The organism is Phenylobacterium sp. Root1290 (assembly GCF_001425305.1).
Lineage (GTDB): Bacteria > Pseudomonadota > Alphaproteobacteria > Caulobacterales > Caulobacteraceae > Phenylobacterium.
This window is the reverse complement of record NZ_LMEE01000002.1, coordinates 917234-1026818: the sequence shown is the minus strand read 5'-3', so window position 1 is coordinate 1026818 and position 109585 is coordinate 917234. Positions and strand designations below refer to the sequence as shown.

106 protein-coding genes, 1 other RNA gene, 1 pseudogene and 1 other annotated feature (1 of these 109 only partly in view) are annotated in these 109585 nt (G+C 68.7%); of the genes and pseudogenes, 48 read left to right on the top strand and 60 right to left on the bottom strand.

What is annotated here, in order from left to right:
* Positions 1–736, bottom strand: partial view of a CaiB/BaiF CoA-transferase family protein gene (locus ASC79_RS14520; protein WP_056017734.1) — the 5' portion only. 473 nt of this gene lie to the left of the window's left edge; only the first 736 of its 1209 coding nucleotides appear in the window; it begins with the start codon at positions 734–736; its stop codon lies off the left edge, out of view.
* A gap of 103 nt (positions 737–839) precedes the next feature.
* On the opposite strand from ASC79_RS14520, the gene ASC79_RS14515 reads away from it, so the two are divergent.
* From ASC79_RS14515 to ASC79_RS14500, 4 genes are all read left to right on the top strand, one after another.
* Positions 840–1430 (top strand): DUF4142 domain-containing protein, encoded by a 591-nt coding sequence (locus ASC79_RS14515; RefSeq protein ID WP_082532117.1) that lies wholly within the window; start codon positions 840–842, stop codon positions 1428–1430.
* Between the two features lie 154 nt (positions 1431–1584).
* Positions 1585–2268 (top strand): fumarylacetoacetate hydrolase family protein, encoded by a 684-nt coding sequence (locus tag ASC79_RS14510; RefSeq protein ID WP_056017728.1) that lies wholly within the window; start codon positions 1585–1587, stop codon positions 2266–2268.
* Positions 2265–2909 carry a maleylacetoacetate isomerase gene (gene maiA, locus ASC79_RS14505; protein ID WP_056017726.1) on the top strand — a complete coding sequence of 215 codons (645 nt, stop codon included), beginning with the start codon at positions 2265–2267 and terminating at the stop codon, positions 2907–2909. Before ASC79_RS14510 ends, maiA begins: the two co-directional genes overlap by 4 nt.
* Positions 2902–3525, top strand: a complete 624-nt coding sequence (locus tag ASC79_RS14500; RefSeq protein WP_056017723.1) for a carbonic anhydrase — start codon at positions 2902–2904, stop codon at positions 3523–3525. The genes maiA and ASC79_RS14500 overlap by 8 nt, the downstream gene beginning before the upstream one ends.
* 33 nt (positions 3526–3558) lie before the next feature.
* Here the strand turns inward: ASC79_RS14500 and pbpC are convergent, their stop codons facing one another.
* The 3 genes from pbpC to ASC79_RS14485 all read right to left on the bottom strand — a co-directional run bounded on the left by pbpC (position 3559) and on the right by ASC79_RS14485 (position 12467).
* Complete coding sequence (gene pbpC / locus ASC79_RS14495) at positions 3559–5610, bottom strand: penicillin-binding protein 1C (protein WP_056017721.1); 2052 nt, start codon at positions 5608–5610, stop codon at positions 3559–3561.
* A gap of 172 nt (positions 5611–5782) precedes the next feature.
* Positions 5783–10819 carry an alpha-2-macroglobulin gene (locus ASC79_RS14490; protein ID WP_056017718.1) on the bottom strand — a complete coding sequence of 1679 codons (5037 nt, stop codon included), beginning with the start codon at positions 10817–10819 and terminating at the stop codon, positions 5783–5785.
* A 148-nt stretch (positions 10820–10967) separates the two neighbouring features.
* Complete coding sequence (locus tag ASC79_RS14485) at positions 10968–12467, bottom strand: arylsulfatase (protein ID WP_056018011.1); 1500 nt, start codon at positions 12465–12467, stop codon at positions 10968–10970.
* A 193-nt stretch (positions 12468–12660) separates the two neighbouring features.
* On the opposite strand from ASC79_RS14485, the gene ASC79_RS14480 reads away from it, so the two are divergent.
* Positions 12661–13689, top strand: coding sequence for an MBL fold metallo-hydrolase (locus ASC79_RS14480; RefSeq protein WP_056017715.1), 1029 nt, complete (start codon positions 12661–12663; stop codon positions 13687–13689).
* A gap of 4 nt (positions 13690–13693) precedes the next feature.
* On the opposite strand, the gene ASC79_RS14475 is transcribed toward ASC79_RS14480, so the two are convergent.
* The gene (locus tag ASC79_RS14475; protein WP_056017713.1) at positions 13694–14197 is read right to left on the bottom strand and encodes a GNAT family N-acetyltransferase; all 504 of its coding nucleotides are present in this window, start codon (positions 14195–14197) and stop codon (positions 13694–13696) included.
* A 107-nt stretch (positions 14198–14304) separates the two neighbouring features.
* A complete protein-coding gene (locus tag ASC79_RS14470; RefSeq protein WP_056017711.1) occupies positions 14305–14730 on the bottom strand; it encodes an acetyltransferase in 426 nt (141 codons plus the stop codon).
* A gap of 110 nt (positions 14731–14840) precedes the next feature.
* Here ASC79_RS14470 and ASC79_RS14465 point away from each other — a divergent pair, with 110 nt between their 5' ends.
* Positions 14841–15572 (top strand): CPBP family intramembrane glutamic endopeptidase, encoded by a 732-nt coding sequence (locus tag ASC79_RS14465; protein WP_056017707.1) that lies wholly within the window; start codon positions 14841–14843, stop codon positions 15570–15572.
* A 32-nt stretch (positions 15573–15604) separates the two neighbouring features.
* Here ASC79_RS14465 and ASC79_RS14460 read toward each other — a convergent pair whose 3' ends face one another.
* Positions 15605–16582, bottom strand: coding sequence for a nitronate monooxygenase family protein (locus ASC79_RS14460; RefSeq protein WP_056017704.1), 978 nt, complete (start codon positions 16580–16582; stop codon positions 15605–15607).
* A gap of 146 nt (positions 16583–16728) precedes the next feature.
* Here ASC79_RS14460 and ASC79_RS14455 point away from each other — a divergent pair, with 146 nt between their 5' ends.
* Entirely contained in the window at positions 16729–17601 is an 873-nt protein-coding gene (locus tag ASC79_RS14455) for a crotonase/enoyl-CoA hydratase family protein (RefSeq protein WP_056017701.1), read from the top strand.
* A 10-nt stretch (positions 17602–17611) separates the two neighbouring features.
* Here ASC79_RS14455 and arsH read toward each other — a convergent pair whose 3' ends face one another.
* Positions 17612–18331 (bottom strand): arsenical resistance protein ArsH, encoded by a 720-nt coding sequence (gene arsH / locus ASC79_RS14450; protein WP_056017699.1) that lies wholly within the window; start codon positions 18329–18331, stop codon positions 17612–17614.
* 58 nt (positions 18332–18389) lie between these two features.
* On the opposite strand from arsH, the gene ASC79_RS14445 reads away from it, so the two are divergent.
* From ASC79_RS14445 to arsB, 3 genes are read left to right on the top strand one after another with little or no spacing between them, the layout of a single operon-like run.
* Positions 18390–18722, top strand: a complete 333-nt coding sequence (locus tag ASC79_RS14445) for a helix-turn-helix transcriptional regulator (RefSeq protein WP_056017696.1) — start codon at positions 18390–18392, stop codon at positions 18720–18722.
* An 11-nt stretch (positions 18723–18733) separates the two neighbouring features.
* Positions 18734–19249 carry an arsenate reductase ArsC gene (locus tag ASC79_RS14440; protein WP_056017693.1) on the top strand — a complete coding sequence of 172 codons (516 nt, stop codon included), beginning with the start codon at positions 18734–18736 and terminating at the stop codon, positions 19247–19249.
* 29 nt (positions 19250–19278) lie between these two features.
* Entirely contained in the window at positions 19279–20316 is a 1038-nt protein-coding gene (gene arsB / locus ASC79_RS14435) for an ACR3 family arsenite efflux transporter (protein WP_056018009.1), read from the top strand.
* On the opposite strand, the gene ASC79_RS14430 is transcribed toward arsB, so the two are convergent.
* Positions 20310–21014: a DUF899 family protein gene (locus ASC79_RS14430; RefSeq protein WP_056017691.1), complete on the bottom strand. Its 705-nt coding sequence runs from the start codon at positions 21012–21014 to the stop codon at positions 20310–20312. The genes arsB and ASC79_RS14430 overlap by 7 nt on opposite strands.
* 123 nt (positions 21015–21137) lie before the next feature.
* The gene (locus ASC79_RS14425; protein ID WP_056017686.1) at positions 21138–21710 is read right to left on the bottom strand and encodes an AAA family ATPase; all 573 of its coding nucleotides are present in this window, start codon (positions 21708–21710) and stop codon (positions 21138–21140) included.
* Positions 21711–21815: 105 nt separating this feature from the next.
* Positions 21816–21871: a sequence feature (sul1 is cis-regulatory element that is thought to sense ions involved in sulfur or methionine metabolism; They are found in Alphaproteobacteria), on the top strand.
* A gap of 54 nt (positions 21872–21925) precedes the next feature.
* On the opposite strand from ASC79_RS14425, the gene ASC79_RS14420 reads away from it, so the two are divergent.
* The gene (locus ASC79_RS14420) at positions 21926–23404 is read left to right on the top strand and encodes a SulP family inorganic anion transporter (protein WP_235528683.1); all 1479 of its coding nucleotides are present in this window, start codon (positions 21926–21928) and stop codon (positions 23402–23404) included.
* A 6-nt stretch (positions 23405–23410) separates the two neighbouring features.
* Here the strand turns inward: ASC79_RS14420 and nhaA are convergent, their stop codons facing one another.
* Both nhaA and ASC79_RS14410 read right to left on the bottom strand, forming a co-directional pair.
* Complete coding sequence (gene nhaA / locus ASC79_RS14415) at positions 23411–24607, bottom strand: Na+/H+ antiporter NhaA (protein WP_056017683.1); 1197 nt, start codon at positions 24605–24607, stop codon at positions 23411–23413.
* A gap of 113 nt (positions 24608–24720) precedes the next feature.
* A complete protein-coding gene (locus ASC79_RS14410; protein ID WP_056017678.1) occupies positions 24721–26190 on the bottom strand; it encodes an NAD-dependent succinate-semialdehyde dehydrogenase in 1470 nt (489 codons plus the stop codon).
* Positions 26191–26361: 171 nt separating this feature from the next.
* Between ASC79_RS14410 and ASC79_RS14405 the strand changes: the two genes are divergently transcribed.
* From ASC79_RS14405 to ASC79_RS14395, 3 genes are all read left to right on the top strand, one after another.
* Positions 26362–26535, top strand: a complete 174-nt coding sequence (locus ASC79_RS14405) for a hypothetical protein (RefSeq protein ID WP_156378274.1) — start codon at positions 26362–26364, stop codon at positions 26533–26535.
* A 90-nt stretch (positions 26536–26625) separates the two neighbouring features.
* Complete coding sequence (locus ASC79_RS14400) at positions 26626–28434, top strand: M2 family metallopeptidase (protein ID WP_056017672.1); 1809 nt, start codon at positions 26626–26628, stop codon at positions 28432–28434.
* 113 nt (positions 28435–28547) lie between these two features.
* A complete protein-coding gene (locus tag ASC79_RS14395) occupies positions 28548–30167 on the top strand; it encodes a TadE/TadG family type IV pilus assembly protein (RefSeq protein ID WP_056017669.1) in 1620 nt (539 codons plus the stop codon).
* A 65-nt stretch (positions 30168–30232) separates the two neighbouring features.
* Here the strand turns inward: ASC79_RS14395 and ASC79_RS14390 are convergent, their stop codons facing one another.
* From ASC79_RS14390 to ASC79_RS14370, 5 genes are all read right to left on the bottom strand, one after another.
* Positions 30233–31711 carry an MFS transporter gene (locus ASC79_RS14390; protein WP_082532116.1) on the bottom strand — a complete coding sequence of 493 codons (1479 nt, stop codon included), beginning with the start codon at positions 31709–31711 and terminating at the stop codon, positions 30233–30235.
* Positions 31712–31776: 65 nt separating this feature from the next.
* Positions 31777–33258 carry an MFS transporter gene (locus tag ASC79_RS14385; protein WP_056017663.1) on the bottom strand — a complete coding sequence of 494 codons (1482 nt, stop codon included), beginning with the start codon at positions 33256–33258 and terminating at the stop codon, positions 31777–31779.
* Between the two features lie 187 nt (positions 33259–33445).
* Complete coding sequence (locus tag ASC79_RS14380; RefSeq protein ID WP_056017660.1) at positions 33446–34978, bottom strand: MFS transporter; 1533 nt, start codon at positions 34976–34978, stop codon at positions 33446–33448.
* Positions 34979–35000: 22 nt separating this feature from the next.
* On the bottom strand, positions 35001–36503 hold the full coding sequence (locus ASC79_RS14375) for an MFS transporter (protein WP_056017657.1): 1503 nt from the start codon (positions 36501–36503) through the stop codon (positions 35001–35003).
* 341 nt (positions 36504–36844) lie between these two features.
* Positions 36845–37822, bottom strand: a complete 978-nt coding sequence (locus ASC79_RS14370; protein ID WP_056017654.1) for an NAD(P)H-quinone oxidoreductase — start codon at positions 37820–37822, stop codon at positions 36845–36847.
* A gap of 78 nt (positions 37823–37900) precedes the next feature.
* Between ASC79_RS14370 and ASC79_RS14365 the strand changes: the two genes are divergently transcribed.
* Both ASC79_RS14365 and ASC79_RS14360 read left to right on the top strand, forming a co-directional pair.
* On the top strand, positions 37901–38104 hold the full coding sequence (locus ASC79_RS14365) for a DUF1192 domain-containing protein (protein ID WP_056017651.1): 204 nt from the start codon (positions 37901–37903) through the stop codon (positions 38102–38104).
* 134 nt (positions 38105–38238) lie between these two features.
* Entirely contained in the window at positions 38239–38745 is a 507-nt protein-coding gene (locus tag ASC79_RS14360; protein ID WP_056017648.1) for a DUF1465 family protein, read from the top strand.
* Positions 38746–38977: 232 nt separating this feature from the next.
* Here the strand turns inward: ASC79_RS14360 and rpmE are convergent, their stop codons facing one another.
* Positions 38978–39202: a 50S ribosomal protein L31 gene (rpmE, locus tag ASC79_RS14355; protein WP_056017645.1), complete on the bottom strand. Its 225-nt coding sequence runs from the start codon at positions 39200–39202 to the stop codon at positions 38978–38980.
* A gap of 119 nt (positions 39203–39321) precedes the next feature.
* Between rpmE and ASC79_RS14350 the strand changes: the two genes are divergently transcribed.
* Complete coding sequence (locus tag ASC79_RS14350; protein ID WP_056017642.1) at positions 39322–41172, top strand: ABC transporter transmembrane domain-containing protein; 1851 nt, start codon at positions 39322–39324, stop codon at positions 41170–41172.
* Between the two features lie 77 nt (positions 41173–41249).
* Here the strand turns inward: ASC79_RS14350 and ASC79_RS14345 are convergent, their stop codons facing one another.
* The 3 genes from ASC79_RS14345 to thiE all read right to left on the bottom strand — a co-directional run bounded on the left by ASC79_RS14345 (position 41250) and on the right by thiE (position 43866).
* Positions 41250–42269, bottom strand: coding sequence for a glycerophosphodiester phosphodiesterase (locus ASC79_RS14345; protein ID WP_056017639.1), 1020 nt, complete (start codon positions 42267–42269; stop codon positions 41250–41252).
* A 45-nt stretch (positions 42270–42314) separates the two neighbouring features.
* A complete protein-coding gene (locus tag ASC79_RS14340) occupies positions 42315–43109 on the bottom strand; it encodes an inositol monophosphatase family protein (RefSeq protein ID WP_056017636.1) in 795 nt (264 codons plus the stop codon).
* Positions 43110–43218: 109 nt separating this feature from the next.
* Positions 43219–43866: a thiamine phosphate synthase gene (gene thiE, locus ASC79_RS14335; protein WP_056017633.1), complete on the bottom strand. Its 648-nt coding sequence runs from the start codon at positions 43864–43866 to the stop codon at positions 43219–43221.
* Between the two features lie 143 nt (positions 43867–44009).
* Between thiE and ASC79_RS14330 the strand changes: the two genes are divergently transcribed.
* The 3 genes from ASC79_RS14330 (at position 44010) to ASC79_RS14320 (ending at position 46684) form a co-directional block, all read left to right on the top strand.
* On the top strand, positions 44010–44195 hold the full coding sequence (locus ASC79_RS14330) for a bacterioferritin-associated ferredoxin (protein ID WP_056017628.1): 186 nt from the start codon (positions 44010–44012) through the stop codon (positions 44193–44195).
* A gap of 119 nt (positions 44196–44314) precedes the next feature.
* Entirely contained in the window at positions 44315–44806 is a 492-nt protein-coding gene (bfr, locus tag ASC79_RS14325) for a bacterioferritin (protein ID WP_056017625.1), read from the top strand.
* 267 nt (positions 44807–45073) lie between these two features.
* The gene (locus ASC79_RS14320; protein WP_369817267.1) at positions 45074–46684 is read left to right on the top strand and encodes an MFS transporter; all 1611 of its coding nucleotides are present in this window, start codon (positions 45074–45076) and stop codon (positions 46682–46684) included.
* On the opposite strand, the gene ASC79_RS14315 is transcribed toward ASC79_RS14320, so the two are convergent.
* The 4 genes from ASC79_RS14315 to gap form a co-directional block, all read right to left on the bottom strand.
* Complete coding sequence (locus ASC79_RS14315; RefSeq protein WP_056017619.1) at positions 46681–46947, bottom strand: hypothetical protein; 267 nt, start codon at positions 46945–46947, stop codon at positions 46681–46683. The two genes, ASC79_RS14320 and ASC79_RS14315, sit on opposite strands and share 4 nt — an antisense overlap.
* A gap of 103 nt (positions 46948–47050) precedes the next feature.
* Complete coding sequence (gene fba / locus ASC79_RS14310) at positions 47051–48136, bottom strand: class II fructose-bisphosphate aldolase (RefSeq protein WP_056017616.1); 1086 nt, start codon at positions 48134–48136, stop codon at positions 47051–47053.
* A 24-nt stretch (positions 48137–48160) separates the two neighbouring features.
* The gene (pgk, locus tag ASC79_RS14305) at positions 48161–49351 is read right to left on the bottom strand and encodes a phosphoglycerate kinase (RefSeq protein WP_056017613.1); all 1191 of its coding nucleotides are present in this window, start codon (positions 49349–49351) and stop codon (positions 48161–48163) included.
* Positions 49352–49450: 99 nt separating this feature from the next.
* The gene (gene gap / locus ASC79_RS14300; protein ID WP_056017611.1) at positions 49451–50458 is read right to left on the bottom strand and encodes a type I glyceraldehyde-3-phosphate dehydrogenase; all 1008 of its coding nucleotides are present in this window, start codon (positions 50456–50458) and stop codon (positions 49451–49453) included.
* A gap of 180 nt (positions 50459–50638) precedes the next feature.
* On the opposite strand from gap, the gene ASC79_RS14295 reads away from it, so the two are divergent.
* Positions 50639–51475 carry an MliC family protein gene (locus ASC79_RS14295; RefSeq protein WP_056017608.1) on the top strand — a complete coding sequence of 279 codons (837 nt, stop codon included), beginning with the start codon at positions 50639–50641 and terminating at the stop codon, positions 51473–51475.
* Here the strand turns inward: ASC79_RS14295 and purT are convergent, their stop codons facing one another.
* Both purT and tkt read right to left on the bottom strand, forming a co-directional pair.
* Positions 51476–52675 (bottom strand): formate-dependent phosphoribosylglycinamide formyltransferase, encoded by a 1200-nt coding sequence (gene purT, locus ASC79_RS14290; protein WP_056018005.1) that lies wholly within the window; start codon positions 52673–52675, stop codon positions 51476–51478.
* Positions 52676–52753: 78 nt separating this feature from the next.
* Complete coding sequence (gene tkt, locus ASC79_RS14285) at positions 52754–54724, bottom strand: transketolase (RefSeq protein WP_056017605.1); 1971 nt, start codon at positions 54722–54724, stop codon at positions 52754–52756.
* Between the two features lie 163 nt (positions 54725–54887).
* Between tkt and ASC79_RS21290 the strand changes: the two genes are divergently transcribed.
* The 5 genes from ASC79_RS21290 to ASC79_RS14265 all read left to right on the top strand — a co-directional run bounded on the left by ASC79_RS21290 (position 54888) and on the right by ASC79_RS14265 (position 57318).
* Entirely contained in the window at positions 54888–55172 is a 285-nt protein-coding gene (locus ASC79_RS21290) for a DUF4164 family protein (RefSeq protein WP_056017602.1), read from the top strand.
* Between the two features lie 5 nt (positions 55173–55177).
* Positions 55178–55504, top strand: a complete 327-nt coding sequence (locus tag ASC79_RS14275; protein WP_056017599.1) for a cell division protein ZapA — start codon at positions 55178–55180, stop codon at positions 55502–55504.
* 210 nt (positions 55505–55714) lie between these two features.
* A non-coding RNA gene (ssrS, locus tag ASC79_RS20815) (6S RNA) lies at positions 55715–55875 on the top strand.
* Positions 55876–55899: 24 nt separating this feature from the next.
* Positions 55900–56475 (top strand): 5-formyltetrahydrofolate cyclo-ligase, encoded by a 576-nt coding sequence (locus ASC79_RS14270; RefSeq protein WP_056017595.1) that lies wholly within the window; start codon positions 55900–55902, stop codon positions 56473–56475.
* A 6-nt stretch (positions 56476–56481) separates the two neighbouring features.
* Positions 56482–57318 (top strand): TIGR00282 family metallophosphoesterase, encoded by an 837-nt coding sequence (locus ASC79_RS14265; RefSeq protein WP_056017592.1) that lies wholly within the window; start codon positions 56482–56484, stop codon positions 57316–57318.
* Here ASC79_RS14265 and ASC79_RS14260 read toward each other — a convergent pair.
* Positions 57315–57875, bottom strand: a complete 561-nt coding sequence (locus tag ASC79_RS14260; RefSeq protein WP_056017589.1) for a hypothetical protein — start codon at positions 57873–57875, stop codon at positions 57315–57317. The genes ASC79_RS14265 and ASC79_RS14260 overlap by 4 nt on opposite strands.
* Before the next feature lie 186 nt (positions 57876–58061).
* Between ASC79_RS14260 and ASC79_RS14255 the strand changes: the two genes are divergently transcribed.
* Positions 58062–58412, top strand: coding sequence for a phage holin family protein (locus ASC79_RS14255; protein ID WP_056017586.1), 351 nt, complete (start codon positions 58062–58064; stop codon positions 58410–58412).
* 63 nt (positions 58413–58475) lie between these two features.
* Here ASC79_RS14255 and groL read toward each other — a convergent pair whose 3' ends face one another.
* Positions 58476–60116, bottom strand: a complete 1641-nt coding sequence (gene groL / locus ASC79_RS14250) for a chaperonin GroEL (protein WP_056017583.1) — start codon at positions 60114–60116, stop codon at positions 58476–58478.
* 53 nt (positions 60117–60169) lie between these two features.
* Positions 60170–60457, bottom strand: coding sequence for a co-chaperone GroES (gene groES, locus ASC79_RS14245; protein ID WP_056017581.1), 288 nt, complete (start codon positions 60455–60457; stop codon positions 60170–60172).
* 217 nt (positions 60458–60674) lie between these two features.
* Between groES and ASC79_RS14240 the strand changes: the two genes are divergently transcribed.
* The 6 genes from ASC79_RS14240 to ASC79_RS14215 all read left to right on the top strand — a co-directional run bounded on the left by ASC79_RS14240 (position 60675) and on the right by ASC79_RS14215 (position 65435).
* The gene (locus ASC79_RS14240) at positions 60675–61091 is read left to right on the top strand and encodes a hypothetical protein (RefSeq protein WP_056017578.1); all 417 of its coding nucleotides are present in this window, start codon (positions 60675–60677) and stop codon (positions 61089–61091) included.
* Positions 61092–61170: 79 nt separating this feature from the next.
* Positions 61171–61554 carry a VOC family protein gene (locus ASC79_RS14235; RefSeq protein WP_056017575.1) on the top strand — a complete coding sequence of 128 codons (384 nt, stop codon included), beginning with the start codon at positions 61171–61173 and terminating at the stop codon, positions 61552–61554.
* Between the two features lie 350 nt (positions 61555–61904).
* The gene (locus ASC79_RS14230; protein ID WP_056017572.1) at positions 61905–63221 is read left to right on the top strand and encodes an acyl-CoA dehydrogenase family protein; all 1317 of its coding nucleotides are present in this window, start codon (positions 61905–61907) and stop codon (positions 63219–63221) included.
* Positions 63222–63316: 95 nt separating this feature from the next.
* The gene (locus ASC79_RS14225; RefSeq protein ID WP_056017569.1) at positions 63317–63835 is read left to right on the top strand and encodes a GNAT family N-acetyltransferase; all 519 of its coding nucleotides are present in this window, start codon (positions 63317–63319) and stop codon (positions 63833–63835) included.
* Positions 63836–64086: 251 nt separating this feature from the next.
* Positions 64087–64842 (top strand): sulfite exporter TauE/SafE family protein, encoded by a 756-nt coding sequence (locus ASC79_RS14220; RefSeq protein ID WP_056017566.1) that lies wholly within the window; start codon positions 64087–64089, stop codon positions 64840–64842.
* On the top strand, positions 64842–65435 hold the full coding sequence (locus ASC79_RS14215) for a GNAT family N-acetyltransferase (protein ID WP_056017563.1): 594 nt from the start codon (positions 64842–64844) through the stop codon (positions 65433–65435). Before ASC79_RS14220 ends, ASC79_RS14215 begins: the two co-directional genes overlap by 1 nt.
* Here the strand turns inward: ASC79_RS14215 and ASC79_RS14210 are convergent.
* The gene (locus ASC79_RS14210) at positions 65432–66307 is read right to left on the bottom strand and encodes an SDR family NAD(P)-dependent oxidoreductase (protein ID WP_056017560.1); all 876 of its coding nucleotides are present in this window, start codon (positions 66305–66307) and stop codon (positions 65432–65434) included. The genes ASC79_RS14215 and ASC79_RS14210 overlap by 4 nt on opposite strands.
* 126 nt (positions 66308–66433) lie before the next feature.
* On the opposite strand from ASC79_RS14210, the gene ASC79_RS14205 reads away from it, so the two are divergent.
* The gene (locus ASC79_RS14205) at positions 66434–68152 is read left to right on the top strand and encodes an alkyl sulfatase dimerization domain-containing protein (protein WP_056017557.1); all 1719 of its coding nucleotides are present in this window, start codon (positions 66434–66436) and stop codon (positions 68150–68152) included.
* A 13-nt stretch (positions 68153–68165) separates the two neighbouring features.
* On the opposite strand, the gene ASC79_RS14200 is transcribed toward ASC79_RS14205, so the two are convergent.
* Together ASC79_RS14200 and tadA are read right to left on the bottom strand one after the other, a co-directional pair.
* Positions 68166–68621 (bottom strand): DUF6265 family protein, encoded by a 456-nt coding sequence (locus ASC79_RS14200; RefSeq protein ID WP_056017554.1) that lies wholly within the window; start codon positions 68619–68621, stop codon positions 68166–68168.
* Positions 68622–68623: 2 nt separating this feature from the next.
* Positions 68624–69070 carry a tRNA adenosine(34) deaminase TadA gene (gene tadA / locus ASC79_RS14195; RefSeq protein ID WP_056018003.1) on the bottom strand — a complete coding sequence of 149 codons (447 nt, stop codon included), beginning with the start codon at positions 69068–69070 and terminating at the stop codon, positions 68624–68626.
* 6 nt (positions 69071–69076) lie between these two features.
* On the opposite strand from tadA, the pseudogene ASC79_RS21535 reads away from it, so the two are divergent.
* The 3 genes and pseudogenes from ASC79_RS21535 to rsmD form a co-directional block, all read left to right on the top strand.
* Positions 69077–69208: pseudogene (locus ASC79_RS21535) on the top strand (23S rRNA pseudouridylate synthase B); the annotation flags it as partial.
* On the top strand, positions 69209–70780 hold the full coding sequence (locus ASC79_RS14190) for a pseudouridine synthase (RefSeq protein ID WP_056017551.1): 1572 nt from the start codon (positions 69209–69211) through the stop codon (positions 70778–70780). It abuts the pseudogene before it with no gap.
* Positions 70780–71349: a 16S rRNA (guanine(966)-N(2))-methyltransferase RsmD gene (rsmD, locus tag ASC79_RS14185; RefSeq protein ID WP_056017548.1), complete on the top strand. Its 570-nt coding sequence runs from the start codon at positions 70780–70782 to the stop codon at positions 71347–71349. The genes ASC79_RS14190 and rsmD overlap by 1 nt, the downstream gene beginning before the upstream one ends.
* 157 nt (positions 71350–71506) lie before the next feature.
* On the opposite strand, the gene ASC79_RS14180 is transcribed toward rsmD, so the two are convergent.
* The gene (locus ASC79_RS14180; protein WP_056017545.1) at positions 71507–71782 is read right to left on the bottom strand and encodes a YjhX family toxin; all 276 of its coding nucleotides are present in this window, start codon (positions 71780–71782) and stop codon (positions 71507–71509) included.
* Between the two features lie 384 nt (positions 71783–72166).
* Between ASC79_RS14180 and ASC79_RS14175 the strand changes: the two genes are divergently transcribed.
* The 3 genes from ASC79_RS14175 to ASC79_RS14165 all read left to right on the top strand — a co-directional run bounded on the left by ASC79_RS14175 (position 72167) and on the right by ASC79_RS14165 (position 75484).
* Entirely contained in the window at positions 72167–73777 is a 1611-nt protein-coding gene (locus ASC79_RS14175; RefSeq protein WP_056017542.1) for an ATP-binding protein, read from the top strand.
* 79 nt (positions 73778–73856) lie between these two features.
* Positions 73857–74906, top strand: coding sequence for a DUF2157 domain-containing protein (locus ASC79_RS14170; protein ID WP_056017539.1), 1050 nt, complete (start codon positions 73857–73859; stop codon positions 74904–74906).
* Complete coding sequence (locus tag ASC79_RS14165) at positions 74903–75484, top strand: GDYXXLXY domain-containing protein (protein WP_056017537.1); 582 nt, start codon at positions 74903–74905, stop codon at positions 75482–75484. Before ASC79_RS14170 ends, ASC79_RS14165 begins: the two co-directional genes overlap by 4 nt.
* A 4-nt stretch (positions 75485–75488) precedes the next feature.
* Here ASC79_RS14165 and mutL read toward each other — a convergent pair whose 3' ends face one another.
* Positions 75489–77363 (bottom strand): DNA mismatch repair endonuclease MutL, encoded by a 1875-nt coding sequence (gene mutL / locus ASC79_RS14160; RefSeq protein WP_056017534.1) that lies wholly within the window; start codon positions 77361–77363, stop codon positions 75489–75491.
* A 64-nt stretch (positions 77364–77427) separates the two neighbouring features.
* Between mutL and ASC79_RS14155 the strand changes: the two genes are divergently transcribed.
* The gene (locus tag ASC79_RS14155) at positions 77428–78423 is read left to right on the top strand and encodes a TraB/GumN family protein (RefSeq protein WP_162244295.1); all 996 of its coding nucleotides are present in this window, start codon (positions 77428–77430) and stop codon (positions 78421–78423) included.
* A gap of 37 nt (positions 78424–78460) precedes the next feature.
* Here the strand turns inward: ASC79_RS14155 and ASC79_RS14150 are convergent, their stop codons facing one another.
* The 3 genes from ASC79_RS14150 to ileS all read right to left on the bottom strand — a co-directional run bounded on the left by ASC79_RS14150 (position 78461) and on the right by ileS (position 82574).
* Positions 78461–79030, bottom strand: coding sequence for a DUF3035 domain-containing protein (locus ASC79_RS14150; protein WP_056017528.1), 570 nt, complete (start codon positions 79028–79030; stop codon positions 78461–78463).
* Between the two features lie 79 nt (positions 79031–79109).
* Positions 79110–79595, bottom strand: coding sequence for a signal peptidase II (gene lspA, locus ASC79_RS14145; protein WP_235528669.1), 486 nt, complete (start codon positions 79593–79595; stop codon positions 79110–79112).
* Between the two features lie 66 nt (positions 79596–79661).
* Complete coding sequence (ileS, locus tag ASC79_RS14140) at positions 79662–82574, bottom strand: isoleucine--tRNA ligase (RefSeq protein ID WP_056017522.1); 2913 nt, start codon at positions 82572–82574, stop codon at positions 79662–79664.
* Between the two features lie 588 nt (positions 82575–83162).
* Here ileS and ASC79_RS14135 point away from each other — a divergent pair.
* Positions 83163–83555, top strand: a complete 393-nt coding sequence (locus ASC79_RS14135; RefSeq protein ID WP_056017520.1) for a GreA/GreB family elongation factor — start codon at positions 83163–83165, stop codon at positions 83553–83555.
* A 159-nt stretch (positions 83556–83714) separates the two neighbouring features.
* On the opposite strand, the gene ASC79_RS14130 is transcribed toward ASC79_RS14135, so the two are convergent.
* From ASC79_RS14130 to ASC79_RS14105, 6 genes are all read right to left on the bottom strand, one after another.
* Entirely contained in the window at positions 83715–84650 is a 936-nt protein-coding gene (locus ASC79_RS14130) for a bifunctional riboflavin kinase/FAD synthetase (protein ID WP_056017517.1), read from the bottom strand.
* 4 nt (positions 84651–84654) lie between these two features.
* Positions 84655–85083: a MaoC family dehydratase gene (locus tag ASC79_RS14125; RefSeq protein ID WP_056017514.1), complete on the bottom strand. Its 429-nt coding sequence runs from the start codon at positions 85081–85083 to the stop codon at positions 84655–84657.
* Between the two features lie 41 nt (positions 85084–85124).
* On the bottom strand, positions 85125–85988 hold the full coding sequence (locus ASC79_RS14120; RefSeq protein ID WP_056017511.1) for a TIGR01459 family HAD-type hydrolase: 864 nt from the start codon (positions 85986–85988) through the stop codon (positions 85125–85127).
* A 46-nt stretch (positions 85989–86034) separates the two neighbouring features.
* A complete protein-coding gene (locus ASC79_RS14115; RefSeq protein ID WP_082532112.1) occupies positions 86035–87336 on the bottom strand; it encodes an EAL domain-containing protein in 1302 nt (433 codons plus the stop codon).
* Between the two features lie 101 nt (positions 87337–87437).
* Complete coding sequence (locus ASC79_RS14110; RefSeq protein ID WP_056017508.1) at positions 87438–88316, bottom strand: 3-hydroxybutyryl-CoA dehydrogenase; 879 nt, start codon at positions 88314–88316, stop codon at positions 87438–87440.
* A gap of 133 nt (positions 88317–88449) precedes the next feature.
* A complete protein-coding gene (locus ASC79_RS14105; protein WP_056017505.1) occupies positions 88450–89328 on the bottom strand; it encodes a LysR substrate-binding domain-containing protein in 879 nt (292 codons plus the stop codon).
* A 124-nt stretch (positions 89329–89452) separates the two neighbouring features.
* Between ASC79_RS14105 and ASC79_RS14100 the strand changes: the two genes are divergently transcribed.
* Positions 89453–89818 carry a hypothetical protein gene (locus ASC79_RS14100; protein WP_056017502.1) on the top strand — a complete coding sequence of 122 codons (366 nt, stop codon included), beginning with the start codon at positions 89453–89455 and terminating at the stop codon, positions 89816–89818.
* Between the two features lie 83 nt (positions 89819–89901).
* Here ASC79_RS14100 and ASC79_RS14095 read toward each other — a convergent pair whose 3' ends face one another.
* Both ASC79_RS14095 and ASC79_RS14090 read right to left on the bottom strand, forming a co-directional pair.
* Positions 89902–90846, bottom strand: a complete 945-nt coding sequence (locus ASC79_RS14095; protein WP_056017499.1) for an electron transfer flavoprotein subunit alpha/FixB family protein — start codon at positions 90844–90846, stop codon at positions 89902–89904.
* Positions 90846–91592, bottom strand: a complete 747-nt coding sequence (locus tag ASC79_RS14090) for an electron transfer flavoprotein subunit beta/FixA family protein (protein ID WP_056017495.1) — start codon at positions 91590–91592, stop codon at positions 90846–90848. Before ASC79_RS14090 ends, ASC79_RS14095 begins: the two co-directional genes overlap by 1 nt.
* 159 nt (positions 91593–91751) lie before the next feature.
* On the opposite strand from ASC79_RS14090, the gene ASC79_RS14085 reads away from it, so the two are divergent.
* Positions 91752–92033 carry a hypothetical protein gene (locus ASC79_RS14085; RefSeq protein WP_056017492.1) on the top strand — a complete coding sequence of 94 codons (282 nt, stop codon included), beginning with the start codon at positions 91752–91754 and terminating at the stop codon, positions 92031–92033.
* Here the strand turns inward: ASC79_RS14085 and ASC79_RS14080 are convergent.
* The 5 genes from ASC79_RS14080 to ASC79_RS14055 all read right to left on the bottom strand — a co-directional run bounded on the left by ASC79_RS14080 (position 92030) and on the right by ASC79_RS14055 (position 96650).
* Entirely contained in the window at positions 92030–92593 is a 564-nt protein-coding gene (locus ASC79_RS14080) for a cob(I)yrinic acid a,c-diamide adenosyltransferase (protein WP_056017489.1), read from the bottom strand. The genes ASC79_RS14085 and ASC79_RS14080 overlap by 4 nt on opposite strands.
* Position 92594: 1 nt before the next feature.
* Positions 92595–92798, bottom strand: a complete 204-nt coding sequence (locus ASC79_RS14075) for a twin transmembrane helix small protein (protein ID WP_056017486.1) — start codon at positions 92796–92798, stop codon at positions 92595–92597.
* A 33-nt stretch (positions 92799–92831) separates the two neighbouring features.
* Complete coding sequence (locus tag ASC79_RS14070) at positions 92832–93449, bottom strand: TetR/AcrR family transcriptional regulator (RefSeq protein ID WP_056017483.1); 618 nt, start codon at positions 93447–93449, stop codon at positions 92832–92834.
* A 194-nt stretch (positions 93450–93643) separates the two neighbouring features.
* Positions 93644–94297, bottom strand: a complete 654-nt coding sequence (locus tag ASC79_RS14065; protein ID WP_056017480.1) for a TetR/AcrR family transcriptional regulator — start codon at positions 94295–94297, stop codon at positions 93644–93646.
* Positions 94298–95009: 712 nt separating this feature from the next.
* Positions 95010–96650 carry an acyl-CoA dehydrogenase family protein gene (locus ASC79_RS14055; protein ID WP_056017472.1) on the bottom strand — a complete coding sequence of 547 codons (1641 nt, stop codon included), beginning with the start codon at positions 96648–96650 and terminating at the stop codon, positions 95010–95012.
* A 75-nt stretch (positions 96651–96725) separates the two neighbouring features.
* Between ASC79_RS14055 and ASC79_RS14050 the strand changes: the two genes are divergently transcribed.
* Positions 96726–97358 carry a glutathione S-transferase family protein gene (locus ASC79_RS14050; protein WP_056017469.1) on the top strand — a complete coding sequence of 211 codons (633 nt, stop codon included), beginning with the start codon at positions 96726–96728 and terminating at the stop codon, positions 97356–97358.
* On the opposite strand, the gene ASC79_RS14045 is transcribed toward ASC79_RS14050, so the two are convergent.
* Positions 97355–98137, bottom strand: coding sequence for an alpha/beta fold hydrolase (locus ASC79_RS14045; RefSeq protein ID WP_056017466.1), 783 nt, complete (start codon positions 98135–98137; stop codon positions 97355–97357). The genes ASC79_RS14050 and ASC79_RS14045 overlap by 4 nt on opposite strands.
* 79 nt (positions 98138–98216) lie before the next feature.
* Here ASC79_RS14045 and ASC79_RS14040 point away from each other — a divergent pair, with 79 nt between their 5' ends.
* Entirely contained in the window at positions 98217–99230 is a 1014-nt protein-coding gene (locus tag ASC79_RS14040; RefSeq protein ID WP_056017463.1) for a hypothetical protein, read from the top strand.
* On the opposite strand, the gene ASC79_RS14035 is transcribed toward ASC79_RS14040, so the two are convergent.
* From ASC79_RS14035 to ASC79_RS14020, 4 genes are all read right to left on the bottom strand, one after another.
* On the bottom strand, positions 99213–100313 hold the full coding sequence (locus ASC79_RS14035; protein WP_056017460.1) for an aromatic ring-hydroxylating dioxygenase subunit alpha: 1101 nt from the start codon (positions 100311–100313) through the stop codon (positions 99213–99215). The two genes, ASC79_RS14040 and ASC79_RS14035, sit on opposite strands and share 18 nt — an antisense overlap.
* 17 nt (positions 100314–100330) lie before the next feature.
* Positions 100331–101932, bottom strand: coding sequence for an alpha-amylase family glycosyl hydrolase (locus ASC79_RS14030; RefSeq protein ID WP_056017457.1), 1602 nt, complete (start codon positions 101930–101932; stop codon positions 100331–100333).
* A 1-nt stretch (position 101933) separates the two neighbouring features.
* Positions 101934–102545: an ATP-dependent Clp protease proteolytic subunit gene (locus ASC79_RS14025; protein WP_056017454.1), complete on the bottom strand. Its 612-nt coding sequence runs from the start codon at positions 102543–102545 to the stop codon at positions 101934–101936.
* Between the two features lie 61 nt (positions 102546–102606).
* Positions 102607–104082, bottom strand: a complete 1476-nt coding sequence (locus ASC79_RS14020) for a M20 family peptidase (RefSeq protein ID WP_056017451.1) — start codon at positions 104080–104082, stop codon at positions 102607–102609.
* A 63-nt stretch (positions 104083–104145) separates the two neighbouring features.
* On the opposite strand from ASC79_RS14020, the gene ASC79_RS14015 reads away from it, so the two are divergent.
* The gene (locus ASC79_RS14015) at positions 104146–104874 is read left to right on the top strand and encodes an extensin family protein (protein ID WP_156378272.1); all 729 of its coding nucleotides are present in this window, start codon (positions 104146–104148) and stop codon (positions 104872–104874) included.
* Here the strand turns inward: ASC79_RS14015 and ASC79_RS14010 are convergent.
* Positions 104871–105623 (bottom strand): sulfite exporter TauE/SafE family protein, encoded by a 753-nt coding sequence (locus ASC79_RS14010; protein ID WP_056017448.1) that lies wholly within the window; start codon positions 105621–105623, stop codon positions 104871–104873. The genes ASC79_RS14015 and ASC79_RS14010 overlap by 4 nt on opposite strands.
* Before the next feature lie 74 nt (positions 105624–105697).
* A complete protein-coding gene (locus ASC79_RS14005) occupies positions 105698–106663 on the bottom strand; it encodes an alpha/beta fold hydrolase (protein ID WP_056017445.1) in 966 nt (321 codons plus the stop codon).
* 89 nt (positions 106664–106752) lie between these two features.
* Between ASC79_RS14005 and ASC79_RS14000 the strand changes: the two genes are divergently transcribed.
* Positions 106753–107517, top strand: a complete 765-nt coding sequence (locus ASC79_RS14000) for an SDR family oxidoreductase (protein WP_056017442.1) — start codon at positions 106753–106755, stop codon at positions 107515–107517.
* Positions 107518–107562: 45 nt separating this feature from the next.
* Here the strand turns inward: ASC79_RS14000 and ASC79_RS13995 are convergent, their stop codons facing one another.
* Entirely contained in the window at positions 107563–108225 is a 663-nt protein-coding gene (locus tag ASC79_RS13995; protein WP_056017439.1) for a hypothetical protein, read from the bottom strand.
* A 94-nt stretch (positions 108226–108319) separates the two neighbouring features.
* Complete coding sequence (locus tag ASC79_RS13990; protein ID WP_056017436.1) at positions 108320–109492, bottom strand: aminotransferase; 1173 nt, start codon at positions 109490–109492, stop codon at positions 108320–108322.
* Between the last annotated feature and the right edge of the window lie 93 nt (positions 109493–109585).

Sequence of the window (109585 nt, the reverse complement as noted above, 5' to 3'; positions counted from 1 at the left end):
ACGGATAGACGTTGGACGGCGCGATGCCCGGCAGGATCGAGCCCGAGCGCTCGCGGACATAGCCGGTCAGGTCGTACTCGGTGACCAGGTTCTCCATCACCGCCAGCACGCTCTCGTACAGCGCCGCGTCGATCATCTGGCCGCGGCCGGTGCGCTCGCGCGCGTGCAGGGCCATGGTGATCCCCATCACCGCATGCATGGCGGTCAGGCTGTCGCCGATCGAGATGCCGGCCCGCGCCGGCGGCCGGTCCGGCTCGCCGGTCACGTGGCGCAGGCCGCCCATCGCCTCGCCGATCAGCCCATAGCCGGCGCGCTTGGCGTAGGGTCCGGTCTGGCCGAAGCCCGACACCCGCGCGACGATCAGCCGGGGATTGCGGGCGCTGAGCGCTTCATAGCCCATGCCCCACTTCTCCAGCGTGCCGGGCCGGAAGTTCTCGATCAGCACATCGGCCTGGTCGATCAGCTTGAGCGCGATCTCGCGGCCCTCGGGCGTGCGCAGGTCCAGCCCGACCGAACGCTTGTTGCGCCCGATCACCGGCCACCAGGGCGACAGTCCCTTGGGCAGGCTGCGGCCCCACTGGCGCATCGGATCGCCAGTCTTGGGATCTTCGATCTTGACCACGTCGGCGCCGAAATCGCCCAGGATCTGGCCGCAGAACGGGCCGGCGATCAGCGTCCCCATCTCCACGACCTTCAGGCCCTTGAGCGGCCCGTTGTTGGCGGCGGCTTCGGTCACGTTTTCTCCCTCCCCGGAACGGATCACACGTCCGTGAGTTCTGGACGGGCGCCTGTCCGTTGGACCCGCGCTGAACATCTTAGTCAATCTTGAGGAGGGTTTGATGACCCGACACCTGCTGATCGCGGGCGCGGCTGTGGCTGCCTTTTCGCTGGCCGCTTGCGGGCAAAAGACCGAAGCCGAGGGCGCTGCGACGCCCGCCCAACAGGCGGCGACGCCTGACGCAAATCCGGCCGCCACCATCCCCACGCCGTCCAACGAGGCGGCGGCGCCCGACTTCGTCGCCAAGGCCGCCGCCAGCGACATGTTCGAGATCGAGGCGGCCAAGCTCGCCCAGACCAAGGCCAAGAGCGCCGAGGTGAAGAAGTTCGCCGCCGACATGGTCACCGCCCACACCAAGTCGACCGAGGCCCTGAAGAAGGCGATCGCCGACTCCGGTCAGACCGTGCTGGTTCTGCCGACGGCCCTGCCCGCCGACCTGCAGGACAAGCTCACCGACCTTGGCAAGGCGGAGAACTTCGACAAGGCCTATATGGATAACCAGGTCGACGCCCATCAGGCCGCGCTCGACCTCCTGCAACGCTACGCCCAGGACGGCGACGTCGCGGGCATCAAGGCCTTCGCCGCCACCACCGCCGTCACGGTGCAGCAGCACCTCGACAAGGCCCGCACGGTCCGCGACGCCGTGAAGTAGAACTCCGCGGTGGCGTCTCGGCTTTCGGCCGCCCGGTCGGGAGCCGGGACGACACACGGATCGTCTCGCGGGGAACGCCTTCCCGCAAAAAACCCCTCGTCCTCCCACTACGGCAGGGTTCACATCACCCCTTCCCAGGCGTAAGGGCGGCGCTATGACATCCTATGTCCTGCCGCCCGAAGCTCCCGCCTCCGTGCCCGTGGAGGGCGAGACGGCGGTCTTTCCGGTCCGCCGCATTCTCTGCGTCGGTCGCAACTACGCCGCCCACCGCCGCGAAATGGGGGGCGACGACCGCGATCCTCCGTTCTTCTTCGCCAAGCCCGCCGACGCGGTGGTCCCGCCCGGCGAGGCGGTTCCCTATCCGCCGCGCACCACCGACCTGCATCACGAGATCGAGCTGGTCGTCGCCCTGAAGGGCGGCGGCTCCGACGTGCCGGTCGAGCAGGCCCTGGGGCTGGTCTACGGCTACGCGGTCGGCGTCGACTTGACCCGCCGCGACCTGCAGAACGCCGCCAAGGGCAAGGGCCATCCCTGGGACGCCGCCAAGGGCTTCGACGCCTCGGCCCCGATCTCGGCGATCCGCAAGTGGGACGGCGCGCCGCCGCAGGGCCGCATCGCGCTGAGCGTCAACGGCCAGCTCCGCCAGGAGGGCCAGGTCGCCGACATGATCTGGAACCTCGCCGAGGTGATCGCCGAGGCCTCCAAGCTCTGGACGCTGGCTCCCGGCGACCTGATCTTCACCGGCACCCCCGAGGGCGTCGGCCCCATCGTCCCCGGCGATGTCGTCGAGGGTGAGGTCGAGGGCGTCGGCCAACTCAAGTTCACGGTGTCAGCATGAGCCTCACCCTGCATTCCTACTGGCGCGCCACCGCGCCCTACCGCGTGCGCATCGGCCTTAATCTGAAGGGCCTCGACTACGGCTATGTCGGGGTGAACCTGCTGAAGGGCGAGCAGCACGCCGACGACTATGTGACCAAGCGCAACCGCCAGCACCTGACCCCGGCGCTGGAGGCGGACGGCCACGTGCTCGTCCAGTCCCTGGCGATCCTGGAATGGCTGGAGGAGACGCATCCGCAGCCGGCCCTGCTGCCGGCAGACGCCTTCGACCGCGCGACGGTGCGGGCCATGGCCGCCATCGTCGCCTGCGACATCCATCCGCTGAACAACATGCGCATCCAGAAGGCGCTCGAGCAGGCCGGCGTCGATGAAGCCGGCCGTCTCGAATGGAGCCAGCGCTGGATCGTCGACGGCTTCTCGGCGCTCGAGCCGATGGTCGCGCGCCACGGCCAGGGCTTCGCCTTCGGCGCCGCGCCGACCCTCGCCGACTGCTGCCTTGTCCCCCAGGTCTACTCGGCCCAGCGCTACAAGGTCGACCTGTCGCCATTCCCGGCGATCGCCGCGGCCGCCGCCCACGCGGGCGAGCACCCGGCCTTCGCCGCCGCCCATCCCGATCGCCAACCGGACGCCGTGCATGCTTGAGGACCTGAAGGAAAACAACCGCCGCTGGGCGGCTGGAAAGCTCTCCGTCGACCCCGGCTTCTTCGAACGCCTGGTCGCCCAGCAGAGCCCCGAATATCTCTGGATCGGCTGCTCCGACAGCCGCGTCCCGGCCAACGAGATCGTCAATCTCGATCCGGGCGAGCTGTTCGTGCACCGCAACGTCGCCAACCTCGCCCCGCCGCAGGACGCCAACTACCTGTCGGTGCTGCAGTTCGCGGTCGACGTGCTGAAGGTGAAGCACATCATGGTCGTCGGCCACTATGGCTGCGGGGGCGTCGCCGCCGCGGTCGACGGCAAGCGCCGTGGTCTGGTCGACCACTGGCTGCACCCGATCCGCGAGGTCTACGCCGAGCACCGCGACGAGCTGGAGGCCCTGCACGACCACGAGCGGATCGACCGCCTGATCGAGCTCAACGTCATGCGCCAGGTCCGCAACGTCGCCTCCGACGTCTTCGTCCAGGACGCCTGGGCCCGCGGCCAGAACCTCAGCGTCCACGGCTGGGTCTACTCGATCGCCAACGGCCTGGTCACCGACCAGAACTGCACCATCAGCGGCCCCGGCGACCTCGACAAGGCCCGCGACGAGGGACAGTAGCTTCAGTCTGCATTGCACCCCTCTGGGGCGCGGCTACTTCACCCGGACCCGCGCGCTGGCCTTGCGGCCGGCCTCGTCGACCACGGTCAGACGGTAGAAGCCCGGACCATTCGGCCGCCAGATCGTCCGCCCACTGACGGGATCGGCGGTCAGCGGCTCGCCGGCTACGTACCAGGAAAGGCCTTCGCCGCCGGCGGCGAGCGCCAGCCCGCGCGAGGCCGGGCCGAACGCCTCGACCTGCACCGTCGACCCGTCCGGCGGGAAGATCAGCCGCGGGCCGACGTCTCGCGTCTCCAGCCGGGCCAGCGCCGGCGGGGCGTCGCGCGGCGCGATCGGCCGCGGCGCGCTGGCCGGCGCATCGAGCAGGTCGGCGGCGTCGAACAGCAGCGGCAGCGCCGCGTCCCGCCCGGTCAGCCCGCCGCGCGCGCCGCCGTCGGCCCGGCCGGTCCACACCACGATCACGTAGCGCCCGACCAGCCCGGCGGCCACCGCGTCACGGAAGCCGTAGGAGGTGCCGGTCTTGAAGGCCATCACCGGCCGGCCCCTGGTCAGGGCCGAAGCCGTCGCCCCGGCCGGCGGCGGGGTCTCTCGCAGGATGGCCAGAACTTGGTCGGCGGCCTCTTCGCGCATCAGCCGCCGCCCGCCTTGGCGTTCGCGCCGCGCCGCCTCGTCCTGCGTCCAGGCCAGCGGCTTGGCCATGCCGTCGTCGCCCAGCGCCGCATAGAGCACGGCCAGGTCGCGTAGGGTGATCCCGACCCCGCCCAGCGCCATGGCCAGACCGGCCTCGCGGGTCTGGGCCTTGGGCCGCACGAGGTTGACGCCGGCCGAGTCGATCCGCGCCTCGAAGGCCGCGGGCCCGACCTTGTCCAGCAGCTCCACCGCGGGCACGTTCAGCGAATAGGTCAGGGCCTCGCGCGCGGTGACCTTGCCGCGGAACACGCGGTCGAAGTTCTCCGGCTGATAGTCGCCGAACCGCCGCGCCGCATCGTCGATCTGGGTGTCGGGCGCCGCCAGCCCGTCGTCGAAGGCGAAGCCATAGATGAACGGCTTCAGGGCCGATCCGGGCGAGCGCACCGCCCGGGTCATGTCGATCCAGCCGCCGGGCCGCGCCAGCCCGCCCGAACCGACCGCCGCGCGCACCGCCCGGCCCTCCAACTCCACCACCAGGATCGCCGCCGTCGCCTCGGGGCCCTGGCTCTGCGCCATCCGGGCGGCCAGCGGCTCCAGCCGCGCCTGCAGCCCGGCGTCCAGCGTGGTCAGCACCGAGGCCTGGTCGACCGGCGCGGCCCGCGCCAGTTCGCCGGCGACGTGCCAGGCCAGGGCCGGGAACGCCGCGCGGCCGGGCAGGGGCTCTTCCTCGGCCTCGGCGGCGGCGACCTCGCTCAGCGCGCCTGTCCGGATCATCTTGTCCAGCACCCCTCGCCGCGCCGCCCGCGCCGCTTCCGGCCGCCTGTCGGGGCGCCGCGCCTCGGGCGATTGCGGCAGTGCGATCAGCAGCGCCTGCTCGCCGGCGGTCAGGGTCTCCGGCTCGTGCCCGAAGTAGGACAGGCTCGCCGCCCGCACGCCCTCGAGGTTGCCGCCATAGGGGGCCAGCGTCAGGTACAGCGCCAGGATCTCGCGCTTGCTGAGCCGCGCCTCGATCTGCACCGCGCGGATCATCTCGATCAGCTTGGCGGCGATGGTCCGCGGCCGCGGCTCCAGCAGCCGCGCGGTCTGCATGCTCAGCGTCGAGGCGCCCGAGCTCACCCGTCCGGAGGCCAGCGCCGACCCGGCCGCCCGCGCCACCGCCAGCGGATCGACGCCAGGATGGATCCAGAACCGCGCGTCCTCGATCTGCACCAGCCGTTTCTGGAACGTCGGGTCGGTGCGTGTCAGGTCGGCGCGGATGCGCCAGCGCCCGTCCTCCACCGGCAGCGCCCGCAGCCACGCCCCGCGCCGGTCCAACGCCACCGGCGATGACCGCTCCGCCCGGCTCATGTCCGGCGGCAGCACGGCATCCACCGCGAACACCGCGACCTCCACGCCCAGCAGGGCGATCAGGCCAAGGGTGATGGCGCGTACTTGTTTCGCAGCGGCGAGGTTCATGCGCCTTAGAGTGTCATCCCGGTTTCGGCCGCAAGGCCGAAGACCGGGACCCATGAACACCGGGTCATGCCGGAAAGGGAGCCGCCCGCGCCAAGAACTCGACGCGAGGCGTCAATGGGTCCCGGCCATCCGCTCCGCTCCAGCCGGGATGACACCTTGTAATGCGTCTGCGTCATTGCCCCGGCGCGATCACCGTGCGGCTGGCGCCGGTGCGCGCGTTCAGGCTCGGACGGTACATGTCCTTGGCCTGCGCCCCCGGCAGCAGGAAGTCGCCCGGCGTCACCGCCCGCGCCACATAGGCGAAGGTGAAGTCGCCCTTGCCGGCCAGGTCCATGGCCGCGACATAGCGGTCGTCGCGGGCCTCCTGGACGTCGGCGCTGGAGAGCTCGCCCAGGAACTTGAACGGCCCGTTCTGGGCGTCGTCCGGTCCCAGCACGGTCTCGATCTCGAAGCCGGCGGGCAGCGGATCGTCCACCACCAGCGACATCGACCGCGCCTGGCCCGAGCGGCCCGACACCACCACGATCACCCGGTCTCCCTGGGTGAGCGCCGAGGCGTCGACCGAGCCGCCGGTGAAGCCGACCAGCCGCTTGCTCAGCGAGATGCCGTTGTCCTCGGCGGGCGGCGGGGCGACCGGCGTGCCGGTCACCGTCACCGTGCGCCACAGCGCGCCCTTGCCGGCGTTGACGAAGCTCGCCTCGGCCAGCTTGCCGACCGCCCAGCGCGGCGTGCCGCCGACGGTGGTCAGCGGCTGCGCGCCCTTGGCGTCGATGCGGATCGCGCCGGCCGCCTTCAGCATCCAGTGGGCGGCCTGCAGCAGGCGCGCCTGTTCCTGGGTGTTGAGGCTGTCGGGGTCCTTCACCGCGTTCTCCAGGCGCTTCTGGAGGCCGCGGGCCAGGTCCGGCTCGCCGGCCTCGTAGGCCAGGGCGATGACGGCGGCGATGTCGCGCAGCGGGCTCTGGTACCAGTCGCTCTCCTCGCGATAGCCCAGCGAGGCGATCGCCTGGCGCAAGGCCGAGCGCGCCCGGGCCTTGTCGCCCATCATCGCCAGGCCTGCTCCGACCTGGGCCTTGGCCAGCGGCGAGGCCTCGGTCTTCATCTGCACGTCGTGCCACCAGCGCAGGCGCGCCAGATCGCCGCGTCCGCCCTTGGCCAGCACATAGAGCGCATAGGCCGAGGCGCGGCTGCGCATCCGCTCGGTCGCCTTCTTGGAGGCGTCCGATCCGCCGGCCCACCACGTCGGATACTCCATCCGATAGGAGACCGAGGCCCAGCCGTCCGGCCGCGAGACCTGGCGCATGGCGCTCAGCGCCCGATCGATGGCCTCCTGCGGCACCGGCGTCCCGGCCTTCTGCGCTTCCAGCAGGAAGTCGGTGACATAGGCGCCCAGCCAGGGATCGGCCTCGCCGTCGCCGACCCGCCAGAGCCCAAAGGCCCCGTCCAGGGTCTGCCGGTCCAGCAGCCGCCCGACCGCGCCGGCCAGGGCCAGCGACGAGCGCTTCACCTTCGGATCGGCCGACATCTCCGCCGCATAGATCAGCGGATAGGCGCCCGACACCGTCTGCTCGGTGCAGCCATAGGGATAGCGCGACAGGGCGCTGGCGATCGGCGCCGGGTCGAACCCGCGGAACGGCGAGTAGCTGACGTGCAGGCTCACGTCCCCGGCCGCCAGCCCGGCCAGCAGGGCCGAGGCGGGCGTGTAAGATGCGCCCGGCTGCTGCAGCTCGTAGGTCGTCCGCGTGATCGGGCTCCAGCCCAGCCGCGTCTGGATCGGATAGTCCTTGGCGGTGGCGAAGCCGGGTCCCGAGACCTTGAAGCCGACCTGGCCGACGCCGGCCCGGCCCGGCGCGCTGAACGGGATCCGTTCGGCCACCCGCTGACCCAGGGCCAGCTGGAAAGCCTTCCTGAACGGCGCGAGCACCCCGCCGCCGCTGGTCAGCTCGGTGACGTACGCGCCGACCTTGCCTTCGATGTTGTGCAGCTCCAGCGTCGCGAACGCCTTGTCGCCCGGCGCCAGGAAGCGGGGCAGGGCGAGGTCGGCGACCACCGCCTCGCGCACGGTCAGCGGCTTGCTGGCCGACCCGACCGCGGTGTCGGTCCAGGCCACGGCCATCAGCCGCAGCTCGCCGTTGAACTGGGCGGCCGGCAGCTTGATCACCGCCTTGCCGTCGAGCCCGGTCTCGACCACGCCCGACCACAGGGCCACGGTCTTGATCGGGGTGACCGAGAGCCCCTCGCCGCCGATACCGTCGGCGCCGAAGCTGACATTGGCCGGCGCCCCAAGGTTCGGGTCCAGCAGCCGCCCGTAGTCGTCGCGGTAGTCGAGCGTCAGCGCCCGCTTGCCGAAGTACCACTTCACCGGATCGGGGCTCTGGAACTTGGTCAGCTGCAGGATGCCCTCGTCGACCGCCGCCAGCGTGACCCGCGCGCGGCCGCCGAAGCCGGCGCCCTTGATTGTGATCGGAACCTCGACCGCGGCCTTGGAGTCGATCTTGGCCGGAGTGTTCAGCTCGACCGTCAGTTTGCGGTCCTTCGGGTCCAGCGGCACATAGACCAGCCCCAGCGCCCGCCGCGGCTTGGGCGAGGCGACCGGGTCGCGCGGCTGCACCACGCTGACCAGCACATAGGCCCCGCCGCCCCAGGCGGCGCTGGTCTTCAGCCGCACCGTCGCCCCGTCCTTGCCGACGGTCACGGTCTTCAGGTCGATCAGCCGGTCGGTGGCGACCGCGATCTGCGCCTCGCCGGCATAGGGCGGCTTCAGGGTGATCTCGACGGTGTCGCCCTGCGCATACGGCTTGGCCCCGGCGCTGACCCGCACGAAGTCGGGGGCCTCGACGTCCTTGGCAGGCGCGCCCCAGCCGGAGGCGAAGCGGATGACGCTCCTGGCGCCGCCCGGCCCGGTCATCTCCAGCCGGTAGTCGCCCCATCCCAGCCGCCGCGCGACGCGCGAGGGCTGGCCCGCGGCGATGTTCACATTGGCCTTCGCCACCACGACGTCGCGGCTGGTCCGCCGCCACTGCCAGCGGCCGTCCTGCTGGAACCAGTCGTAGTCCCAGTTCTCGGAGATCAGGGTGTAGGTCGTCCCCGGCGCGGCGATCCGCTGGCCGGCCGCGTTCACCGCGATCAGGTCGATGAGCATGGTCGGATCGCCCGACCCGCTGGAATCGCCCTGCTCGATCTTGGCGCCCAGATAGACCGCCTTGGTCCGCACCTTCAGGTCCAGGCCTTCGCGCACCGGGCGCCCGCCCGGCTCGAACACGCTGGCGGTGAAGGTCGCGGTCAGCGGCTGGGGCGTGTCGCCGGCCTCTTCCGACGACAGCGCCAGCACCGCGCGGCCGTCGCCATCGGTCACCGTCTGGCCGATCTCCAGGAACTTCTCGGCGAACGGCTCGCGCTGGTCGCCCCACTGATAGTTCTCGAAGGCCGGGAAGGGATTGGGGTCGACGCGCAGCCGCGCCTCGCCCTGCGTCTGCAGGCCCGCGCCCGCCGCGCCGTAGAGGAAGCGCGCGGTGACGTCGATGTTGCGGGTTTCGCCACCCTTCAGCGGGACGGACTCCTGGCCCGTGGCGGTCACCGCCAGCCTCTGCGGCGCGAAGTCCTCGACCTGGAACGACAGCTCGCCGGCCGGCTTGTCCAGCCCGTCGATCTCCAGCTTGGCGGTCCAGCGCCCGCGCGGCGCGCTCTTGGGCAGATCGATGTCCACCGGCACGGCGCCCAGCGGGGCCTTGTCGAAGGGATAGCGCTTGAACTCCACGCCCGAGGGCCGGCGCACGACGATCGCGCCCTTGCGGTCCTTCACCGCCTTGGCCTCACGGTCGCGCAGCAGGGCGTTCAGGTGGACGGTTTCGCCGGGCCGATAGATGCCGCGGTCGGCATAGAGATAGCCGTCGATGGCGGTCTGGGCCGTGCGGCCCGACACGCCGCTGTCCTCGGTGCGCCCGCCGATCCCCTGCTTTGACAGGTCCACCGGCGCTCGGTCCAGGTCCAGCACCGCCAGGTCGCCCTGGTCGCCATAGGCCATCACCATCTTGGCGTCGGCCGCGCCCTCGCCGTCCAGCAGCGGACGGTCGAACCGCACCCGGCCCTGGGCGTCGCTCTGCGCCACCGCCAGGTCCTCGCCGTTGCGCGCCACCAGGGCCACGCGCACGTTCGCCATCACCTTGGCGGTCTTCAGCGAGCGGACCACCACGTCCAGCGCCTCGGAGCCGTCGTAGCCCGACAGCGCCATGTCGGTGAACACCACCCAGCGCCGCGCCTGGGCCGGCGGATTGGGGTCGTAGTCGTCCTCGCTGCCCTCGCCCTTGATCGAGCGCCCGCCCGAGGCGTCGCGCACCTTGATCACATAGGCGCCGGGCTTCATCTCCTTCAGCACCGCGCCCAGCGGGAAGACCGTGGTCACCCGCTCGCCGGTCCCCTGGGAACTCACCGGCAGCTCGCCCTTCCAGACCACGCGGCCCTCGTCGTCGGGGCTGTCGGAGCCGTAGTCGCTGGGGTACTCGCCCTCGCCGGTGGGATCGGGGGCGCTGATCGACTTGCGCACCAGGTTGCGGTCGACGACGCGCCAGACCTCGACGGACAGGCGGCTGACGTTCACCGTCTCGATCCCGACCCCGTCGGAATCCTCGCGCGGCAGGATCACGCCCTCGCCGGCGAACCCGACATAGGGCGGCTTCTCACCAAAGGTAAAATCGACGTCGGCGTTGGCCGCCAGCGTCTCGCCGCCCCTGGACGGCAGCCCTTTGAGCAGCGTCACGCGGCGATCGGCGAAGCCGGTCCCGGCCACGCAGAGCTCCGAGCCCTTCACGGTGACGGCGGGCGCGCCGCCCAGGTCAGGCGAGATCAGCACATAGTCGGCATAGGACTTGGCCGGGTCCAGCGGCCGGGTCAGCTCGATGCAGGCGGCCGGCTGGTTGCGCGAGGTGTCGATCCGGTGACGCCAGACCGCAAAGCCTTCCGGCTTGGGGATTCCACGCCGCGCGGCCTTGGCGTCGCGCGGCTTGCCGAACAGCGACCAGCCCTGCGCGCCCGGCGCGGCGAGCGTCTCCTCCGCCGGCTTGCCGAACCAATCGACGCCCTTGGCCGACAGCACCCCGCCGCCGAACGCCGCGATCACCAGGCCCGCGGCCATCAGCCCGGGCATCTTGCTGGCGCGCAGTTTGGCCAGCCAGCCCTTCGGCTGCGGCGTCTCCGGCGTCTGGTCGCTCGCCATCGGTCTCTCTCAAGCTGGACAGAATGTCGCAGCGATGGGACGCGAAAGGCTCTGCGCCGTCAATCACGGGTAGGCGCCCGTCCCCAGCCGGCCCACACGAAAAAGGGGCGAGCCAGGCTCGCCCCTCGATCGCCGGATGGCGGAGTCGTCAGTTCTGGTTCGGGCTCGCGGTGGCGATCTTCTCCATCGCGTCGCTGACCGTGAAGCTCGCCGCCTTGGCCCGCGGCGGAAACTCCTTGAAGGTCTCCAGCAGCTTGGCGACGATCACCTGCGCCGGCACCATCAGGAACATCCGGCGGGCGACGAAGTCCGCATAGTTGATGCTCTCGGGGCCGCGCTCGAACGGGTCCGAGCGGATGTTGTACATCATCGGCGCGCGCAGGCTTGTGAAGGCGCCCTGCCAGACGCCCAGCGGCGTGTGCGGATTGATCTCCGTGTTCTGGGTCATGAACGCGACCTTCCAGTGCTTGACGCGCACCGCCATCAGGTCGCCGTCGTCGCTCCAGTACGCGAAGCCCTGACGCGGCCATTCCTTGGCCTCGCCCTTGAAGGCGGGAATCAGGTTGTTGCCGTCCAGGTGCACCTTGAACGTCTTGTCGCCGATCTTCCCGCCCTTGCGGATCCGCTCGACGATGTCGGTGTCGCCGGCCGCCGCCGCGAAGGTGGCCAGGAAGTCTTCGTGCGCGCAGATCTCGTTGACGATGCTGCCGGGCTTGATCGTTCCGGGCCAGCGGATCGCGCAAGGCACGCGGAAGCCGCCCTCCCAGTTGGTCGCCTTCTCGCCCTTGAACGGGGTCGAGCCGCCGTCCGGCCAGGTGAAGCACTCGGCGCCGTTGTCGGTGGTGTAGACGACGATCGTGTCCTCGGCGACGCCCAGCTCGTCGACCAGGGCCAGCAGTTCGCCGACATGCCCGTCGTGCTCGACCATCCCGTCAGGATAGGTGCCCAGGCCGGTCTTGCCTTTCGACTCCGCCTTCAGGTGCGTGAAGATGTGCATGCGCGTGGAGTTGAAGTAGCAGAACCAGGGGCCGCCCTCCTTGTTGCTGCGCTTGATGAAGTCCTTGGCGCTGGCGAGGAACTCCTCGTCCACCGTCTCCATCCGCTTGGTGTCCATCGGGCCGGTGTTCTCGATGCTCTGGCCGCCCTTGCCGTCGGCCTTGCACTTCAGCACGCCGCGCGGGCCGAACTTCTTCCGGAACTCCGGGTCCTTCGGATAGTCCTCGTTCTCCGGCTCTTCCTCGGCGTTCAGGTGGTAGAGATTGCCGAAGAACTCGTCGAAACCGTGCATGGTCGGCAGGTGTTCGTCGCGGTCGCCCAGGTGGTTCTTGCCGAACTGGCCGGTGGCGTAGCCCTGCGCTTTCAGGACCTGGGCGATACAGGGATCGTCAGCCGTCAGGCCGAGCGTCGCGCCCGGCAGTCCGACCTTGGTCAGGCCCGTGCGGATCGGCGACTGGCCGGTCAGGAACGCCGCGCGCCCGGCCGTGCAGCTCTGCTGGGCGTACCAGTCTGTGAACAGGGCGCCTTCCTGGGCGATGCGGTCGATATTGGGCGTCCGATAGCCCATGACGCCGAGGTTGTAGGCGCTGATATTGTACCAGCCGATATCGTCGCCCATGATGAACAGGATGTTGGGTTTGCCCTTTGGCATCTCACGCGCTCCCTTTTGATCGGGGACGCTGAACACGCCGCCCTGCGGGCCAGCCTCCCTCTGAGCGGCGCCGTTCGCCATCGGGCCGCCCCCTGCGGCGTCCTCGGGTAAAGGCCCCATGTGCAACGGCGTTCGGCTTGCGCCCGGCCGTGGTTGGCGCGACTGTCCCGCCGCAAGGAACAGGGGTCCTACGATGATCTTCGAACAGATACCCACCGGCGGCTGCCAGTCCTACCTGGTCGGCTGCGAGGCGACCCGCGCCGCCGTGCTCATCGACCCCGAGTTCTCGCAGATCGACCGCTATGTCGGCCTGGCCGGCCAGCTCGGCCTGCATGTCCGCTACATCGTCGATACCCACACCCACGCCGACCACTTCTCGGCCAGCCACGAGCTGCAGAAGCTGTTGCCGGCGCCCGTGGTCATGCACCGCCTCAGCCCCGCGCCCTACGCCGACCTGCGCCTCGACGACGGCGACATGCTGATTGTCGGCGAGCTGCGTCTTCAGGCGCTGCACACGCCCGGCCACACCGGCGACTCCATGTGCCTGGTCATGGCTGACCGGGTGTTCACCGGCGACACCCTGCTGATCGGCGGGACCGGCCGCACCGACCTGCCGACCGGCGATCCGCACGCTCTCTTTGAGAGCCTGTTCGACAAGCTGCTGAAGCTGCCGCGCGAGATGCTGGTCTACCCGGCCCACGACTACAAGGGCCGCACCCACTCGACCATCGGCGACGAGATCGACGCCAACCCGCGTCTGCAGAAGACCGACCGCGCCGAGTTCGTGGCGATGATGCAGAGCCTCGACCTCTCGGCGCCCACCCACCTGACCGAGGCGCTGCGCACCAATATGAGCGGCGGCAAGACCGTCGCCCAGCTGCTGGCCGAAGCCTCGGCGAAAGTGCCGTTCATGTCGCTGGCCGAGTTGCACAGCCGCATCGGCGGCAACAGCCGTGATATCGTCATCCTCGACCTGCGCGAGAAGGACGCCTTCGAGGCCGGCCATATTCCCGGCGCCCGCCATCTGCCGCGCGGTCAGCTGGAGCTGCGGGTCAATTCCGAGCTGCTCGATCCCACCGTGCGCATCCTGGCCTGCTGCGAGTTCGGCAAGATCTCCACCCTGGCCGCCGCCACCCTGCGCGAGCTCGGCTTCACCCGCGCCGTCGCCCTCGACGGCGGCCTGACGGCCTGGCGCGAGGCGGGCTACGAGCTGGAGGCCTGATCCCCTAGCGCGCCGCGAACCGCAGCACCGGCCCGTTCCAGTCGGGGCTGGCGACGTCCAGCTCCTCGACCGGTCCCGCCGCGCAGGCCGCCGCCACCTTGCGCCAGAAGGCCAGCGCCCCGGTGTTGGCCCGCGCCACGGCGACCTCCCAGCTGCCCGGCTCGTCGGCGATCAGCGTCTGGGCCGCCGCCCGCCCTGCCCCCTGGCCGCGGTGTTTGCGCACCACGAAGAACTCGGCCATCGACCGCCGCGCCGGCAGTCCGGAGTGCGCGTCGTCATTGATCAGCGCGAACCCGGCCGGCGCCTCGCCCGCCTTCAGCAACCAGGCCGACCAGCCCGGCCGCGCGAAGTACGGTTCCAGCGGATAGTCCGTGAACCGGCCTTCGGCCCCCAGCTCGCCGCGCGCGCTCCCGGCCCAGAACTCCGAGAAGTCGTGGGTGTAGAGCTGAAAGAGGTTCTGCAGCAGCGCCGCATCGCCGGCTCGCGCGCGGATGATCGCCAGGCTCATGAGCCCGCCGCCCGCGCGGAAAGTCCGGCCTCCAGTTGATCCATCGTCGTCGTGAACGCCGCCTCGAGATCCACGGTCATCGGTTCCTCCCGTGCGGCCAGACTAGCCTAGGTCCGCCGCATGGTCAGGATCGGGAACGGCCGTCCTTCGCTGTCGAGGTCGGAGCGGTCTGTCACCGTAAAGCCCAGCCGCTCGTAGAAGGTGATGGCCCCGGGGTTCTGCTCGTTTACCCCGAGCCAGGTCGCCCCGCGGGCCAGGGCGTGATCGATCAGCGCCCGGCCGACGCCGCCGCGATGCGCAGCCGGGTCGACGAACAGGCTGACGATCTCCTCGCCGTCCAGGCCCATGAAGCCGACCGGCCGCCCGTCGCGTTCGGCGGTCCACAGCTCGGCGTTGCTGTCCAGATAGCCGCGCACCTGCGTCTCGATGGCGTCAATGTCGGCGGCCGTCAGGAAATGATGCGTCGCCTCCACCGCCGCCCGCCAGATCGCGAGCAGGGCAGGGGCGTCGTCGATGGCCGCGCGTCTGATCATCGCGCCCAGATAGGCGACGCGGCCACTCCGGCCAAGCCTCCCCGAACGTCCAGCTTGACCCCTGGCGGGCAATTGGCCCGGATGTCCGCATTCGACTCGTGGAGACCCCGATGGCCGACGTTCCGATCGCTGCGCTGTCCCGCTCGCCCCGCCGTGCGGCGTGGCTCGACGTCCTGATCCTGGTCGCCGCCGCGGGGGCGCTGCTGATGTCGCCGCCGCCGAACGCCGGCGGCGCGGTGGTGGCGCAACTGCTGGTGCCGTTGCGCATGCTGGGGCTCTGCCTGCTGGCGACCTTCCTGTTGCGCCGGCGTGGGCTGACCTGGGCGGCGGTCGGTCTGCGCCGCCCGGCCTCCTGGTGGCGAGTCGCCGGGCTGATCGTCGGCGGCTACCTCGCCCTGGCCGTGCTCGCCGGCCTGATGATGGCTTTCGTCCTGCCCGCCCTCGGTCTGCCCGCCGACTCCTCGGCCGCCGCCTTCGCCTCGATCGAGGGACAGGTCTGGAAGTACGTCTCCTGGCTGCTCGTCGCCTGGAGCTCGGCGGCGATCGGCGAGGAGCTGGTGTTCCGCGGCTTCCTGCAGTCGCGGCTGGAGAGCGGGTTCGGCCGCTCGCGCTGGGCGCTCGTCGCCGCCCTGCTGGTCCAGGCCGTGCTGTTCGGCCTCGGCCATGGCTATCAGGGCCTCGGCGGGGTGCTGCTGACCACCGTGGCCGGCCTGGTGCTGGGCGCCGTGCGGCTGGCCGGGCGCGGCAATCTCGTCGCCTGCATGCTGCTGCACGCCCTCATCGACACGGTCAGCCTGACCGCCGTCTTCCTGGGCGTCCTGCGGATGAGCCCGGCGACATAGCCCTCCCCCGCCGTAGCGGGGGAGGAAAAGTCCTAGGCGTCCAGCAGGCCGACCAGCCGCCCGCGGATGATCTGCTCGGCCTCGGCCATGGTGCGTTCGATCAGCTCCTGCACGCTCGGCACGTCGTGGATCAGGCCCGCGACCATGCCGCACGACCAGCCGCCGGCGTCCATGTCGCCGTCGCGCAGGATGCGCGGATAGACGCCCGCCACCTCGGCGGCGATGTCGGCGAAGGTGACCTTGTCGCCCAGCTCCTTTTCCTTCTCCAGCAGCCGCTCGACCCCGGCGTTGACCAGCACCCGCTCGGTGTTGCGCAGCGGGCGCATGATCAGGCGGGTGTCCAGTTCGCTGGCCGCGACCAGGGCGTCCTTCACGTTCTGGTGGACCGGGGCTTCCTTGGTCGCGATGAACCGGGTGCCCATGTTCATGCCGTCCGCGCCCATGGCCAGGGCGGCGACGAGGCTGCGGCCGTCCGCCATCCCGCCCGAGGCCAGGAACGGCACCTTCAGCTCCTCGCCGGCCCGCGGCAGCAGGATGAAGTTCGGCACGTCGTCCTCGCCCGGGTGGCCGCCGCACTCGAAGCCGTCGACGCTGACCGCGTCGCAGCCGATCGCCTCGGCCTTCAGCGCGTGGCGCACCGAGGTGCACTTGTGGATCACCACGATGCCGGCTTCCTTCAGCATCGGCAGCCACTTGGCCGGGTTGTTGCCGGCCGTCTCGACGACCTTGATCCCGCTCTCGATGATCACCTTCACGAAGCCCGGATAGTCGGGCGGCGTCACCGCCGGCAGGAAGGTCAGGTTCACCCCGAACGGCTTGTCGGTCATCGCCTTGCAGCGCTCGATCTCGGCCTTCAGCTTCTCCGGCGTGCCCTGGGTCAGGCCGGTGATGATGCCGAGACCCCCGGCGTTCGACACCGCCGCCGCCATTTCGGCGAAACCGACGAAGTGCATGCCGCCCTGGACGATCGGATGCTGGATGCCGAGCAGTTCGGTGATGCGCGTCTTCATGGTGGCGTTCCCTTGTTGGCGGCGCACGTCCTGGCGCGCTCTTCGGCTCCTGCATCGCCCATCGGCCGCCGCCTCGCAACCGCTTCTGGACGCCGCCCCGCCGCTGTGCTGACTGACTGCGCCGCAGAACACGAGGGGAGAACCAGATGGCCTACAACACCCTGCTCTGGGAGGTGGACGACCGCGTCCTGACCCTCACGCTCAACCGCCCCGACCAGATGAACGCCTTCACGGTGGAGATGGCGCACGAGCTGATCGACGCCTTCGAGCGCGCCAGCGAGGATGACGCCGTCGGCGCAATCGTCGTCACCGGCGCCGGCCGCGCCTTCTGCGCCGGCATGGACCTCTCGGCCAAGGGCAACGTCTTCGGCCTCGACGAGAGCCTGACGCCCACCCTCGCCGACATGCACGACCGCCTCGACGACCCGGCCATCGAGGCCGGCGTGCGCGACACCGGCGGCCGCGTCACCCTGGCGATCTTCAACTGCAAGAAGCCGGTCATCGCCGCGATCAACGGCGCGGCGGTCGGCATCGGCGCGACCATGACGCTGGCCATGGACATCCGCATGGTCTCGGAAAAGGCCCGCATCGGCTTCGTGTTCGGCAAGCTCGGCATCGTGCCCGAGGCCTGCTCCAGCTGGTTCCTGCCGCGCCTGGTCGGCCCGCAACAGGCGCTGGAATGGGTGCTGTCAGCCGAGATCTTCGACGCCGCCGAAGCCCTGCGCGGCGGCCTGGCCCGCTCGGTCCACGCCCCGGACGTCCTCGTCGCCGAGGCTCAAGGCCTGGCCCGCAAGTTCATCGCCGGCCGCTCGCCCGTCGCCGTCGCCCTGGCCCGCCAGATGCTGCTGCGCAACGCCGCCCAGCCGCACCCGCTGGAGGCCCACCGCATCGACTCCCTGGCGATGTTCTACGCCAGCATCGGCGACGGCAAGGAAGGCGTCGCCGCCTTCCTCGAAAAGCGCGACCCGCAGTTCACCGGCCGCGCCTCGCAGATGCCGCCCTTCTATCCCTGGGAGTAGGGCGCCTTCGTCAGGGCCGCATGGCCTGGGCGACCAGCGGTTCGACCGGCGAGACGCGGCCCGCGGCCTTCCGTTCGCTGTAGCGGTCGACCAGGTAGTCAGCCCGGTCGCGGGTCAGCAGGGTGAACTTCACCAGCTCCTCCATCACGTCGACGACGCGGTCGTAATAGGCCGAGGGCTTCATGCGGTCGTCGTCGCCGAACTCCTTCCAGGCCATCGCCACCGACGACTGGTTGGGGATGGTGATCATCCGCATCCAGCGCCCCAGCAGCCGCATGGCGTTGACGGCGTTGAACGACTGCGACCCGCCGCTGACCTGCATCACCGCCAGCGTCCGGCCCTGGGTCGGGCGCACGCTGCCCATCTCCAGCGGGATCCAGTCGATCTGGCTCTTCATGATCCCGGTGATCGCGCCGTGCCGCTCGGGGCTGCACCAGACCTGGCCCTCGGACCATAGCGACAGCGCGCGCAGTTCCTGCACCTTCGGGTGATCGGCCGGCGCGCCGTCCGGCTGCGGCAGGCCGCGCGGATCGAAGATCCTCGTCTCGCACCCCAGCGCCCGCAGGATCCGCGCCGCCTCCTCGGTCAGCAGGCGGCTGAACGAGCGCTCCCGCAGCGACCCGTAGAGCAGCAGGATGCGCGGCGGATGCTGGGCAAGCCGCCCCGGCTCCAGCCGCTCGGCGGCGGGTTGCTGCAGGAATTCGCTCTGAAGGGCGGGGAAATCGGTCACGGGACGCTCACGGCTGTGCTGTCTTCCAAACGTTACATATTTCGAATATGCTGGAAATATGGAAATGAAAAGCGCCGTCACAAGCCTCGCCGCCCTCGCCCACGAGGGACGCCTCGCGGCGTTCCGGCTGCTGGTGCAGGCGGGCGGGGAGGGGCTGGCCGCCGGGGAGCTGGCCCGCCGCCTGGACATGCTGCCCAACACCCTGTCGGCCAATCTCAACATCCTCAGCCACGCCGGGCTGGTCGTCGCCCAGCGTGACGGCCGCTCGATGATCTACCGCGCCCAGTACGACGCCATGCGCGACCTGCTGGGCTTCCTGGTCGAGGACTGCTGCGGCGGCTCTCCCGAAATCTGCGCCCCGCTCATGAAAGTCGCCAGCGACTGCTGCTAAGGACCCGCTCCGTGTCGAAGACCTACAACATCCTCTTCCTCTGCACCGGCAATTCGGCCCGCTCGATCATCGCCGAGGCGCTGTTGAACAAGGAGGGGGCCGGCCGCTTCCACGCCTACTCGGCGGGGTCCATGCCCAAGGGCCAGGTCCACCCCCACGCCCTGTCGCTGGTCCAGGCGCTGGGCTTCGAGGCCGGCGACTTCCGCTCCAAGGCCTGGGATGAGTTCGCCCGCCCCGGCGCGCCGCCCTTGGATTTCGTGATCACCGTCTGCGACAACGCCGCCAGCGAGGTCTGCCCCGTCTGGCCAGGCCAGCCGACGACCGCGCACTGGGGCATTCCCGATCCGGCCGCCGCCGAGGGAACCGAGGCGGAAATCGCCGCCGCCTTCGCCGAGGCCGCCCGCCAGCTGGGAACCCGCATCCGCCTGTTCCTCAGCCTGCCGCTGGACACCATCGATCAGCTCTCGCTGCAGACCAAACTGCGCGAAATCCACGACCAGGCCGACGCGGCCGCCGTCCAGCCGTGAGCGCGGCGGATCTGGCCCCGCCCGCGCCGATGTCCCGGTTCGAGCGCTACCTGACCCTCTGGGTGGCGCTCTGCATCGTGGTCGGGATCGGCCTTGGCCAGCTGTTCCCGGCGGTCTTCCAGGCGATCGGGTCGGCCGAAGTCGCCAAGGTCAATCTGCCGATGGCGGTGCTGATCTGGCTGATGATCGTCCCGATGCTGATGAAAGTCGACTTCGCCGCCCTGCGCGGCGTCGGCCGTCACTGGCGCGGGATCGGCGTCACCCTGTTCATCAACTGGGCGGTGAAGCCGTTCTCGATGGCGGCGCTGGCCGCCTTCTTCATCGGCTATTTGTTCCGCCCGCACCTGCCGTCCGGCGAGATCGACGGCTACATCGCCGGCCTGATCATCCTGGCCGCCGCGCCCTGCACGGCGATGGTCTTCGTCTGGAGCAACCTGACCCGCGGCGAGCCGAACTTCACGCTCAGCCAGGTCGCGCTCAACGACACGATCATGATCGTGGCCTTCGCGCCCATCGTCGGCCTGCTGCTGGGCCTCTCGGCGATCACGGTCCCCTGGCGGACGCTGCTGCTCTCGGTCGGGCTCTATATCCTGGTCCCGGTGATCCTCGCCCAGGTCCTGCGCTCGGCGCTGCTGAGACGTGGCGGCGAGCTCCTTCTTCAGCAGGTTCTCGGCCGGTTCTCGCCGCTGTCCCTGGCCGCCCTGCTGGCGACCCTGGTCCTGCTGTTCGGGTTCCAGGGCCAGCAGATCCTCGCCCAGCCGGCGATCATCGTCATGCTGGCCGTCCCGATCCTGATCCAGGTCTACTTCAATTCCGGGCTCGCCTACCTGCTGAACCGGATGTCGGGCGAGGCGCACTGTGTCGCCGGGCCGTCCGCCCTGATCGGCGCCAGCAACTTCTTCGAACTGGCCGTCGCCGCCGCCATCAGCCTGTTCGGCTTCAAGTCCGGCGCCGCGCTGGCCACCGTCGTCGGCGTCCTGATCGAGGTGCCGGTCATGCTGTCCATCGTGGCGATCGTGAACCGCAGCAAGGGCTGGTACGAGCGCGGCCTGCGCTCTCCTCAATAGCTGAGCTTCGGATACCAGTCGGCGCCGCGCCCCTCAGGCGTCAGGTCGAGTATCGACCACAGCGCCGCGACGTCGGGCGCATCGCGCGGGTCCTGGCCTGGGTCAGCCATCTCCAGCGTCATTTCGCTGGCCCAGAACAGCCGCACCTTGTCGCCGTCGCGCTTGAAGACCACCAGCGCCGGGTCCTCGGACCCGTCGTCTCGCAGCAGCCCCAGGTCGCGGGCGTAGTCGTCTCCGACCGTCTGCACGAAATCCAGGTCGCGCCAACCGCGCTCCTGGGCGAAGGCGAGCTGACGTTCCACCGGGCTGCGGCCGAAGATCTTCAGGGCCACGCGCTGCCTGATGTCGGCGGCGTTGCCGGCCACCGCCCCCAGCCAGTTGGTGCACATCGGACAGGGCCGCTCGCGCTGCGGTCCGTACATCCAGAAGTACGAGACCAGCGTGTCCTTGTCGCCGAACAGGTCCAGCAGCCCGACCTCCGCGCCGCTGGCGTCCTTGAAGCGATAGTTCGCCGCAACCACCGGCCCGTCGGGCAGAGCGCGGCGCTGCTCGACTAGGCGCGTCATGTGCCGGCGGAACTCGATTTCTTCCGCCAGCAGCGCACGACGGGCGGCGCGATAAGCCTCGCTCTCGCCCGGAAACGGCGTCTGAGCCTTGGCGGCGAGCTCGGCGGCGGGAACCAGTGTCTGATCGGCCATCGGTGGTCTCCTTTGCTGGGGCGGCAACAAGGCCGTCGCCCAAGGACGCTCGGCGCCCCCGGATCCCGACAACCGCGCGAAATCGGCTCCCGTTCCAAGGCGATCCGGCCTCGCCCCTCGCACCTACTCCCGCAGCCGGGACGCCAGCTCCGCCTCGATCCGATCGGCCGTATCGGCCGCGCTCAGGCTGCTGGTGTCCAGGTCGAGAACCCAATCGTGATTGATCGGGAAGGGGGCGAGGGCGGCCAGGGACTGCGCCGCTCCGGCGTCGGTGGTCTTGAGCCTCTGGCGGCGCGCCTCATTGGAAATCCGTTCCCGAAGCTGATCTTCGCTGCAGGCGAGACGGACCACCAGCAGGCCTGCCCGCCTCTGCTCGGCGACCCAGGCGATCCGCCCGGCGATGATCCAGTCGAGCGGATGGCCGCCCGGGTCGGAAACCGCATGCGTGAAGACGTAGTTGCGCCCCGGCGGGCCGAAGCGCGCCACCGTCTCCAGCACCGCCGACAGGACGTCGTTTGTCCTGTCCCATACCCCGGCCGGAAGGGCGCTTCCGTCAGGCTCGACCACCTCCAGGATCGGATTGCTCCAGAAGTGGTTGTCCAGGAGCTTCGCCTCGAGGCGGTCTGCGACGAGCCTGCCGACCGTGTACTTGCCCACGCCCGGCGGCCCCACGAGGTAGACGATCACGTTCTTCATGGCGCTGCCCTGGTGTCACCCACGGCGGAACTTTAGGCCGGGCGCCGGCGTCGGCAATGGCGCGCCGTTGCCTCCACGCCTCCATTGAGCTAGGTCGCAGACGACCAAGGACCCGCCGTCGCCGCGGGTGGCTATCTCGGCCGCCGATCCGCCGGGAAACTTTCGCCGACAGGACGCAAGGCGTCGGGCGATCCAAAGCTGAGTTTCATTTGTCGATCATCGCCTCCGCGCGCCAACAGTGGCTCGCAAACCCCCGCCGTGACCTGCTCTCGGGAACGGTCGTCGCCCTTGCGCTCATTCCAGAGGCGATCGCCTTCTCGATCATCGCCGGGGTCGATCCGGCGGTCGGGCTCTACGCCAGCTTCGTCATCGCCGTGACCATCGCCTTCGTCGGCGGCCGTCCGGCGATGATCTCCGCCGCCACCGGGGCGATGGCGCTGCTGATGGCCGATCTCGTGAAGGATCACGGCCTCCAGTATCTGTTCGCCGCCTCCTTGCTGTGCGGCCTTATCCAGATCGTCGTCGGGCTGCTGCGCCTGGGCCGCTACGTGAAGTTCGTTTCGCGCTCGGTGATGACCGGCTTCGTCAACTCGCTGGCGATCCTGATCTTCCTCGCCCAGATGCCCGAACTGATCGGCCAGGGCTGGCGGACCTACGCCATGGTCGCCGCCGGGCTGGCGATCATCTACGGCCTGCCGCGGCTGACCCGGGCCGTGCCCTCGCCGCTGGTCGCTATCGTCGTGCTCAGCGCGTTCGCGATCGCCACCGGCCTGGACGTGCGCACGGTCGGCGACATGGGGCAGATGCCCAGCGCCTTCCCGGCCTTCGCCTTGCCGCAGGTCCCGCTGACCTGGGAGACCCTGCGCATCATCGGACCGGTGGCCGCCACCTTGGCCTTTGTCGGCCTGCTGGAGAGCCTGCTGACCGCCAACCTGCTGGACGACATCACCGACACCCCGTCCGACAAGGATCGCGAGACCCGCGGCCAGGGCATCGCCAACGTGCTGTCGCCGCTGTTCGGCGGCATGGCCGGCTGCGCCATGATCGGCCAGTCGATGATCAACGTCACCTCGGGCGCGCGCGGGCGGCTCTCGACGCTTTGGGCGGGGCTCTTCCTGCTGTTCCTGATCCTGGTGCTGCAGGACTGGGTCGCCCGCATCCCGATGGCCGCCCTGGTGGCCGTGATGATCATGGTGTCGATCGGCACGTTCGACTGGGGTTCGGTGCTGCGGCTGCGGTCCACGCCGGTGCAGTCCTCGATCGTCATGGTGGCGACGACGGTGACCGTGGTCGCCACGCACGACCTGTCCAAGGGCGTGGTGCTCGGCGTCCTGCTCTCGGCCGTCTTCTTCATGCGCAAGGTCGGCAAGACCATCGCCGTGCAGGAGATCGCGACGCCGGAGGAGGGCGTGCTCCGCTACCGCGTGAGCGGCCAGCTGTTCTTCGCCTCCGCCGACCTGTTCGCCGCCAGCTTCGAGCATCACGGACATCCCAGGCGGGTCGAGATCGACGTGACCGACACCCACCTCTGGGACCTGACCGGCGTCGCGGCCCTCGACAAGGTGGTGTTCCGCTATCGCCGCCAGGGCGCCGAGGTGGAGCTCATCGGCATGAACGAGGCGGGCAGGACCCTGGTCGGGCAGGTCGGCAAGTACGACAAGAGCCATCTGCCCGCCGGCGGCGGCGTCCACTAGCCTGGTTCAGACGTCCGCCGGAACCGGGCCGCTCTTCGGCGGCTCGCGCTTGGCCACGCTCAGCAGCGCGGCCCCGCACAGGGCCGAGACCAGGGATCCGGCCAGCACCCCGACCTTGACCTCGTCCTGCAGGGCGGGATCGGGGAAGGCGAGCAGGCCGATGAACAGGCTCATGGTGAAGCCGATGCCGCAGAGCAGCGCCACGCCATAGAGCTGCGGCCACGAGGCGGCGACCGGCAGGTCGGCCAGCCGCAGCTTGATCGCCACGGCGGCCGCGCCGAACACGCCGACCTGCTTGCCGACGAAAAGCCCCAGCGCGACGCCCAGCGTCACCGGCTCCAGCAGGACGCCCGCACTCATGCCGCTGAACGAAACGCCGGCGTTGGCGAAGCCGAACACGGGCACGATTGCGAACGCGACCCACGGGTTCAAGCCATGCTCGAGCCGGTGCAAAGGCGAGGTCATGTCGTCGGGGGCGGCCTTGGAGCGGCGCAGCGGTATGGTCATGGCCAGGATCACGCCGGCGACGGTGGCGTGGACGCCCGACATCAGCACCAGCCACCACAAGGCCGCGCCCAGCACCAGGTAGGGCGCCAGCCGGGCGACCTTCAGCCGGTTGAGCGCGATCAGCAGCAGCGTCGCCACGCCTGCCCCGCCCAGCGCCGCCAGGTTCAGGTCCGCGGTGTAGAAGACGGCGATCACCAGCACGGCGACCAGGTCGTCGACGATGGCCAGGGTCGCGAGGAACACCTTCAAGCTGGTGGGAACCCGCGAGCCGAGCAGGGACAGCACGCCCAGCGCAAAGGCGATGTCGGTGGCGGTCGGGATGGCCCAGCCGCGCAAGGTGTCCGGCTGACCGGCATTCACGGCCGCATAGATCAGGCCGGGGACGATCACCCCGCCCGCCGCGGCGATGCAGGGCAGAGCCCGGTTCGCCCAGGTCGAGAGCTGACCGTCCAGGAACTCCCGCTTGATCTCCAGACCGACGAACAGGAAGAACAGGGCCATCAGCCCATCGTTGATCCAGTGCAGCACGTCGAGCCCGCCCAGGGGCGTGTGGAGCAGATGGAAATAGCTCTCCGCCAGCGGCGAGTTGGCGACGATGAGCGCCAGCAGCGCCGCGCCCATCAGCAGCAGGCCGCCCGCCGCCCCGCTTTGCAGGAACTCGCGAAGGACGGAAGGGCGGCGTTTGGCTTGGCGCATGTCGCGGTTCTCCGCGCTGGCGGCCCGACCAACGTTAAACCTGACCGGCCGACAGGACCGGGCACCCGACGCCTCTATGGCATCCGGCGGCGAAGGTGATCAAGGCCGCCAGCCTAGCGAAGCGCCAGGGTCAGCGCCTTGACCTGCATGTAGTCGGCGATGCCGTAGACCGAGCCCTCGCGGCCATAGCCGCTCTGCTTGACCCCGCCGAACGGATTGGCGGCGTTGGAGATCAGGCCGGCGTTGATCCCGACGATGCCGGACTCGATGGCCCGGCCGACCCGCATGGCGCGGTTGAGGTCGTCGGTGAACAGGAACGCCGCCAGCCCGAACTCCGAGGCGTTGGCCCGGGCGACGGCCTCCTCCTCGGTCTGGAATTCGAACACCGGGACCAGCGGCCCGAAGGTCTCCTCGTGACAGAACAGTTCGTCGTCGCCGCCGAAGGTCACGGTCGGCTGGAAGAAGTTTCCCTCGAGCCGCTCGCCGCCGGTCAGCACCTGGCCGCCGGCCGCGACGGTGCGGGCGATGTGGTCCTCGACCTTGGCCACGCCCTTGGCGTCGATCAGCGGCCCGATCACCGTACCCTCCGCGAATGGATCGCCGACCTTCAGGGTCTTCACCCTCTCGACCAGAGCGGCGACGAAGCGCTCGCGCACGCCGGCCTGCACATAGACCCGGTTGGGGCAGACGCAGGTCTGGCCTCCGGCGCGGAACTTGCCGGCCACCGTGCCCTCGACCGCGACCTCGATGTCGGCGTCGTCGAACACCAGCAGCGGCGCCGCCCCGCCCAGCTCCATCGACAGCCGCTTCAGGGTCGGCGCGCATTGCGCGGCCAGGGTGCGGCCGACCTGCGTCGAGCCGGTGAACGACAGCTTGCGGATCAGCGGCGAGGCGGTCAGCGCCCCGCCGACCACCTCCTGGGCGCCCGTCACCACCGAGAAGCACCCGGCCGGGACCCCGGCCTCCAGCGCCAGCGCGGCCAGGGCCAGGGCGGTGAACGGCGTCGCCGAGGCGGGCTTGAGCACCACCGGGCACCCGGCGCAGAACGCGGCCGCCGCCTTGCGGGTGATCATCGCCGCCGGGAAGTTCCACGGGGTGATCGCCGCCACCGGACCGACAGGTTCCTGGAAGGCGAGGATCAAATCCTGCCCGTTGGGGCTCTGAATCGCCTTGCCGTCCAGACTTTGCGCAAGGTTGCCGAACCAGCTGACGAAAGAGTTTGCGTAGCGGACCTCGCCCAGCGCCTCCTTGAACGGCTTGCCGTTCTCCAGGGCGATGATCGCCGCCAGGGCGTCCTCGTTGTCGCTAACCTTCTGAGCCCATTTGGAAAGGATCGCCCCGCGCTCGGCCCCTTTCAGCGCCGCCCAGGGCCGGAAGGCGTCGGCCGCGGCGCGAATCGCCCGCTCGACCTGATCCTTCGGCAGCTTTGGGACCCGCCCGATGATCGTCCCATCGGCAGGATTGACGACCTCGATGACATTCGCGCCATCGGTCGGGACCCATTCGCCGGCGACCAGCGCCGCCTGGCGGATCAGGCGCCCGGCGCCGGCCTTCAGTTGATCAGCAGACGGTTGATCTGACATGCAAAATCCCTTGGCCAAGCTCGCCCGGCTATAGGTTCCGAGGTCCGCGCTTGGTTCCGATGAAACTTTTCGTGTTGCGCCGCAACCGCCCGAAAGCTTGACTCGGGTTGGTCTTGGAGTCGTCATAAAGCGGACATGCCGCATTGCAGCATGAGTTTCGTGGAGGCGCCCGTGACGGATCTTCCGTTCGCCTACTCTCTCGCCCACGCCGAGCGCGGCTGGGCCTGGCGGATCTTTGACGAGGACGGCGAGACGGTCGCCCAGGGCCTCGATCTGTCGCAATCCGACGCCCAGGCGTCGGTCGAGAGCGCAATCCGCATGGCGGCCTCGGAGGCCCGCGTCTAAGCGCAGCTTGACGGCTTCGCCGTCAGACGTTTCTTTCCCAAGCAGAGCGGTCAGAAGGCCGCATTTGCCGACTTAGGGACGTCTCGCCGCATGAAATCCCAGCTTCTGGCCGCCACGGCGGTCGCTTTGTTCGCGTTCGCGCCGGCCTCGGCCCAGGCGCCCAAGCCTGCCAAGCCGACCCCCGCCGAGGCCAAGGCCTTCGTCGACAAGGCCGAGGCCGAACTCGCCGCCTTCAACCAGTACGTGGCCAAGTCGGCCTGGGTTCGGGCGACCTACATCACCGAGGACACCCAGTGGCTGGAGGCCAAGGCTGTCGCCGAGCAGAACGAGCTGACGGCCCGCTACGCGCGTGAGGCGGCCAGGTTCGACGGCGTCGCCGCCGATCCGGTGACGGCGCGAAAGCTGAAACTTCTCAAGCTGTTCCTGGTCTCCCCAGCCCCTGACCGGCCCGGCGCGGCGAGCGAACTGGCGACCATCGCCACGCGTCTGGACTCGACCTTTTCGGCCGGCAAGTTCCAGCACGGCGGCAAGACCCTGACCCTCAACGACGCCGAGGAGATCCTCGCCAAGAGCCGCGATCCGGCCGAGCTGAAGGCGGTCTGGGAGGGCTGGCATTCGGTCGCCCCGCAGATGCGCGGCGACTACGCCAAGCTGGCCCAGCTCTCGAACGAAGGGGCTCGCGACCTGGGCTTCAAGGACACCGGCGCGCTCTGGCGGTCCAGCTACGACATGGACCCGGACAAGTTCGCGGCCGAGACCGACCGCCTGTGGAACCAGGTCGAACCGTTCTACCGCAATCTGCACTGCTATGTGCGCGGCCAGCTCAACGACAAGTACGGCGACGCCGTGCAGCCGCGGACCGGCCCGATCCGCGCCGACCTGCTCGGCAACATGTGGGCGCAGCAGTGGGGCAACGTCTACGACGTGGTCCAGCCGAAGACCGCTTCGTCGAGCTACAGCCTCGATAAGCTGTTGGTTTCAAAGGGCTATGACCCGGTGAAGATGGTCAAGACCGGGGAGAGCTTCTACACCTCGGTCGGCATCTCGCCGCTGCCGGAGACCTTCTGGCAGCGCTCGATGATCACCCGTCCGAAGGACCGCGAAGTGGTCTGCCACGCCTCGGCCTGGGACCTCGACGACCGCGACGACGTGCGCATCAAGATGTGCACCAAGGTCGACGGCGACGACTTCTACACCGTTCACCATGAGCTCGGTCACAACGTTTACCAACGCGCCTACAAGGACCAGCCGTTCTTGTTCAAGAACGGCGCAAACGACGGTTTCCACGAGGCGATCGGCGATTTCGTCGGCCTCTCGGCCCTGACCCCGACCTACCTCCAGCAGATCGGCCTGCTGGACAAGGCACCGGGCGCGGACGAGGACATCCCCTTCCTGCTGAAGATGGCGCTCGACAAGATCGCCTTCCTGCCCTTCGGCCTGATGGTCGACCGCTGGCGCTGGGAAGTGTTCTCGGGCGAGGCGACGCCAGAGCGCTACAACGACGAATGGTGGAAGCTGCGCCTTAAGTATCAAGGCCTTGCGGCCCCTGGCCCGCGCCCGGCCGACGCCTTCGACGCGGGGGCCAAGTATCACGTGCCGGCCAACGTGCCCTACACCCGCTACTTCCTGGCGCACATCTACCAGTTCCAGTTCCACCGCGCCGCCTGCAACCAGATCGGCTGGAAGGGCCCGCTGCATCGCTGCTCGGTCTACGGCGAAAAGGAAATGGGCCAGAAGTTCAACACGATGCTGGAGATGGGCGCGTCCAAGCCCTGGCCGGAGGCGATGGCCGCCTTCACCGGCGAAAAGGACGCGGACGCCAGCGCCGTGACCGCCTACTTCAAGCCGCTGAACGATTGGCTGACCGTCCAGAACAAGGGCGAATCCTGCGGCTGGTAAGCCGCCGGCGGGCGCCGAAAGAAGCTTTGCCTTAACCGTCTTCGGCGCCCGTTCGTTTACGCTGACCTGCGATGCTCCAGCAGATTCAACTCTGAACTGCTGGGGCTCCAGGCGTGGAAAAGATCACCAAGCAAGTCGCCAGGCGTATTCATGGCATGACCGGGCGAGTGAAGGCCCGGTGCGTTGCGGGGCTGCGCGACGAGCGCGGCGCGACCGCCGTCTTCTTCGCCGTGGGCCTGCTGCTGCTGGCGCCCGCCACCATGGGCCTGATCGACATCTACATGATCACCAGCCAGCGCGGGCAGCTGCAGGACGCCCTCGACACCGCGACGCTCTACGTTGCCCGCTCGAGCGCCACCGCCCCGGCGGCGATCCAGACCGCCGGCGACTCCGCCCTGCGCGCGAACCTCAAGCTGCCGACCGGCCAGGTGATCACCTCCAGCTCGTTCGTGCTGGAAGGCATCACCATCAAGGGCCGCGCCTCGATCACGCCGCCGACCGTGGGGCCGCGCCTCTGGGCCCAGGCCGACATCTCGGCCGCGTCCGACGTGCTGCGCAACTCCAACAACGTCGAAGTCGCCCTGGTGCTCGACACCACCGGCTCCATGAGCGCCCAGATGAGCAATCTGCGCACCGCGGCCAAGGATCTGGTCGACCTGGTCGTGAAGGACCAGCAGTCGCCGTACTACACCAAGCTCGCGGTCGTTCCGTACTCCTATGGGGTGAACCTCGGCGCCTTTGAGAACGCGGCGCGTGGCGCGACGAAGGGACCGACCAACATCTCGGCGGCCAGCAAGACCAACCCGGTCGTCGTCACTTCGAACAACCACGGGCTCTACGAGGGCGAGCGGGTTTACATCACCGGCGTCAAGGGTATGACGCAGCTCAACGGCAAGACCTTCGTGGCCACTGACGTCACGCAGAACACCTTCAAACTCAAGACGTGGAGCTCTGGTTCAACGAGCAACGCCAATGGCACGTCTTGGGGCGGGTACACGTCTGGGGGCACGGCGCAGTGCCGTGGCGAAGGTTGCGACGTTCATATCTTCACAACTGTGTCCAACAAGCAGAACACGTGGAACAAGACGTCGTGCGCCACTGAGCGCACGGGATCGGACGCCTATACCGATGCCGGCCCCTCATCGACGGTGGGCTGGCACTATCGCGACAATTCCGGCGCTGCGCCATGCCCCTCGGCTTCGATCATGCCGCTGTCCAGCAATAGGACCGCGTTGAAAGCGCATATCGACACGCTCGATGATGCGGGCTCCACTGCCGGTCAGATTGGTCTGGCCTGGGGTTGGTACATGGTGTCGCCAGAGTGGGCGAGCGCTTGGACCGGCTCAAGTGCGCCTGCGGCCTACGGCACGCGAGAACTGCTCAAGGTGGTTGTCCTGATGACCGATGGCGCCTTCAACACCCCCTACTGTCGAGGCGTCGCGGCAAAGGACGCCGGCTCCGGCGCGCCAAACACCGACAGTCGAATCAACTGTGATGGCACCAACGGCGATCCGTACGCACAGGCCGCCAAGCTCTGCTCGGCGATGCAGGCGAAGGGGATCATCATCTACACGGTGGGCTTCAACGTCGGCAGCGAAACTCAGGTCCAGAACCTGATGCGCAACTGCGCGACCTCGCCGGAGTACGTCTACATGCCCAACGGTGGGGCGGAGCTGAAGGTCGCCTTCCGGGCCATCGCCCAGGACATCAACTCGCTGCGGATCGCCAAGTAGACGCAGCGACCATCTCGCGATGAAACGCGCCGGGCCTCATCGCCCGGCGCGTTTTTCGTGGTGCGTCAGCCGACGCGTTCGGGGCCTTCGCCGCCTTCGACCTGCTCAGCCTGGGCCGCCAGCTTGGCGAGGCTGGCCGCGTGGCTGTCGCGGGTGATCTTGTAGAGCGAGACGCAGAGGATCGCCGCGCCGTAGAGCCCGCCCAGCACCAGCAGGTAGGTAAGGCCGAGGTTCCACACCACGCCCTCGCTCACCTCGCCCGGCTTGGCGTTCTGCGGGAAGCCGATGGCCAGGAGGATCATGCTCGAGGCGAAGATGCCGACGCCGGACACGGCCTTCTGCACGAAGGCCGAGGCCGCGAAGAACAGGCCCTCGGACCGGCGGCCGGTGCGCAGCTCGGAGTCTTCGACCACGTCGGCGATCATCGACGAGATCAGGATGGCGGAGATGATCGAGAAGCCGGTCGAGAACACGGCCTGGACGAACAGGATCGGCAGCAGGGCCGGCGAGGTGTTGTCGGGGAAGACGCCCAGCAGCCGCAGGCTGATCGGGGCGATGGCGAAGAGGAAGGACAGCACCTTGGTCATCTGCGCCGTCTGCTTCTTGCCCAGACGCTTGGACAGCGGCGCGGCGAATCCGAAGGCGAGCGCGGCGGCGATGAAGTTGGCCGCCGCCAGGATGGCGATCTGGCCGGACGGCAGCTGCCAGAAGAAGGTGTTGAAGTAGAGGTTCAGCGACAGCACCAGGCCGCCGGCCATGGCGTTGAACAGGCCAGCGCCCATCAGCACCAGGAACGACTTGTGGCTGAGAGTGCCGACCATCTCCTTGGCCAGCTGGCCAAGCGTCAGCTTGCGGGCGGGCGGGATGCGCAGCCGCGGGATCTGGTTGTGGGTGCCAATGGCCGAGATCAGGATCGCCGCGAAGATCACCGCGGCGGCGACATAGCCGTAGGTGACGTAGCCGGCCGGGTTCAGCTGGCCGATCGGGTGCTCAGCGTCGGGCGTCAGGAACACCTTCAGCGCCAGCAGGGTCATGGTCAGCCCGCCCCACCAGGCGAAGAAGTAGCGGTAGGACATGACCTTGGTGCGTTCGTCGTAGTCGGTGGTCAGTTCCGCCGCCAGGGCCGAGGAGGGGATCTCGTACATGGTGATGAAGCTGCGGATGATCACCGCGACCACGATCAGGTAGAAGAACAGCGCCTCGTGCGACCATCCCTGCGGCGGGTTCCACAGCAGCAGGTAGGAGAGGGCCACCGGCAGGGCGGCGGCGTACATGAACGGGTGGCGGCGGCCCCAGCGCGAGCGCCAGTTGTCGGACACCTGGCCCATGATCGGGTCGAGGAAGCTGTCGATGATCAGGGCGATCATGATCGCCAGACCCACGGTCGCCGAGGGCAGGCCGACCACCTGGTTGTAGAAGATCAGCAGAAGATACGAGAAGCCCTGGTCCTTCACCCCGAAGGCGACAGAGCCGAAGCCGTAGAAGAATTTGGTCGGAACGCTTAGGCGTCCTTGTTTTTGACTATCTGGTACGGCTTCAGCCACGGCGTTTCCCCTGTTCTATGTGTGCTTTTGTAAACCCGACCAGGAGAGCGAGGGAAGGGGGCGTCTCAACCTGCGCTGGCGATCACCGGTTCGGCTTCGGGCGGCGGACCGGCGTCGCCGACCGTCTTCTCGCCGGCCAGCGCCGCGACGTTGCGCTCATGGGTCTCGCGGTCGATCCGGTAGAACACCAGCACCAGGATCGAGAGCATGTTCATCCCGAAGGTGATCGGCAGGTAGACCAGGGCCAGGTGGCGCATGATCTCCGGTGCGACGGTCCCGGCCGGCGCGTGCGACGGGAAGGCGACGAAGGTCAGCAGCAGGCCGCTCATGAACACCCCGATCCCGGCGGTGAACTTCGGCAGCAGGCCGTTGGCGGCGAACAGCAGGCCTTCCGAACGGACGCCGGTCTTGACCGCGGCGTCCTCGACGATGTCGGCGATCATCGAGGAGATGATGATGTAGCCGGCGATGGCCAGGGTCGTGGCCAGGAAGGCGTCGACCCAGAGAATGGCGAACACCCACCCCGTGCCGTTCTGCGGCATCAGGCCCAGCAGGCGCAGCAGGATCGGCGCCGAGGCCGTCACCGTGGCCAGGCTGAACAGGCCGAGCATCGCGGCCTTCTTGCCGAACGCCTTGGATGTCGGCGCCGCGGCGGCCACGCCCGATACGGAGGCCAGCACTGAGGCCAGGGCCAGCATCGAGATGTTGGCGGCGCTGAGCCCCCAGAACTCCAGATAGAAGTACTGGCTGAGCGCATTGGTCATGCCTGCCGCCACGCCCGAGCACAGGCCTGACAGCATCACCACCACCAGCGAGCGGTTGGAGAGCGTGCCGCCGATCTCGCGCAGCAACTGCGGCAGGCTGGCCTGCCGCTCGGGCGGGGCGGCCAGGTGCGGGATGTGGCGGTGAGTGCCGATGGCCGAGACCAGGATCGAGGCGGCCATCACCAGGGCGGCCAGCACGCCGTACTGGGCGTATCCGTCCCGATTGAGGATCCCGCCGTTCTCCGGGCTCAGGAAGACCTGGTAGAGCACCACGTTCATCCCGAAGCCGCCGATCACGCCGAAGAAGAAGCGGTAGCTGAACAGGCTGGTGCGCTGGTGATAGTCGCTGCTCAGCTCGGGGGCGAGGGCCTGGCTCGGGACCTCGTAGAGGCTGACGCAGAGCCGCAGCAGCACCAGCATGCCGATCAGGTAGAGGCCGACGGTCTCGGGCGGCCAGTCGGCGGGAGAGTTCCAGAAGGCGATGCAGGCGACCGCCACCAGCGGGGCCGCGGCGTACATCAACGGATGTCGCCGGCCCCAGCGCGTGCGCAGCTTGTCCGACCACTGGCCGATCGCCGGGTCGATGAAGGCATCGAGGATCAGGGTGGCCATGATCGCCGTCCCCACCCACAGCGCCGGCAGGCCGATCACCCGGTTGAGATAGGGCTGCAGGACCGCCGAGGAGAGGCCCAGCGTGGCGACTCCGAACGCGACGGAGCCGAAGCCGTAGAACACCTTGGACCGGACGCTAAGACGTCCGTCCGCCGCTCGGGCCTCGCCCATGCAGTCCTCCCTGGTCGGGGACCGCGATCTCCGCCGCGGACGCCACGGCTTCGAATATTCGGTATGACCGCGGCCCTGGCAAGCGCCTAATCTCCAGAGTCAAAATCCCCTCGCGACGGGCGCCGCGAGGGGATTGGAGGATCGCGCCGCCCCGGATGGCCCGGGAGCGGCGGTCAAGGCTGGCGCGTCAGGCCTTGGGCGCGACCGGGCTGAGGTCGCCGGCCGGGCCGGTCGCCGCGGGCGAAGCCCCTTCGATCTGGGCGTCGGTGGTGCGCACCTCCATCGCCCCCTCCTGCAGCTTGCGCAGGTTCTCCTCGTGGGTCGTCTTGTCGATCCGGTAGAGGAACAGGCAGGTGATCGCGATGGCGTAGAAGCCGCCGATCGTCGGCAGGTAGATGAGCGCCAGGTTGCGCAGCAGGTCGGGGTCCACCTCGCCCGGCTTGGCGCCCTGCGGGAAGGCGACATAGGCCAGCAGCACGCCGGACGTGAAGACGCCGACGCCGGAGACGATCTTCTTGAACAGGTTGTCGGCCGAGAACAGAAGGCCTTCCGAGCGACGGCCGGTCTTCACTTCGCTGTCCTCGACGACGTCGGCGATCATCGACTGCAGCATGACCCCGGTCATGATCGCCATGGCGCCGTTGGCCATGAAGTCGATGATCAGGATGCCGAACAGCAGGTTGGTGCCGTTCTCGGGCATCAGGCCCAGGATCCGCAGGCCGATCGGCAGCAGCAGGGCGATCACCGCGCCGAAGAACATGGTGATGGCGGCCAGCTTCTTGCCGAGCTTGGCGGCGACCTTCGGGGCGGCGACGACGCCGATCACGCTGGCGACGACGCCGGTGACGGTCAGCAGCGCCAGCTGGCCCTGGGTCAGGCCCCAGAAGTAGAGGTTGAAATAGAGCTCCAGCGCGGTCTTCAGACCCAGCGACACGTTCATGAACATGCCCGAGATGGTCAGGGCCACGAACGAGCGGTTGTTCAGGGTCGCGCCCACTTCGCGCAGCATGGCGGGCAGCGTGATCTTCCGCTTCGGCGGCTGGCGCAGATAGGGGATCTGGTGGTGGGTCGCCCGCGACGAGATCAGGATGATCGTGAAGATCGTGATGGCCGCGACGATCGAGTAGGTCTGCCAGCCGTCGCGCGACAGCAGGCCGCCGGTGCCGTCGGCGTTCTGCTTCAGGAACACCTGGTAGACCAGCAGCTGCATGATCAGGCCGCCGGCCACGCCGCAGAACGAGCGGATCGCGATCATGCTGGTGCGCTGGTCGTAGTCCGAGGTCAGCTCCGCCAGCAGCGCCGACGAGGGCAGCTCGAAGAAGGTGTCGAACAGCCGGATCGTCAGAAGGCAGACCAGCATGTAGCCGAACAGCGCCTCGTTCTCCCAGCCGACCGGCGGGTTCCAGATCATGTAGAAGGCGATCGCGACCGGCAGGGCCGCGGCGTACATGAACGGGTGGCGGCGGCCCCACTTGCTGCGGGTGTTGTCCGAAATCTGGCCGACCATCGGGTCGATGAAGGCGTCGAAGATCAGCGCGATCATGATCGCCGTCGACACCATGGCCGGCGGCAGGCCGACGACCTGATTGTAGAACAGCAGCAGGAAGGTCGTGATGCCGCGCTGCTTGATGATGTTGGCGGCGGCGCCAAGGCCATAGAGGGTCTTGGTCGTGAGAGTGATCGGCGGGCGTGGCGGCAGGCCGGCGGCGGCGTCGGTCATGTCGTGAAATCCTGGACTGCGGTCAGGCCTTGGAGGGCTGGGGCGATACGGACGGGGCTTCGGGCGCCGGCGCGGGGACTGGCGCCTCGCCGGGCCCGCCCTCGAGGGCGGTGGCGGCCAGGCGGCGGAGGTTGTCCTCGTGCTTGGCCTTGTCGATGTTGAAGAAGCTGAGGCTGACGATCCCCAGGCCGAACAGGACGCAGACCACCGGCAGGTAGATCAGGCCCATGCTGTGGATGATCTCGGGGTCCACCTGGCCGCGCTTGGCGTTCTCGGGGAAGGCGACGAAGGCCAGCACCGCGCCGGAGATGAACACCCCGACGCCGGAGACCAGCTTCTTGAACAGGTTATCGGCGCTCATCAGCAGGCCTTCGGACCGGCGACCGGTCTTGACCTCGGCGTCCTCGATGACGTCGGCGACCATCGAGACCAGCAGCACGCCGGTGCCGCCGGCCAGGGCCGTGTTGATCACCGTCTCGACGACCAGCAGCAGGTAGAGCGCGCTCGTGCCGTTGTCGGGCATCACGCCGAACAGGCGCGCCACAACCGGGCTGATCCCGACGGCCAGCGCGCTGGAGAACATCAGCAGCGCCCCGGTCTTCTTGCCCAGCCGCTTGGCGACCTGCGGCGCGGTGACCACGCCGAGCGCGGCGCCCACGACGCTGACCGTGACCAGGCCGGCCAGCTGGGTCTGGGTCAGTTCCCAGAAGTAGAGGCCGAAATAGATCTCCAGCGCATTGCGGGCGCCGGTGGCGATCGCCACGAACATCCCGGTGATGGTGGCGATGACGAAGGCGCGGTTGTTGAGCGTGGCCGCCACTTCCCGGGCCATCGCCTTGAAGGTGATCTTGCGCGCCGGCGGCTGGCGCAGATACGGGATCTGGCTCTGGGTGCCGGCCGTCGACAGCAGGATGCAGCCGAAGATCAGCAGCGAGGCGGTCAGCGAATAGGAGAAGTAGCCTTCGCGGGCCAGGACCCCGCCGGTGCCGTCCGGATTCTCCTTCAGGAACACCTGATAGGCCATGACGGTCATGCCCAGGCCGCCGATCACCGCGAACAGCATGCGCAGCGAGATCAGCTTGGTCCGCTCGTCGTAGTCCTTGGCCAGTTCGGGCGCGAGGGTGGAGTGCGGCAGCTCGAAGAAGGTGTCGAACAGGCGGACGGTCAGCAGGCAGGCCAGCAGGTAGCCGACCATCTGGCCGTCGGTCAGGCCCTCGGGCGGGTTCCACAGCATGTAGAACGCCACCGAGACCGGGATCGCCGCGGCGTACATGAACGGATGGCGGCGGCCCAGGCGGGACTTGAAGTTGTCGGAGACCTGGCCGACCAGCGGATCGACGATGGCGTCGAACACCAGCGCGATCATCAGGACGAAGGTCACCGTCGTCGGCGGCAGGCCCACCACCTGATTGTAGAACAGCATCAGGAAGGTGGAGAGGCCGCGTAGCTTGACCGCATTGGCCACGGCGCCGACAGCGTAGAGCAGCTTGGTCGCCAGGCTCAGGGGCGGACGGGAGTCGGTCATGCGCGGGCCGTCTGGTGTGCGACGCGCGCACGGATGTTCGGCATGTAAAGGCCGCTGACCAATTGTTCCTCCCGCCGCGCGATCAATGCTGCGCAGCCGCCATTATGTGAGAGGCCAAACCACAGCCTTGAAGGCGTGGCCGGACGCTCCCGATCAATTGGCTAAATCGTGAGGGACGGCTTCCCTATCGTCAACGGGTTTCGTCGTCGCTGGCGGGCGCCTTACCGTTACTATGAAAGGATTTCATGCGGCGGAACGGCGCCGTGATCGATGTTCTGCAAACATTCCACGGCGGTGGCGGGCGCTTGGCCCACCACCATGCCGCACCCTAGAACTGCGACTCAGTCAGCCAGCAGCATGACCTTGCCGACGTGCGAGCCGGCTTCCAGGTAGGCGTGGGCCTGGGCCGCCTCCGCCAACGGGAAGGTCTTGTCGATCTGGGGCTTCAGCTTGCCCGCGGCGATCCACGGCCACACGGTCTGCTCGACCGCCGCCGCCAGCCGCGCCTTCTCGTCGGCGTCGCGCGGGCGCAGGGTCGATCCGGTGACCACCGCGCGCTTCATCATCAGGCGGAAGATCGGCAGCGCCACCTCGCCCCCGCCCTGCGCCGCGATGAACACGATGCGGCCGCCGGTCTTCAGGCTGTCGAGGCCCTTGGCGAAATAGTCGCCGCCGACCATGTCCAGGATCACGTCGACGCCGCCGTTGGCCTTGGCGACCTCGGCGAAGTCCTGGGCGGTGACGTCGACGCTGACGTCGGCGCCGAGCTTCAGCGCCTCGGCCGCCTTGCCGGCGCCGCGGCCGGTCGCGATCACCTTGGCCCCGGCGGCCTTGGCCATCTGTATCGCCGTTGTCCCGATGCCGGACGTCGCGCCGTGGATCATCACGGTCTCGCCGGCCTTCAGGTCGCCGTGCTCGAACACGTTGGCGAAGACCGTGAACACCGTCTCGGGCAGGGCCGCGGCCTCCAGCGCGCTCAGGCCCTGCGGGATCGGCAGGGCGTGGCGCGCGTCCACCACGGCGTATTGCGCATAGCCGCCGCCGCCGAGCAGGGCGCAGACCTTGTCGCCGACCTTCCAGCGTCCGGCGGCGACCACCACCTCGCCGGCCACCTCCAGGCCCAGCGTCTCGGGGGCGCCGGGCGGGGGCGGATAGGCGCCGATCCGTTGCGCTAGGTCGGGACGGTTCACGCCGGCGGCCTCGACCTTGATCAGGATCTGGCCGGGGCCGGGCTCCGGGCGCGCGATGGTATGCGCCTTCAGGTTTTCCGCAGGTCCTCGCCCGCCCTCCACAGCGATCGCGGTCATGGTCTCAGTCACAGGGGCGCCCTCCGGCAGGTTTTCAGCGTAGTCTCCCAGATAGTCGCCGCAGCGAGCTCGGCAAAGGGAGGACCATCGATGGATGACCCGGTGAACACCCGTATCCAGCGCGGCCAGCGCCTTGCCGAGGCCATGCGCGAGGATCTTGAGCTCTACGGCGTCGCCGAGCTGGAGGAGCGCATCGCCGCCCTGGAGGCCGAGGCCGCGCGCTGTCGTGCCCAAATTGAGCGTAAGCGCTCGGGCCGCGCCGCCGCCGACGCGCTATTCTCAAAGCCAAGCTGAGCGGCGCTTACGGATAACCGAACGTAAACGCAGATCATCGATAACGGGTGTTTACGTTTGGCATGGGGGTTGCAGACCTCCCCAGCCGAAGCCGCAAGCACCTGCGGGCGGGAATTTAGAGGCGAAGTGCTGTCATGAACGAAGGATTTGCGCCGAGCGGCGCCTGGCGAGCCGATGTCATCGCCGATTTCGCGCGATCCGAACTGTTCGACCGGACCTTCCAGGAGGGCATGGATCTGGTCGAGGAGACCGCCGGCTATCTCGACGGCTCGGGGCGGCAGGAATCCAAGCTGCTCTCGCGCAGCGCCGCCCTGGCCTATGCCGGCGAAAGCATGCGGCTCACCACCCGGCTGATGCAGGTCGCCTCCTGGCTGCTCGTCCAGCGCGCCGTGCGCGAGGGCGACATGCCCCCGGAGAGCGCGCGCGAAGAACGCTATCGCCTCGGCGCCGAAGACATCTGCCGCGGCGCGACCACCGAGGACCTGCCCTCGGGCCTGCTGATTCTGCTGGACCGCTCCGAGCGCCTCTACGAGCGCGTCCGCCACCTCGACCGCCGCATGTACATTGAAGAGACCGAGCCGGAGGACGCCAATCCGGTGTTGTCCCAGTTCGGCCGCCTGCAGGCCGCCTTCGGGGCCTGACAAGGCGCCGCCATTCATCACAGCTCGTCATCCCCGACCGCGTGTCGGGGATCCATAGTCGCCGTGTGCGCCGGAGAGCCTCGTGCCTATGGATGGCCGGGACCTAGCGGCCCGGCCATGACGATCAAGGGCTGTGGGGCGTACGCACAGCAAAAAACGCCGCGCGGGCAGCGCGGCGTTTTCGTATCTGCTCGCGGAGTGCGGTGGGCGCGCGCAAGGCGCGCCGCAGGCCTTACTTGCGGGTGAAGGCGCCGAACTTGGCGTTGAAGCGCGACACGCGGCCGCCGCGGTCCAGCAGGGTCTGGTTGCCGCCCGTCCACGCCGGGTGCGTCTTCGGGTCGATATCCAGGTTCAGGGTCGCGCCCTCTTTGCCGTAGGTCGAGCGGGTCTGATAGCTCGAACCGTCGGTCATCACGACCGTGATGAAATGGTAGTCGGGGTGGGTGTCTTGTTTCATCGCGAGGGCAACCGACGTAAAGGAGCGGCAGAAAGTTCACGGTCCGCCGCAAGGGCGGGCGCGAAGGAAGCCGCGCGTATACAGGAAAAGGCGCGGTAAGAGCAAGGGCGCTAGTTTCTATGAGTGATTTGGCCGCCGAGGCCCCTGTCGAAGGACGGCCCAGCGCCGGCGCCGCCATGGCGCAGGATCTGAGCGAAGCCGCCCAGCGTCGGACCCGCAGCCGCAACGTCGGGGCCCTGCGCGGCCTGGCGCCGTATCTCGCCCGGCACAAGGGCGACACCGCCTGGGCCGGACTGTTCCTGCTGACCGCGACCGCCTCCACCCTTGGCCTCTCCGGCGCCGTGCGGATGCTGGTCGATCACCTGACCGCCCCCGGCGCCACCGACGCCAGCGTCGCCCCGCGCTTCTGGCTGATCGGCGCCGTGGCCCTGGCGCTCGCCGCCTCCAGCGCCCTGCGCTACTTCTTCGTGACCAAGCTGGGCGAGCGGATCACCGCCGACCTGCGCAAGGCCGCCTACGGCCACATCCTCACCCTCGACCAGCCGTTCTTCGCCAAGACCCGCACCGGCGAGGTGCTCTCGCGCCTGACCACCGACATCCAGATCGTCGAGAGTCTGCTCTCGACCTCCATCTCCGTGGCGCTGCGTAACTTCCTGACCCTGATCGGGGCGCTGGTGCTGCTGGTGATCGTCAGCCCCAAGCTGACCGCCTTGATCGTCGCCCTGTTCCCGTTCGTGCTTGCGCCGCTCTTTCTCTACGGCAAGCGCGTCCGCAAGCTGACCACCTCCACCCAGGACCAGTTCGCCTCCGCGGTCGGTCACGCCGGCGAGACGCTGGATGCGCTCGAGACCGTCCAGGCCTTCGGCCGCGAGGGCGTCGGCGCGGCCACCTTCGGCGATGCGGTCGAAGCCTCGTTCCGCACCTCGCTGCGCCGCATGACCGCGCGCGCGGTCATGACCGCCCTGGTCATCGGCCTGGTCTTCGGCGGCGTCGTCTTCATCTTCTGGCTGGGCGTCCATGCGGGCCTGCGCGGCGAGATGACCTGGGGCGCGCTCTTCCAGTTCGCTTTCCTCGCCGTGATGGCGGCCGGCTCGGTCGGCGCCCTGGGCGAGACCTGGGGCGACGTGCAGAAGGCCGCCGGCGCCATGGAGCGGGTTTCCGAGCTGTTCGCCGCCACGCCGTCCATCGCCGCCCCGGCCCATCCCAAGGCGCTGCCGCAGCCGGCCCGCGGCGAGATCGAATTCGATCAGGTGCGCTTTTCCTATCCGGCCCGCCCCGACGCCATGGCCCTCGACGGCTTCTCGCTGCGCGTGGCGCCGGGCGAGACGGTCGCCCTGGTCGGCCCGTCGGGCTCGGGCAAGAGCACCGTCTTCCGGCTGCTGCTGCGGTTCTACGATCCGGCCAGCGGGACCATCCGCCTCGACGGCGTGGACCTGCGCGACGCCGATCCCGCCGAGGTGCGCGCGCGCATGGCGCTGGTCTCCCAGGATTCGCCGCTGTTCTCCGGCTCGCCGGCCGACAACATCCGTTTCGGGCGCCTGGACGCCGGCCCCGAGGACATCCGCGCCGTGGCCCGCGCGGCCCAGGCCGAGGGCTTCCTCGACGCCCTGCCGCAGGGCTTCGACACGCCGCTGGGCGACCGCGCCCGCAGCCTGTCGGGCGGCCAGCGCCAACGTCTGGCCATCGCCCGCGCCCTGATCCGCGAGACCCCGGTGCTGCTGCTCGACGAGGCCACCAGCGCCCTCGACGCCGAGAACGAGCGCCTGGTGCAGCGCGCCCTGGAGGACGCCATGGTCGGCCACACGACCCTGGTCATCGCCCACCGCCTGGCCACCGTGCTCAAGGCCGACCGCATCGTGGTCATGGACGCCGGCAAGGTCGTCGAGCAGGGCACCCACGCCGAGCTGCTGGCTAATGCCGGTCTCTATGCCCGCCTGGCGGCCCTGCAGTTCGGCGAGGCTGCGGCTTGACGTGACAATTCCTCCCCCGCTGGGGGAGGTGGATCGATGCAAAGCATCGAGACGGAGGGGGCTGCTGACTCTGTAGGCTATCCCCGCGCCTGCACAGCCAGGGCAGGGAAGTCGCTGAACACGCCCGTCACGCCTGCCGCGTAGAGCGCCTTCAGCACCGCGCCCGCGTCGCCGTGCGCGGCCGGATCCTCGCCGTTGCGTAAGTCCGCCGGCAGGAAGCGGTTCTCGGCCCGCACGGTCCACGGGTGAACCTCCAGCCCCAACGCCCGCGCCTGCGCGACCAGGGCCGTCGGCGCCCCCAGCGCCCCATCCTTCGTCGGGATCACCAGCGACCAGTCGGGTCCGACGCCGTCAGCGTATTCGGCGATGTGCTTCAGGCCTTCGGCGCTGACCATGTCGGGCCTGTCGGCGCCCACCAGCTGCACCCGGCGGGCCTTCGACAACGTCTTGAAGGTCTTCAGCGGCTGCGGTTCGAAACATTGGACGAAGACCGCCGCCTGGGCGCTGTCCAGGCCGTTGTCCTTCAGCGCCTGCGCCAGCCGTCCCTCGATGGGCAGGCCGATGGACGCGAAATAGGCCGGATGCTTCATCTCGGGATAGAGGCCGATGACGCGTCCGGTCCGGCCGCTCTCGGCCCTGGCCAGGTCGACCACCTCCTGGAAGGTCGCGATCGCCTCGCGGCCGTCGAACTTGGCGCTGGCCGGCCGCAGCTGCGGCAGCCGCTCGCGGGCGCGCAGGGTCTTCAGCTCGCTGAGCATGAAGTCCTCGGTGAACCAGCCTTCGACTCGCTCGCCGTCGATGGTCTTGATGCTCTTGCGGCCCGCGAACTCAGGCCGGTCCGCGACATCGGTGGTCCCGGCGATCTCGTTCTCGTGCCGCACGACCAGGTGACCGTCCTTGGTGACGACCAGGTCCGGCTCGATGAAGTCGGCGCCTTCCTCGATGGCCAGCCGATAGGCCATGAGCGTGTGCTCGGGCCGCTCGCCGCTGGCGCCGCGGTGCGCGATGACGATGGGCTTGCGGGCGTTTGCGGCCATGGCGGGGCTCGCCGCCAGGGCGGCGCTCGAGAGGGCGAAGGCGCGTCGGGTCAGGTGCATTGGGCGACACTAGCCGCCCAAGGTGACGCCTGCATCAAGCTCGGCCTAGGCGGCGGCCTTGAGCTTTTCGATCAGCAGCGGGTGCAGTTCGAGGTTGGCCGCGCAGATCGAGCCGCTGCCCACAATGTCGTCGCCGCCTTCGGCGTCGGTCACCTTGCCGCCCGCCTCGCTGATCAGCAGCATGCCCGCAGCCATGTCCCAGGCCTTCAGGTCGCGCTCCCAGAAGCCGTCCAGGCGGCCGGCGGCCACATAGGCCAGGTCCAGGGCCGCGGCGCCGAAGCGGCGCACGCCGGCCACGCGCTGGCTGATCTGGTGCAGTTCCTTCAGGAAGCGGGCGTGTTGGCCATGGCCCAGGAACGGAATGCCGGTGCCCAGGACCGCCTCGTCCAGGTGCTTGCGGCCGGCGACGCGCAGGCGCTTGTCGTTGACGAAGCAGCCCTTGCCCTTCTCGGCCCAGAACAGCTCGTTGGTCACGGGGTTGTAGGTCACCGCGGCGACCACGACGCCTTCGCGCTGCAGGGCGATGTTGATCGCGAAGTGCGGGATGGCGTGCAGGAAGTTGGTGGTGCCGTCCAGCGGGTCGACGATCCAGGTGTGGGTCTTGTCGGTGCCTTCGATCAGGCCGCGCTCTTCGCCCATGAAGCTGTAGCCGGGGCGGGCCTTTTCCAGGGCTTCGAAGATGGTCTGCTCGGCGCGCAGGTCGGCGGCGGAGACGAAGTCGGCGGGCGCCTTGCGCGACACCTGCAGCTCCGACAGCTCGCCGAAATCGCGGTTGAGGCCGCGGGCCGCCTTGCGGGCGGCGTCGGACATGACTTTCAGCAGGGCGGTTTGGGTCGACACGGGGAGATCCAGTTCTGACGCCAGACGAGCGCCATCGCGCCGGAAAGGCGGGCAAATTCGAGCGGCGGAACCTAGTGGGAGGAGGGCTCTAAGGCAAGGTGCGAGGCGTTCACCCCCGCGCCGCGACGCCCCGCGCGATCGCCGCGTCCAGCGCCGCAACCGCGGCCGCGGGGCCCTGCGGATGGGCCCAGACGCCGGCCGAGACCGCCAGGAAGTCCGCGCCGGCCTTGGCCAGCCCCTCGGCGTTGTCCTCGGTGATCCCGCCGATGGCCACGCACGGGACCTCCATCGTCTCCTGCCAGATGGTCAGGATGTCGGGCTCGGCCCGCGTCGGCGCGTCCTTGGTCGTGGTCGGGAAGAAGGCGCCGAAGGCCACATAGTCGGCCCCGGCCTCGGCCGCCTCCATCGCCAGGTGGCGGCTGTCGTGGCAGGTCACGCCGATCATCGCCTCGGGGCCCATGATCTTGCGGGCCTGCGCATAGGGCGTGTCGGACTGGCCCACATGCACGCCGTCGCAGCCGAGCCGGGCTGCCAGGTCGGGACGATCGTTGAGGATCACCGCCACGCCGCGGGCCTGGGCGATCGGCGCCAGCACGTCGACCGCGGCGGCGATCACCGTGTCGTCCACGTCCTTCAGCCGGATCTGCAGCGCCGCCACGTCGCCGGCGTCCAGCGTCCGAGCCAAGGTCCGCCCGAATGCGGCCAGGTCGTCGATTTTCGGCGGGGTGATCAGGTAGAGGCGGCATTCGGCGGTCATGACCGCCTTCTAGCCGCGCGCGCGCTCAGCGACAAACGGCCGCGCGTCGCACCCACCAGCGGTAGCGGTTCTAAACTTGCAAATGATTTGCAACGACGTTCGCATTTGCTACAAAGCTCCCGTCGCCGAGGAAAGAGGCCGCCTTGTACGTCTGCAATTGTAACGGCATCCGCGAACGCGAAGTTCGCGCCGCCATCGAAGCTGGCGCCACGCGCCCTGCCGAAGTGTTCCGGGCCTGCGATTCCCAGGCCCAATGCGCGCGTTGCGTCTGCAACATGCGCAAGATGATCGGCGAGCACGGCGAGGCTCTGCGCTACGCAGCCGAATAGGTCTTCGCTGCCGGTTCGTAAGCTTGCGAACGAAACGCGGAATCACTTGCAAACATAGGCTTTGACTAAACTCGTCCCCGGGAAGAGTTTGCCCTCGAAGTGGATTCGAGGAGGCTCACGTGAAGGGCGACAAGGCTATTATCAAGCGGCTCAACGCGGTGCTTACCAATGAGCTGACCGCGGTGAACCAGTACTTCCTGCATGCGCGGATGTATCAGGACTGGGGTTACGCTCGTCTGGGCAAGATCACCTACGATGAATCCATCGGCGAGATGAAGCACGCCGACAAGCTCATCAAGCGCATCCTGTTCCTCGAGGGCCTGCCCAACCTGCAGGACCTGCACCTGCTGAAGATCGGCGAGACCGTGCCCGAATGCCTGGCCGCGGACCTCGCGGTCGAGGTCGGCGGCCGCGTCGACCAGATCGAAGGCATCCGCGAGTGCGAGGCCACCGGCGACTACGCCACCCGCGAGATCCTGCGCGAGATCCTCAGCGACACCGAGGAGCACATCGACTTCCTCGAGACCCAGCTGAACCTGGTCCGCACCCTCGGCGAGCCGAACTACCTGCAAAGCGCGCTCGGCGAACTCGAAGGCGGCGAGGGGCACTAGATTTGACGCATGGTGTCATCCCGGAATGCGCGCAGCGCTTGTCCGGGACCCATTCGCACCAGACGTAGGCGCCTAGCGCGGGCGCTCGCGTCGATGGATCCCGGTCTTTGACGGCTGCGCCGACAAAACCGGGATGACACGTTTCTTGCGCGTTCAGCGTAGCTTCCCGCCATCAGAAAACCCGCTAGGCTCCCCGCAACGATAAGGGGAGCGAGGATGGCCGAAACGATCGCGGGCGAGAGCGTCGTCGAGAAGAAGAGCCATCGCATGGTGATCGGCGCGGCTTCGGCCGGCACGGTCTTCGAGTGGTATGACTTCTACCTCTACGGCTCGCTGGCCGGGTTCATCACCCAGCACTTCTTCTCGGGCGTCAACGAGACCACCGGCTACATCTTCGCCCTGCTGGCCTTCGCCGCCGGGTTCGCGGTGCGGCCGTTCGGAGCCATCGTCTTCGGCCGGCTTGGCGACCTCTGGGGCCGCAAGAACACCTTCCTGATCACCATGCTGCTGATGGGGCTGTCGACCTTCGCGGTCGGCCTGCTGCCCGGCTACGACCAGATCGGCGTGGCCGCGCCGGCCCTGCTGATCGTCATGCGGCTGATCCAGGGCCTGGCGCTCGGCGGCGAGTACGGCGGCGCGGCGACCTACGTGGCCGAGCACGCCCCGCCCGGAAAGCGCGGGCTCTACACCAGCTGGATCCAGACCACGGCGACCTTGGGCCTGTTCCTCAGCCTGATCGTCATCCTGGCCGTCCGCTCGCTGACCGGCGAGGAGGTGTTCAAGGCCTGGGCCTGGCGCATCCCGTTCCTGGTTTCGGCGATCCTGCTGGTCGTCTCGCTGTGGATCCGCCTGAAGCTCAACGAGAGCCCGGTGTTCCAGAAGATGGTCGACGAGGGAAAGACCTCCAAGAAGCCGCTGGCCGAGTCGTTCGGCCAGTGGTCGAACCTGAAGATCGTGCTGCTGGCCCTGGTCGGCCTCACCGCCGGCCAGGCGGTGGTCTGGTACACCGGCCAGTTCTACGCCCTGTTCTTCCTGGAGAAGACGCTGAAGGTCGACGGCCCGCTGACCAACACCCTGGTCGCCTTCGCCCTGATCCTCGGCACCCCGTTCTTCGTGGTGTTCGGCTGGCTGTCGGACAAGATCGGCCGCAAGCCGATCATCCTGCTCGGCTGCCTGCTGGCGGCCCTGACCTATTTTCCGATCTTCAAGGCCCTGACCGTGGCCGCCAATCCGGCCCTGGCCCACGCGACCGCCCGCGCGCCGGTGGTGCTGATCGCCAATCCCGACACCTGCCACGTCCAGTTCGACCCGGTCGGCAAGCAGGTGTTCACCAGCGGCTGCGACGTCGCCCGCGCCGCCCTGGCCAACGCCGGGGTGTCCTATGACAGCGTCAAGGCCACCGCCGGGTCCGAACCCGCCTTCGTGATGATCGGCGAGCGGGGCTTCTCCGGCGTCGACGCCACGGGCATGGACATGGCCCAGTTCAAGGTCGCCCGCGACGCCTGGGTCAAGGACCTGAACGCCGCCTTGCACGAGGCCGGCTATCCGCCAAAGGCCGATCCCGACAAGGTCAACAAGCCGATGGTCGTGGCCCTGCTGTTCCTGCTGATGCTGTACGTGACCATGGTCTACGGGCCCGTCGCCGCGGCGCTGGTCGAGATGTTCCCGGCCCGCATCCGCTACACCTCGATGAGCCTGCCCTACCACATCGGCAACGGCTGGTTCGGCGGCTTCCTGCCGACCACGGCCTTCGCCATGGTGGCGGCGACCGGGAACATCTATTTCGGGCTCTGGTATCCCATCGTCATCGCCGCCGCGACCGCGGTGATCGGCTTCTTCTTCCTGCGCGAGATGCGCGGGGCGAACGTCGACGACTAGCTGGACGGCCCGCGCCCGCCGCCCGGCTTGTTGACGTCGTAGGGTTCGTCATAGCCGTGGCGGGCGGAATAGAAGGCCAGCCACATCAGGCCGCCGGTCAGGGCCCCGACCGCCGTCAGTCCGATGATCACGAAGGTCAGGACGTGGCTGACGCCGGCCCAGCCGTCGCCGATCCGCGAGCCGGCATAGAAGGTCCAGCCGGCCAGGCCGGCGGCCAGGGCCAGCGCGGCGAGCATGCCCGCGACCATGAGGATGCGCTTCATGTCCCAGCAATCGCCGGGGCCTGGGCCAGGTTCCATCCCGCCCAAGCAAAAGCCGCCGCCTCGGTTAAGGCGGCGGCTCTGCCAGATCGTCGATGCGAAGAGGCTACTCGGCCGCTTGGCGGCTGACGCCGATCTTCGGGGCCAGCTCGCCGGAGGCGTAGCGCTTGGCCATGTCCGACAGCGGGATCGCCTTGATCGAGCTGGCGTGGCCGGCGGTGCCGAACTCCTCGAAGCGCTGGACGCAGACCTTGCGCATGGCTTCCTTGGCGGGCTTCAGATAGCTGCGCGGGTCGAACTCGCCCGGCTTCTCGGCGAACAGCTTGCGGATCGCGCCGGTCATCGCCATGCGGTTGTCGGTGTCGATGTTGATCTTGCGCACGCCGTGCTTGATGCCGCGCTGGATCTCTTCGACCGGCACGCCCCAGGTCTGGGGCATCTCGCCGCCGAACTCGTTGATGATGTCCTGCAGGTCCTGCGGCACCGACGAGGAGCCGTGCATCACCAGGTGGGTGTTGGGCAGGCGGCGGTGGATCTCTTCGATCACGTTCATCGCCAGGACGTCGCCGTCCGGCTTGCGCGTGAACTTATAGGCGCCGTGGCTGGTGCCCATGGCGATGGCCAGCGCGTCGACCTGGGTGGCCTTCACGAACTCGACCGCCTGGTCCGGGTCGGTCAGCAGCTGGTCATGGCCGAGCTTGCCCTCGAAGCCGTGGCCGTCTTCCTTCTCGCCCATGCCGGTTTCCAGCGAACCCAGCACGCCCAGCTCGCCTTCGACCGAGGCGCCGACCCAGTGGGCCATGTCGACCACGTTCTTGGTGACGGCGACGTTGTAGTCGTAGTCGGCCGGGGTCTTGCCGTCGGCCTTCAGCGAGCCGTCCATCATCACCGAGGTGAAGCCGTACTGGATCGCCGTGGCGCAGGTGGCTTCGTTGTTGCCGTGGTCCTGGTGCATGCAGATCGGGATGTGCGGATACAGTTCCGCCATCGCGTCGATCAGGTGCTTCAGCACGATATCGTTGGCGTAGGAGCGGGCGCCGCGCGACGCCTGCATGATCACCGGCGAGTCGGTGGCCTCGGCGGCCTCCATGATCGCCAGCGCCTGTTCCATATTATTGATGTTGAACGCCGGGACCCCGTAGCCGTGCTCGGCTGCGTGATCGAGGAGTTGTCTCAAAGTAACCCGGGCCATGCCCTGCCCTCCGTAATTCTAAAGTTAAGCGGTCAGGGCGGCCACTCCGGGCAGCTCCTTGCCTTCCATCCATTCAAGAAACGCGCCGCCCGCCGTGGAGACGAACGTGAAATCGTCGGCGCAGCCCGCTGCGTTGAGGGCCGCGACTGTATCACCCCCGCCGGCCACGGCCACCAGCTTGCCGTCCTTGGCCAATTGCGCCGCGTAATGCGCGGCGGTCATCGTGCCCTTGTCGAAGGGCGGAATTTCGAACACGCCCAGCGGGCCGTTCCAGATCAGGGTCTTGGAATTGGCCATGGCGCGGCAGAGGCGTTCGACGGTCTCCGGACCGGCGTCGAGAATGCGCTCGTCCTCGTCGACCGCGCCCAGTCCGCGAACCCGCGCCGGGGCGCCGGGCGCCATCTTCTCCGCCACCACGATGTCGACCGGCAGGAAGAGCTTGCAGTTGTTCTGGCCGGCCAGGCGGATGATCTCGCGCGCGGTTTCGGCCAGCTCCTTTTCGCAGTACGAGGCGCCGACATCGTGGCCCTGGGCGTAGAGGAAGGTGTTGGCCATGCCGCCGCCGATCGCCAGCTTGTCCAGCCGGGTCACCAGGTTGCGCAGCAGGTCGAGCTTGGTCGAGACCTTGGACCCGCCGACGATGCCGATCACGGGGCGCTCGGGGTTTCCCAGCGCCTTGTCGAGCGCCGTCAGTTCGAGACGCATCTGCTCGCCCGCATAGGCCGGCAGCAGCCGCGCCAAACCCTCGGTCGAGGCGTGCGCCCGGTGGGCGGCGGAGAAGGCGTCGTTGACATAGAGGTCGCCGTTGGCGGCCAGCGCCTTGGCGAACTCGGGATCGTTCTTTTCTTCGCCCGGGTGGAAGCGGACGTTCTCCAGCAGCAGCACGTCGCCGTTCTTCAGGCCGTCGACGGCGGCCTTGGCGGCCTCGCCCACGCTGTCGCTCGCGAACGCCACCGGGGCGTCCAGCAGGTCGGCCAGCGGCTGGGCCAGCGGCTTCAGGCTCATTTCGGGAACGACCTTGCCTTTGGGCCGGTCAAAATGGGCCAGCAGCACGACCTTGGCGCCGCCGGCGCGCAGCTTGGCGATGGTCGGCAGGATGGCCCGCAGGCGGGTGTCGTCGGTGACCTTGCCCTCGGCCATGGGGACGTTGATGTCCACGCGGACCAGGGCGCGCTTGCCCGCCAGGTCGGCGTCGTCGAGGGTCTTGAAGGCCATCAAATATCTCCGCTCACCCCGGCGTCGCGCGCCTGGGGTCCAAAACGTCCGGAATGCGAAACGGGCGCCACCCTGTGGATGGCGCCCGTCGCAGCGGTCTTAGATCAGCTTCGCCAGCGCGATGGCGGTGTCGCTCATGCGGGTCGAGAAGCCCCACTCGTTGTCGTACCAGGACAGGACGCGGCCGAGCGTGCCGTCGATCACCTGGGTCTGGGCGAGCGCCGCGGTCGACGAGGCGGCTTCGTGGTTGAAGTCGATCGACACCAGCGGGTCGTTGGTCACGGCCAGCACGCCCTTCAGCGGGCCGTTGGCGGCGGCGGTCAGCGCCTCGTTGATCTCTTCCTTGGTGATCTTGCGGCCGGCCACCCAGGTCAGGTCCACGACCGAGACGTTCGGGGTCGGAACGCGGATCGAGCTGCCGTCCAGCTTGCCCTGCAGTTCCGGGATCACCAGGCCCAGGGCCTTGGCGGCGCCGGTCGAGGTCGGGATCATGGACATCGCCGCGGCGCGGGCGCGGTAGAGGTCCTTGTGCATGGTGTCCAGCGTCGGCTGGTCGCCGGTGTAGGAGTGGATCGTGGTCATGTAGCCGCGCTCGATGCCGGCCAGCTCGTGCAGGACCTTGGCGACCGGCGCCAGGCAGTTGGTGGTGCACGAGGCGTTGGAGATGACCAGGTCGTCCTTGGTCAGGGTCGCGTGGTTGACGCCGTAGACGATGGTCTTGTCGGCGTTGTCGCACGGAGCCGAGACGATGACGCGCTTGGCGCCGGCTTCCAGGTGGGCCGCGGCCTTGTCGCGGGTGGTGAACAGGCCGGTGCACTCCAGGGCGATGTCGACGCCCAGATCCTTGTGCGGCAGGTCCTTCGGATCGCGGATCGCGGTGACCTTGATCGGGCCGAAGCCGACGTCGATGGTGTCGCCGTCGACCTTCACCTGACCGGGGAAGCGGCCGTGGACGCTGTCGTAGCGCAGCAGGTGCGCGTTGGTCTCGACCGGGCCCAGGTCGTTGATCGCGACAACCTCGATGTCCTTGCGGCCATGCTCGACGATCGAACGCAGGACCAGCCTGCCGATACGGCCGAACCCATTGATGGCGACGCGAACGGTCATCGAAAACTCCTGAGCCAATTGATTTGGGGCGGTTCTTTCGGGTCAGCGGCGCGGGAGTCAAGCCCAAGGCCATCACGTCGCGCTACAAAGCGTTGCCGTTATCGTTGTCAAACGGCTCGCAGGGAACGCGAACGCGACCTGGACGCTTCGGCAGAGCCAAGCAGCAGAGGGAAGTTCGGAGTGGCGAATCTACAGCATCTGGCCGCGGTCGCGGCGATGGCCGGGCTGGGCCTGGCCGCCTGCGGCAAGCCGCAGGAGCAGGCCAAGGCGCCGGAGCCCGCTGCGCCGGCCGCGCCGGCCGCCACTGTCACGGTCTATGCCTGCGACGACGGGCGGACCGTGCGGGCCAGCTATCCCAATCCGGACACCGCGGTCGTCGAGATCGACGGCAAGAGCAGCACCTTGAAGATCGCCATCTCGGCCAGCGGCGCGCGCTATACCGGCGACGGCTACCAGTGGTGGACCAAGGGCATGAGCCAGGGGCAGCTCAGCCCGCTGGCGGCCGGCGAGGACATCGCCACCGCGCCCGGCGTGAACTGCAAGGCGCCCGAAGCCGGCGCGGTCGCGCCGCCGCCGCCCGGCAGCCCCGGCGGCCTGCCCGACGACAAGACCCCGATCTCCGAAGGCCCGTTCACCCCCGACGGCGCCCAGGGGGCGGCCAATGTGGTGCAGACCTATTACGCGCTGCTGGGCGACAAGAAGTACCAGCAGGCCTGGAACCTCTGGAGCGACGGCGGCAAGGCCAGCGGCATGACCGCCCAGGCCTTCGCGGCCAGCTTCGACAAGTACGAGAGCTACAATGCGCAGATCGGCGCCCCCGGCGCGATCGAGGGCGGGGCCGGTTCGATGTTCGTCACCGTGCCGGTGGTGATCTACGGCAAGCTGAAGACCGGCGCGCCGGTCCACATGAAGGGCGACGTGAACCTTCGGCGGGTCAACGACGTCCCGGGCGCCACCGACGAGCAGCGCAAGTGGCATATCGCCGATACGGCGCTGAAGCCGTCGCCGGGCGGGTGATCAGCCCTTGACCGGCTTGACGCGGGCGGCCGCCTCGCGCGCCCGCTCGCGGGCCTGGTCGACGTCCGCGCCCCTGGCCAGGGCCACGCCCATGCGGCGGCGCTCGAAGCTCTCGGGCTTGCCGAACAGGCGCAGGTCCGCGCTGGGCACGGCCAGCGCCTCGGCGACGCCGTCGAAGGCGATGCCCTCGGCGTCCATGCCGCCATAGATCACCGCGCTGGCGCCCGGCTCGCGCTGGGAGACGTCGGTCGGCAGGCCGAGGATGGCGCGGGCGTGCAGGGCGAACTCGCTGAGGTACTGGGTCGCCAGCGTCACCAGGCCGGTGTCGTGCGGCCGCGGGCTGACTTCCGAGAACCAGACCTCGTCGCCGCGCACGAACAGCTCGACGCCGAAGATGCCCAGGCCGCCGAGCTCGCCGGTGACCTTGGCGGCGATGTCGCGGGCGCGCTTCAGCGCCGTCTCGCTCATCGCCTGCGGCTGCCAGCTCTCGACGTAGTCGCCCTTGACCTGGCGGTGGCCGATCGGCGCGCAGAAGCTGGTCTCGACCTCGCCGCTCGCGCCCTTGGAGCGCACGGTCAGCAGGGTGATCTCGAAGTCGAAGTCGATCTTGCCCTCGACGATCACGCGGGGCTGTTCGACCCGGCCGCCTTCGAGGGCGTAGCGCCAGGCCGCGGCGATCTCCTCGGGCCCTTCGACATAGGACTGGCCCTTGCCGGACGACGACATCACCGGCTTCACGAAGCAGGGGAAGCCCGCGACCTTGGCGGCGCCTTCGGCCAGCTCGGCCTCCGACGAGGCGAAGGCGTAGGGCGAGGTGGCCAGGCCCAGCGTCTCGGCCGCCAGCCGGCGGATGCCCTCGCGGTTCATGGTCAGCTGGGCGGCGCGGGCGGTCGGGATGACGGTCGCCACGCCCTCGGCCTCGAGCCTGACCAGCTCGTCGGTGGCGATGGCCTCGATCTCGGGAACGATCAGGTGCGGGCACTCGGCCAGCACCAGTGCGCGCAGGGCGACCGGGTCGGTCATGGCGATCACATGGCTGCGATGGGCCACCTGATGGGCGGGCGCCCCGGCGTAGCGGTCGACGGCGATGACCTCGCAGCCGAGCCGCTGCAGCTCGATGGCCACCTCTTTGCCGAGCTCGCCCGAACCCAGCAGCATGACCCTGACGGCCGACGGCGAGAGCGGGGTTCCGAGACGCATGCGGGCCATCCTGGCAGGTATGTGGAAGTCGGCCGCGAAAACCTGCCGATAGGCCTTCGCGGCTGACGATAGGCGAGCTTAGCCGAGCTTGGCCTTGGCGGCGGCGGCGACGGCCTCGGCGGTGATGCCGAATTCCTTGTACAGCCGGTCGGCGGGCGCGCTGGCGCCCCAGCCGTGCATGCCGACGAAGGCGCCGTTTTCGCCGATGAACCGCTCCCAGCCGAACCCGGCGGCGGCCTCGACCGCGACCCTAACCGGCGCCTTGCCGATGGTCGCCTGCCGATAGGCGGCCGGTTGGGCGTCGAACAGTTCCCAGCAAGGCGTAGAGACGACGCGGGTGGCGATACCCTCGGCTTCCAGCAGGTCACGCGCCGCCACGGCGATCGAGACCTCGGTGCCCGAGGCGAAGATCGTCACCTGGGCCTCGCCGCTGGCGGCCTTCAGTTCGTAGGCGCCCTTGGCCGAGAGGTTCTCAGGCGCGCTGTCTCGGACGGCCGGGACCTTCTGGCGCGACAGCGCCATGAACGCCGGGGTCTTCTTGCTTTCCAGCGCGATCCTCCAGCACTCGGCGGTCTCCACCGCGTCGGCCGGGCGGAAGACGTTGAGGTTCGGCATCGCCCGCATGCTGGCCAGGTGCTCGACCGGCTGGTGGGTCGGGCCGTCCTCGCCGACGCCGATGGAGTCGTGGGTCATCACGTGGACGACCCGCACGCCCATCAGCGCGCCCAGGCGGATGGCCGGGCGGCTGTAGTCCGAGAACACCATGAAGGCCCCGCCGTACGGGATCACGCCGCCGTGCAGCGCCATGCCGTTCATCGCCGCGGCCATGCCGAACTCGCGCACGCCATAGTTCACATAGCGGCCCGCATAGTCGGGGGTGTCGAAGATCTGGGTGTTCTTGACGAAGGTGTTGTTCGAGCCGGTCAGGTCGGCCGAGCCGCCGACCATTTCCGGGATCGACGGGAACAGCGCGTCCAGCGCCGAGCCCGAGTGCTGGCGGGTGGCGGCGGCGGGCTTGGCGGCGACCGCTTCGGCGATGTGGGCGTCCAGGCGCTCGAAGGCGTCGGCAGGCAGTTCGCCCTTGATGGCGCGGGTGAAGACGTTGGCGTGCGGCGAGCCGGCCAGGCGCTTTTCCCAGGCCTTGCGATCCTTGGCCCCGCGGCGGCCGGCCGAACGCCAGGGCTTCACGATCTCTTCCGGAACGGCGAACGCCTCGGCCGCCCAGCCCATCTTGCTGCGGGTGGCGGCGATCTCGGTGGCGCCCAGCGCCGCGCCGTGGGTCTTGTGGTGACCTTCCATGGTCGCCGCGCCCTTGCCGATCTTGGTCTTGCAGGCGATCAGCGACGGACGGTCCTGCTTGGTCGCCCAGGCCAGGGCGCGGCGGATCTGGCCGTAGTCATGGCCGTCGATCGCCTTGACCGCCCAGCCGGCGGCCTTGAAGCGGGCGATCTGGTCGCCGCTCTCGGCCAGCGACACCGCGCCGTCGATGGTCACGTCGTTGTCGTCCCACAGCAGGGTCAGCTTGTTCAGCTTCAGGCGGCCGGCCAGGCTGATCGCCTCGTGGCTGACGCCCTCCATCAGGCAGCCGTCGCCGCAGATCACCCAGGTCCGGTGGTCGACCAGGTCCGCGCCGAAGCGCGCCGCCAGGTGACGCTCGGCCATCGCCATGCCGACCGAGGTGGCCAGGCCCTGGCCCAGCGGGCCCGTGGTGGTCTCGACGCCCGGCGTGTGGCCGTACTCGGGGTGGCCGGCGGTGTTGGAGCCCCACTGGCGGAAGTTCTTGATCTGCTCCAGCGGCATGGCCTTGAAGCCGGTCAGGTGCAGCAGCGAGTAGAGCAGCATCGAGCCGTGGCCGGCCGACAGCACGAAGCGGTCGCGGTCGGCCCAGTCAGGCGCGCTGGCGTCGAACTTGAGGAACTTGCTCCAGAGCACCGTGGCGACGTCGGCCATGCCCATCGGCATGCCGGGGTGGCCCGAGGCCGCCTGCTCGACGGCGTCCATCGAGAGCACGCGGATGGCGTCGGCCATGGATTGCAGCGGTGCGGGCATTATCTGTTCCGGTGAGTCTGGCGGGGGGATTGTGCGGGAATTTGCGCGCGCCCCTCGCATGCGAGGCTTGCAGGGTCAAGGAAAGGTCACGCCACAGTCCGGCTTTCGGCGCAAGGCCGACGCAGTCTATAGATTAACAGACACACTTTCGGAGCGCGGGAATATGCGGGACCCGGTGGGCGAGAGCCCCCTCGAGCAGGCCGTAAAGCGGCTGGACCGAGCGATCTCTCAACTTGAGCAACGCCTTGCGGGCGCAGGCGGCCAGGCGGGCGGCGGGCTGTTCGACCAGGACGGCGCGCGGCTGGCGTCCGAACTCGAAAAGGCCAAGGTCCGAGAGAGGGAACTTGAGGCGGCAGGCGCCGAGGCCTCTGCGGCCCTGGGTCGCGCCATCTCCGAGATCAAGGCCGCGCTTGCCGGCGAGCCCGCTCAAGAGACCGAGGAGGCGTAAGTCCCATGGCTCAGGTCAACATCACCGTGAACGGCCGGCCCTATGCGGTCGGCTGCGAAGACGGCCAGGAAGGCCATCTGCTGGAGCTAGCCCGGCTGTTCGACCGACAGGTGCGCCAGGTGTCCGAGGACATGGGCCAGCTGGGCGAGACCCGGCTGTTCCTGATGGGCGCGCTGCTGCTGGCCGACGAGCTCTCCGACCTGCGCAGCCGGTTCTCGGTGGTGCAGTCCGAGCTGGCGCGGTTCCAGTCCGATCAGGCCCGCGCCGAAACCCGCGCCGTCGGCGCCCTGGAAAACGCCGCCAAGCGCATCGAGAAGCTGGCGCAGGGATAGCGGCGCCCCAAGGTGTCATCCCGGTTTGCGAAGCAAGACCGGGACCCATGAACACCTGATTGTCCAGGATGCGGCCCGGACGTCGCCCCGTTTGTTACTGAGCGGCGCATATGGATCCCGGTCTTCGGCTGCCCGAAACCGGGATGACAGCCTTTCATGACCGCCGCCGCTTGTTCCTGAGCCCGCGCCGCCCTACCTTGGTTCCCGGCGGGTCTGCTGTGGCTCTCGTCGAAGGCAATCTATCCCAGAGACCTTAATTTCTTCGAAGGGATCTGTCCCTGTCCGGCCCCGTGGGGCCGGGCACATGGAGCCCACCTGGTTAACCAGGTCCGAGGGGATAAAACCGTCCTTCACGGCTCTCGCGGCGCCGCCACCCTTCGCGCTAAGCTCGCGCGGTGAACCTTCCGCCTGACAAAGCCAAACTTCGCAGCGTGCTTCGCAAGCGCCGCCGGGCGCTCGACGCGGCCCGGCCCGACGCCGCCCAGGCCGCCGCCGCGGCCCTGCCGATGGACCGTCTGCCGGCCTTCGAGTGGTTCGCCAGCTATCACGCCGTGGGGTCGGAGCTCGATCCTGCGCCGCTGGCCGCGCGGCTGGCGAAGGCCGGCCGGCGCCTGGCCCTGCCGGTGACGCTGGGCGCCGACGCGCCGCTGATCTTCCGCGCCTGGCGGCCTGACGACACCCCGCAGGTGGATGCGTTCGGGGTTCCCTCGCCGCCGGCGAACGCGCCGGAGGTCAATCCGGGCCTGGTGATCTGCCCGCTGCTGGCCTTCGACAAGTCCGGCGGCCGCCTGGGGCAGGGCGGCGGGCACTACGACCGCACGTTGGAGGCTCTGCGGGCCCGCGGTCAGGTCTTCGTCCTGGGCCTGGCCTACGCCGGCCAGGAGGTCGCTGAGTTGGCCATGGAGCCGCACGATCAAAGGCTGGACGCCATTCTCACGGAAAACGGGTATACGGAGGTCCGAAAGGACTAATTCCGCATGCGCTTTGCTTTCTTCGGGGACGTCGTCGGCCGAGCCGGCCGCGAGGGCCTCGCCGATCACCTTCCGCACCTGCGCCGCGCGCTGGGCCTGGAGTTCGTGATCATCAACGCCGAGAACGCGGCGGCCGGCTTCGGGATCACCGAGAGCACGGCGCGCGAGCTGTTCAACGCCGGCGCCGACTGCCTGACCCTGGGCAACCACTCCTGGGACCAGAAGGAAGCGCTGACCTACATCGTGCGCGAACCGCGGCTGATCCGCCCGCTCAACTATCCGGTCCTGGCCGATGCGCCGGGCCGCGGAGCCAACCTGTTCGAGACCCAGACCGGCAAGCGGATCGTGGTGATCAACCTGCTGGGCCGCGTGCACATGGATTCGCTCGACGATCCGTTCGCCGCCGTCGACCGCGAGCTGGACAAGGCCCCGCTGGGCATGGTCGCCGACGCGGTGGTGGTCGACATGCACGCCGAGGCGACGTCCGAGAAGATGGCCATGGGCCACTTCTGCGACGGCCGCGCCAGCCTAGTGGTGGGCACCCACACCCACGTGCCGACCGCCGATTGCCAGATCCTGCTGGGCGGCACCGCCTATCAGACCGACGCGGGCGCCTGCGCCGACTATGACAGCGTCATCGGCAACCAGAAGGAAGAGCCGCTGCGCCGGTTCACCACCCGCATCTCCGGCGGCCGCTACAAGCCGGCCGAAGGGCCCGCGACGGTGTGCGGCGTGTTCGTCGAAACCGACGACTCCACCGGCCTGGCGCGTCGGGTGGAGCCGATCCGCGTGGGCGGCCGGCTGAGCCAGTCGATCCCGCAGCTGGACCTGGCGAGCGCCTAGCGCGCCAGGCGCGGGCGCAGGGCCTCCAGCGTCAGCTTGCCGTCATGATCGGTGTCGAGCAGCTCGAAGCGCCGCCGCGCGGCCTTGGCCCACTCTTCGCTGCTGACCCGCTGGTTGAGGTCGGCGTCGGCGCCGCGCACCGGCTGGGCCTCGTTGATCAGTGAAAAGCGGGCTGCGCCGACCCGCGGCTCGCGTTTGTCGACCTTCCGCACGATCGGGCGCTTGCCGGGCGGGCCGCCCATGTCCGCGCGCGTGATCTCCGGCGCGATCCTGGTCTCGTAGGCGCTGTTTTCCGGGCCGTCCACCTGGCCGTCGCCATCGGCGTCCAGCACCTTGAAGAAACGCATGGCGTCGTCGCGGAACTCGGTCAGGGTCAGCGCGCCGTTCTTGTCGGCGTCGGCGGCGGCGAACCAGTCGGCCAGCCCGTCCTGGCCGCGGAACGGCTCGCCCGAGGGGCTGAGGAACAGTCGCATATGCTCGCCGGGCGGCGGGCCCGGCTGGGCGAAAGCGGGCGTGGCGGCGAGAAGCGCCACGGCGGCGAAAGCGATACGAAGCATGCGTGAACCCTTGCGCGCCCGTCCCGGCGCTCAACGGTCAAGCTGACGGGAGCGTGCGGCCAAAGCGGGGCAGGCTTGTGACCGCGTTGAAATCAGCCCCGACGCGGCATGCTCGCGGCCGGCGATTGCAAAGCGCGTGGGCTCGCCCCATCGTCGGTTGAAGCCAAGCTTACGGAGCCTTCCTCGATGACCCGCTTTATCGCCCGCGTGATCTTCGCCGCGCTGGGATTGGCCCTGGCGGCCTATCTGCTCAAGGGCGTCGGTTACAACGGCTTCGTCGACCTGATGCTCGCGGCGTTGCTGCTTGGGGTGCTGAACGCCATCGTGCGCCCGATCCTGTTCGTGCTGACCCTGCCGCTGACCATCATCACCCTGGGCCTGTTCCTGCTGGTGCTGAACGCGGCGATGATCGGGCTGGTGGCCTGGATGCTGCCGGGCTTCTGGGTGCATGGCTTCTGGTCGGGCGTCGCCGCGGCGATCATCACCGGCCTGGCCAGCTGGGCCGGCGGCGTCGTGATCGGCGACGCCAAGCGGTAGCCCCAAAGAAAAAGGGCGGAGCCTCGCGGCTCCGCCCTTCGTCTTTCGACAGGTGTCGTGGACTTAGAAGTCCATGCCGCCCATGCCGCCCATGTCCGGCATGCCGCCGGCCGGAGCGTTCTTCTTCGGGCTTTCGACGATCGCCGCTTCCGTGGTGATCAGCAGGCCCGACACCGAGGCGGCGTCCTGCAGAGCGGTGCGGACGACCTTGGCCGGGTCGATGACGCCGTCCTGAACCAGGTCGACGTACTGCTCGGTCTGAGCGTTGAAGCCGAAGGTCGGCGAGGTGCTTTCCAGGATCTTCCCGACCACGATGGAGCCTTCGACCCCAGCGTTTTCGGCGATCTGACGGATCGGAGCCTGCAGAGCGCGGCGCACGATGGCGACGCCGGCGTCCTGGTCGGCGTTGTCGCCCTTCAGGCCGTCGAGGACCTTGGAGGCCTTCAGCAGCGCGACGCCGCCGCCGGGCACGATGCCTTCTTCCACGGCCGCACGGGTCGCGTTGAGGGCGTCGTCGACGCGGTCCTTCTTTTCCTTCACTTCGACTTCAGTCGCACCGCCGACGCGGATGACCGCAACGCCGCCGGCCAGCTTGGCCAGACGCTCTTGCAGCTTTTCCTTGTCGTAGTCCGAGGTCGTTTCTTCGATCTGACGCTTGATCTGGCTGATACGGCCTTCGATCGCGTCCTTGGCGCCGACGCCGTCCACGATGGTGGTGTCGTCCTTGGTGATCGAGACCTTCTTGGCGCGGCCGAGCATGTCGAGGGTGACGTTCTCGAGCTTGATGCCCAGGTCTTCGCTGATCAGCTCGCCGCCCGTCAGGATGGCGATGTCTTCCAGCATGGCCTTGCGGCGATCGCCGAAGCCCGGAGCCTTGACGGCCGCGACCTTGAGGCCGCCGCGCAGCTTGTTGACCACCAGGGTGGCCAGGGCTTCGCCTTCGACGTCTTCAGCGATGATCAGCAGCGGACGGCCCGACTGCACGACGGCTTCCAGCACCGGCAGCAGCGGCTGCAGCGAGGAGACCTTCTTTTCGAAGAGCAGGATCAGCGGCTCTTCGAGCTCGACTTCCATCTTGTCGGCGTTGGTGATGAAGTACGGCGACAGGTAGCCGCGGTCGAACTGCATCCCCTCGACGACGTCGAGTTCGGTTTCCAGGCTCTTGGCTTCTTCGACGGTGATGACACCCTCGTTGCCGACCTTGGCCATCGCCTTGGCGATCATTTCACCGACTTCGGTGTCGCCGTTGGCCGAGATGGTGCCGACCTGAGCGATTTCCGAGTTGGTGGTGACCTTCTTGGCGGTCGACTTGATCTCTTCGATGACCTTGATGACGGCCTTGTCGACGCCGCGCTTCAGGTCCATCGGGTTCATGCCCGCGGCGACCGACTTCAGGCCTTCGACGACGATGGCTTGAGCCAGCACGGTGGCGGTGGTGGTGCCGTCGCCGGCCTTGTCGTTGGTCTTCGAGGCGACTTCGCGGATCAGCTGGGCGCCGAGGTTCTCGAAGCGGTCAGCCAGTTCGATTTCCTTGGCGACCGAGACGCCGTCCTTGGTCGAGCGCGGGGCGCCGAAGGACTTTTCGATCACGACGTTGCGGCCCTTGGGGCCGAGGGTCACCTTCACCGCGTTGGCGAGGATGTTGACGCCGCGCAGCATGCGGTCGCGAGCGTCGGAGGAGAAATAGACGTCTTTGGCGGCCATTTTTCTCGTCTTTCAAAAGAGGTGGATGGGGAGGAAGGACGAAGGAGGGGTGGTTACTCGACCACGCCCAGAACGTCGCTTTCCTTCATGATCAGCAGATCCTTGCCGTCGATCTTGACCTCGGTGCCCGACCACTTGCCGAACAGGATGCGGTCGCCCGCCTTCACGTCGAGGGGCTGAAGCTTGCCGTTGTCGTCACGAGCGCCGGGGCCGACGGCGACGACTTCGCCTTCTTGCGGCTTTTCCTTGGCGGTGTCGGGGATGATGATCCCGCCCTTGGTCTTCTCTTCTTCCTCGACGCGCTTCACGAGGACGCGGTCTCCCAGAGGACGAAACGCCATATGTATGTCTCCGTTCGGGACGGTTGAAATGCTTGCCGTCGGCACGGCGGAGGCGGCCGTTAGCAGCCGCTGCCCCTGAGTGCTAACGCAGGGCGGAGGTAGGGGTCAGGCAGGGGGGAGTCAAGCGCGCCGCACAGCGGTTTTTATTCCGCTTGGTTACCGAAGGGGGCCGCAGATAGGTTGGCGGCCGAGGGAACACCAGGAGAAGTACACCATCATGCGCCGCATTCTCGCGATCGCCGCCTTGTCGGCATTGGCCGCCACTGCCGCCCAGGCCGAGACCTGGACGCCCTACGCCACGACCGCCAATGGTCTGGAGTGGTCATATGACGCCGACTACTCGTATCGCGACACCCTGACGGGCCGCATCGTGGTCATGCAGGCGGTCGGCAAGCCGGGTGCCGAGCCGCGCATGGGCCCCTCGGCGCCGGGCAAGGCCGACGGTGTCGGCTTCGTCACCGCCGTCGACTGCAGCGGCAAGTCGATGATCAGCCTGGGCGGCTACTCGCCGAAGAAGCCGCTGGAACTCTCGGCGACCTGGCGGACCGCCACGCCCGGCGCCGCCAAGAGCGCCGAGGACAAGGCGCTGGTCGCCGCGGTCTGCAAGAACACCGCCGGCCTGCCGTCGAAATAGGCCGGGAACGGGCGGGCTGCTGACAGGTTTTGGTCGGCCCCGCCCATAGGCTGGCGCGCAGCATTCAAGAGGACGCGCGATGCTTGACCATCTCGGACTGACCGTCAGCGACTTCGCCAGGGGGCGGGCCTTTTTCGATGCAGCCCTCGCGCCGCTGGGCGTCGGCGTGGTGATGGAAGTCACCCCCGAAGAGACCGGCGGCTCCAGCCACGTCGGATACGGCTCGGAGGGCAAGCCCTACTTCTGGATCGGCAGCGCCGGCCCGGCCACCGGCAGCCTACACGTCGCCTTCGTGGCGTCCGACCGCGCCAGCGTCGACGCCTTCTACGCCGCGGCGCTGGCCGCGGGCGGCCGCGACAACGGCCCGCCGGGCATCCGCGCGCACTACCATCCGAACTACTACGGGGCCTTCGTGCTGGATCCGGACGGCCACAACATCGAGGCGGTCTGCCACCACGGCTAGCCTTTCGCCGCCGGGCGCGGAAATGCGCGTGCCGCCCTAGCGATACCGACCGGTCACTACCATCTTGAGGCCATGATGCTGATGATCAAGATCATCCCGGCGCTGGCGATCCTGGCGCTCGCCGCCGCCCTCGTGCTGCTGAGCCTTCCGGCCCCGCTTTACGCCTAGCGGGCGCGGGCCGCTTTCCCTTTCTTGTGTCTGAGGACCAAGCCCTTGCACCGCAAGGGTTTGCGCGTGCGCGCTCGCCTGGGCCTGCAAGCTGGACGCCGTAAAATTAAAACGCTTGTTTGATTTGGCGGAAATATGGGCCAAAACTACTGCTCAACAAAATCGCAGCAGGAGAGACCCAGATGACCGAGGCCGCCGCCAAGCAGGCTAGCTTTTCGCTGAACGTGCAGGACGAACTGAACGACCTGCGCATGTCGGACAAGGCGTTGCCGCTGTACAACCAGGTGAAGCAATTCATTAAGGACGTGGTCCAGCCCATGTCCGAGGAATTCCACCGCCTGGGCGAAGGCAAGACCGACATCTGGAGCTATGCGCCCGGCCAGCTGGAAGTGCTGGAAGCGGCCAAGGACAAGGCCAAGGCCGCCGGCCTGTGGAACTTCTTCCTGCCCGACGCCCACACCGGCGAGGGCCTGTCGAACCTCGACTACGCCTACATCGCCGTCGAGCTCGGCAAGAACCCGATGGCGTCGGAGACGATGAACTGCGCCGCTCCCGACACCGGCAACATGGAAGTGCTGGAGCGCGTCGGCACTCCGGAACAGAAGAAGCAGTGGCTCGAGCCTCTGCTGGAAGGCAAGATCCGCTCGGCCTTCGCGATGACCGAAGTGCACGCCGCTTCGTCGGACGCCAAGAACATCAACACCCGCGCCACCCTGGTCGGCGACGAGTACGTGATCAACGGCGAGAAGCACTACATCTCCGGCGCCGGCGACCCGCGCTGCAAGATCATGATCACCATGGTCCAGACCAGCCCGGACGGCCCGCCCCACCTGCGTCAGTCGCAGATCCTGGTGCCCACCGACGCGCCCGGCGTGAAGATCCTCGGCCCGATGAACGTCTTCGGCGATCCGGACGCGCCGCACGGCCACATGCACATCGTCTTCGACAACGTGCGCGTGCCGGCCTCGAACATGCTGCTCGGCGAAGGCCGCGGCTTCGAGATCAGCCAGCTGCGCCTCGGCCCGGGCCGTATCCACCACTGCATGCGCGCCATCGGCCAGGCCGAGAAGGCCCTCGACCTGCTGGTCACCCGCGGTCTGACCCGCGAGGCGTTCGGCAAGCCGATCATCCAGCTGGGCGGCAACATCGAGATCGTCAGCCGCGCCCGCATCGAGATCGAGGCCATGCGCCTGATGGTGCTCAAGGCCGCCAAGGCCATGGACATCCTGCCGCGCGACGAAGCCCGGATCTGGATCCACATGGTCAAGGCCATGGTGCCGGAACGCGTCTGCCTGATCATCGACCAGGCGATCCAGATGCACGGCGCCCTCGGCGTCAGCCAGAAGACTCCGCTGGCCCGCATGTACACCTCGACCCGCACCCTGCGCCTGGCCGACGGCCCGGACGAGGTGCACCACATGGTCGTGGGCCGCAATGAGGTGCGTCAGTACCGCGAAATGCCGGTCGACCCGTCGAACGCCGCGGTGTTCCGCAACTAGGCGCCAGCCGACAAAGCTGCACAGGATCAGGCCCCGGCGAGTCCGGGGCCTTTTTCTTTGCGCCCTGCGCCATCGACGGCTGCGCGGCGCAAGACATGAGCATCCAGATCAGGCGACTGAACGCCGACGAGACCCTGCGCGCCGCGCCGGCCCTGGGCGAGATCCTGAAGGACTGCGTGGACGGCGGGGCCTCGGTCTCGTTCATGGCCGACCTCACCCTCGAACAGGCGACGGCCTTCTGGGAGCAGGCCGCGGCCGCGCAGATCGCCGACGGCCGCGCGGTGGTGGTCGCACAGGACGACGATGGCCCGGTCGGCGTCGTTCAGGTGATCCCAGCCGGCACGCCCAACCAGCCGCACCGGGGCGATGTCGCCAAGATGCTCGTACATCGCCGCGCCCGGCGACGGGGCGCAGCCCAGGCCCTGCTTGCCGCCGCAGAGGACGCCGCGCGCGACCTTGGCCTCTCGCTGCTGGTGCTCGACACAGTGACCGGGGGCGATGCGGAGCGGCTCTATGTCCGGTTGGGCTGGGAGCGGGTCGGGGTTATCCCGAACTATGCGCTGACGCCTGACGGCGAGCTGTGCAGCACCACATACTTCTACAAGCCCATCTGACAGCCACGCCTGTTCGGTGTAAGCAGGGTTCGCCCATAGCGAACCTCCGTCCGGCGCGACCGCCGGGAGGCGACGCGGGCAGTCGGGTCCGATCGCTCGGTGAGCGGTCCCCGGCGATGCCGTCGGTCTCGCGCCCACGGTGCAGCGGGCGGACCCGCGACCTCTTTCCCGCGCGCGCGTCGCGCAGCTGACCGGTGAAGTCGGGCGCCTGTGTCCCCCTTCCGAACCGGCCACAAACCGGAGGACGTTCCATGGGCCTGTTCTCGGCTCTCTTCATAATCTGCCTGGCGTTCGTCACCGCCACCTTGTCCGGGGTCTTCGGCATGGCCGGCGGGCTTGTCCTGATGGGCGGGCTGGCGCTGGTGATGCCGGTGTCGGCCGCCTTCGTGACCCACGGCATCCTGCAACTGGTCGCCAACGGCTGGCGTGCGGTCCTGCACCGTCAGCACGTGCGCTGGGATATCGTCGGCTGGTACGCCATCGCCTCGGCCGCGGCGGGCGGGGTGGTGTCGCTGATCTCGCTCGTGCCGTCCAAGCCGGTGCTCTACCTGCTGATGGGGCTTGTGCCGTTCCTGCTGTGGCTGCCTCAGCGCTGGATCAACCTGGACGCGGCGCGGCCGCCGCAGGCCTTCGCCTCGGGCCTGTTGGTGACAGGCCTCAACCTGACCGCCGGCGTGGCCGGTCCGCTGCTCGACATCTTCTTCGTGCGCACCAGCCTGACGCGCCACGCCATCGTCGCCACCAAGGCGGCGACCCAGGTGTTCGCGCACCTCGCCAAGATCCTGGTCTACGGCGCCCCGCTGCTCACCAGTCCCGCACAGGACCTGCCGCCCTGGTGGATGTTCGCGATCGCCGTTCCGCTCTCGATGGCGGGCACGGTGGTCGGCGGCCGCATCCTCGACCGCATCACCGATGTGGACTTCAAGAGCTGGACGAAGTGGATCGTGACCGGGATCGGCGTCCTCTATCTGATCCAGGCCGCTCAACTGTTCCTGAGAGGCGCGTGATGCAGATCGAACCGAAGGTGCTGGAGAACCGCTTCGTGCGGCTCGAACCGATGGCCGAGGAACACCGGGAAGCGCTGCGCGAGGCCTGCAACGCCGACCAGGAGATCTGGACCGACCTCTACCCCTTCTCCTGGGCGAACGAGCATTTCGATCCGACCTGGGCCAAGCTGCGGGCCGACCAGGCGGCGGGACACACCCAGCCCTACGCGGTGCTCGCGGGCGAGCGGCTGGTCGGCCTGACGACCTTCTATGCGATCGATCTCGCCAATGCGGTGCTGGAGGTCGGCGGCACCTACTATCGGCCCGACGTCCGCGGCGCGGCGGTGAACCCGGCCGCCAAGCGGCTGATGATGGGCCACGCCTTCGACAGCGGCGCGCGGCGGCTGGTCTATCGCGTCGACGCCATCAACGCCCGCTCGCGGGCGGCGGTGACCAAGCTCGGGGCGGTGCAGGAGGGGATCCTCCGCCAGGACCGCGAGACCTGGACCGGCCGCATCCGCGACACGGTGATCTTCTCGATCCTGGCGGAGGAGTGGCCCGCCGTTCGCCAGGGACTGGACGAACGGCTGGCGCGGTTCGTGGTCGGCGCCTAGGCGCTGGCGGCGGTCTTCTCCGGCGCGCTGGGGAAGAACACTTCCGAAGCGTGCTCGGCGACTTCCTGGGCCGTGTAGGGCCGCCCGGGCGTGAAGCCGTCGGTCTGCAGCATCTTGATCTCGCGCACGCCGCGGGACGAGACGCCCAGCACCTTGCCGGTGTGGTCGGCGGCCAGGTCCGAGGCCATGAACAGCACGCCAGGCGCGATGTTCTCGGGCAGGGCCATGGCGTCCGGCTCCTTGTCGCGGAAGCCGGGCAGGTCGGAAGTCATGCGCGTGAAGGCGCCCGGCGCCAGGCCCATGACCCGGATGCCGTACTTGCGTCCTTCGATCGAGAGCACGCGCATGAAGCCGTAGATGCCGGCCTTGGCCGCGCCGTAGTTCGACTGGCCGAAGTTGCCATAGAGGCCCGAGGTCGACGAGGTCATGATGATGACGCCGGGCTTGCCGTTGTCCTTCATCCACTTCCACACCGGCATGGTGCAGCAGTAGGTGCCCTTGAGGTGGACCTTCACCACCAGGTCCCAATCCTGCTCGGTGGTGTTGGCGAAGGTCTTGTCGCGAAGGATGCCGGCGTTGCAGACCAGGATGTCGACCTGGCCGAAATTATCCAGGGCGGTCTTCAGGATGTTCTCGCCGCCCTCGATGGTGGAGACGTCGTCGGTATTGGCCGCCGCGCGCCCGCCGGCCGCGATGATGTCATCGACCACCTTCTGCGCCGCGCCCCGGTCCGAGCCAGAGCCGTCGCGCGGCCCGCCCAGGTCGTTGACGACGACGGCTGCGCCTTCCTTGGCGAACAGCTTGGCGTAGGCCTCGCCCAGGCCGTTGCCCGCGCCGGTAATGATGGCGACCTTGCCGCTCAGCAAACCCATGTCGTTTCTCCCTTATGATCTAACTTATCCCGCCATCTTCGGGTCGCCGTTTTCAGCTGACAAGCCTTGACCGCTCGATGGGCCCGGCTGCAATTGGCGTGCACAATGCCAAAATGGGAGCCGCCAATGATCCGCACCCTCGCCCTGACGGCGGCGCTGAGCGCCGCTGGCGCCGCCTTCGCCCACGAGCCGGCCCCGCGCATCGCGCCGTCGCTGGCGGCCCACACGGCCGAGTTCGCGCCGCCCAAGGTCTATGAGCCGGCGCCTGGCGTGTTTTCTGCGGTCGGCTACGGCATCGCCAACTCGATCATGGTGGTCGGCAAGACCGGGGTGGTGATTATCGACACCACCGACAGCCTGGACGAGGCCAAGAAGGTCTGGGCGCAGTTCGAGCCGCATGCGGGCGGCAAGCCGATCGTCGGCGTGATCTACACCCACAACCACAACGACCACATCAATGGCGCCGCCGCGTTTCCGCTGGCCAAGGGCGCCAAGGTGATCGCCCACGACACCCTGCTGCGCGAGGCGGCTAAGTGGAACGGCGTGGCCGCGCCCGCCATCGCGGCGCGGGCGGCGCGGATGTACGGGGTGTTCCTGCCCAAGGGCACGCCGGACGGCTTCGTCAGCGTCGGCATCGGGCCCTATCTCTCGGCCTTCGGCGGCGGCGGGGCCGGCGGCTTCATCGCGCCAAACACGGTGTTCGCGGACCGACTGGAGGTCAGCCTGGGCGGCGAAAAGTTCGTGCTGGAGCACGCGCCCGGCGAGACCGAGGACCAGATCCTAGTCTGGATGCCGGACCGCAAGATCCTGTTCCCCGGCGACAACATCTACAAGGCATTCCCCAACCTCTACACGATCCGCGGGACCAGCTACCGCGACCCGGTGCAGTGGGCGAACTCCATCGACCGGATGCGCGCGCTTGAGGCCGAGGTCCTGGTCCCCTCGCATACCCGTCCGATCGTCGGGGCGGAGGCGATCGCGACGGAGCTGACGAACTATCGCGACGCGATCCGCTTCACCCACGACCAGACCGTGCGCTGGATGAACCAGGGCCTGACGCCCGACGAGATCGTCGAGAAGGTGAAGCTCCCCGCTCACCTCGCGGCCGACCCGTATCTCTACGAGCACTACGGCACCGTTGAGTGGTCGGTGCGGTCGATCTTCGCCGGCTACATGGGCTGGTTCGGCGGCGATCCGGCCAGCCTGTCGTTCGATGCACCGGACGTGCGGGCCAAGGAGGTCGTCGAGCTGGCCGGCGGCGCGCGCCAGGCGCTGGCCGCCGCGCAGAAAGCCTTCGACGCGGGGCGCTGGAAATGGACGGCCGAACTGGCGGGCTATGTCGGCCGCGCCGATGCGGGCCTGAGGCCCCAGGCCGACGCCCTGCAGGCCAAGGCGTTCCGGCAGCTCGGTTACGACAGCGTCTCGCCGAACGGCCGCAACTACTATCTCGAGCGCGCCGCCGAGCTTGAGAAGAAGGCGCCTGGCTGGGCCCAGATCATCGGCGCGCGCCAGGGCTCGCAGGCGGCCGGCCTGCCGGCGGCTGCGGTGGTGGCCACCTTCCCCGTGCGGCTCAACGCCGAGAAGGCGGCGAACGCGCAGGCGGCCATGGGGCTTAAGCTGGCCGGCGACGGCGACTGGACGGTCCGCGTGCGGCGCGGGGTCGCCGAAACGCCTGTCGGCGTCGCCGCGGACGTGCCGCTGGTGGTCGCCGCGACCAAGGCCGACTGGGTCGCGGCGCTGGCCTCGCCCGGCGCGATGCAGGCGGCGCTGGCCTCGGGCAAGGTGAAGATCGAGAAGGGAGACCCGGCGGCGCTGGCGAGCTTCCTCGACCTGTTCAGGGGGTGACGCCTCGCGATGATTACCGCGCGCGGGTGTACCGCCACGCCTGGCTCTGCGGCTTTCCGTTCACGGTCCCCTCGATGCGGGCGCAGAGGTCCTCGCCGCAGCGGCGATAGCTGACGCGTTGGGGGAAGTCGTGAGCGAGGTTCTCGAACGTCGCCTCGCCGGCGGGGCCCGGCTTCAGCACGAAGAGCGTCGGCGACTGACCGTCGAGGCGGGCGGTGAAGGTCACGCCGGCCGGCTCGGCGCGGATGGTCATGAACTCGGTGAACGGCTTGCGTCCGGGACGGTTGGTCTGGGACAGGCCGGACATGACGCCGTCCTGCGGGGCCAGCCAGACTTCGCGCACTGACCGGTTTTCATCCTGTTGAATCCAGGAGCCGGCCAGCCAGCTCAATGCCTGTACATCGTCTGCCGGGGCGGCCTGGGCGGCGCCGGCCAGGAGCAAGGCCGCGGCGAGGGGCGTCGCGCGCATGGTCAGCCCTTCTTCTTGCGCCGCGCGCGGAAGAAGCCGCGCAGCAACTCGGCGCTTTCTTCGGCGAGCACCCCGCTGGTGACCTCCGGACGCCAATGGCAGGTCGGCTGCTCGAAGAACTTCGGACCGTGAACGACGGCGCCGCCCTTGGGGTCTTCGGCCCCGAACACCACCCTGCCGATCCGGGCGTGGCTGATCGCCCCGGCGCACATGGCGCAGGGCTCAAGGGTGACGACCAGGGTCAGGTCCGTCAGGCGGTAGTTTCCCAGCTTCGCGGCGGCCTCCCGCAACGCGACGATCTCGGCGTGGGCGGTCGGGTCATGCGCGCCGATCGGCCCGTTGGACCCGATCGCGATGACCTCTTCGGTCGTCGGATCGACAATGACGGCGCCAACTGGCGTCTCTCCACGTGACGCGGCGTCTTGCGCCGCCGCGAGCGCGATGCGCATGGTGCGATGATCATGATCCACGACCCCCAACGAAACGATGAGACGGCCTCCGGTCAAGGAGAGCGCGTCGCAAAGGCACTGGCGCGAGCAGGCGTAGCCTCCCGGCGAGATGTCGAAAAACTCATTGAAGAGGGCCGCGTGGCCCTTAACGGCAAGGTGTTGACCACCCCCGCAGTGAACGTCCTGCCCGACGATATCCTCACCGTCGACGGTGAAGTGGTCGATGCGGCCGAGCCCACGCGCCTGTTCCGCTATCACAAGCCGATCGACCTTCTGACCACCCACAAGGACCCGCAGGGGCGCGCGACGGTGTTCGACGCCCTGCCGCCGGGCCTGCCGCGGCTGATCTCCATCGGTCGCCTGGACATCAACTCCGAAGGCCTGCTGCTGCTGACCAATGACGGCGAGCTGGCCCGTGCGCTGGAGCAGCCGTCCAGCGGCGTCGTCCGGGTCTACCGAGTGCGCGCCCGCGGGCGGGTTACCCAGGCCGATCTCGACAAGCTGAAGGACGGGGTCACCGTCGAGGGCGTCCGCTACGGCCCGCTGGAGGCCAAGATCGACAAGGCGAAGGAAGGCCCGAGCGGCGCCAACGTCTGGATCACCGTCACCATCGCTGAAGGCAAGAACCGCGAAGTCCGCAAGGTGCTGAAGTCGGTGGGCCTGGAGGTCGGGCGCCTGATCCGGATGTCCTACGGCCCGTTCGCGCTCGGGACCCTGCCGATCGGTCAGATCGAGGAGGTCGGCCCCCGGGTGATCCGCGAGCAGCTGGTCGAGCACATCGCACCCGAAAATCTGCCCACCGGTGACCGCCCCTCGTTCAAGCCGCCGAAGGCACCGCCTGGCGCTCATGCGGTTCACGATGGCACCGGCCGTCGCGGCGCCGGCGCCCGTCCTGCGGCGGAGCCCAAGCCCAAGGCGAGCTACAAGGAAGGCTGGGCGCGGCCGAAGGTCGAGATCAAGGCCGGCGCGGTCAAGCGCCGCCGTGCGCCGCGGCCGGGCGAAGAAGCCTCCGACGTGCCGGTCGCCCCGCGCCGTCGCTCCCCCCGCATTCCCGGCGATACGCCTGGCGGCATCCGCAGCTACGCTCCTGGCGATCCGCTGGCGCCGCCGCGCCCGCCCCGGCCCACCGGTCCCAAGCGCAAGCCCGGCAGCGATGCGCCGCGCCGCGGCGCGACCCTGATCGAACGTGGCCCGCGCTCCAACGACGGCAAGCCCGCCAAGCCGCGCGGCTTCGGCGGACCGCGGCCGGAAGGCCGTTCGTCCGATGGTCCGCGCGGCGATTGGGGCGGCCCGCCCCGCAGCGGCCCGCGCGGCCCCCGTCCCGACGGCGATGCGCCGCGAGGCGAAGGCCGTGCCGAGCGCCCTGACGGTCCGCGTGGTCCCCGGCCTTCGGGGCCGCGTCCAGCCGGAAAGCCGGGATTCGGCGGTCCCCGCTCCGGGCCCCGTCCTGGCGGACCGCGCAGTGACGCGCCGCGTGGCGAAGGCCGCCCCGAGCGCGCCGACGGTCCGCGTGGCCCGCGCCCGGCCGGCAAGCCTGGCTTCGGCGGTCCCCGCTCCGGACCTCGGCCCGATGGCCCGCGCAGCGATGCGCCGCGCGGCGATGGCCCGCGTTCCGATCGTCCACGCTCGGGCGGCGGCGGCAAGCCGGGCGGTCCGCGTCCCGGGGGGCCTCGCCCCGGCGGTCCGCGCGGTCCTAAGCGGGACGGCTGATGCGAATCGTCTCGGGAGAGTTTCGCGGCAAGGCTATCGCCACGCCGGAGGGCGACCGTACGCGCCCGACATCCGACCGTGCGCGCCAGGCGGTGTTCAACATCCTTGAGCACGCGGCCTGGTCGCCGGGCGTGCGCGACTTGCGGATTATCGACCTGTTCGCCGGATCGGGCGCGCTGGGCTTTGAGGCGCTCTCGCGGGGGGCGGCTTTCTGCCTGTTCGTCGAGACGGACGAACTGGCGCGCGGCGCGATCCGTGAGAATGTCGACGCCATGGGGCTGTTCGGGCGCACGCGGGTGCATCGCCGTGACGCCACCGATCTGGGCGTTCGTCCGGGCGCCGACGGGCCGGCCTTCGACCTCGCCTTTCTCGACCCGCCATATGGCAAAGGGTTGGGAGAGGTCGCGCTCACCAAGCTGGCGGCCGGCGGCTGGCTGGCCCCGGGCGCGGTGGTGATGTTTGAGCGCGGCTCGGACGAGCCCGACTTCCAGGTCGAGGGCTTCGAGAAGCTGGACGCACGCGACTATGGGGCCGCGCGCGTCCATTTCCTCAAGTTCGCCGGCGCCTAGTGTCCCGATTCCGAAGTTCTCAAGCGCCGGTGGCGGGCTCAGACGAACTTCGGAATCGATCGGGACACTAGAAAGCCAATGCTCGCTAGCGTGCTTCTCGGATCTGAAGTTCGCTCTGAGCTCGATCAGCAAGCCGGCGAACTTCAGATCCAGCACGCTAGAAGGCGCGGGCGGACGTGCGGTTGTCGAGCTGGCTGCGCAAGCTCTTCAGTCCCTCCTTGGTGATGCGATAGGGCTGGCTGTCACGGCTGGCGATCAGCCGCTTCTGCTTCAGGCTCTTGAAGACCGTGACGTTGCAGTCGCTGAGCACCCAGCCATCGCGGGTGATGCAGTCGGCTGCGACGATGTCGCCGCGGTGATCGCGTTCGAGGATGATCTGGCCGCCTTGGGCCAGGGCGTGCAGCGTGCGTTGCTGCGGCTTGGAAACGTTCAAGGGAATTATCCAGCGTTCAGGCATGAGGAAGCGCGCCCGGGCCAGATCTCGTAAAAACGAGGGCGCGGACGTTTGGGCCTGACTGCCGATTTCAGACGAGATGCCGGCTCGGCGGTTAGGCCCGGACCTCGAACGCAAGCTCAGACATGAACCTCTTCCCTTGAGCCGTACGCCGTTATCATGGCGCCGCCGCGGGTGATCGTCCAGTCGTGCGAAATGCGGCGATCTATACTTCGGCAGATGCGAATATATCGCCTCGTGACGATCATGTGAAGGATTTGTGACAGTATAGATGATGTCGAATTCAGAAATTGTCGCGCTGATTCACCGCTCATTAGCTGAGCTTGACTAAACGGCTGGTCGACCCGCGGAAAGCTGCTCCCGATGACCGCCATCCTGCTCGACCTGATCCAGTCGATCGTGCCGATCGCGCCCGACACCTTGGGCCAGGACGTCTATGATCGTTTCCAGGCCGAGCCGGACACCCTGGCGATCGCCGTGGTGGATGAGGAGGGCCGCCCCGTCGGCCTGGTCGAGCGGAACGCCTTCTTCGTGGCCATGGCCGCGCACTATGGCCGTGCGCTCTATGGTCTGCGGCCGATCTCGCTGCTTATGAACGCCTCGCCGCTGATCGCCGAAGGCGACACGCAGGTGGTTGAGTTCTGCGGCGACGTGCTCGCCGACCGCTCCAGCGAGGTGATGAAGGGCTTCGTGGTGGTCAGCGGCGGCCGCTATGCCGGCGTGGGCTCCACCTTGGCCCTGTTGCAGGCGACCAGCGCCGCCAACCGCGCCCATGCCGAGGAGATGACCCGGCTGGCCGAGACGTTGAACCAGGCCAAGCTGGAGGCGCAGAGCGCGCTCACCGCCAAGTCGCAGTTCCTGGCCGTGATGAGCCACGAGATCCGCACGCCGCTGAACGGGGTGCTGGCCATCGCCGACATCCTGCAGCGGCGGCTCTCCGATCCGGCCCTCAAGCCCTACGTGGCGACCATTCAGGATTCCGGCCAGACGCTGCTGCGGCTGCTGACCGACGCCCTGGACTTCAGCCGCGCCGACGCCGGGCAACTGGAACTGGCCGAGGACAGCCTGCACCTGCCGGCGCTGCTGGACGACCTGTCGGCGCTCTGGACGGCGCGGGCCGAACTGAAGGGGCTCAGCCTGGGCTTCCGCTATGAGGGCGCTCTCGATCAGTGGGCGCTGGGCGACGCGGTGCGCATCAAGCAGGTGTTCAACAATCTGATCGGCAATGCGCTGAAGTTCACGCGTCAGGGCGGGGTGCAAGTGGTGCTGCGCGCTCGCCGGTGCGACGTCCATGTGATGATCGAGGGCGAGGTCCGCGACAGCGGCGTCGGCATCCCTGCGGATAGGCTGGCGGGCATCTTCCAGCCGTTCAGCCAGACCGAGGCTGGCGTGCGCGAGGGCGGGGCCGGCCTTGGCCTCTCCATCTGCCGTCAGCTGGTCGAGCAGATGGGCGGGACCATCGGGGTGGAGAGCGGCGAGGGCGGCGCGGCGTTCACCTTCGAATTCCCGCTGTTCGACCTGCCGGCCCCGAGCCGCGAGGAGATCGCCGCCGAGCCCGATCTCGGCCAGGGCCCGGGCGCGTTGCATGTGCTGATCGCCGACGACAACGCCACCAACCGACTGGTCGCCGAGACCCTGTGCGGCATGTTCGGGTGCACGAGCGAAAGCGTCGAGGACGGCGAGCAGGCCGTTGCGGCGGCCGCCTCCGGCCGATTCGACCTGGTGCTCATGGACATCAAGATGCCGAACCTGGACGGGGTCGGCGCCACGCGCCGCATCCGCGGACTGGCCGGAGCCGCCGCAGAGGTGCCGATTCTGGCCATCACCGCCAACGCCGATCCCTGGGACGCGGCCAGCTATTTGGCGCAGGGGATGGACGGGGTAGTCGAGAAGCCCATCAAGGCCGAGCGCCTGCTGATCGCGATCAACGACCTGTTCGTGGCCCCTGAGCCGGCCGCCTCGGTCGCCGCCTGAGCCGCCTCGCCGGCAACGCCGGTTGCCTGCATCGGCGGCATGGGCGAGGGTCCAGGCCGGGTGCGGCGCGGAGGCGTGAATGGCGGGCTACAAGGCTCGGCTGACGAAGGATGTCGATGAGTGGGTCGCCGCCGGGCTGGTTCCGGCGGAGAATCGTCAGGCGATCCTGGATTGTGTGTCCGAGGAGCGTCGAGTCGACGCATCGGCGGCGCTGGCGGTGATCGGCGCGCTGCTGCTGGGCGCGGCGGCGATCGCCTTCGTCGCGGCCAACTGGGGCGCGATCCCGCGACTGCCGCGGTTCGGGCTGATTGTCGGGCTTTTCCTGGCGGTCGCCGGCGGCGGCGCCTGGGCCGCGCGAGCGCAGCGGCCGCTGCTGAGCAACACCCTGCTGGCCGTGGCGGCGCTGGTCTATGCGGCGGCCATCGGTCTGACCGGCCAGATCTTCGACATCGCCGGCGATCCTCAGCGCGCCCTGCGCAGCGCCGGACTGGCGGCCGCCCTGCTGACCCTCGCGGGCCGGTCCAGCGCGGCCGGCGTCGTCGCGCTGGCGCTGTTGGGATTCGGCGAGTTCGCCGGTCGCTTCGATGGCGGCGAGAGCCGCTGGCTGATCTTCGCCGCGCCGGTCGGAATGGCCCTGGCCTGGCTATGGCATTCCAAGCCGCTGGCCCATGCCTCGGCCCTGGCGCTGGTCGTCGGCCTGGTGGCCTTGATCTCGATGTACGAACGATGGGGCGCGACGAGCCTGCTGATCAGCGCTGCGGTTCTGGCCCTCCTGGCTGGGGCGGCCCGGCAGCTGTCCGACCGCAGGACGGCGGTGATCTTCTTCCTGTGGTTCGTCTGGGGCGCGATGGTCTTCTACGGCGTCGCCGGCTTCGACGAGTTCAAGGGCGGCTACCTGATCGCCCACCGCGCCGCCTGGCTGCTGATCGCTGGCGGCGTGATCGCGCTGGGGATGCATGATCGCCAGGGCATGGTCACAGCGGCGGGGGTGGTCTCGATGATCGCGGCCGTCTGCGCTATCCTGTTCGATCTCGGCCTTGGCCTGATGACCGCTGCGGGCCTGTTCGCGGCCTGCGCCTTGATCGCCCTGGTGGCCGGCGGGCTGACCCGTCGGAGGGCCAAGGCATGATCCGCAGCCTGCCCCTACGCATCATCGCCGCGGCGCTGGCCCTGGTGCTCGTCCTGGTCGGCGTGATCGTGCGCGAGAACGGCGCCCGGGCCGCCGGCCGAGAGGTCTTGCTGCCCATGGAGGCGGTCGATCCGCGCGACCTGCTCACCGGCCACTACGTGGCGCTGCGGCTGTCGCAACAGCTGGCGCTGGGCCAACCCTGCCCTCGCGAGCCGACCAGCTTCGAGAGCGGTCGCTGGATCGGATTGAAGCCGGTCGCCGGTCACTACCGTTTCGCCGGCGCCGGGGCGAGCCGCCAGGCGGTGCTGAACGCGGGAGCCGACGTCGCGGTCCGCGGCGGCGTCCATTGCTCGCGCATGGCGTTCGGAGGTGCGGACGCCGACGTGGTGACCCTGGACATCGGCGTCGACCGCTTCCACGCCGACCAGGACGAGGCCCTGGCCATCGAGAAGGCGCTGCGCGAGCGGCGCGCCGGCGAGGCGAGCGCCTTTGCGGTGGTGTCGGTGGGGCAGGACGGCCGCGCGCGGCTCAAGGGCGTCATTGTCGGAGGCAAGCGCACCGACCTGACCTGGTGGTGAGGCCCTAACGGCGGCCGAACAGGCGCTCGATGTCGGCCAGCTTCAGCTCCACATAGGTGGGGCGGCCATGGTTGCATTGGCCGGAATGGGGCGTGGCCTCCATCTGGCGCAACAGGGCGTTCATTTCCGGCGCGGTCAGCCGACGCCCGGCCCGCACCGAGCCGTGGCAGGCCATGGTCCCGCAGACCTCGGCCAGCCTTTCCTTCAGCGCCAGGGCCTGGCCGTTCTCCGACAGGTCGTCGGCGATGTCGCGGATCAGGCCCGAAACGTCCGTCTCGCCCAGCAGGGCCGGGGTCTCGCGCACCAGCACCGCGCCGGGACCGAAGGATTCGACCACCAGGCCAAGCGCCTCCAGTTCATCGGCGCGGGCGACGACGCGCTCGGCCTCGGCCGGATCCAGCTCGACGACCTCGGGCAGCAGCAGCACCTGCCGGGACACCCCGCCGCCGTCCATCTGCACCTTCATCTGTTCGTAGACGAGGCGTTCGTGGGCGGCGTGCTGGTCGACGATCACCACGCCGTCGCGGGTCTGGGCGACGATATAGGTCTCGTGCACCTGCGCCCTGGCGGCGCCCAGCGGGAAGTCGACAGGATCGAAGACCACGCTCGGGGCTGGGGCTTCGTGCAGGCCGGGGGCATAAGTCTGGGGCGTCCAGTCGGACGCGAGCTCGGCGCGGGCGGAGACCTCGGTGAGGCCGGGCAGGTTCTGCGTCGCGGCGGCGATGGCGGGCGCCCAGCCGCCGGCCTGCCAGGCAGAGAAGCCCTGGGCCGAGGGCTGAGGCGGCGGATACGATGGCTGCGGCGACCAGCCGGGGCGCAGGTTGGCCAGGGTGTCGCTGGCGACTGTGGTGGCCGCGCGGTGGCCTGCGCCGGCCAGGGCGTGGCGCAGCCCGCCGACAATCAGCCCGCGCACCAGCGCCGGGTCTCGGAACCGGACCTCGGCCTTGGCGGGATGGACGTTGACGTCGACCAGCGAGGGATCGAGGTCGAGATAGAGCGCAACCAGCGGATGGCGGTCGCGGGCCAGGAAGTCGGCATAGGCGCCGCGCAGCGCGCCCTGCAGCAGGCGGTCACGGACCGGGCGTCCGTTCACGAACAGGTACTGATGGGCGCTGTTGCCGCGGTTGAAGGTCGGAAGGCCAGCGAAACCGGACAGCCGTACGCCTTCGCGCTCGTGGTTGATCTCCAGCGCGTTGTCGGAGAACTCCCGGCCCATGATCGACGACAGCCGCGCCAGCCGCCCGGCCGGGCCTGCGCTCTCGGCGGGCAGCCGCAGCGTCCGGCGCCCGTCGAGGTCGAGGGCGAAGGACACCGCCTCGTGCGCCATGGCCTGGCGCTTGATCTCGTCGGCGATGGCCAGCGCTTCGGAGCGCTCGGACTTCATGAACTTCAGCCGCGCCGGAGTGGCGTAGAACAGATCGCGCACCTCGACACGCGCGCCATGCGGACCCGGGAAGCCGGAGGGCGTCACCGCGCCGACCGCGCCGCCTTCGACCAGGATCGCATGGGCGTCCGCCAGGCCCTTGGCCCGCGAGGAAATCGACAGCCGCGCGACTGAGCCTATGGAGGGCAGGGCCTCGCCGCGGAAGCCCAGGGTGTGGATGTGCAGCAGGTCGTAGTCGCCGGCGTCGTCCGGGGCGAGCTTTGACGTCGCGTGGCGCTCGATGGCCAGGGCCAGTTCGTCCGCCGACAGGCCGCAGCCGTCGTCGGCCACCAGGATGCGTGTCAGTCCGCCGCCGTCGGCCTGCACCTCGATGGAACGCGAACCGGCGTCGAGCGCGTTCTCCACCAGTTCCTTGATGGCGCTCGCAGGGCGCTCGACCACCTCGCCGGCGGCGATGCGGTTCACGGTTTCGGGCGGAAGGCGGCGGATGGTCATGGTCACGCTTCGGTTAGCTCGTCACTATATGGCGATTCCGGGGGGCAAGTCTGGAAGGTGGTCCATGAAACGTGTCCTCCGCATGGCGCTTGCCGCCGCGCTCTTCGCTTCGGCGGCCCCCGCCCCGGTCCTGGCCCAGGTTCCCCTGACCCCCAGCGCGCAACTGCCGGCCGGAGTCTTCGATCCCAACGAGACGCTGGTCGACGAACTCGTGGTCACCGCGCGCCTGCCTGGACCGGCCTGGTGGCGCGTCTCGAACGGAACCTCGACGGTCTACGTGCTCGGCGCACCGACCGTCGCGCCCAAGCGCCAGCAATGGGACCAGTTGCAGTTCAACCGCCGCCTCGAGGGCGCCAATGCGGTGATCCTGCCGTTCACGGGCCTGAAGGTGAAGTTGGCCGGCGCCCCGGGCGCGGCGATCAGCTACCTGCGCCTGAAGTCCGGCAAGCCGTTCGAGGACAGTCTCGATCCCGCCGCCCGGGAGCGCTTCGTGGCCGTACGCAACAGGCTCGGGCAGCCGGCCGACCACTACAAGACCAAGCATCCGCTGGCCGCGGCCCTGATGCTGACGGACGACTATCGCGAGAAGGAGAGCCTCACGACCGCCGATCCGACCAAGCTGATCAAGCTGCTCGCCCAACGCGGCGGGGTTAAGGTCGTCCAGCGCTCCTATGACCTGGGGCCGTTGCTGGGGGCGGTGACCCGCACCACGAAGGCGGCAGGCGCCGCCTGCCTGGACGAGGTGATGGGAGAGATCGAGGCCGGGCCGGGCCGCACCTTGGCCGCTTCGCGCGCCTGGGCCCAGGGCGATGTGGCCGGGGCGCTGGGCGCCGAGCGCAGTTATGAGCGCTGCATCGCCGTCACGCCGGGCGCGCAGACTTTCGACGCAAGGGTGAAGGGCGACCTGGCCAAGGACATCGAGGCGGCGCTGAAGACGCCCGGTCACGCCATCGCGGTCGCGCCGCTGCGCACCCTGCTGGCTCAGGGCGGCGTGCTCGATCAACTTCGCGCCAAAGGCTACGAGGTGAAGACGCCCGGCGACGAGGACACAGGGGAGTGAATGCTCCCCCGCGAGGGGGAGCGTTCGAGGCGGCTGCCTAGAGGCCCGGCAACTTGATGCGGGTCTGCTTCTCGCGGGAGATGACGACGGGCGCGCCGCCGGTCAGGCCCTTGACCTTGGCCTCTTCCGCGGCCGGATCGACCGGAGCCGGAACATTGTCGCCCGCGGCGGCCACGACGGCTGCGCTGGAGGTGGGCTCGCCCGGCTTCCAGAACATCACCTTGTCGGAGAACGACTTGTCCTTGTGCGCCAGCGCGCCGGTCTCGTCGTCGACCACATAGCGGATCAGCGGGTCGGCCTTGTCGGCGCCGGCCTTGGCGACCAGCAGCTTCTCGCCGTCCGAGCGCGCTTGGGCTTCGCGCGCGCCAAGCAGGGCGTTACGCGCGGCGCTTTCCGGCTGCAGTTCCTGCGGGCGCGGTTCGCCGGGCGCTGGCGGGCGCAGGGCGTATTCCGGCGGCACCACCAGCGGCGCCTTGGATACGACCCGGAATTCGTCGGGAGTGACCTTGGTCATGCCCAGGGCGTTCCGGGTGGAATTGCAGCCTGCGAGGCCAAGGCCGGTCGCCGCAACGAGGGCGGACGCGACGAGCACACGGTTCAGACGCATCAACTTTGAGTCTCCGAAAGCCGCCCCCCGGCGGTGAAGGGTGGGTAAATAGCGCATACGGGCATACCCGCCAACGCGATTAAGCAGCCGATTCCTTACGCAGGGAATCAAGCAACAAGAAGACGACCCCGACAGTGATGGCGCTGTCGGCGACGTTGAACACCCACGGGAAGAACCCGAGGCGTTGGAAATCCAGGAAATCGACCACCGCGCCGAAGCGAATGCGGTCGATGGCGTTGCCGATCGCACCCCCGATCACCAAGCCCAGCCCGAGGCTCAGGAGCGGCCGATCGGTCTTGCGCACCCAGATCGCCAGGGCGATGGCCACGCCGATCGAGAAGATGGTCAGAAGCCAGCGCGCAAGATCGGCGTCTGCGCGGAACAGCCCGAAGCTGACGCCGCGATTCCACACCATGGTCAGTGAGAACGGGCCCGCGATCGGCGTCGAGAACCGTGACGGCAGATCGTAGACGTAGAGGATCCAGTACTTCGACAACTGGTCGGCCAGGATCACGAAGGCGGCCAGACCGTAGGCCGCCAGGCCGAGTTTGGAGATGGACTTCAAGGGTGCTCCCATTTTCCGGTCGCCCCGCTGGAGCGACCGGAACTGTGGTTTATCCTGCGGTCAGGCTCAAGCCCGCGCAGCGTCCCAGGCGGCCACCGCGTCAGCGTCACGCAGCGACAGGTCGGGATATCGCGGATCGGAACCCACTTCCGGCAGGATCCGCCAGGAGCGGGCGCACTTGCGTCCCTCGGCCTTCAGCGGCTCGACGGCGACGCCGGGAACCTCGGCTAGGCGGAAGGCGCCGGCCGGACCCTCGCCCTGGACCAGGGCGGCCTGGCTGGTGCGGAACACTTCGGCGGCGTCCAGGCCTTCGAAGGCGGCCAGCAGTTCGGCGTCGGTCACATGTACGCGGGGCGCCGCTTCCAGGGCCGCGCCCATGCGCTTTTCACGGCGCTCGACTTCCAGCGCGCCGGTGACCACCGAGGTCACCTGCTGCACCTTGGCCCAGCGCTCGGCCTCCGCGTCGTTGCGCCACTCGGCCGGGGTCGCCGGGATCTGCCGCAGGCAGTTGGAGTGGGTGTCCGGATAGCGGGTGGTCCAGGCCTCTTCCATCGTGAACGGCATCAGCGGGGCCAGCCAGGCGGTGATCCGCTCGAACACCGCTTCCATCACCGTGCGCGCGGCGCGGCGGCGGAGAGCGTCGGGGCGGTCGCAATAGAGGCTGTCGCGGCGGATGTCGAAGAACAGCGAGCTGAGCTCGTTCTGGCAGAATTCGATGATCGGCCGGATCACGTCCTGGAAGACATAGCCCTCGTAACCGGCTCGCACCTGGGCGTCCAATTCCCACAGGCGGTGCAGGATGAAGCGCTCCAGCGGCGGCATCTGCTCCAGCTCGACCGCCTCGTCGGGCGCATAGTCGGCCAGGGCGCCCAGCATGTAGCGGACGGTGTTGCGCAGCTTGCGATAGGCGTCGGACGTCGTCTGCAGCACCGTCTTGCCGATGCGGCTGTCGTCGGAATAGTCGATCATCGCCGCCCAGAGGCGGATGATCTCGGCCCCGGACTCGCGGATCACCGCCTGCGGGTCGACGACGTTGCCCTTGGACTTCGACATCTTCTCGCCGTTCTCATCCATGGTGAAACCGTGGGTGAGGATGGCGTCGTAGGGGGCGCGGCCGCGGGTGCCGGAGCTTTCCAGCAGCGAGGACTGGAACCAGCCGCGGTGCTGGTCGGAGCCCTCGAGGTAGAGATCCGCCGGCCACCGGGTGTGCTCGCGATTCTCCAGCGTGAAGGCGTGGGTCGACCCGGAGTCGAACCAGACGTCCAGGATGTCGTCGATCTTCTCGTAGCGCTCGGGATCGTGCGCGCCGAGGAAGTCGGTGACCGGGCGGTTGAACCAGGCGTCGGCGCCCTCGGCCTTGATCGCCTCGATGATGCGCTGGTCGACCTGCGGATCGTGCAGCGGCTGGTTGGTCTCCTTGTCGACGAACATGGCCAGCGGCGCGCCCCAGGCGCGCTGACGGCTGATCAGCCAGTCCGGGCGGCTCTCGACCATCGAGCGGATGCGGTTCTTGCCGCCGGCCGGATAGAAGGCCGTCGCCTCGATGGCTTCCAGCGCCGTCTCGCGCAGGGTGCGGCCGCCCAGCTCGGGGGTGTCGACCGGCTCGTCCATGCGGATGAACCACTGCGGCGTGTTGCGGAAGATCACCGGCGCCTTGGAGCGCCACGAGTGCGGATAGGAGTGCTCCATCCGGCCGCGGGCCAGCAGGCCGCCGGCCTCGATCAGCTTTTCCATGACCGCGCCGTTGGCCGGGCCGAACTTTCCGGCCTTCTTGCCCTCGGTCTCCAGCACCTTGAGGCCCGCGAACAGCGGCACGTGCGGATAGTAGGCCCCGTCCGGATCGACGGTGTCGGGGATGTCGCGATGGCCGTGGGCCAGCCACACCAGGTAGTCGTCGGCGCCGTGGCCGGGCGCGGTGTGGACGAAGCCGGTGCCGGCGTCGTCGGTCACGTGGTCGCCGTCCAGCAGCGGCACCTGGAACGCATAGTGGGCGTCGAGGGCGTGCAGCGGGTGCTCGCAGACCATGCCTTGCGGATCGATGGCTTCGATCCTGCGCCACTTGGCGATCTTGGCGGCCTTGAACACGTCGTCGGCCAGCTTGTCGGCGAGGATCAGCTTGTCGCCGGCCTTGGCCCAAGGCTCGAACTCCAGCCCCTCTTCCATGGCCTCGACCTGGAAGACGGCGTAGTCGACCGAGTCCGAATAGCTGATCGCCCGGTTGGCGGGGATGGTCCAGGGCGTTGTGGTCCAGATCACCACGCTGGCCCCGCGGGCGGCGTCGCTGCCCTCGACGACCGGGAACTTCACCCAGATCGTCGGCGAGACGTGGTCGTGGTACTCGACCTCGGCGTCGGCCAGGGCGGTGCGCTCGACCGGGCTCCACATCACCGGCTTGGAGCCGCGATAGAGCTGGCCCGAGGCCACGAACTTGTGGAACTCGGCCACGATCGCGGCCTCGCTCGAATAGTCCATGGTCGCGTAGCGGTGCTCCCAGTCGCCGATCACGCCCAGCCGCTTGAAGCCATCGCGCTGCACGTCGATCCAGTGGGCGGCGTACTCGCGGCACCGGGCGCGGAACTCGGCCTTGGAGACCTCGTCCTTGCGGCGTCCCTTTTCCTTCAGTTCCTTCTCGATCTGCCACTCGATGGGCAGGCCGTGGCAGTCCCAGCCCGGCACGTAGTCGACGTCGTAGCCAAGCAGGAAGCGCGAGCGGACCACGAAGTCCTTCAGGGTCTTCTGCAGGGCGTGGCCGATGTGGATGGCGCCGTTGGCATAGGGCGGACCGTCGTGCAGCACGAACAGCGGCGCGCCGGCGCGCTGCCGCTCGGCGCGGATGGTGTTGTAGAGGTCGGCCTTCGCCCAGCGGTCCAGGATTTCCGGCTCCTTCTGCGGCAGGCCCGCACGCATCGGGAACGGGGTTTCCGGGAGGAAGACGGTTTCGCGATAGTCGCGCGAAGGCTTTTCGACGTCGTCGGCCATGGGACTTTCCAGCTTGGCTCGGAACTTGGGGACTTGAGCGGGTGGAACCCGGCGCGCGCTGGAGCGATCGTCCGGCGGCGTCACGCCGGGCGAATAATTCGCGGGGTTTTCCGAACCGAAGTCATGCCCCGGGCTGTAGCAGAGGGCGCCGATGGGCGCGAGCCCCTTTGCCGGGCGGCGGCGGCCCGCTGGCGGCGATTTGACATCCAGACCCGGGGCGGTCAGGATCGGATCAGGATGTGTATTTGCATGAACATGCCGCGCCGAGCGCACCATGCGGGACGCCTAGTCGAAGGAGACTAGCCCCGAACTCATAGCGGCTGCGCGCCGAGAGTTCGGGGATGCTGCATCCGAAATCCTGATCACTAGCTTTTCAGCCGTGGCGTTCCGCCGCGGGGAGCATCGTGACATGCAAAATCGTAGGCCGCCGCCCGCAGATACTGCGGGTGTACTTTCCCCTGCCCAGAATTCGGATCCCGTGACGGAGAAGGTGATCGCCTTCCCGCGGCGGCGCGAGCCGCCTGTGCATCCCGATCCAGACGACGACACGCCGCCCAGCGCGGCCTGAAACCAGACAAGGAGCCAATCATGGCTGTGAAGACCAAGGCCCGCCCCAAGGTGCGGGCGACTGAAGCCGACTTTGAAAAACTGACCGCGATCGGCAGCGCCTCGCGCTCGCCCATGCCCGGAGCCAGCCTGCTGCTGGAGGAACTGGAGCGGTTCGCCATCGTGCCCGACACCGATCGCCGCTCGAAGTTCGTGCGCCTGGGCTCGAAGGTCACTTACCGGGACCTGGCCCTCAACCGCGACCGCACCGTGCGGGTCGGCCTGCCGGGCGAGGCGAACGTGGACGAAAACCGCATCTCGGTGCTGGCCCCGATCGGCGCGGCCCTGATCGGCCTGTCGGTCGGCGACGTCTTCCGCTGGGAAGGCTCCGACGAGCGCGTCCGCGAGATCGAGGTGCTGTCGATCGAGGATTGAGCCCAGCTGTCATCCCGGTTTGCGCAGCAAGACCGGGACCCATGAACACCGGATGGATCAGAACTTGGCTCGTCCGCACCCATTCGCCCCGTCCAGCGCGAATGGGTCCCGGACAAGCGCTGCGCGCTTTCCGGGATGACACCTTTCGCCGGGCCCGGCCTAGAATTCCGGCAGCAGCAGCGCGCGGGCCTGGGCGGCGTCAGCGCGGATCTGTTCGATCATGGTCTCGAGGCTGTCGAACTTCTCTTCGGGTCGCAGATAGGCGACCAGGTCGGTCTCGATGACCTGGTCGTAGAGGTCTTCGTCGAAGTCGAACAACCAGACCTCCAGCCGGGGGGCGATTTCGCCCGGCACGGTCGGATTGACGCCGATATTGGCGACGCCGGCGATCTCGCGCCCGTCCGGCAGCCGCGTGCGGGTGGCGTAGACTCCGAGCTTGGGGATCACGTAGTCGGTCAACGCGACATTGGCGGTCGGGAAGCCGATCGTGCGGCCCAGCTTGCGGCCGTGCTCGACCGCGCCCTCGATGGCGAACGGTCGCCCAAGGATCGCGGCCGCGTCCTGCGGGCGACCGTCGCGCAGGGCCGCGCGCACGCCGGTGGAGGAGAACTTCTCCGCGCCGTCGCCCAGCGCTTCGGCGACAGAGACCGAGAAGCCCAGTTCGCGCCCGTAAGCGGCCATCAACTCCGGGCTGCCGGTGCGGCCCTTGCCGAACGAGATGTCGAAGCCGACGGCCACGTGGCGCACGCCCAGGCCCTCGTGCAGCACCTGGGTGGCGAACTCGCGGTCGGTCAGGTTCGCCATCTCGCGGTCGAAGGGCAGGACATAGAAGACATCGACGCCCAGCGCCGCCAGCGCACGGGCCTGCTGGTCGGTGTCCATGATCCGGAAGGTCGGGGCGTCGGGCTGGAAAATCTGGCGCGGGTGCGGCTCGAAACTGATCACCCCCAGCGGGGCCTTCAGCGCCTGGGCGGCCTTGGCGGCTTCGGCGATCACCCGCTGGTGGCCGCGGTGCACGCCGTCGAAATTGCCGAGCGCGACGGACGCGCCCTTGTCGGCCTCGTCGAGCCCCTTCCAGCCGTGGACGATCCGCATGGTCTCAGGCGTCCTTCGGGCGGCGGGGCGCCACGACCACGGCCTCGCCGTCGACCACGGTCTTGCCGTCCACCTGGCAGAGCGTGCTCAGGGTGACGTAGCCCCGCCGCTCGTCCAGAGCCTGGACGGTCACGCGGGTGACGACGGGGTCGCCGATCTTCACCGGCCGGCGGAAGCGCAGCGACTGGGTCATGTAGATCGCGCCCGGCCCTGGCAGCTTGGTGCCCAGCACCGCGGAGATATAGGCGGCCGACAGCATGCCGTGGGCGATCCGCCCCTGGAACGGGGTGGTGAGGGCGTAGGCCTCGTCCAGGTGGACCGGGTTGGTGTCGCCCGACACGGCCGCGAACGCCTCGACATCGGCGGCGCCAACGATCTTGGTCGTCTCGGCGCTCTGGCCGACGCTCAAGTCCTCGAAGTAAAGCCCCTGCACGCGCGCGCTCCCTCTCACGGCCTCTAGTTAGCGGCTTTTGCTCACCACGCCAGATCGGCGATCGCGTAGGTCGCCCGCGCGCCGTCTTTCGCCAGCAGCGCCTCGACCGCCTGGGCGTCGACTCCGCCTGGCCCGATGGTCTCGGCCCCATGGATGCCGCTGGCCACGAACAGCACGTCCAGGCCCTGGTCATTGGCGCCCTTGGCGTCGGTTGCGACGGCGTCGCCGATGCACAGGACCCGCGCCCGGTCCAGCGGACGGCCGAGCAGCATCTGCGCCTCGGTCAGGCAGAGGTCGTAGATCGGCGCATGCGGTTTGCCGGCCATGATCACCTCGCCGCCCATCTGCTCGTAACGCTGGGCCAGCGCCCCGCCGCAATAGATCAGGCGGTCGCCCTTCTGGACGACGATGTCGGGGTTGGCGCAGATCATCGGCAGCTTGCGGGCGAGGGCGATCTTGAAGCGCTCCTCGTAGTCGTCGGGCCCTTCGACGTCGTCGTCATAGGGGCCGGTGCACGAGATGAAGGCGGCGTCCTCCGGGCCGGCGAAGGCCAGATCGAGCCCATCGTACAGCGTCGAGTCCTTCTCCGGGCCGATGGCCCAGGCCGGACCGGGCGCACGGCCGCTTAGGAGGATGCGGGTCGCATCGCCCGAGGAAATGAAGGCCGACCATGCTTCGCGCGGCACGCCCAGCTGGTCGAGCTGAGAGTGGACGGCGCTGGACGGGCGCGGCGCGTTGGAGATCAGGATCACCGGGCCGCGCTCGGCGCGCCAGCGGGCCAGCGCCGCGCAGGCGTCGCGGAAGCTCTCGCGTCCGTTGTGGATCACGCCCCAGACATCGGAGAGCAGAACGTCATAGCGGTCGGCGACGGCCGACAGGCCGGAGATCGGAACAGGCGCGGTCATGGCTTGCGGCGGTAACGGTCGCCGGCCCGCCGGTCAATGCGGTGCGTCAGATCCGGGTGGCGGCGGCGTGCCGACGGGCGAGCACGCCGACCCCGCCTCGCGTGCGCAGCGGAGGCTCGCTCTTTGGCGCCGGATCGGCGACCGGACCGTCGGCCTCGGCCAGGACCGCGTCGCGGATGGCGCGCGGCTCGCCGAACAGGTGGCCCTGGCCATAGGCGATGTCGAGCTCGAGGATGTCGACGATCTGGCGCTCGCTCTCGACCTTCTCGGCGACGATCTCGACGCCGTAGCGGCGGGTGAGCGAGGCGAAGTCCTGGGCCGCCAGATCAGGCAGCGAGCGGAGGATCAGGCCCTCGTCGGTCTCCGCCAGTTCGTCCAGCAGGAACGGCGCAGCGATCTTGAGGAACTTGACGTCCGAGCGGGCGAGGTCCTGGAAGTCGATGTCGAGGTTGGTGACCTTGTCCAGCGAGAAGCGGAAGCCGAGGTCGGCCAGCTTGCCCATGTTGCGGGCCTCGACCGAGCCGCGGGCGTCGAACGCGGCCTGGCCCAGTTCAAAGATCAGCGCGCCCGACAGGTCGCGGTTGGCGGCCAGCAGGTCCAGGAACTGCGGGAAGAAGCTCTCGTCAGCCAGGCTGGAGGTGGAGATGTTGCAGAAGATCCCGACCTTGCGGTCCTGCTTGGCCAGGCGGCGCACGATCTGCACGCAACGGAACAGCAGCAGGTTGTCGATCGAGGTGACCAGCCCCTCGGGCTCGGCCACGGTCAGATACTCCGCCGGCATCATCACCCGGCCGGTGGCGTCGCGCAGGCGCGAATAGCTTTCGTAGAAGACCGTCCGGCGCTGAGGCAGTCCGACCACCGGCTGCAGGTAGAGGTCCACCCGGTTCTCGGCCAGCGCCTCGCGCACGGTGTCGAGCAGGGCGGCCGACTGGTGACGGCGCAGGTTCGGTTCCTGGCGGGCGTGGCTGGTCGACCCGCGCTCTTCCAGGCGCTGGCCCATGCGTTGGACCAGGTCTTCCAGCATGTGCACTTCGCCTTCGAGGGCCTCGGAGCGGCCGGCGTCGTCGCTGACCGCCTCGGCGACTTCGGTCATCCGGGCGTCGACCTGCTCCATCTGCGAGAGCATGACGCGCTGCGCCTCGCGCACGGCGTCGAGTTCCTTGCGCATGCTGCGCAGCTTCAGCGATTGCAGGATCAGCCCGTGCACGGCGAAGCACAGGCCCAGGCCGCCGACCAAGGCCGCGACGCCAGCCGCCCAGCCGCCCCCGTTCCGCCACAGCAGCAGGGCGACGATCAGCGCTAGACAGAGGTAGGTGGCCGAGAGCGCCACCGAGGTGAACTGTCGCATGAGCCCGCAGAATCCGAATCGCTTGGATTATCGGGTGCGTCGGGTCGACAAGTCGAATGGATTAACGAACGCTTCACAGTTCTGAAGCGTTCGCCGGTCGATTACCGGGTCGGGACGGGCTTCTCGCCGCGATAATCGTAGAAGCCGCGGCCGGCCTTGCGGCCCAGCCAGCCGGCCTCGACGTACTTCACCAGCAGCGGGCAGGGGCGGTACTTGGAGTCGGCCAGGCCTTCGTAGAGCACATTCATGATCGACAGCACGGTGTCGAGGCCGATGAAGTCGCCCAGTTCCAGCGGGCCCATCGGGTGGTTGGCGCCCAGCTTCAGCGCCGTGTCGATGGCGTCGACGGTGCCGACCCCCTCGTAGAGGGTGTAGATCGCCTCGTTGATCATCGGCACCAGGATCCGGTTGACGATGAAGGCGGGGAAGTCCTCGGCGTTGGCGGTGGTCTTGCCCAGCGACTTGGCGAAGTTGACAGCGTTCTCGTAGGTCGCCGCGTCCGTCGCTATGCCGCGGATGATCTCCACGAGGTTCATCAGCGGCACCGGGTTCATGAAGTGCAGGCCGATGAAGCGTTCGGGGCGATCCGACGCCGCGCCCAGGCGGGTGATCGAGATCGAGGAGGTGTTGGAGGCGAGGATGGTGTCCGGGCCGAGGTGAGGCGTCAGCGCCTTGAAGATGGTCTTCTTGACCTCTTCGTTCTCGGTGGCCGCCTCGATGGCCAGGTCGGTCGTGCCGATGGTCTGCAGTTCCGGCGCCGGCTTGATGCGCGCCATCGCCTCGTCCATGGCGTCCTGGGCGATCGCGCCCTTCACGACCTGGCGGCTCAGGTTCCGCTCGATCAGCGAGCGGCCCGCGATGATGCGGTCTTCGCTGACGTCGTGGAGCAGCACGTCATATCCGGCCAGGGCGCAGACATGAGCGATGCCCGCTCCCATTTGACCCGCGCCGATGATGCCGACCGACTTAATCTGAACCATGCCGAAATAAGCCTCGAATGACACGGGCGCACTCCCCTGCGCGCTCGTTTGCGACGGGTTTCTAACATGCGGAACGGCGCCCTAGCCAAGGCTTTTGCTGCGACGCAGCGTAGCCCGTTGGCGGATCAGGGATTCAGGGCTGGGACCTTGCGGCCTCAGCTGTCAGCCAGTCGCGCAATGCGTGTATCCGGTGGAGTTTCGGGTTGTCCCCGCGCCAGGCCATGTAGAACGCGAACTCGTTGTTGATGGCGTGCGGCAGCACCTGCACCAGCCGCCCATTGGCCAGGTCTTGCTCCACCAGCGCGCCCCGGGCGAGGGCCACGCCCATGCCCTGGATGGCCGATTCCAGCAGCATGATCGAATCCTCGAACTCAAGGCCGCCGCCGGGATCCTCCAGCCCGAAAGCCGAGAACCAGACCTTCCAGGGACGGTGCCGGCTGCGCAGCAGCGGCGCCTTCAGCAGGTCCTCCGGCGACTGGATGTCGTGCGCTGCGGCGAGGGTAGGGCTCGCCACCGGGAACAGGCGCTCGTGCAGCAGCAGCGCCTTCTCCAGGCCAGGCTCCTGGGCCAGGCCGTAACGAACGCCGACATCGACCCCGTCGGTGACGAAGTCGGCCATCCGCTCCTCGGCGATGAAGTCGACATTCGCGCCCGCCGGCTCCGACATCAGCCGCGGCAGGCGCGCCGGCAGCCAGCGGGCGGCGAGCTGCGGGTCCAGGCTGACGACCAGCGGGTCATGGTCGGCCGCGTCGCGGAACGCGGCGACGCCGGCCTGCAGCACTCCCATGGCGCGCTCGACCTCTCTGGCCAGCCGTTCGGCGGCCGGGGTCGGGACCATGGCGTTGCCCTGGCGGACGAACAGTCGGGCCCCGAGCTCGGCCTCCAGCTTGCGGATCTGCTGGCTGACGGCGCCGTGGGTCACCGCCAATTCCTCGGCCGCGCGGCTGTAGCTGCGGCGGCGCGCCGCGGCGGCCAGGGCGCGAAGCGCGAAGAACGGCGGTAGGCGGGTCATGGATGGTTGTTAGCTCGGCTCACAACCTGGAGCAATATTGATCGTTCGTCGGCGACGCCTGGCGAGGGCATATCAAGCGGGCGGCGCCGCTCCTCCCAACGATGAAAACCCAGGACAACCCCAGATGAAAGCCCAGCTTCTCGTGCTGAGCGCGGCCGGCCTGCTGCTCGCCGTAGCTCCCTTCTCGACCGCCGCGGCGGGGCCTGCCGACGTGCAGCGCTACGTCGCTTCGGCGACGACCGACGTCGGCGAACGCCTGACCGAGCGCAATCTCGATCTTGCCGGCAAGAGCTTCGCCATCCGCGGCCGGGTCCAGGCCGACCGCCTGAGCGGCGTGCGGATCGCCCGCTCCAGCGGTTCGGCCGAACTCGACGATCAGATCGTCGCGGCCTTGAAGAATCTTCGCACCGAGGCGGCCCCGGTCGACCTGGTCGGCCGCGAACTCACCCTCACCCTCGGCGAGGCCGCATCGGCCGTCGCCACCCGCTAGCCCCACTGGCGGCAGGCGTGAAAAAGGGGCGGTCCCTTGCGGGGCCGCCCCTTGATCGTCTGGTTCCTGGAACCTTGGTCGGTTTACTTGCCGGCCGCGGTCAGGGCGTCCATCAGTTCCGGCACCGCGGTCTTGTAGTCCGCGACCAGGCCGAAGTCGGCGACCTGGAAGATCGGCGCGTCGCCGTCCTTGTTGATCGCGACGATGACCTTGGAGTCCTTCATCCCGGCCAGGTGCTGGATCGCGCCGGAAATGCCGACGGCGATGTACAGCTCCGGAGCCACGACCTTGCCGGTCTGGCCGACCTGGTAGTCGTTCGGGGCGTAGCCGGCGTCCACCGCGGCGCGCGAGGCGCCGACGGCCGCGCCGAGCTTGTCGGCGAGCGGCTCGATGACCTTCTGGAACTCTTCGGCCGAACCCATGGCGCGACCGCCGGAGACGACGATCTTGGCGCCGGCCAGTTCCGGGCGGGCCGACTTCACCAGTTGCTGGTCGACGAACTTCACCTTGGTGGAGACGGCGCCGGCGGCGACGTTCTCAACCGAGGCCGAGCCGCCTTCGCCGGCCGCCTTGAAGGCGGTGGCGCGCACGGTGATGACCTTCTTGCCGTCCGAGGACTGGACGGTTTCCAGCGCGTTGCCGGCGTAGATCGGGCGCACGAAGGTGTCGTTGCTGACCACTTCGACGATTTCCGAGATCTGCGCGACGTCCAGCTTGGCGGCGATGCGCGGGCTGAAGTTCTTGCCCTGCGAGGTGGCCGGGGTCAGGACCGCGTCGTAGCCGCCCATCAGCGGAACGACGGTGGCTTCGACGGCTTCGGCCAGGCCTTGGCCCAGCTCGTCGCTTTCGGCCAACAGCACCTTGCGCACGCCGGCGACCTTGGCGGCGGCGTCAGCCGCGGCCTTGGCGTCCTTGCCGGCGACCAGCACGTCGACGTCGCCCGACAGGGCGAGGGCGGCGGTGATGGTCTTGTTGGTGGAGTCCTTCAGCGACGCGTTGTCGTGATCGGCGATGACGAGAACAGCCATTAGAGCACCCCCGCGGTCTTCAGGTTGGCGACCAGGTCGCCGGCGGTTTCAACCTTGATGCCGGCCGAGCGCTTCGCAGGCTCGGTGACCTTCAGGACCTTCAGGTGCGGCTTCAGGTCGACGCCCAGCGAGGCGGCTTCCTTGACGTCCAGCGGCTTCTTCTTCGCCTTCATGATGTTCGGCAGCGAAGCGTAGCGCGGTTCGTTCAGGCGCAGGTCCGCGGTGATGATGGCGGGCAGGCCGACCTCGATGGTCTGCAGGCCGCCGTCGACTTCACGGGTCACCTTGGCGGTGTCGGCCGACAGCTCGATCGCCGAGGCGAAGGTCGCCTGCGGCCAATCGAGGATCGCGGCGAGCATCTGGCCGGTGGCGTTGTTGTCGCCGTCGATGGCCTGCTTGCCCATGATCACCACGTTCGGGTTCTCTTCGGCGATCGCCGCCTTGAGCACCTTGGCCACTTCCAGCGGTTCCAGGTCCTGATCGGTCTGGAGCAGCACGGCGCGGTCGGCGCCCATGGCCAGCGCTTGACGCAGGGTTTCCTGAGCTTGGGCCGGGCCGATGGAAATGACCACCACTTCGCTCGCGGTGCCCTTTTCCTTCAGGCGCACGGCTTCCTCGACTGCGATCTCGCAGAAGGGATTGATGGACATCTTCACATTGGCGAGGTCGACGCCCGATTGGTCGGACTTAACCCTGGCCTTGACGTTTGAATCGATCACCCGTTTGACCGGGACCAACACCTTCATGGGTAGCTAGCGCCTCAAATTTGTTTTTGCGAAAAATTCGGTCGGATGCGGCATAACGGTTCCGCCGAGCATTGCAAGTCGGCGAGGGATCACAGTTCGCCGCAATTTCGGCGAACGAAGCCGCTAGCAGGCCTCTCAAGTGAAGACTAGAAGCACGCCATGACACGCATAATCGACCGGCTGAAGCTGATCTTCCTCGGCCTTTTCGTCATTCTGAGCGCCGGAACGCTCGTCTATCACGTCGGCTGGGCATGGCCCGGCCAGAAGTGCGAAGAGGCGGGCGACTGGTGGGATTGGCGCAGCCGCACCTGCGCGCGCCCGATCCTGATCTCCGACATCACCGGCCGGGTGATCAAGGACGACAAGACCCGCGCCGCGGCTGAGGCCGACGCCCAGAAGGCCCGGGCCGAGAAGGCTCCGACGGCGAAGACCGAGCCCTAACGGGTCGCGCCGGACTGCCAGAAGACCTCGGCGCGGCCCTGGTCGTTCGCGTGCCGCGCGGCCACGAACAGGAAGTCCGAAAGCCGGTTCAGATATTTCATCGCCTCGGGGCCGACGGTCTCGCCGGCCTCGACGAGGGCCACGGCGATGCGTTCGGCCCGTCGCGCCACCGTACGCGCCAGATGCAGGTTCGCGGCCGCCGGCGTGCCGCCGGGCAGGATGAACGAGGCGAGCGGCGGCAGCTCTGCATTCATCGCGTCGATTTCACGCTCCAGCCGGTCGATCTGCGACTGGACCATGCGCAGGGTGTGGGTCTCGCCCTCACGCGGCGGCATAGCGAGGTCCGCGCCCAGGTCGAACATCTCATTCTGCACCCTGGCCAGCATGGCGTCGAATTCGCCGGTCGTGTGAAGCCGGGCCATGCCCAGGCATGCATTGGCCTCGTCGACCGCGCCATAGGCCTCAACGCGTAGCGAGGCCTTGGACACCGACTGGCCGGTCGCCAGCCGCGTCGAACCGGCGTCGCCGGAGCGCGTGTAGATCTTGTTGAGCGTGACCACGTCAGCCGCCGGACTTGGCGCGCCACCACACGGCCAGGACCAGCACGGCGATGGCCACCGCCTGCAGCGCCACGCGCAGGCGCATCAGCTTGTTCGAATAGGAGCGGCCGAAATCGCCGCCGCGAAACAGCGCAAAGAGGCCGATGAACAGGGTGATGGTCACCGCCGCGAGGCTGATCGGGATCAGGTAGGTGAAGATGTTCATGCCGCGATCTTAGCCGAAAGCAAGCCGCCGAGCCTATTGGTTCGCTGGCGTCGGCGGGCGAAAACCACTGGCGATCAGGCCGATGTGGCGGTCCATCACCTTGCTCATGGTCTCGGCGTCGGCGTCTTCCCAGGCGGCCAGGCGATAGGTCCAGGCATAGGACGCCATCAGCGCGTCGACGACGATCTCCAGGTCCGTGGCCGGATCCACGTCTCCCCGGGTCACACCCTCGGTCAGGCAATCGCGGATCACCAGCCTCAGCCGCTGATTGCGGCCATACGGGCGGCTCGAGGGGGTGAGCGTCCAGTTGTAGGCCGCAGCGATGTGGGCCAGGAACAGCCGCGTGCGCCGGGTCTCGAAGGCGTAGTGGATCGCGAAGATCGAGCGCAGGCGGTCGGGGGTCGACCCGCGCAGGTGCGGCACCAGACGGTCGAGTTCGGCATAGAGCGCGTCCAGCCGGTCGGCCATGACTTGACTGAGGATGTCGCTCTTGGACGAGAAAGTCGTGAATACGCTGCCGACCGAAACCGCGGCCATGCTGGCGATTTCGCGGACGGTGGTGGCGTCGAAGCCCTTGGTCTCAAACAGTTCTCGGGCGGCGTCGAGCACGCGCTGACGCGTCGCCTCCTTCTGGGACTTACGTACGCTCAAGTGTTCCCCCCAGCCTGCATCTGTCGTGCAAGCTCCCCGCGAAGTGCTTAGGGCGAATCCCGCGCCAGAAATGCTTCATGTGGAACGATGCGACAGTTCGCCGCGGAGCAGAAGCCTGAAACTGTTCAGGCAAAGCAAAGGCGAGACCTGCCATGTCGGCGGCAGATCTCGCCTTTATAAGTCTAAACGTGCGATCAGCCGCGGCGGGCGCCGGCCAGGATCACGCGGATCTGGTCTTTCGACTTCGCCTGCAGAGCTTCGAGGCTCCAGCCGCCGAAGATCGCTTCCTGGAAGTTGGCCAGGTAGCAGTCGAACAGCATCTGGCTGCGCAGCTTCACTTCGGCTTCTTGCGAAAGTTCGCCACGCTCGACGCCCAGGTTCAGTTGCTCGGTGAAGAGTTCCTGCAGAATCTGCACCGGGGCGAGGTCGCGCAGTTCCTGGCCTTGCTCGGGCATCCACGAGATGCCGAAGGCGGCGCGGGCCAGGGGCAGGCGGCTCTTGTAGAAGGCGTAGCCGGCCACGAAGAGCTTCAACAGGGTGTCGTCGACCCCGCGGCCGCGGGCTACGCCGTCACGCATGGCGTCGACCAGGGCTTCCATGTCCGCGACCATGATCTCGCGGAACAGGTCGGACTTGTCCGTGAAGTTGGCGAACACGGCGCCGGTCGACATGCCGGCCTCGGCGGCGATGTCCCGGATGGTCGCGCCTTCATAGCCCGACTCTGAGAACAGGCGGCGCGCGGCGGCCAGAACCTTGGCGCGGGTCTGTTGCTTGGCCAGGGCGCGGCGGGTCGGAACTCGGACCTGGGCTTCGCCGGTGACTTCGATATTGCTGGAAACGTGTTTCATCGGGCGATCCTCGCCGTAGCCATCGCCGTCGGCTGTTCGAACTCTACGCAATACTCTTTCACTACCTTTGCGATCCGCTCGGCGGCTTGCCGCGCGGGGTGCAGCCCCGTCAGGGCGGCGTCGCGCAGGTCAGCCAGGAGTCGGCTCGGGTTTTCTACGGCTAGTTTGCCGCCCGCGGGGGGAAGGGCGGCGGTGTCGCAGGTCGTCATGACCACAAATTCCTCTTAGCCCTTCGACACGGCGCGTCCAAGCGAAGGGTTTGGTTGAGTGCGTTCAGCGAACTCGTTCCGCGATGCGAGTGCGTAAGGTGCATGTAGCGTGGCGGACTAGGCTTTGCCGTGTGGCGCAGCGTCGCAGACCGGCGTTTTTCACTGAATTCCACAAACCTGGCGTCGGGCTCCCGACAGCCACAAAGATCGAGACTCGCTGAGCGCGCTCGGACAACGGCGTGCATTGTGGGCGTTCTGGTATGGCCCATGTTGGGTGCATGCACCCAAGACGCTCGTGGGGAGAGAAACCCCACCTCGTCGCCGCATTATTTGTGCGGGCCGAAGGCCGGCGTCCAGGTCAAGTTGGACAGCTGTCCAAGGCTTGAGTCAGTAATGGACGGCGTAAATTGAACGACAGCGGCGCGGGCCAATAGCAATCAAGAAATCGTGTAGACATCGCGCGTCGCTATATTGGCATGCGGACCGCCAAAATAACACCGGGATCAGTTCGCGCCTTCCAGGATGCGTCGGGCGATGACCTGGGCCTGGATCTCGCCGGCGCCCTCGAAAATGTTGAGGATCCGGGCGTCGGCCAGCACCCTGCTGACCGGCTGCTCGGTCGCAAAGCCGGTCCCGCCATGGATCTGTACGGCGTTGTCGGCGCAGGCCCAGGCGATGCGCGCGGCGACCAGCTTGGCCATTCCGGCCTCCAGGTCGCAGCGGCGGCCCTCGTCCTTGGCGCGTGCGGCGAACCAGGTGAGGCGGCGCGCACCAAGCAACTCGGCAGCCATCATGGCCAGCTTGTTGGCCACCCGCGGGAAGTCTGAGATCGGACGCCCGAACTGCCTGCGGCCGATCGCATATTCCACCGCCAGGTCCAGCGCCGACTGCGCGACCCCGATGGCGCGGGCGGCGGTCTGGATGCGGGCGCTCTCGAACGTGACCATCAACTGGACGAAGCCCTGGCCCTCCTGGCCGCCCAGCAAACGGTCGTGCTGGACGCTGAAGCCGTCGAAGGCGATCTCGTATTCCTTCATGCCGCGATAGCCGATCACCCCGATTTCGCCGCCGCCCATGCCGGCGGCGGGGAAGGGATCGGCGGCGGTCCCGCGGGGTTTCTCGGCCAGGAACATCGACAGGCCGCGATGGTCCTTGGAGCCCGCATCGGTGCGGACCAGCAAGGTCATCAGATCGGCGCGGGCGGCGTGGGTGATCCAGGTCTTGGCGCCGGTGACTTTCCAGGCGTCGCCCTGGCGCTCCGCGCGGGTCCGTAGGGAGCCAAGGTCGGAGCCCGCTTCCGGCTCGGTGAAGACGGCGGTCGGAATGATCTCCCCGCTGGCGATGGCCGGCAGGAAGCGCTGCTTCTGCTCGTCGGTGCCGTGGGCCAGGATCAGCTCGGCGGCGATCTCCGAGCGGGTTCCCAGCGAGCCGGTCCCGATCCAGCCCCGCGACAGCGCCTCGGACACCACGCACATGGCGACCTTGCCGAGGCCCGAGCCGCCATACGCCTCCGGCGCCGTCAGGCCGAAGACGCCTAGCGCCGCCAGTTCGTCGATCAGCGGCAGCGGGATCAGCTCGTCGCGCAGGTGCCAGCCATGGGCGAACGGGACGATCTTTTCGTCCGCAAAGGCGTGGAACTGGTCGCGGATGTGCTCCAGCGTTTCGTCCAGGCCGCTGGCCTCCAGCGAGGGCCGCCCGCGGGTGGCCTCAAGCAGCTCGACGATGCGGGTCTTCACCGCCTGCGACGCTCCCGGCGCGAGGCGGGCGATGACGGGCGTCAGCTGCGCGGCGTCCAGGCCAAGGTCGCCTGGGCGGAAGGTCTCGCCCTGGTTCATCGGCAATCCGCCGGCCAGCTGGCTTAGGTACTCGAAGGCCAGGAGCTGGGCAGGCAGGGCCTCGGCCTCGCTCAGCCGGCCTTCGGCGTCCAGCGCGGCGGCCCAGGCCGCGGTCTGCCGCAAGGTCTCGGCGTAGGCGGCCGCCCAGGCCAGGCCATGGGCGACGTGCTGCTCTTCGTCGAGCGCCCCCCGATCGAGGCGTCCGTCCTGGACGACGAGGGCCGCCACCGCCCTGCGGGCTTCGGCGACATGGGTCTCGGCGGCGTCCGCGGCGTCGGCCAGCAGGCCGGGAAGGTTCGTAAGGATCATGGCGGCTCGACTATAGGGCAAGCTTGCCGCCCGTCACCGCTGACGCTACGCCAGGGGCAAACCGGAGAAAGCGCCATGATCGTCGTCCATCACCTCAACGACTCGCGCTCGCAGCGCATTCTCTGGCTGCTGGAGGAGCTGGAGCTTCCCTACGAGATCAAGGCCTATCAGCGCGACGCCACGACCCGGCTCGCGCCGCCCGAGCTGACCGCCGTCCATCCGCTCGGCAAGTCGCCGGTGGTCACCGAAGACGGCGCCACGATCGCCGAATCCGGCGCAATCATCGACTACATCCTGCGCCACCATGGCGCGGGGCGCCTGGCGCCGCCGGTCGGCACGCCAGACCACGAAGCCCACCAGCAATGGCTGCACTACGCCGAAGGCTCGGCCATGCTGCCGCTGATGCTGAACATGTACGTCGCCCGTCTGGGCGAGGCCGGTGCGCCGCTGCATCCCCGCATCCAGGGCGAGATCGCCAATCACCTCGGCTATGTCGACAGCGCTCTGGCCGGCCGCGACTACCTGATGGGCTCGGAGCTGAGCGCCGCCGACATCCAGATGAGCTTCGTCGGCGAGGTGGCCGGCGCGTTCGGGCTGTTCGAGACCTATCCGAACGTCGCCGCGTGGGTGCGCCGGTTCCAGGCGCGTCCTGCCTATCGCAAGGCGCTGGCCAAGGGCGGCCCCTACAACCTCGGCCCCAAGGACTAACGCGCCCAGGGGTCGTCCAGCACCCCGTCGATGAAGTCGAACACCGCCGCCTTGGTCAGGGCGTGCGGAATGGCCGAGAAGTGGTCGCAGCCGGGGATGACGACGCCCCGGCCGTCGCCGAACGCCTGGGCGAGCACTTCCGGATCGCCGTTGGTCTCGCGTTGTCCGGCGACGACCAACACCGGCATCGGCAGGGCGGCGAAGCCGTCGGTGTCCAGCGGCGGGTTCACCGCGCGGACGAAGGCCGCCAGCGCCTGGCGGTCCTCGCCCTGCTCGTCGGCGAACTGTCGGAAGCTCTTGAGGAACGGCTCGGTGATGGTCTCGGGATCGTCGGCCAGCATGGCCTGGGCCATCACCTCGCCCCGATCCGACGGGCGTTCGCTCAGCATCTTGTCGCCGACCCCGCCCAGGATCAGGTTCGAGAACCGGTGCGGCGCGGCCAGGGCGGCGGCGGCGGCCACGCGCGCGCCCATCGAATAGCCGAAGAGGTCGACGCGATTGACGCCCAGATGGTCCATCAACTCGACGACGTCGCGAGCCAGGTTCTCACGTAGATAGGCCTGCGGTTCGTGAGCCTTGCCGCTGGCGCCGTGGCCGCGCTGATCGACGGCGATGACCCGGAAACGTCGCCGCTCGAGCGCGGCGTACCAGCCCGTCCGCTTCCAGCCCTCGTTGCGGTTCGAGGTGAAGCCGTGGACCAGCAGGATGGCGCGTTCGTAGTTGTCGGGCGCGATGTCGTCATAGCTGATCGTGAAGCCGTCGCTGGTTGTGAAGCCCATGATTTCCTTAAGGGAATAATTAGCGAACGCAGATGTCTACTGGAAACATAAAAGGCGAAAAGCCATAGGGGGGAAGAAAATGGACGCTCAAGGCGGGCCAACGACGATCATCGCTACGATGAGCCGGGTCGACCGCGCGACCAAGAAAGCCCTGCGGGAGCGCGAGCGCAAGGAGCGTTCGACCGCCCGGCGCAGCTCCGCCCCCGAGCTGGCGGCGCGCTATGCGGTTCTGTTCGAGCAACTCACTCGCGCCCATTGCCAGAAGTACGAGCGCCGCGACTGGGCGAAGATCGGCGAGGTGGGTCCGGTCGAGCCGTCCGTGCGCGCCCACGCCCTGGAAAAGAAGGCCCGGCGGGCGCTGGCCAATTACCGACCCGGGGTGATCGACGGCTTGCTGGGCCTTCAGGCCGATCGCCGCCGCGCCCTGACCGCCAGGGTGCTGGAAGCCGCCAAGAAGGACGCCGAGCTCTATGCTCGCGCCAAGCGGAACGCCGACCTGCACAATCTCGACGTCGGCCTCGCCGCGGCGATCACGGCGCTGGAGTTCCCGGCGATCGAGGCCGCGCTCAAGGCACATTTGCCGTTGCCAGAGCTGCAGCTGATCCTGGAAGGGCTGGCGGTGGACATGCCTGGACCCGGACGGCTGGTCGTCCACATCGACGTGCTGGAGTTGGACGCACTGCCCGACGAGAGCATCGGCCTCGACGACGCCGGCCGCAGCGTCCACGCCATGATCTCGCCCGGCGCTCGCCGCGAGATGCAGCTGACCCATGTTTGCTCGGTGGCGCTGCGGGTCGGGCAGGAAGTGATGTCAGTGGTCCCGATCGACCGGATCGAGGTCCTGGCGCGGTGCTGCCTGCCTTCGCCCAAGGGGCGCGGCGAGACCGAACAGCAGCCGATCGTGCATCTGCGCCTGACGCACCAGCAGCTGACGTCGATGGACCTGCGCCGCATGGAGCCGGTCTCGACGCTCACCGCGTTGGGCGGGCGGCTCGACTGGGATGTCGGGCGCGGCTTTGCGCCCATCGCCATCGACGACCTGAAGCTGACGGCGCCTGCGCCGCCGCCCTTGCGCCTAGCTGCGCCAGCGTAGGGTCGCGGCCTCCACCGGGTTCTCGAACGGCCGGCCCGCCTTGCGGCTGGCGGTCCATTCGCGCTTCAACTGCTGATACCACTTGGCCTGGCGGTCGGCGTCGTCGATCCAAAGCAGCGAGGGATCGTAGCGCAGGCCCTCGTTCTGCAGGTTCACCATGTCGCCGTCCTGGCGCAGGAACGCCCGCGCGCCGGCGGCGATGAACGGCTTCAGCACCAGGAAGGCCGGGTGGTCGGACCAGACGATCTGGGTGATCCGCGTCTTGCCCTCGCTGATCGGCGTCAGGCAGGTCAGCGACAGCACCTGGCGCTTGCCGACGGTCACATGCTCCCAGCGCAGGCCCGGAATGCGGAAGGTGATCTCGGTCAGCGGTTCGCCGCCCAGGATCGCGTAGGCGCGGCTGTTCTTGCTCGGCTCGTGGCGGACCATGGAGAAGCCCTGCTCGCGCGGCTCGAACTTCTTGGCCTTCTCGTGCTGGCTCTTGGTCGAGCGCCACCACCATTGCTGATGCACATACGGGCCGTGGGCCGGGTCCATCAGCCCGACGACCGCGTGGTCGATGTGGGCGTCGAAGTCCATGCGGTCGACCAGCTTGGGGCCGCCGCCGACTACGCCGGGGAACACCGGCGGCGGCTCGGTCGGTTCGCCGGAGAAACGCGGGTCCGAACTGATCCAGACGAACACCAGGCCCTGGCTCTCGGCGGCCGGATAGTTGCGGACGCGGATGCGGCTGACGTCCATCGCCTGGTCGTCGACCAGCGAGGGGATCGCCGCGCAGGCGCCGTCGGTCTTGAACCGCCAGCCGTGATAGGGGCACTCGACGCTCTCGGCGCCGTCGGCCTCGCGGGTCAGCTTGCCGGCCGACAGCGGCGCGGCGCGGTGGGGGCAGATGTCCTTGAGCGCATAGACCTTCCCGGCCCGGTCACGGCCCAGCAGGATCGGTTCCCCGAGGATCTCGTAGCGTTGCAGCTTTCCGGACTTCAGGTCCCCCGAGAGGGCGGCGAAGTACCAGATGTCGTGCAGGAAGCCGCGACCGAACTTGGTGTCGGCGGTGGGTGTGGTTTTTGCGTCGCCGTCGGGCATGGGCGCCTTCTACCGTGTTACGCGAGCCGCAGGAACCTGGCCGAGTGGGCGCCGAGATGCAGGGCCGCGCCGTCGAGGCTCGCCGCGCCCGTGCCCGGCTCCAGCATCACTGCGCCCGCCAGGCGTTCGTCGCCGAAGATCGCCGGCGCGGCGCCCATGTTGAACACGCAGGCCACCTGCTCGTCGCCTGACCGCCGGATGAAGGCCAAGATCGGTTCGGGCGCGGTGATCATCTCCAGGTCCCCATCAATGAGGGCCGGGGTCGAGCGGCGCAGGGCCAGGAGCGCGCGCGAATAGGCGAGGGTGGAAGTCGGATCGGCCGCCTGTTGCGCCGCCGACAGGCCGTTGTGCTCCACCGCCAGCGGCAGCCAGGGCTTGCCGCTGGTGAAGCCCATGTTCAGGCCCTCGGTCCACGGCATCGGCGTGCGCGAGCCGTCGCGGCCCTTGGCGATCGGCCAGTAGAGGTCGCCGACCGGATCGCGGATTTCCTCGCGGGTCAGGCTCTGCGCCTCGGGCAGCCCCAGCTCCTCGCCCTGATAGAGCAGCACCGTGCCCTTCAGCGTCAGCAGCAGGGACAGCATCAGCCGCGCGATCGCCTCGCCGCCGCCGAAGCGCGTGGCGGTGCGCGGGATGTCGTGGTTGCAGAACGATATGCACGGCCAGTGGCCGGGGAACCGGTCCAGGGTGTCGTAGTGGTCGCGGAAGATGTCCGGCGACAGCCGCCGGGCGTGCAGCAGCACGAAGGTGTAGGCCGAGTGCAGCCCTTCCTCCGGCGTGCAGTAGGCGCCGCAACGCTCTTCCTCCTCCGAGAACTCGCCGAACACGAAGCGGTCGTCGAAAGCGTCCACCCGCTGGCGGATCTCGTCCAGCAGGGGGATGTTCTCGGGCAGGTTGGAGTCGTGCAGGTGGCGCTGCATCTCGCTGGCGTGGGCCCAGTGGCGGCGTGCACGCTGCTCGGCCGGAATGGCCGGATTGTCGGTCAGGGTGTCGTCGTGGAGGAAGGTGCCGGCGACGTCGAGCCGGAAGCCGTCGATCCCCTTCTCCAGCCAGAACTCCAGCACCCGCAGGGCGGCGGCCTTGGCGTCGGGATGGCGCCAGTTCAGCTTCGGCTGCTGGCGCAGGAACTTGTGGTGATAGTGCTGGCGGCGCGCCGGCTGGTAGGCCCAGGCTGGGCCGCCGAACACCGAGAGCCAGTTGTTTGGCGCCGTGCCGTCGCGGGCCGGATCGGCCCAGACATACCAATCGGCCTTGGCCCCATCTGCGCCGCCGTCGCGGCTGTCGGCGAACCAGGGGTGCTCGTCGGAGGTGTGCGACAGCACCTCGTCCAGCATGACCTTCAGGCCGCGCCGGTGCGCCGCGTCGATCAGCGCCTGCAGGTCGTCCATCGTCCCGTAGTCGGGCTGGACGCCTTCATAGTCGGAGATGTCGTAACCCCAGTCGCGGTTCGGCGAGGGGTGGACGGGCGAGAGCCAGATGGCGTCGACGCCCAGGCTCTCGATGTGGTCCAGCTTGGCCAGGACGCCGGCCAGATCGCCATGTCCGTCGCCGTCGGAGTCGAAAAAGCTCCGGACATAGATGTGGTAGACGACCGCGCCCTTCCACCAGGGCGCGGCCGACAACTCAGGCCTCGGTGGCGTTGTTGATGATCTTCGAGACCAGGCCGTACTCGACGGCGGCCTCGGCGCTCATCCAGAAGTTCCGCTGGGTGTCCTTGACGATCTTCTCGTAGGGATGCCCGGTTTCTCTGGCGATCATGCGGTTGACGCGCTCGCGCATCTTCACGATCTCTTCGGCCTCGATCTGGATGTCGCTGGCCTGGCCGCGCACGCCGCCCATCGGCTGGTGCAGCAGGAAGCGGGTGTTGGGCAGGCAGAGGCGGTTTTCCTTGGTCGCGCCCAGGAAGATGTGCGCGCCGGCCGAGGCCACCCAGCCGGTGCCGATCACCTTCACCTGCGGACCGCAGAAGCGGATCATGTCGTGGATGGTGTCGCCGCTCTCGACGTGGCCGCCGGGGGAGTTGATCACCACCTTGATTGGCTTGTCGCTTTCAGCCGACAGGGCCAGCAGCTGGGCGGTGACCCGCTCGGCCAGGCGCATGTCGATCTCGCCGAACACCAGCACGGTGCGCGACTTGTAGAGCGCGTTCTGCACAGGCCCGGCCGTCATCGGCATGTCGGGCTTGCGGGCGCCGTCTTCGCTGTCGTCGTCTTCGTCCAGGCGCCAGTTACGCATAAATGGGGTCTCCAATTCAGTTAGTCCGGAACGTGCGATGCGCGGCGGCGCTTCGCAAGGGCTAGCCGGCCGACGTGGCGATCAATCGCGCATAAAACTGAACGGCGCGTTCCAGATTCTGCAGTGACATGTGTTCGTTGGTGCCGTGGATCATCTTGATGGTCTCCATCGAGAACACCATCGGCTGGAAGCGGTACACATCGACGGCCACGCCGGTCATGTAGCGGCTGTCGGTGCCGGCGGTGACCAGGCTGGGCGCGACGGGCGCCTTGGCGGTGTCTCCGGCCAGGGCCGCGACCATCTTCCAGGCTTCCGACGTGGTCGACGAGACGGGCGAGGGCTCGTTCGGCGCGCGGCTCCAGGCGAAGGCGACCGGCAGGTCGCCGACCGCCGCCTTGGCCCGGTCCATGACCGCGGCCGAGCTGTCGCCCGGTGCGATGCGGTAGTTGATCCACGCGGTGGCGTCCTGCGGCAGGACGTTTTCCTTGGGACTGCCCTTCAGCATGGTCGGGGCGATGGTGGTGTGCAGCAGCGCCGCGCCGGCGGGCGAGGCGGCGGCCTGCTTGATGATCAGCGGCTCGAACAGCCAGCGATTGGCCATCGCCATCCGGATCATGAACGAGCCTTGGGGCGCGAGGGTCTCCATCATCTGGCCGCCGGGCCCGTCGAGCTTCATCGGCGCCTGGTCTTCGGCGATCTTGGTCACCGCCCTGGCCAGGGTCAGCACGCCGCCGGAGTCAGCCGGCGGGGCCGAGGAGTGGCCGCCGACGGCTTCGGCCGTGACCATGAGCGTGGCGTAGCCCTTCTCGGCGATGCCGATCAGTGCAACCGGCCCGCCGGTCAGCGGATTGTCGGAGATGATGGCCATCCCCTCGTCGAGAACGAACTGCGCCTTGATCCCGCGGGACTTGAAGAGCTCGGCAGCCGCCTGGGCGCCCGTCCCCCCGGCTTCCTCGTCATGACCGGACACCAGGATCACGGTGCGCTTGGGCTTGAAGCCCTGGGTCGCCAGGGCCTCGACGCCTTCGAACAGGGTGATCAGCGAGCCCTTGTCGTCGATCGCCCCGCGGCCCCAGACGGCGCCCTCGGCGATCGTTCCTTCGAATGGCGCGTACTTCCAGTCGTCCTCGGTGCCTGGCGTCACCGGCACCACGTCCTGGTGGGCCATGAGCACGACCGGCGCCAGGCTCGGGTCCGAACCCGCCCAAGTGTAGACCAGCGTATGGCCGGCCACGACCTCGCGGGTCATGGCGGCATGGGCGGCCGGATAGGTGGTCTGCAGCCAGGCGTGCAGCTTTTCCCACTCGGCCAACTGGTTGTCGGCCTTGTCCTGATGGCTGATGGTCTGGAAGCGGATCGACTGCGACAGGTGCTCGGCCGCCTTGGCGGAGTCGATCGCCACCGCCGGCGCCAGTTTGACCTGGGAGAGGTCCGCGCCCGCCGCGGGCTTGTAGGTCAGCGTCCTGACCACGACTATGGCCGCGAGCAGCAAGATCAGTCCGACCAGCGCCAGTGCGACTTTGCCGATGAGTTTCATGCGTCCCTCTCCAGTGCGATGCGACCATAGGTCGGCGCCCTTAGGGAAGAAAAGCCGCATCGCGTGCGCCTGATCGCGTTCCCATCGCGCGGCGTCTTTTTGGGGGCGCTATGGGCGTGCCTGACGGACGCCGCATTGGTTCTGGCGGCCCTGGTGTGCTGGGCCGACGCCGCCGCGCCGCCGCAGGACCTGCCTTGGAAGCCGCTGCGGCTGTCTGAGCCGCCAGGACTGGCCACGCGCTACCAGCTTGAGCGCGCCGTGGCCGATCCCGCTCGCTGCCGCGCGGCCCTGCGCGCCGGCGGCGTCGGCTTCAGCGAAAGCCCGCCCCGCCGGGAGTCCGGGTGTTCGCAGCTCGACGCCGTGCGGCTGCGCAGCGGGACGACGCCGCTCGCGCCGGCCGCCCCCGTGATGACCTGCCGTCAGGCCCTGACCTATGCGGCCTGGGACCGATACGGCCTGCAGCCGGCGGCTCGCGAGTTGCTGGGCGAGCCGATCGCAAGCGTCGACCACATGGGGACCTATGCCTGCCGCAACATGTACGGCCGTTCGGACGGACCGCGCAGCCAGCACGCCTTCGCCAACGCCCTCGATGTCGGCGGCTTCACCACGGCGGAAGGGCGCAAGCTGCGCGTCCTGGGCCAGTTCGACGGCGACGACCGGAAGGGCGCCTTCCTGCGCCGCGCCCGTGACGAGGCGTGTCGCTGGTTCCATGTGACCCTCAGCCCCGACTACAACGCCGCTCACCGCGATCACCTGCACCTGGACACCGGGCCGTACCTGCGCTGCCGCTAGCCGCGCGCGGCCCGCACGAAGAACACCGCCGTCATCACGACCGACAGGGCGATGGTCGCGGCGCGGACCATCCTCGGATCCAGCCGCTTTCCCAGGTGCGCGCCCAGGTATCCGCCCACGATCGCGCCGGCGCCGACGATCAAGGTCTCCGGCCACCGCACCGCCCCGGCGATCACGAAGCAGAGCACGGCGATGGAGTTGGCGGCGCTGACCATCAGCGTGCGCGGCGGGTTGAGCTGCTTCAGATCCACCCCGGCCAACAGGCTCCAGGCGGCCATCATCATCAGGCCCACCGCGCCGCCGAAATAGCCGCCATAGACGCCTAGCCCGAACTGCAGGGCCAGAATTGGTCCGGCGCCCAGCCGGGCGTGCTTCTGCAGCCAGGGTGCGATCGTCGGGCCGAAGGCCAGCGCCAGGGTCGCGGTCAGCAACAGCCACGGCAGGACGACGTCGAAGGTCGAGGATGGCGTCCACAGCAGCAGCAGACTGCCCGCCAGCCCGCCGACCAGGGTGACGATCAGCATCGGCCGGATCGGCACGCCGCAGACCTCGGTGAGGCCCTGGCGGTAGACCCAGGCGCTGGCCAGGCCGCCGGGATAGAGCGCCACCGTGCTGGAGGCGTTCGCCGCGACCGAAGGCACGCCCGCTGCGATCAGGGCCGGCAAGGTCACGAAGGAGCCGCCGCCGGCCAGGGCGTTCATGGCGCCCGCCAGCAGTCCCGCGCCCAGCAACAGGAATTCGCTACCCATGCCGTCAGGCTGGCGCGCCCCGTGTGGGCGCGCAATGCGCCTTCGCCGTGGTCAGCCTTCGCGATCGGCGAAGGCTAGAGCGACTTGAGCCAGGGCAGCAGGCGAGCATTCACCTCCTGCGGGCGCTCCTGCTGGGTCCAGTGACCGCAGCCGGGCAGGACGTCGGCCCCGCGCAGGTTCGGCATCTCCGCGCCCATGATCGCCATCAGGTCGCCCTTGCCCAGCATCGACAGCACCAAGTCGCGCTCGCCGCCGACGAACAGCGACGGCTGCTCGATCTTGCGGCCCTCGAACCGGCTCAGATACTCGAAGTCGCGCTGATGATTGCGGTAGCGGTTGATCGGGCCCCGGAACCCGGACCGCTCGAACTCGCCGACATAGTAGTCGAGGTCGGCGTCGTTCAGCCATGCGGGGAAGGGATCGGGATTCACGAGTCCCTCGAGCAGGGTCTGGCCGTGGGTCTTGTCATTCGGCCAGGTCCCGTCGGGCGCATCGCCGCTGATCGCGTAGTAGAACTTGCGCAAGCCGTCGCGGACGTTCGCCTCGAGCTCGGCCTCCGCCGGCCCGACGTTCTGGAACCAGGCCTGGTAGAAGAACTTGCCGCGGCTGGTGAACACACTTTCGATCATGTCGCTGAACGGACGCTTGGGCACGCCGGTGTAGGGCACCGACAGCCCCGCGACCGCCCGCACGCGATCGGGCCGGACCAGGGCGGTGTTCCAGACGATCGGCGCGCCCCAGTCGTGGCCGATCAGCACGGCGGGCGCATCGGGGCTGAGCGCCTCGACCACTCCGGCGACGTCGGCGACCATGTGCTCCATGTCATAGGCCTCGATGGGCTCGGGCCGCGAGGAGCCGCCATAGCCGCGCACATCGATGGCGCAGGCGGTGAAGCCGGCCTCCGCGATCGGCCCCATCTGGTGGCGCCAGCTGTACCAGCTCTCAGGAAAGCCATGGACCATGACCACCAGCGGACCGGCGCCTTGGACTGCGGCGCGGAGGGTGACCTCCGCCAGCGCTATCTCACGAAATTCCGGCATGTCGGCTTCTCCCCGAACCGCTTGACCCAACGTCGCCCGGCGCCGCAAATGGCGACGATAAAATCAAACACGTGTTTGGAGGGAACGCCATGGGCGAACTGTTCGACCTGACCGGTAAGGTCGCTGTCATCACCGGATCCTCGCGCGGGATCGGCAAGGCGATCGCCGAGCGAATGGCCGAGCATGGCGCCAAGGTGACGATCTCGTCGCGCAAGGCCGGCCCGTGCGAGGAAGTCGCCGCCGAGATCAACGCCAAGCATCCGGGCGCGGCCATCGCCGTGCCGGCCAACATCTCCTCCAAGGAAGACCTTCAGCGCCTGGTCGACGAGACCCGCAAGGCGTTCGGCAAGATCGACATCCTGGTCTGCAACGCGGCCTCCAATCCCTACTACGGACCGATGAGCGGCATCGCCGACGACCAGTTCCGCAAGATCCTCGAGAACAACGTCATCGCCAACAACTGGCTGATCAACATGGTCGCGCCGGAGATGCGCGAGCGGAAGGACGGCTCGGTCATCATCATCTCGTCGATCGGCGGCCTGCGCGGCACCTCGGTGATCGGCGCCTATGCGATTTCCAAGGCGGCCGACATGCAGCTGGCGCGCAACCTCGCCCAGGAGCTGTCGCCGGACAATATCCGCGTCAACTGCATTGCGCCGGGCCTGGTGAAGACCGATTTCGCCAAGGCGCTCTGGGATACGCCGGAAGGTGAGAAGCGCGCCTCTTCGGGCACGCCGCTGCGCCGTTTGGGCGAGCCGGACGACATCGCCGGCGGCGCCGTGTTCCTGGCCTCGAAGGCCGGCTCGTGGATGACCGGCCAGACCGTCGTCATCGACGGCGGCTCGACGTCCTGATCGAAGGCTGGGCCGGAAGCGCTCGTCGCTTCCGGCCTTGGCGCGCTAGTTGCGCGGATAGAGCTGCGGATGGCCCTGATATTGCGGCGGCATCGGCGGCTGATACTGAGGCGGCGGCGCATACTGCTGGGGCGGAGGAGGCGGCTGCTGCTGCTGGTACTGGGGCTCCGGCCCCTGAGCATAGCCGCCCTGGTCGGAGAAGCCCTGAGGCGGCTGGCCGCCCTCGCAGCACGGCGTGAACGACCGATAGGTCCTGCGGTATTCGTAGAAGGTCACCGGCTGGGCGCCACCCACCGCGTAGCTCGGATGCCCGCCGTACTGCGCGGGGTAGCCCTGGCCGTAGAAGGGGCCGTAGGAGCCCTGCGCGGCGGCCAGCGCGGCGGTGCCGCACGCGGCTGAGCGCGCGCCGGCGTTGCCGCCGAGGATCGAGCCGACGAAGCCGCCAAGCGCCGCGCCCTCGGCGACGACCCCGGCCGCTGCGGCCGCGCCGCCGGCCCAGGCCCCGGCCAGCAGGCCGACAATGCCCCAGCCCAGGCGCCGCTCGGCGGCGGTGCGTGCGCAAGGATCGGCCGGCCCGTAGGCCTGATAGGGGCGCGACGAGAGATACGGGAAGTATTGGGCGTTCGCGACGCTGCCTGCGGTCAGACCCGCGCTCGCGGTGACCAGCGCAAGGCCGACATGCGCAGCTTGTCTCAGGCTTAGGTGCATCGGTCGTTCCTCTCGAGACGGTCTCTCGCAACGATAGGCACAGCCTGCGCGCATCTGGAACCAGAGACAACCTGCGCGCTACTAGGCGCTCATTCTAAGCGAGAACGCCGCGCGAGAGGTCGCGTGCCTTGGCCAGGCGCCGCACGCCCTCGTCCAGGGTCTCGTCGTTCTTGGCCAGGCACAGTCGAAGGATGGTGGTGACGTGGTCCTCCTCGTAGAGGGCCGACACCGGAATGCTCGCCACGCCCGCCTCCTTGACCGCGCGCAGGGCGAAGGCGCGGTCCGACTCCTCGACGCCTGAGGCTGCGAGGTCGATGTTGAGGAAATAGGTGCCCTGGGCGGGCAGGGTGACGAAGCCCTCGCGGGCCAGTCCCTCGGCCAGCCGGTCCCGCGACCGCTGCAGCGCCTTCGGCATGGCCTCGAACCAGTCGCCGCTGTTCTCCAGGCCCCAGGCCACGGCCGCCTGCAGGTTGGGCGCGGTGGTGAAGGTCAGGAACTGGTGGGTGCGCGAGAGCGCGCGCGTCAGCTCGGCCTCGGCGCAGAGGAAGCCGACTTTCCAGCCGGTGAGGCCGAACATCTTGCCCGCCGAGCCGATTTTCACGGTGCGCTCGCGCATTCCCGGAAAGGCGATCAGCGGCAGGTGCTCCACGCCGTCGAAGACGACCTGCTCCCAGACCTCGTCGCAGATGGCGATCGCGTCGTGCGCGACGCAGAACTCGGCCAGCAGAGCCAGGTCTTCGCGCGGCAGCGCCGCTCCGGCGGGGTTGATCGGGTTGTTGAGGACGACGAACCGGGTGCGCGGGCTGAAGGCGGCCTGAAGCATCGCGCGATCGAAGCGCCAGTGCGGCGGGCTGAGCTTGACCAGCCGCGGCACGCCGCCCGCGCGGCGGATCAGCGGCAGGTAGGCGTCGTAGAGCGGCTGGAAAACCACCACTTCGTCGCCGGGCTGGATCAGGCCAAGGAAGGCCGCCGCCAGGGCTTCGGTCGCGCCGGAGGTGATGGTGACCTCGGTCTTCCAGTCGAGGTCCAGGCCTTGCGTGCGCGCATAGTGCGCGGCGACGGCGGCGCGCAACTCGGGCAGGCCGGCCATCGGCGGGTACTGGTTGTAGCCGTTGAGCACCGCGTCGGCGGCGCGCTCGCGGATCGCCAGCGGACCCGGGTCGTCCGGAAACCCCTGGCCGAGATTGATCGCGCCCAGGTCGCGGGCCAGTCCCGACATTTCCTCGAAAATGGTGGTCGGCAGGTTCGCGAAGATCGGATTGGTCATGAGACTGCCTAGCATGCCTGGACGACGGATCGCGAGGCGCCCGGCGATCTCGTCCCGGCGATGCGACCGAGGACCGACTATGCGCGTTGTGAC

Excerpts from the sequence above, each read along its gene's own strand:
- ASC79_RS14515 (WP_082532117.1), top strand. The coding sequence starts at position 840 with ATGACCCGACACCTGCTGATCGCGGGCGCGGCTGTGGCTGCCTTTTCG.
- ASC79_RS14510 (WP_056017728.1), top strand. The coding sequence starts at position 1,585 with ATGACATCCTATGTCCTGCCGCCCGAAGCTCCCGCCTCCGTGCCCGTG.
- maiA (WP_056017726.1), top strand. The coding sequence starts at position 2,265 with ATGAGCCTCACCCTGCATTCCTACTGGCGCGCCACCGCGCCCTACCGC.
- ASC79_RS14500 (WP_056017723.1), top strand. The coding sequence starts at position 2,902 with ATGCTTGAGGACCTGAAGGAAAACAACCGCCGCTGGGCGGCTGGAAAG.
- pbpC (WP_056017721.1), bottom strand. The coding sequence starts at position 5,610 with ATGAACCTCGCCGCTGCGAAACAAGTACGCGCCATCACCCTTGGCCTG.
- ASC79_RS14490 (WP_056017718.1), bottom strand. The coding sequence starts at position 10,819 with ATGGCGAGCGACCAGACGCCGGAGACGCCGCAGCCGAAGGGCTGGCTG.
- ASC79_RS14485 (WP_056018011.1), bottom strand. The coding sequence starts at position 12,467 with ATGCCAAAGGGCAAACCCAACATCCTGTTCATCATGGGCGACGATATC.
- ASC79_RS14480 (WP_056017715.1), top strand. The coding sequence starts at position 12,661 with ATGATCTTCGAACAGATACCCACCGGCGGCTGCCAGTCCTACCTGGTC.
- ASC79_RS14475 (WP_056017713.1), bottom strand. The coding sequence starts at position 14,197 with ATGAGCCTGGCGATCATCCGCGCGCGAGCCGGCGATGCGGCGCTGCTG.
- ASC79_RS14470 (WP_056017711.1), bottom strand. The coding sequence starts at position 14,730 with ATGATCAGACGCGCGGCCATCGACGACGCCCCTGCCCTGCTCGCGATC.
- ASC79_RS14465 (WP_056017707.1), top strand. The coding sequence starts at position 14,841 with ATGGCCGACGTTCCGATCGCTGCGCTGTCCCGCTCGCCCCGCCGTGCG.
- ASC79_RS14460 (WP_056017704.1), bottom strand. The coding sequence starts at position 16,582 with ATGAAGACGCGCATCACCGAACTGCTCGGCATCCAGCATCCGATCGTC.
- ASC79_RS14455 (WP_056017701.1), top strand. The coding sequence starts at position 16,729 with ATGGCCTACAACACCCTGCTCTGGGAGGTGGACGACCGCGTCCTGACC.
- ASC79_RS14445 (WP_056017696.1), top strand. The coding sequence starts at position 18,390 with ATGGAAATGAAAAGCGCCGTCACAAGCCTCGCCGCCCTCGCCCACGAG.
- arsB (WP_056018009.1), top strand. The coding sequence starts at position 19,279 with ATGTCCCGGTTCGAGCGCTACCTGACCCTCTGGGTGGCGCTCTGCATC.
- ASC79_RS14430 (WP_056017691.1), bottom strand. The coding sequence starts at position 21,014 with ATGGCCGATCAGACACTGGTTCCCGCCGCCGAGCTCGCCGCCAAGGCT.
- ASC79_RS14425 (WP_056017686.1), bottom strand. The coding sequence starts at position 21,710 with ATGAAGAACGTGATCGTCTACCTCGTGGGGCCGCCGGGCGTGGGCAAG.
- nhaA (WP_056017683.1), bottom strand. The coding sequence starts at position 24,607 with ATGCGCCAAGCCAAACGCCGCCCTTCCGTCCTTCGCGAGTTCCTGCAA.
- ASC79_RS14410 (WP_056017678.1), bottom strand. The coding sequence starts at position 26,190 with ATGTCAGATCAACCGTCTGCTGATCAACTGAAGGCCGGCGCCGGGCGC.
- ASC79_RS14400 (WP_056017672.1), top strand. The coding sequence starts at position 26,626 with ATGAAATCCCAGCTTCTGGCCGCCACGGCGGTCGCTTTGTTCGCGTTC.
- ASC79_RS14385 (WP_056017663.1), bottom strand. The coding sequence starts at position 33,258 with ATGGGCGAGGCCCGAGCGGCGGACGGACGTCTTAGCGTCCGGTCCAAG.
- ASC79_RS14380 (WP_056017660.1), bottom strand. The coding sequence starts at position 34,978 with ATGACCGACGCCGCCGCCGGCCTGCCGCCACGCCCGCCGATCACTCTC.
- ASC79_RS14375 (WP_056017657.1), bottom strand. The coding sequence starts at position 36,503 with ATGACCGACTCCCGTCCGCCCCTGAGCCTGGCGACCAAGCTGCTCTAC.
- ASC79_RS14365 (WP_056017651.1), top strand. The coding sequence starts at position 37,901 with ATGGATGACCCGGTGAACACCCGTATCCAGCGCGGCCAGCGCCTTGCC.
- ASC79_RS14360 (WP_056017648.1), top strand. The coding sequence starts at position 38,239 with ATGAACGAAGGATTTGCGCCGAGCGGCGCCTGGCGAGCCGATGTCATC.
- rpmE (WP_056017645.1), bottom strand. The coding sequence starts at position 39,202 with ATGAAACAAGACACCCACCCCGACTACCATTTCATCACGGTCGTGATG.
- ASC79_RS14350 (WP_056017642.1), top strand. The coding sequence starts at position 39,322 with ATGAGTGATTTGGCCGCCGAGGCCCCTGTCGAAGGACGGCCCAGCGCC.
- ASC79_RS14345 (WP_056017639.1), bottom strand. The coding sequence starts at position 42,269 with ATGCACCTGACCCGACGCGCCTTCGCCCTCTCGAGCGCCGCCCTGGCG.
- thiE (WP_056017633.1), bottom strand. The coding sequence starts at position 43,866 with ATGACCGCCGAATGCCGCCTCTACCTGATCACCCCGCCGAAAATCGAC.
- ASC79_RS14320 (WP_369817267.1), top strand. The coding sequence starts at position 45,074 with ATGGTGATCGGCGCGGCTTCGGCCGGCACGGTCTTCGAGTGGTATGAC.
- ASC79_RS14315 (WP_056017619.1), bottom strand. The coding sequence starts at position 46,947 with ATGAAGCGCATCCTCATGGTCGCGGGCATGCTCGCCGCGCTGGCCCTG.
- fba (WP_056017616.1), bottom strand. The coding sequence starts at position 48,136 with ATGGCCCGGGTTACTTTGAGACAACTCCTCGATCACGCAGCCGAGCAC.
- pgk (WP_056017613.1), bottom strand. The coding sequence starts at position 49,351 with ATGGCCTTCAAGACCCTCGACGACGCCGACCTGGCGGGCAAGCGCGCC.
- gap (WP_056017611.1), bottom strand. The coding sequence starts at position 50,458 with ATGACCGTTCGCGTCGCCATCAATGGGTTCGGCCGTATCGGCAGGCTG.
- purT (WP_056018005.1), bottom strand. The coding sequence starts at position 52,675 with ATGCGTCTCGGAACCCCGCTCTCGCCGTCGGCCGTCAGGGTCATGCTG.
- tkt (WP_056017605.1), bottom strand. The coding sequence starts at position 54,724 with ATGCCCGCACCGCTGCAATCCATGGCCGACGCCATCCGCGTGCTCTCG.
- ASC79_RS21290 (WP_056017602.1), top strand. The coding sequence starts at position 54,888 with ATGCGGGACCCGGTGGGCGAGAGCCCCCTCGAGCAGGCCGTAAAGCGG.
- ASC79_RS14275 (WP_056017599.1), top strand. The coding sequence starts at position 55,178 with ATGGCTCAGGTCAACATCACCGTGAACGGCCGGCCCTATGCGGTCGGC.
- ASC79_RS14265 (WP_056017592.1), top strand. The coding sequence starts at position 56,482 with ATGCGCTTTGCTTTCTTCGGGGACGTCGTCGGCCGAGCCGGCCGCGAG.
- ASC79_RS14260 (WP_056017589.1), bottom strand. The coding sequence starts at position 57,875 with ATGCTTCGTATCGCTTTCGCCGCCGTGGCGCTTCTCGCCGCCACGCCC.
- ASC79_RS14255 (WP_056017586.1), top strand. The coding sequence starts at position 58,062 with ATGACCCGCTTTATCGCCCGCGTGATCTTCGCCGCGCTGGGATTGGCC.
- groL (WP_056017583.1), bottom strand. The coding sequence starts at position 60,116 with ATGGCCGCCAAAGACGTCTATTTCTCCTCCGACGCTCGCGACCGCATG.
- groES (WP_056017581.1), bottom strand. The coding sequence starts at position 60,457 with ATGGCGTTTCGTCCTCTGGGAGACCGCGTCCTCGTGAAGCGCGTCGAG.
- ASC79_RS14240 (WP_056017578.1), top strand. The coding sequence starts at position 60,675 with ATGCGCCGCATTCTCGCGATCGCCGCCTTGTCGGCATTGGCCGCCACT.
- ASC79_RS14235 (WP_056017575.1), top strand. The coding sequence starts at position 61,171 with ATGCTTGACCATCTCGGACTGACCGTCAGCGACTTCGCCAGGGGGCGG.
- ASC79_RS14230 (WP_056017572.1), top strand. The coding sequence starts at position 61,905 with ATGACCGAGGCCGCCGCCAAGCAGGCTAGCTTTTCGCTGAACGTGCAG.
- ASC79_RS14225 (WP_056017569.1), top strand. The coding sequence starts at position 63,317 with ATGAGCATCCAGATCAGGCGACTGAACGCCGACGAGACCCTGCGCGCC.
- ASC79_RS14220 (WP_056017566.1), top strand. The coding sequence starts at position 64,087 with ATGGGCCTGTTCTCGGCTCTCTTCATAATCTGCCTGGCGTTCGTCACC.
- ASC79_RS14215 (WP_056017563.1), top strand. The coding sequence starts at position 64,842 with ATGCAGATCGAACCGAAGGTGCTGGAGAACCGCTTCGTGCGGCTCGAA.
- ASC79_RS14210 (WP_056017560.1), bottom strand. The coding sequence starts at position 66,307 with ATGGGTTTGCTGAGCGGCAAGGTCGCCATCATTACCGGCGCGGGCAAC.
- ASC79_RS14205 (WP_056017557.1), top strand. The coding sequence starts at position 66,434 with ATGATCCGCACCCTCGCCCTGACGGCGGCGCTGAGCGCCGCTGGCGCC.
- ASC79_RS14200 (WP_056017554.1), bottom strand. The coding sequence starts at position 68,621 with ATGCGCGCGACGCCCCTCGCCGCGGCCTTGCTCCTGGCCGGCGCCGCC.
- tadA (WP_056018003.1), bottom strand. The coding sequence starts at position 69,070 with ATGCGCATCGCGCTCGCGGCGGCGCAAGACGCCGCGTCACGTGGAGAG.
- rsmD (WP_056017548.1), top strand. The coding sequence starts at position 70,780 with ATGCGAATCGTCTCGGGAGAGTTTCGCGGCAAGGCTATCGCCACGCCG.
- ASC79_RS14175 (WP_056017542.1), top strand. The coding sequence starts at position 72,167 with ATGACCGCCATCCTGCTCGACCTGATCCAGTCGATCGTGCCGATCGCG.
- ASC79_RS14170 (WP_056017539.1), top strand. The coding sequence starts at position 73,857 with ATGGCGGGCTACAAGGCTCGGCTGACGAAGGATGTCGATGAGTGGGTC.
- ASC79_RS14165 (WP_056017537.1), top strand. The coding sequence starts at position 74,903 with ATGATCCGCAGCCTGCCCCTACGCATCATCGCCGCGGCGCTGGCCCTG.
- mutL (WP_056017534.1), bottom strand. The coding sequence starts at position 77,363 with ATGACCATCCGCCGCCTTCCGCCCGAAACCGTGAACCGCATCGCCGCC.
- ASC79_RS14155 (WP_162244295.1), top strand. The coding sequence starts at position 77,428 with ATGAAACGTGTCCTCCGCATGGCGCTTGCCGCCGCGCTCTTCGCTTCG.
- ASC79_RS14150 (WP_056017528.1), bottom strand. The coding sequence starts at position 79,030 with ATGCGTCTGAACCGTGTGCTCGTCGCGTCCGCCCTCGTTGCGGCGACC.
- ileS (WP_056017522.1), bottom strand. The coding sequence starts at position 82,574 with ATGGCCGACGACGTCGAAAAGCCTTCGCGCGACTATCGCGAAACCGTC.
- ASC79_RS14135 (WP_056017520.1), top strand. The coding sequence starts at position 83,163 with ATGGCTGTGAAGACCAAGGCCCGCCCCAAGGTGCGGGCGACTGAAGCC.
- ASC79_RS14130 (WP_056017517.1), bottom strand. The coding sequence starts at position 84,650 with ATGCGGATCGTCCACGGCTGGAAGGGGCTCGACGAGGCCGACAAGGGC.
- ASC79_RS14120 (WP_056017511.1), bottom strand. The coding sequence starts at position 85,988 with ATGACCGCGCCTGTTCCGATCTCCGGCCTGTCGGCCGTCGCCGACCGC.
- ASC79_RS14115 (WP_082532112.1), bottom strand. The coding sequence starts at position 87,336 with ATGCGACAGTTCACCTCGGTGGCGCTCTCGGCCACCTACCTCTGTCTA.
- ASC79_RS14110 (WP_056017508.1), bottom strand. The coding sequence starts at position 88,316 with ATGGTTCAGATTAAGTCGGTCGGCATCATCGGCGCGGGTCAAATGGGA.
- ASC79_RS14105 (WP_056017505.1), bottom strand. The coding sequence starts at position 89,328 with ATGACCCGCCTACCGCCGTTCTTCGCGCTTCGCGCCCTGGCCGCCGCG.
- ASC79_RS14100 (WP_056017502.1), top strand. The coding sequence starts at position 89,453 with ATGAAAGCCCAGCTTCTCGTGCTGAGCGCGGCCGGCCTGCTGCTCGCC.
- ASC79_RS14095 (WP_056017499.1), bottom strand. The coding sequence starts at position 90,846 with ATGGCTGTTCTCGTCATCGCCGATCACGACAACGCGTCGCTGAAGGAC.
- ASC79_RS14090 (WP_056017495.1), bottom strand. The coding sequence starts at position 91,592 with ATGAAGGTGTTGGTCCCGGTCAAACGGGTGATCGATTCAAACGTCAAG.
- ASC79_RS14085 (WP_056017492.1), top strand. The coding sequence starts at position 91,752 with ATGACACGCATAATCGACCGGCTGAAGCTGATCTTCCTCGGCCTTTTC.
- ASC79_RS14075 (WP_056017486.1), bottom strand. The coding sequence starts at position 92,798 with ATGAACATCTTCACCTACCTGATCCCGATCAGCCTCGCGGCGGTGACC.
- ASC79_RS14065 (WP_056017480.1), bottom strand. The coding sequence starts at position 94,297 with ATGAAACACGTTTCCAGCAATATCGAAGTCACCGGCGAAGCCCAGGTC.
- ASC79_RS14055 (WP_056017472.1), bottom strand. The coding sequence starts at position 96,650 with ATGATCCTTACGAACCTTCCCGGCCTGCTGGCCGACGCCGCGGACGCC.
- ASC79_RS14050 (WP_056017469.1), top strand. The coding sequence starts at position 96,726 with ATGATCGTCGTCCATCACCTCAACGACTCGCGCTCGCAGCGCATTCTC.
- ASC79_RS14045 (WP_056017466.1), bottom strand. The coding sequence starts at position 98,137 with ATGGGCTTCACAACCAGCGACGGCTTCACGATCAGCTATGACGACATC.
- ASC79_RS14040 (WP_056017463.1), top strand. The coding sequence starts at position 98,217 with ATGGACGCTCAAGGCGGGCCAACGACGATCATCGCTACGATGAGCCGG.
- ASC79_RS14035 (WP_056017460.1), bottom strand. The coding sequence starts at position 100,313 with ATGCCCGACGGCGACGCAAAAACCACACCCACCGCCGACACCAAGTTC.
- ASC79_RS14025 (WP_056017454.1), bottom strand. The coding sequence starts at position 102,545 with ATGCGTAACTGGCGCCTGGACGAAGACGACGACAGCGAAGACGGCGCC.
- ASC79_RS14020 (WP_056017451.1), bottom strand. The coding sequence starts at position 104,082 with ATGAAACTCATCGGCAAAGTCGCACTGGCGCTGGTCGGACTGATCTTG.
- ASC79_RS14010 (WP_056017448.1), bottom strand. The coding sequence starts at position 105,623 with ATGGGTAGCGAATTCCTGTTGCTGGGCGCGGGACTGCTGGCGGGCGCC.
- ASC79_RS14005 (WP_056017445.1), bottom strand. The coding sequence starts at position 106,663 with ATGCCGGAATTTCGTGAGATAGCGCTGGCGGAGGTCACCCTCCGCGCC.
- ASC79_RS14000 (WP_056017442.1), top strand. The coding sequence starts at position 106,753 with ATGGGCGAACTGTTCGACCTGACCGGTAAGGTCGCTGTCATCACCGGA.
- ASC79_RS13995 (WP_056017439.1), bottom strand. The coding sequence starts at position 108,225 with ATGCACCTAAGCCTGAGACAAGCTGCGCATGTCGGCCTTGCGCTGGTC.
- ASC79_RS13990 (WP_056017436.1), bottom strand. The coding sequence starts at position 109,492 with ATGACCAATCCGATCTTCGCGAACCTGCCGACCACCATTTTCGAGGAA.